The organism is Stenotrophomonas tumulicola (assembly GCF_014117215.1).
Lineage (GTDB): Bacteria > Pseudomonadota > Gammaproteobacteria > Xanthomonadales > Xanthomonadaceae > Stenotrophomonas > Stenotrophomonas tumulicola.
Genome location: NZ_JACGXS010000008.1, coordinates 57,672 through 173,014, shown reverse-complemented (window position 1 = coordinate 173,014; position 115,343 = coordinate 57,672). Strand labels below are relative to the sequence as shown.

The window sequence follows — 115,343 nt, the reverse complement described above, 5'->3', positions numbered from 1 at the left end:
ACGGTGTTCGCCGAAGGCTCGCGTGGCCACCTCGGCCGGCAACTGATCGCGCGCTTCAAGCTGGACGAAGGCAAGGATCCGCAGGCCTACGGCATCGGCATCAAGGAACTGTGGCAGATCGATCCGGCAAAGCATGAGCCGGGCCTGGTGGTGCATGCCGCTGGCTGGCCACTGGACAGCGACACCTATGGTGGCGCGTTCCTGTACCACGCCGAGGGCGGCAAGGTATCGATCGGTTACGTGGTCGGCCTCGACTACAGGAACCCCTGGCTGAGCCCGTTCGAGGAGTTCCAGCGCTTCAAGACCCACCCGGCGATCCGCCGCTACCTGGAGGGCGGCAAGCGTATCGGCTATGGTGCGCGCGCCATCACCGCCGGCGGCCTGCTGTCGCTGCCGAAGACGGTGTTTCCCGGTGGCGCGCTGGTCGGTTGCGAAGCGGGCTTCCTCAACGTCAGCCGCATCAAGGGCAGCCACGCCGCGATCAAGACCGGCATGCTGGCCGCGGATGCGGCATTCGACGCGGTCACCGCCGGCCGCCAGCACGATGAGCTTGCCGCCTATCCGCAGGCCTTCGAAGCCAGCTGGCTGCACACCGAGCTGCAGCAGACCCGCAACTTCAAGCAGTGGTTCAAGAAAGGCCAGAACGTGGCCACGTTGATGACCGGCATCGAGCAGTGGTTGCTGCCCAAGCTGGGCATCCGCAACCCACCGTGGACGATCCACCATCACACGCCGGACCACGCCTGCCTGGAGCCCGCGTCCCGGCATGCACGCATCGATTACCCCAAGCCGGATGGCGTGCTGACCTTCGACCGCCTCAGCTCGGTATTCCTCAGCAGCACCAACCACGAAGAGAACCAGCCCAGCCACCTGACGCTGAAGGACAACAGCGTGCCGGTACAGGTCAACCTGGCCGAATACGCAGGCCCGGAAGCGCGTTATTGCCCGGCCGGCGTCTACGAATTCGTCGGCGATGAAGGCGGGCAGCGCCTGCAGATCAATGCGCAGAACTGCGTGCACTGCAAGACCTGCGACATCAAGGATCCGACCCAGAACATCGTCTGGGTGGCGCCGCAGGGCGGCGGCGGACCGAACTACTCCGGCATGTAAGCGCGCTGTGGCGGCCCATCCGTCGCCACTGCCCGGCCCACCGAGTGCCCACCATGACCTCCGCGCACCGCCTGCTTTCCGTGACCCTGTGCAGTGCCCTGCTGGCCGTTGCCGGGTGCCGGGCACCGGTTCCACAGGATCCTGCGCAGGCCCTGGCACTGGAGCGCGAGCGCGCGTTCGAAATCTGTGCCGGCTGCCATACCGTGCATGCCGGCGGCATCAACCGCTATGGCCCGAACCTGCATGGCCTGTTCGGTCGCCGCGCCGGCAGCCTGCCCGGCTATGCCTATTCCGATGCCATGCGCAAAGCGGATTTCGTCTGGACCGAGCAGGCCCTGGATACGTTCCTGCGCTCGCCTTCCGCGCGCGTGCCGGGCACGCGCATGTACAACGCGTTCCCGGACCCCGAACGGCGCCGGCTGGCGATCGAGTACCTGCGCGAGCAGTCCCGCTGAGCCCCTGCCCATCAGCCATCGGCCAGCGCGGCATCGCCGACCTGGGCCGGAAGCCAGCGCAGCAGGCACTGGCGCAGGTGGACCAGTGAGAGGGGTTTGGTCAGCACTTCATCCATGCCGGCATCACGGCAACGGCGCAGGTCCTCTTCAAGCAGGCTGGCGGTAAGCGCCACCACGGGCAGGCGGCGATCGCCCTGGCGTTCTTCGCGCTCGCGCAGCAGGCGGGTGAACGCGTAGCCATCCATCACCGGCATGCGGCAATCGGTGATGATCATGTCGAAGAGCGAGGACGACAGCAGTTGCAGTCCCTCGCGGCCATCGCTGGCCACGGCATGGTCGACACCCAGCTGCTGCAGCCGCCAGGCCATCATCGCCTGCGCGGTGGGATGGTCTTCCAGCACCAGCACGCGCGCGTGGCGCAGTCCGACCGGCAGCGGCGGTACACCGCCCGGGCCCGGCACGGTGGCAGCCAGGTCATCGTTGCTGGCTACCGGCAGTTCCAGCAGGACATCCACCTCGGTGCCTGCTCCCGGCACGCTGTGCACCTGCAACCGTCCACCCATCAGCTGCACCAGCCGTTGGCACAGGGCCAGCCCCAGTCCAGCGCCGCCGGCATCGCGCTGCGGCGGCACGTCATTGATGGCAAAGGGCTGGAACAGGGCCTGCAACGTCTCGCCGTCGATGCCCACGCCGGTGTCGATCACCTGGATGCGCAGTTCCTGCAGGCTGTCGGCACTGCCTTCCAGCACTTCGACGCGCAGCGCCACTTCGCCTTCGTCGGTGAAGCGGATGGCGTTGCCGAGCAGGTTGTTCAACACCTGGCGCAGGCGCAGGCCATCCGCTTCATGTGCCGCGGCCAGGCGCGGATCCACGTCCAGCCGCAACGGCAGGCCCCGTGCCGCGGCAGCCGGGGCGAACTGGCGATGCAGTGATTCCAGCAGCGGCCGCAGCGGCAACGGCAACGGATCCAGCTGCAGCGCACCGGCATCGATCTTGGCGTAATCCAGGATGTCATCGAGCATCTGCCGCAGTGCCTGTGCAGCGGCTTCGGCCTCGACCAGCTGGCTGCGTTGCCCGGGCTGCAATGATGAATGGGCAAGCATCTCCAGCATGCCCAGCACCCCGCTCATCGGCGTGCGGATCTCATGGCTCATCGTGGCCAGGAAGCGCGCCTTCGCCTCGGCAGCCTGTTCGGCGACGACCATCGCCTGCTGCAGGGCATCGGCCTGTGCACGTGCATCGGTGACATCCACCCAGTACCCGCTCCAGGTAACGGTACCGGCGGTAGCGGCGTAGGGTTGCGCCTGGCTGCGCACCCAGCGCGGCGGTGACGTGGCCAAGGTGCGGAATTCCAGCACGAGCGGCAGGAAATCGCGTGCGGCATGCTTGATCGCCGCCTCCACGTCGGCGCGGTCGCGTTCGTCGATGCACGCCATTACGGCCGGCGCCGAGGCCATGGCCTGCTGCCGTTCGATGCCGAACAACGGCTGCATGTCGCCAGCAACGTAAGGGAAGTCCAACCGGCCATCCGGTGCCCGCCGCATCTGGTAGACGATGGCCGGCAGGTTGTGGGTGACCTCGGCCAGGCGCCTTTCCAGGCGGCGGCGACCGGCGACTTCACGCTTCAGGCGCCAACAACCCAGGGCGTGGACCAGCAGCGCGGCCAGCAGGGCCAGCAGGATCGCCGCTCCCCAGCGGGCCACCGTTCCCCAATGGGTATCGGCTGGCGGGTCCACCGCCAGCCAGCCGTCACGCAGCCGCTCGCGTTCGCGCGGGCCCATGTCCTGCAGCAGCTGATCGAAACGGGTGGCCAGCCACGCATGTTCACGTTTCACCGCCAACGACAACTGGTCGTTGAACCCTGCCGGAGCGGCAATCCGCAGCTTCCCGGAAAGGCCTTGGCGCAACAGGCGGTCGACCAGGGCCAGGTTGCCGATATAGGCCTGTGCCTCGCCATCCAGCAGCCGCTGCAGCGCCTGTTCGGCGCTGCGCGCGGCGATGATGCGCGCCCCTGGCGCCGACTGCAGCACCTGGACGCGCAGTCGTTCCGGATCGGACAGCAGAATGCGCTTTCCCGATAACCCGGCCATGTCCACCGTGTTGCTGCCGCGCCGGGTCACGATGACGTTGGGAACGCTGATGAAAGGCTGGCTGAAGACCCAGTCCTTGCCCAGGTAGCGGGAATCGTCTGGAACAGCCATCACCGCGTCGATGCGGCCCCCGCGCATCTTCTCGCGCAGGTCGTACCAATCGTGGCTCGTTTCCGGCACCAGCGTGACGCCTGCCTGGCCCAGCAGCTGGAGGTAATCGCGCGCCAGTCCGCTGGGCTGGCCCCTGGCATCGGCGAACGACAGCGGGGGCGCGTTCGGAGGAAAGCCCACCCGCAACGAAAGGAGCGATGTGCCCTGCTCCAGGCCGCGTGCCTGGCGGGTATCGGAGGCAGCCGGCAACCCGGCGACGGCAGGACGATTGCCATGCTGCGGCCGTGCACTCGACCCGCCAGGCCGACCACTGTCGTAGACCCCCACCACGAGCGTGCCATGTACGTCGACATGACCGCTGTTCTGTACCCTTGGCAAGACTGGCACAGGCCATGCCATCGCAGGGACCAGCAACATCAGCACCCCTGCCCCAAAGCGTCGGCCAAGGGCCAGGATCGTGCGCACCAGCTTCGCTCTCCATAGAATAAGGAACACCGTCGATGCCTGCTTCCCATCCAACCCACGACACCCGGGGCCATACCAGAGTATGACGCTACGCATCATCATCGCCGACGACCACCCGGTGGTACGCATTGGGGCCCGCTCCGTGATCCATGGCAGTGGCGTAGGTGAGGTCGTCGCAGAAGCCAGCACGGCGCAGGACCTGCTTGCCCATCTTTCCAGCTTTCCCTGCGATGTGCTGGTGACGGACTACTCGATGCCCGACAGCAGCGTGCCGGACGGGTTCGCGATGATCAGCATGATCCGACGCCGCTATCCGCAGCTTCCGGTGCTGATGCTGAGCGTGTCGAGCAACCTGGCGATCCTGCGCATGGTGCGCGATGCCGGCGTGCTGGGACTGGTGGACAAAGGATCATCGATGGACGAACTGCCGGTAGCCATCCGGACCGTGCATCGTGGGTTGCATTACGTCAGCAGTTCGCTGAAGGAACGGGTGGATGCGGCGGGTAGCGGCGCGATGGCCGAAGGGGAGGGACGCCCGCCTTCCCCGCGCGAAGTGGAAGTACTGCGCCTGCTCGGAAAGGGCATGACGGTGAAGGAGATCGCCAACATACTCAACCGCAGCGCCAGCACCATCAGCCGGCAGAAGGGCGATGCCATGCTGAAGCTGGGCCTGAGCAGCGACGCGGAGTTGTTCGACTACCTGCGCAACGGGCAGCTGTAGCCGCGCGCCACCGCGGGGTCAGTTCGCTTTCAGGGACTTCAGCGATGCCACCCTTGCATCGAACAGCTGCAGGTCTTCATCGGCCAGCTGCGCCCAGTCCAGCGGCGCGCCGATCAGCTCCTCGACGAGCCCGGCAGGTTCCGCATCGAAGCCGCGTGCCTGCACGCGCGCATAGCGTTCGGCAAAGCCGGCATCGCTTTCGCTGAGCGCATACAGCTTCACCGCCACCAAGCCGGCGAACAGATAGTTGGTCAGGTACATCGGGTCCTGGTAGAACAGGCGCTTGCCTGCCCAGGTGGTGTCCAACCCGGGCCCTGGTGCAGGCTGCCGGTAATCGTTCCGCACCTGCTGCGCCAGCGTATCCAGCGCTGCTGCATCCTGCACGCTGCCATCATGCACGCCACGGTGGATCGCGGCCTCCAGCTGTGCCTCCTGTGCGGAGGTGAACAGCTGCAACGACATGTCCGCCAGCAACCCGCGCAGGTAATAGTCGCGTTCCGCAGGCGTCACCGCATCGCGGACCAGCTGATCGCGATACAGCAGTTCGTCGAAGATGGCGAACGTCTCCTCCAGCCACGGCGTGCCGTGGCGGAACAGCGATGATGTGCCATTGAGGTTCATCAGTTGCCCGTGCACGGCGTGTGCGCCCTCATGCACCACCTCCACGTCGCTTTCGCCATCGGCACGCCGGTGCCCCACGAACAGCACCGATGTCGAGTGCGGCGCCGTGATGGAAAATGCGTCGCGCTTGCGCGTACCCAGCCGCGAATCGAAATCCATGCGACCACCACGCGGGTCCAGCACCGCACCCAGCTGTGCTGCATGCGCGTCGCCCAGCCGCCGGGTCGCGCGCGTGGCGACCTGGCGCACCCTCTCCATGGTCAGCGCAGGTGCGGTGAACCCTTTCCCTGGCGCGGCGGCATTCCACGGTGCGTCATCGGTTGACGCCGCGCCGCCTGCACCGGTGGGCATGCCCAAGGCAGTCTGGTAAGCCCGATAGGAAGCTGCATGCGACTGCAGGGCGTGCAATGCAATGGCCACATCCTGGCTGGACAGGCCGATCCCGGCATAGGCTGCTTCGGCCGAATCGGCGTAGCCACGCGCCACCGCCAGGCCATCGCGCAGCCGCACGATACCGAGCAGTTCCTCGGCCAATGCCGGTTTGCGTTCAACCATCGCCGCCTGGTGCAGCTTCCACGCCTTCTCACGCAGCGCTTCGTCAGGCATCGCCATCAGGGTATGGAAGTCGGTGGAGACATTCAGCGCACGCCCATCGGCCTGCAACTCCGGAAACCCCGAGGGCGCCATGGTCTGCCGGTACAAGTGTGCAAAGCGGTCCTCGGATGCCTCTGCGGCATCGGCCAGCGGCTGGCTTCCCGGCGGCAACGGGTGTGCCTGTGCGCGGGCACTGCGCTGGCCCAGGTAAGCATAGGGCCGCGCCCATGCGGCATCGGCAGGGGCATCACGCAACTGCGCCTTCGCGTTGCCTGCCATGTCCGAGCACAGGTCTTCGACGTCATCGCGCGCCGCGCGGGCCACGGTGTCCCCGACATCACGCGCGGTGATCAGTTCGAAGTAGGCATAGTGGTCCAGGCACTGGCCGAACAGCGCTTCAAGCGCATGAAAGGTAGCGGCCGCGCTGGCGTGCGGCGACGCCTGGGCCCGGGTGACGCTCCGCAGTTCGCTGGCCAGTTCCGCGCGTGACGTACGTTCGGCCGCTGGCGTGGCGAAATAGCGCGCCACGTCCACCGACTGCGAAGCCACCGGCACCGCGATGCCCGGCGCCGACAGCGCGATCAGCGGCAGCATCCCGATGACGCTGGCTAAGGCCACGCGCCGCAGCGCCCCACGCACGTCCATTGCACCACTCATGCCGTCCTTCTCCAGGCCACTCCATGCGGAAGACTACCGCAACGGCCAGCCGGCGACATCCGGGGCACGACAGCGCAAGCTCGCAGGACGTGCGGCACCCGGCATCAGTCGAAATGGAACCGCATGTCCTGCATGCCCATTGCAGGGTCGCTGACGCCCGGCCGGCCATCTTCGGCCCGTCCAGCCAGGCGTTGGCGCATTCCGGGTTGCTGCAGGACCACGTCGTACCAACCGCCCGTGGGCGCGGCATCCCAATCGATCGTGGTCGCCATGCCGGGTGCCAGCTGCAGTTGCCGTTCCGGCATCGCCCCTGCGTAGGCAGCGCCCTGCAGGCCAACCCCTACCGCCTCGTTGCCTGGGTTGTGCAGGTGCAGGGAGAGGCGCCCGCCGATGCGTTGCACGTCTGCCTGGACCGGCGCGGAGGCAGCAGCGTGGCCGCGGAAATGACGGTGGAAACCGTTGGGGCCGAGCAACCACAGGTCGACGCCATCCTGCGCATCCAGCGCCCAGCGGTCTTCCATCGGCGTGTCCGGCAACAGCGTATAGCGCCGCGGAATCGCATCCAGCCGCAGCCCATCGTAGACGTGCAGCACCGCCGCCGCGCCCTCGCAGGCCAGCGTCATCCGCACTTCGGCGGTGGCCGCGTCCAGCTCGACGCGCGCCTGCGGGCGGTATGGCAGCGGCCGCGACGGGCGCACCCCGCGTTCCTGTCGCGCGGGATGCAGCCCTTCCGGCAGGACCGGTACGGTGCGTCCGGGCAAGGCGGCCGCGCGCGCGGCAACATCGGCCACTGACGGCAACGCAGCCACGAACGGCCGTGTGTCGGAACGGGAGAAATCGAAGGCGCCGGTCAGGTCGCCGCAGACAGCACGTCGCCATGGGGAGATATCCGGGGCCGCCACGCCGAATCGGCGCTCTATCAGCCGGATCACCGAGGTGTGGTCATACACCTGCGAATCGACCCAGCCACCCCGGCTCCACGGCGAGATCACGTACATCGGCACCCGCGGCCCCAGGCCGTACGGACGCCCCCTCAGCACCAGCTCGTCCTGTTTTTCGTTGCCTGGCGAGGGCAGCAGGTGGTACTCGCCTTCGGTGGATACCGACGAGGCACCCGCCCAGCCGCCGTGCTGGGCCGGATCCCGTGACGGCGGTGCGGGCGGCGGCATGTGGTCGAAGAAGCCATCGTTCTCGTCGAACATCAACAACAGCGCGGTGCGGCTCCAGACCTGCGGGTCGGCCGTCAGTGCATCCAGTACCTGCGCCGTATAGGCAGCGCCCTGTGCCGGGCTGGAAGGACCAGGGTGTTCGCTGCCTGCTGCATCGGCAATGAGGAAACTGACCTGGGGCAGGCGCCCGTCGAGCACGTCCTGGCGCAGCTGCGCCAATCCCCGCGTACTGACCCCGCGCTCGCGCAGGGCGGCATCATGGCCGGGGCCGGCCTGCCACGCACGGCGAAAGGCATCGAAGCCAGCCAACGGGTTGTCGGTGAAGTTGTCCGCCATGTCCTGGTAGATGCACCAGTCCACGCCTGCCTGCTGCAGGCGCTCGACGTAGGTGGTCCAGGTATACGGATCCGGGTAACCCCCCAGTTCCGCGAAATTGTCGTGCGAGTTGGCTACCGCCGGGCCACCGCCGCGCGCCTGCGGGTCATTGTGTCCGGTCCACAGGTACAGGCGGTTGGGATTGGTACCGGCCTGCATCGCGCAGTGATACGCATCGCACACGGTGAACGCTTCGGCCAGCGCGAACTGGAACGGCAGGTCCGCGCGCCGGTAGTAGCCCAGCGCATGGTCCTGCTTGGCCGCCGGCCAGTGCGCCATCCGCCCATGGTCCCAGGCCCGCTGCGCGTCCGGCCAGGTATGCGGCGTACCTTCCACCCGCATGTAGCCGAAGTGCGCTGCGGTATCCAGCGGGAACGGGGCGATGGCCGCCGTTCCCGCCGCATCCGGTTGCAGCCATAGCGTCCGCCTGGGTTGCCCGGCCTGCAACGGCGCAGCTGGCACGACGAAGCGGTCGCCAAAGCCGCGGACACCGGGCAAAGTGCCGAAATAGTGGTCGAACGACCGGTTTTCCTGCATCAGCACCACGATGTGCTGCAGGTCGTCCAGGCTGTGGCTGCGCGCGTCGGGCGCGATGGCCGCAGCGCGGGCGATGCTGGGCAACAGTGCGGCGATGCCACCGGCCAGCCCGCCCTGGAGCAGGCGGCGGCGCCCGATGTCATCGGGCGGGCGGCGTTTGCCGGTCACAGGTCGACCCGCACCGAGAAGCCGACCGTGCGCGGCGCACCGATGAAGGCCGTGTCGCTGCCATCCACGCCGGCCAGGTAACGGCGATCGGTGAGGTTGCTGACCACGAAGCTGGCGCCAACGCCCTTCAGTTTCGGCGACAGCTCCTGCAGGTCGAAGCCGATGTTGGCGTTGAACACGGTAGCCGACGGCAACCTGTTGGCATTGGACGCGTCCAGGTAACGCTCGCCGAGGTAGCGGCCGGACAGGCCGAAGTTCCAGCTTTCGCCCTGCCAGTCGGCCGACACCACCAGGGTATGGCGCGGCTGGCCGATCACCTGGGCACCGTCGACGATGCCCAGCTCGGCATCGCGCGCGGCATTGCCGCTGCCCAGGTACTCGGACCGGTTGTAGGTGTAGGCACCATTGAGCCGCCAGCCACTGCCCCAGCCATAGCCCAGCGCGGCCTCCACGCCCGTGCTTTCGACACCGCCGAAATTCTCGTATACGCCATCGGTCTCGTCCAGGTAATCGATGCCATCGGCCAGGCGCGCCGGCAGGTAGACGATGCGGTTGTCGAACTTGATGTTGTACAGCGTGATGGAGCCGGTCAGCGGCCACCGGCTCACGCGCAGGCCCAGTTCGATGTTGTCGGCGGTTTCCGGCTCCACGCGCGCGAAGCGCTGCGCATCGGTTTCACCGAGCACGCCGGATGGAATGGCGGCGAAGTTCTGTGAGTAGCCACCGAACAGTTCAAGGCCTTCCACCGGCAGCGTCCAGGTGGCGCCGGCCGACAACAACGGATCGGACTTCGAATCGGAGCGCACGTTCTCGGCGTCGCCGATGGTCCGCCGACGGGTCTGGTCGACAAAGAACTGCTTGACGCCCAGGCGCGCACTGAACGGGCCGAAGCGTGCCACGTCCTCGACGTAGTACATCTGCTCGTCGACCTTGTAGCGGTCTTCGAACTGCACCCAGTACGGCACGTTGTCAAAGGCGATGTCGGTACCCACGTTGAGCAGGCGGTGCCAGTCGCGGCGCACGGTGCGTTCGTAGTCTTCGACCCAGATGCCCGCGCGCACGGTATTGTCGATGCCACCCCATGCCTGCTTCCATTCCACGTCGGCAGTGAAGCCGGCACGATCGTTGTCGTAGTGCGAGTGGCGATAGGACTGCACGCCCTGCACGCCGGCGGCGTAGCAGTTGGGATCGTATTCCGCGCTGAAGCCAGCGCGCGGCGTGCAGCCGGGGGTCATCTGCGCTGCACTGCCGTCCGGATTGACGAAGTAGAACTGCCCCAGCGCCGAGCCACCGTACACGGTGTCGCCACCGAGGAATTCCGATTCAGGACGGCCAGCTCCATCATCACGTGCCTGCACCAGGTAGGGCGGAAGCCAGTCACCGCGCCCTTCCATCTTGTGCAGGTAGCCGGCCACCGAAGCCTTGAAGCCGTTGCCGCCATCGAAGGCCGCACGCAGGTAGCCGAAGGTATTCTCACGCAGCGCGCGTGAGCCGGACCGGTAATTCTGGTCCAGGTACGGGATGCCGGTCAGGTTGCCGACCAGGCCGTCGCGATCGGGATTGGTGGCGAAGCTGGCAGGCGACACGCTGGTGTATTCGGGTTCGTTGGCATCGTTGTACGACGCGTAACCGGTCAGCGTCCAGCGGTCCAGCTCGGTGATGAATTTGCCGGCGATGTTGTCGTTGCTGGTGCGGCCAGTACCGTCGATCCAGTCGCGGACTTCGGCCGAAGACGCGCTGATCCACGCACGGGTATGTCCACCAAGCACGCCGGTGTCGTAGCGCGCATAGTATTTCCGCGCGTCGTTGTCGCCGCCACCGACGACGAAGCGCACGCGCTGTTCATGCAACGGGTCGCTGGTAAGGAAGTTCAGCGTGCCACCCAGCGCCTCGTTGGAACGCGAGGAAATATCCGCGGTTCCCTGGCTGACCTCGACGGTTTCCAGGTCCAGCGTGTCGATGAAGCGGTTGGCCAGCGAACCACCGCCGTAGCCGGATCCGCCGTTGGGCAGGCCATCGATGGTGGTGCCGATCTGCTGCGTGTCGCGGTTGGTGACGAAGCCACGCATGCTGATCTGCGTGCCCCATACCGACGATCCCGTGGCGTCTGCTTCACTGACCACCACGCCAGGCAGTTCGTTGAGCGCATTGTTGACGCTGCTCAGGATGGTCTGCCGGTTGAGGGTTTCCTTGCTGACCGAAGTCTTGGCGTAGCTGGTCGCCTGGCCGATGACCTGGACCTGGTCGAGGGTCCTTGCCTCATCAGCCGGCGCGGTATCCGCCGCGAGGGCCTGGATGGCAGGGAGGAGCATGATGGCGAGCAGGGAAGCGCGTGGGTAACGTCCGGTAGCGGGCATCGATTCAGGCCATGGGGTGGGGTCTGCCGGAGTATTGGCGGGAGCAGTGACGTGCCCATGACACACAGGAGTACCATTGCCCGCCACGCACCTTGCTGGCCGGCACCACCGATCACTTTCCAATGACCACGACCGACCACCACGTCCAGGGCCTCAACAATGACGAGGTCGTCGCCGACTGGCCTGCGATCAGTGAGCAGGAGATCGCCTGGCTGCAGGGCCGCTATGCCGAACTCGAGGGTGATTGCCGCCTCGCGTGGCACAGCCCGCGCCCGTTCTCGGCAGCCGCGTTGGTCGCCGGCCCGCAGGGCCGGTTTTTCGTCAAGCGCCATCACCACGACGTGCGCACGCCGGCAGTGCTGCGCGAGGAGCATCGTTTCATCGCCCACCTGGAGGGTGCCGGGATACCGGTTGTCCGGGTGCTGCAGGATCGCGACGGCGACACGGCAGTCGAGCAGGGCACCTGGACCTACGAACTGCATGCCGAAGGCAGCGGCCACGATCTGTATCGCGATGCACCGTCGTGGACACCGCTGACCGACGTGCCGCAGGCGCGCGAGGCGGGACGGATGCTGGCCCTGCTGCACCGGGCCTCTGAACGCTACCGCGCGCCCCAGCGCAGCACGCACCTGCTGGTTGCGCGTGACGAGCTGATCCGTGCCACCGACCCGGTCGCGCTGCTGCAAAGCCAGCTTGCCCAGCGCCCCGGGCTGGCAGGCTACCTTGCTTTGCAGCCCTGGGAGGATGACCTGCGTCGTTGCGTACTGCCGTGGCACGCGGGCCTGGCCGCGCGCCTGCGGGCCGAGCCAACGCTGTGGGGCCACAACGACTGGCATGCCTCCAACCTGTTGTGGCGCCGCGATGGCGATGCGCAGGCGGTGGAAACCGTGCTCGATTTCGGCCTGGCCTCGCCGACCAGCGCGTTGTTCGACCTGGCCACGGCCATCGAACGCAATGCCATCGCGTGGCTGCAGTTGGAGGGCCAGGCATCGCCGGTGCACGTCGGTATCGCGCTGGCGCTGGTTGAGGGCTACCGGCAGGTGCGACCGCTTTCGAGCGCGCAGGTCCACCTGCTGGCCGACCTGCTGCCGGTGGTCCATCTGGATTTCGCGCTGTCTGAAGTGGAGTATTTCTTCGGCGTGATCCGCTCCAGGCAAAGCGCCGACGTGGCTTACCACACCTTCCTGCTCGGCCATGCTGACTGGTTCAGGTCGCCCGATGGGCAGGCGCTGGCGCATGCCCTGCATGCGGCGGCATGAGCCCCACGCTCGCAAAAGCGTACCGTTTGTAGTGAAATAGCCACTGAAGCGGGGGTGCCTGGCGAAACCAGGCTGAGAGAGTCCCTTGGAACCTGATCCGGTTTGCACCGGCGTAGGGAGCTTTGAGCAGCAGGCGCATGGTCCCCCTCGGGTCAGTGCGCGCGCGCCGTCGCTTCGTCTCCTTGCCTTGGCCGATGACGAATCGAATGAACCGCTGCTTCCGACCCACGCTGTTGACCGTTGCCCTCTGCGCCGCGCTGCCGCTACACGCCAGTGAAGCCGTGGCAGAGGCGCCCGAACGCTCACCCACCGACCTTGCCGCCGTTCGCGTGCAGGCCCGGCAGCCGGCCACCGATGCCACCCAGTCCAACAGCTTCGGCGCTGGCGACTGGAAGAGCACGCCTGCCTCGATGGTCGTCCTGGACCGTTCGATCCTCGATAACCGCCACGTACGCACCCTGGCCGAGCTGGCCACCCAGGATGCCTCGCTGGGCGACAGCTATGCGCCGGTCGGTTATTACCAGAACATCGCGATCCGTGGCTTTCCGCTGGATACCGGCACCGGCTATCGGTTCAATGGCCTGGCTACCACCGGCGAACAGCGCCTGGCGCTGGAAAACATCCAGCAGGTGGAAATCCTGAAGGGCGAAGCCGGGCTGGCGGCCGGAGTGATGGCACCGGGCGGCATCATCAACTATGTGGGCAAGCGTCCCGTCGAAGTCCGCACCGTCACCCTGGGCACGGATGCGGAAGGCTCACGCTACACCGCCGTGGACGTGGGCCACTGGCTGTCACCGCGTTTCGGCGTGCGCTTGAATGCGGCCTGGGAGGACAGCGCGTCCTACATCGACCATGCCGATGGCCGACGCAATTTCTACTCGCTGGCTGCCGACTGGCTGATCGGTGAACGTGGCAAGCTGGAAGTGGATGCCAACTACCAGACCAGCGCGCAACGTTCGGCATCCGGCTACCAGCTGCTGGGTGGCGTGCAGCTTCCGCGCGGCGTGGACCGCAAGCAGATGCTGGGCTACCAGGCATGGCAGCGACCGGTGGGCATCGACAGCACCAACATCACCGCACTGCACACCTTCGATATCAGCCCGCGCTGGCAGTCGCGCGTGTCGGCCAGCCACAGCCGCTCGGTGATCGATGACAACGTGGCCTTCGCCTATGGCTGCTTCTACGCAGCGCAGTGCGCCGACGGCAGCGTGCCGGGGCAGTACTTCGCGCCGGACGGCGACTACGACGTGTATGACTACCGCAGCCCGGATGACACCCGCCGCAACCAGGAACTGCGCGCCGAACTTCGGGGCTCGTTCGACACCGGCGGCGTCGGCCATCAGCTCAGCGTGGGCGTGGATGCCTTCCACCGCACCGTAGACAAGCGCCAGAACGTCAACGAATACGTGGGCACGGCGAACATCGCCGATTCGCGCGTGCCGCAGTTCGCGCCATCTCCGCTGATGCCCGGCGCCTCGGCACGGCGCCTGGACAGCTGGCAGCGCGCGCTGTTCGTGCTGGACCGCGTGCGCTTCGGCGATGACTGGCAATGGCTGGCCGGTGGGCGCATGGTGCGCCTGGACGAGCGCGCCTACGACAAGCGCGGCACCCCTGAGCGCCACAGCCGGATCTCGCGTTTCCTGCCGCAGACCGCGCTGGTCTGGAGTGCGACCGATGAGCTCAACGTCTACGCCAGCTATGTGCGTGGCATCGCGCTTGGCCAGGAAGCTCCGTTCTGGACCTCCAATGAAGGCGCCTTCCTGCCCTCGGTGCTGTCGCGCCAGCTTGAAGTGGGCGTCAAGTACGCTTCGAGCGATGCGCTGACGCTGGGCGCCGCCGTGTTCCGTACCTCGCAGCCGTTCCAGTATGCAAAACCGGATGGCAGCGACATGGGATATACCTTCGTCCAGGAAGGGCAACAGACCCATACCGGGCTGGAGCTGACCGCGCGTGGACGCGTCACCGACCAGCTTGAAGTAACCGCGAGCGCAAGCCTGCTGCAGGCACGCGCACGCGATGCCGGCACGGCGGCCTACGAAGGCCACCAGTTGATCAACGTGCCCAAGGTGCGCGCGAACCTGCACGTGGACTACCAATTGCCGTTCGTGGATGGCCTGGCCGTCGGCGGTGGCTGGCGCCATGCCTCTTCCAACGTGGCTACCGCGGACGGCAACGTGCGTGCGCCGAGCTACAGCGTGTTCGACGTGGGGCTGCGCTTCCAGCACCAGCTGCGCGACCATCCAGTGACCTGGCGCCTGTCGGTGGACAACGTGTTCGACAAGTTCTACTGGCGTGATACCGGCAGCAGTTCCGGCGATTACTACCTGTTTTCCGGCGCCCCGCGCCAGGCGCGCCTGTCGGTCAGCTTCGCACTATGAATGCCGACGTGCTGGAATGGTCTGCCGCCGCGCTCAGCATCGCGGGGGTATGGCTGATGACGCGGCGACGGATGATCGGCTGGCCGGTCGGCCTGGTCTCCGTGGCGCTGTATGCGTTCGTGTTTGCGGAGGCGAAGCTCTATTCGGACACCCTGCTGCAGGTCGTGTTCGGTGGCTTCCTGGTCTACGGGTGGATGAGCTGGCGGCGCAACGCCGAACCCGATGGACTGGTCAGCATCGTCCCGCTTGCTGGACGGCGCTGGCTGCTTGACCTGGGGGTGGGCATCGCCTTCGGATTGGCACTGGGCGCTGCGATGCATACGTATACCGATGCGGCATTGCCGTGGCTGGACGCGATGCTGGCCGCGCTGAGCCTGGTGGCGCAGTGGTGGCAGGCGCGGCGGCACGTTGCAGCCTGGTGGCTGTGGATCATCGTCGACGTGGTGTATGCCGGGATGTACGTGGGCAAGTCGCTCAACGTGACCGCCGCACTGTACGTGGTGTTCATCGGGCTGGCGGTGCTGGGGCTGCGGCGGTGGACGGCTGCCGGCCGGCAGGCCGCCGGTGTCCCCTCGTCGTTACCCCGGTGACCGCACTGTCTCAGCCATCAGTCGAACACGTCAGCGCTTCCCACCGCTCCAGTTCCACCGCCAGGCTTTCCAGCTTCTGCCGCACCAACACCAGCGCATCGCTGCCAAGCAGCAGGTGCGCTGGTGGCACGTCGCTGTCGATCACCTGCAACATGGCACGTGCCGCCTTCAGCGGATCGCCCAGCTGCTTGCCGCTGACCTCCTGGCGACGCAGGCGGACCGGATCGAACATACCGTCGTAATCTCCTATCACCCGCGGGCTCCTGACCATGGAGCGACCTGCCCAATCGGTGCGGAACGATCCCGGTGCCACCGCCGTGACATGGATACCGAAGCCCTGCACTTCCTTGCCCAGCGCCTCGCTGATGCCTTCGAGCGCGAACTTGCTGCCACAGTAGTACGCGATGCCTGGCATGGTGATGAACCCGCCCATCGAGGTCACGTTGAGTATCCTGCCGGCACGGCGCGCGCGCATGTGTGGCAGCACGGCCCTCATCATCGCCACGGCGCCAAACACATTGACGTCGAACTGGCGCTGCATTTCGGACAGCGGCGATTCTTCCATCACGCCCTCGTGCCCGTAACCGGCGTTGTTCACCAGCACGGAGATCGGCCCGACGGACTTTTCGATCTCATCCACTACAGGTGCGATCGCCGCGAAATCGGTGACGTCGAGGATGCGGGCGACCGCATGGCCAGGCGCAAGCGCCTCGAAGGCTGCCGCGGCATCGGGGTTGCGCAGCGTCCCCACCACGCGATGCCCGGCCGCGAGCGCCTCCTGTGCAAGGGCCCGCCCGAATCCGCTGCTGACGCCGGTAATGAGGATTGTCTTCGGGGTGGTCATCACGTACTCCAGCACTCAAGGGGAGTACATGATAGGAATGCCATCCGGGCGCCGTAACGCCGGTTTCTTTAGAATTATTGCCTATTCCTATGAATACCAAGATGACCGCTCGAATGGATCCGGGAGTTCCCACCGCCCCTGGACAGCTTCCGCTGGCGCCCCTCGTGCTGGCACTGGCACCGCAGGAAGGCTACAACCTGACCGCCCTGCCCAGCGTCAGGCTGTTGCGTTCGGACCGCCCACTGGCCGAGACACCGGTGCTGTACGACCCGGGCATCGTGATCGTCTGCCAGGGAAGCAAGCGTGGGTATTTCGGCGAACGCACCTACGTGTATGACGCGCATCAGTACCTGGTGGTGTCGGTACCGGTGCCTTTCACGATGGAAACGGATGCCTCGGCAGAACAGCCGCTGCTCGCGCTGTATCTGCATCTCGACTTCCCGCTGGCGGCCGAATTGATGCTGCAGATCGACCGCCACGACGGACCGGTATCCGGCGCCGAACCGAGGAGCATGATGTCCAGCCCCATGGATGCGGATATCCACGGCAGCGTGCAACGCCTGCTGCAGGCACTGGCACGGCCGATGGATGCCGCGATCCTGGCGCCGCAGCTGCTGCGCGAACTCTACTTCCGGATACTGACCGGCCCGCAGGGCGGCTCCATGCGCGCGGCCCTTGCGATGCAGGGCCATTTCGGCAGGATCGGCAAGGCACTGCAACGCATCCACGCATCCCATGACCAGCCACTGGACATCAGGCAACTGGCAGAAGAAGCCGGCATGAGCGCACCGTCTTTCCACAGCCACTTCAAGGCCGTGACCTGCACGTCTCCCATGCAGTACCTCAAGTCGACGCGGCTGCACCGGGCGCGGTTGCTGATGGCGCGGGAGGGCATGACGGCTGCGGCGGCATGCCATGCGGTGGGCTATGAAAGCAGCTCACAGTTCAACCGCGAGTTCAAACGCCTCTTTGGCCTGACCCCGGCCAAGGAAGCGCAGCGCATGCTGCAGCGCTTCGCCATCCCGCCCATGCACCCTCGATCAGCTTACGTGTCATCGCACTGACCTAGCGGCCAGATCGCTCCACGAACTCGATGGCGCCTTCCGGATTGTTGGTGAACAGCACATCCACGCCAAGGTCCAGATAGCTGCGCCAGGCCTCCGGGGTATCCACCACTTCCGAATAGACCTGGATGCCGGCGTCCTGCAACGCGGTTACATCTGCCTTGCCGGCAATGGAGTCACGCAGCAGGATGCAGGTTGCATGGTGCTGCTGCAGGGTCGCAAGGAAGTCGCGGTGGCCCCAGTTATGCGCACCCAGCAGGCAGCTGCGGATACGTGGGTTGATGGCATGCAGGGCATCGATGGTGCGGTAATCGGAGGACTGCAGGATGAACCTGTCTTCCACTCCATGGCGGCGGACCATCGCTTCCACCAAGGCGGCGAACTTCACCGGGTCGACATCGGCCACTCCAGCGGTGGGCTTGGGCACCTTGGTCTCGGCGAAGAAGGCAACGTCCTTGCCCTGGTAACGTGCCAGCACTTCATCCGCCGTCGGCATGCGCGCACCGGGCACTGCCACATAGCCCTGCACGGCGTAGATGTCGCGCACCTGGGTTCCACAATCGAACTGCCGGGTCTGCGCCAGGGTCAGCCCGCGCACGGGCCCGGCCACGACATCCGATCCTGGGTCGGGGCTGCATATATCGGGGTTGATGGTCGCGTCATGGTGCACGACCAGCTGGTCGTCGGCCGTCATCACCATGTCGAATTCCAGCACCTCCACGCCCAGCTCGACCGCGTGGTCGAACGCACTGATGGTGTTCTCCGGCCGATGCATCGCCCCACCACGGTGCGCGGCGATGGCCGGGTGGCTGCCCGGCGCGGGTCGTTGCGTATCGGTCGTGGCGCAGGACGACAGCATGACGGCGAGGCAGGCGGCCAGCATCCGCATTCCTGTACGCATCATGCGCGGGCTCCGCGACGGTCCGTGGGGTGGGTCTGCAACAGGTTCATCGGTGTCTCCGGGATGTGGGTCGCTGCGATCACGTTGGGTGCGGCATCACGCCATGGTCAGAAGCTGACCTTGGCGTTGAAATAGAAATAACGGCCATAGACGTCGTACACGCCGCCGCCACCCTGGTAATACGTACGCGGCCGATAGGGCGGCTGCACGTCGAACAGGTTGTTGATACCGACGCGGAACACGGTGCGCTCGTTCATGTGCCAACCGACCGCCAGGTCGTTGTAGAGCCGCGCCGGCAGCTTGTTCCGGTCATAGGCTTCGCTGGATACGTTGGTGTAGTTCAGCGCCTTGCCCCAGTACCGGTTGTTCAGCCCGATTTCCCAGTCACCAACGTCGTAGGTCATCGAAAGATTGCCGCGCAGGTCCGGGTTCTGGTATCCGCCGTCGTAGATGATCCGGCTGGTGTCCACGCCGGGCAGGGTCGTGGTTTCGTACTTGAGCAGGTAGCTGGCGCGCAGCCCCATGCTCAACCGGCCTGGTCCCAGGTCGAAGCGGTAGTTCGCACCCAGGTCGATGCCCTTGGCCTCGGACTCCGATACGTTCATGTAGCTGGTATCGACGCCTTCGGCGTAGCCGCGCGCATCGCGGGTGACGCGGTCGCAGAACTCGTTGTCGGTGCTGGGCAGGTCAACGCACAGGTTCAGGATGTTCTGCTGCGAGATCGCCGTGATCATGTTGTCGAGCTTGATGTTCCAGTAGTCCAGGGTCAGGTCCAGGCCTTGCAGGAACTGTGGCTGCCAGACCAGGCCGGCACTGATGCTGTCCGATGTCTCCGGGGTGACGTCGGGGCTGCCGCCGCTGATGACGTAGCCGGTGCCGATTTCGCTGGGCAGGTAAGGCGTGGCCACGCCGAGCTGCTGCATCAGCGCGGCGCAGTTGGCGATGCGGGTGGGGTTGGCCTGGTAACTGGTTTCCAGGCAGGCATCGCGCACGCCGATCTCCTGCACGGCCCGGGCGGAATACAGCTCGCCAAAGTTCGGCACGCGCACGCTCCTGGACCGGGTGGCGCGGAAGGTGAGGCTTTCGATCGGTGCCCAGCTGGCGCCCAGCTTCCAGGTGTTGGTGGAGTCGAAGTCGCTGTAATCCGAATAGCGGTACGCCCCTTCCACGGTCAGGCGATGGGCAAAGGGAAGATCCGCCAGCACCGGCACCACCAGTTCCGCGTAGACCTCGGACACGTCGTTGGACGCTGCAAGCTCCGGCTCGTACGGCGCCCACGCCCCCAGGTGCGACAGTTCGCTGGCCGGCGGTGCCGCTCCGTTGTCGTCGACATTGTGGATCGACTCCCTGCGATGCTCGACGCCGAGCACGGCCTGCACCTCACCGGCCGGCAGCGCGAACAGGTTGCCGGCGATGCTGGCGCCATAGATGGTCTGCCGCTGCTCACGATGCTTGCGGCGCGACGCCAGCATCCAGTCGCGCACCTCCGGGCTGAGTTCATCAGTGCTGAAGATGTTGAACGGCACGCAGCCGATCGCACGGGCGGCCTCATCGCGGCATATCGGGTTGCCTGCCGCGTCGGCGATCACGTCGCGCGCAGCGATGAAGCGCGAAGCGATCGGCACGTTGTCCGCACGGATATCGTTGGTGCTGCGGCCGTGCTGCCAGAATGCTTCCCAGTGGAAGCCGCCGGGCAGCTCGCCCTCCAGTGTGGCGCCGAGGTTGGTGGTCTGGCGGTCGCTATGGTCGGTCATCTGGCCGAAGTTTTCGTAGCTGCGGCGCACGGGGGTGGAATCCAGGCCATTGGCCAGCATGACGTCGCGGAACGAACCGGGCAGGAACGGATTGTCCAGGTAAGCGGTGGCGCCGCCCGCGCCGTTGAGCCAGGTCAGGCGGTCATCGTCGCGGTATGGACGGCGATACGCGTTGTACTTGGAACGACCGTAATCGAAGTTCATGCCGAGCTTCACCCGGTCGCTCAACTGATAGTCGAAGCGGCCGAGGAAGGACGCGTTCTCGATAGGTGCGATCAGGAAATCGCTCCAATACTGGCTTTGCGGCATGCCACCATCACCGCCATCGCGTGAGCTGTCGCAACCGGATTCGCAGGTGGTGTACGCCCCCACGTAGGCCGATCCATCAGGGTTCAACAGGTACGTCTTGCCGCCTGCATAGATGTTCGCCACCGGCTGCAGGTACATGTTGGTCATGTTGTAACGGATGATGCGGTCAGGGATGCCGTCGTTCGGCCCGGTATTCTCCGGGTTGACCTGGTAGCTGAGATTGGTGTCCTTCGAATAGCGTTCGTGGAAGATGATGGGATCGTTCTTCGCCCAGGTGCCACCGAACATCATGGAGCCGCGCCCGTCGGCGAAAGCAGTGCCAGCCACCAGCGAGAACTGGGACTTCTCACCGCCACCGTCCTGGGAGAACCCGGTGGTGGCCGAGAACTCCAGGCCTTCGAAATCTTTCCGGGTGATGATGTTGGCCGCGCCGGTCACGGCGTCCGCGCCGTACACTGCTGCTGCGCCGCCGGTGATGATCTCGACCCGGTCGACCATTGCCGCCGGGATCATGTTGATGTCCACCGCCGACGAGGATTGGCCACTGGAAACACGGCGACGACCGTCGACCAGCGTCAGCGAGCGGGCCACGCCCATGTTGCGCAGTTCGATGGTCGCCATGCCGCCGTCGTACTGGCCTTCCGGTGCGCTGCTGTAGGGGCCGTTGCCGGGCCCGACCGCGACGTCCTGCAGGACCGTTTCATACAGGGTGGTCTTGCCCTGGCTCATGGCGCGCTGCATGTCGATCACACCGATGGGCATCGAGGATTCCAGTTCCGGACGCGCGATCCGCGAGCCGGTAACCACCATCTTGTCGAGCGTGCCGATCTCGCCTTCCCCATCGGCTGCGGCCGCGGGTTGTTGGGCGCCCAACACCGCCAGGCGGCCATCGAAGGAACGCACGACCAGGCCGGTGCCCCTGATCAGCGCTTCCAGCGCGGCACGCGTTTCCATCTCGCCGTGCAGTCGATTGACCTGGCGCCCTTGCGCATCCGTACCGGAAATAATGACCTGGATGCCCGCCTGGCGCGCGAATTCGCGTACGCCGCTGGATGCTGGCTGTGCGGCGATATCGAAGGCGGCACCGTGCGCCTGCGCGGACACCTGCAGGCACACCATGGCAAAGGTCACGCCGACGGCCAATCTGGAGAGGGAAGAGCGCACTGCGGAACTCCTGGGTTGATGAAGACATCACCCATCTAGACGGCAGGGTGCCGGCTTTCCGTCAGTGCACCGGATTAAATATTTGTTACCGCACCAGCCCAGCGGGAATCCCCTGCCGCGCAAGCCGCTGATTTCAGGCGTACTCTTGTCGTGCGACATGCGCGGGCATGCAGCCCTGCATTCAACCAGTGAAACAGTGGGAGATTCTTTCCGTGGCGACAAAAGATATGGCGCGTCTTCCGGTCCGGGCGGCCGGCCATGCAGGCAGCACCCTCATGTCCAGGTTGAACCGGCTGGCCGGCGCGTTGCCCTTGTTGGCCGCTCTCATGATGACGACGTCCGGTGCCGGTGCACAGCAAGCCAGGGTGACCCCGATGACGCCGGACATGTATCCCGCCTACGACGCCGTACGGCCCCAGGCCGACTATGTGCGGCGCGTTGCAATGGTGCCGATGCGCGATGGGGTCAAGCTGTACACCGTGATCGTGTTCAAGAAGGGCACCCAGGACGGCCCCATCCTGCTCAGCAGGACGCCCTACAACGCCGGCAAGGCGACCTCGCGCATGCCCAGCCAGCGCATCGTCGACATCCTGCCGCTGATGGATGCGGAGTTCGTCGATGACGGCTATATCCGCGTCTACCAGGACGTGCGGGGCCGCAACGGCAGCGAAGGCGAGTATGTGGTCAATCGGCCGATCCGCGGGCCGCTCAACGACACCGGCATCGACCATGCCACCGATGCGTACGACACCATCGACTGGCTGGTGAAGAATGTGCCCGAAAGCAATGGCAAGGTGGGCATCACCGGATCCAGCTACGTGGGTTTCACCGCGCTGGTGGCCACGATCGATCCGCATCCTGCGCTCAAGGCATCGGTGCCACAGAGCCCGATGGTGGACGGCTGGATGGGTGACGACTGGTTCCACAACGGCGCGTTCCGGCAGCTTGGCCTGGATTACGCCACCGGCCAGATGACCAATGCCGGAGACAACGGGCCGGTACCGACCGGCAAGGGGGATGACTACCTGAAATACCTGCGCGCCGGTTCCGCCGGCGACTACGCGCGCGCCTACGGCGTGGACAAATTCCCCTTCTACCAGAAGCTGGCGCAGAACCCGGCCTATACCGGATTCTGGTCGCTGCAGGCGGTGGACAAGTGGATCGCCGAGCGTCCGCTGAGCGTGCCGACGATGCTGGTGGTGGGGCAATGGGACCAGGAGGACAGCTATGGTGCACCCGCAGCCTATGCGGCGCTGAAGGACAAGCCCGGCGCGAAGGACAAGCTGCACCTGGTGATTGGTCCCTGGCGCCATTCACAGGTGAATTACCAGGGTGACAGCCTTGGCGCGCTCCGGTTCCCCGGTGACACCGCGCTCGAGTTCCGCACCCGCTACATGAAGCCGTTCCTGGACCATTACCTGAAAGGGGCACCGGACCCGAAGATTCCACGGGCACTGACCTACCAGACCGGCGTGAACCGCTGGGACGCCTCATCGCAGTGGCCCGCGGGCAAGGCGAAGTCGCTCTATCTTGGGGCGGATTTCTCGCTCAGCTTCTCGCCGCCGGCGGCAGCCGGGCATGACGAATACATCTCCGATCCGGCCAAGCCGGTCCCGTTTGTTCCTCGCCCGATCGACGCACGCGATGCGGATGTCTGGAAGCCTTGGCTGGTGCACGACCAGCGCTTCGTCAGCGACCGCCCTGACGTGCTGGTCTACCAGACCGCTCCGCTGGAAGAAGCGGTGCACATCATGGGCCCGCCGCAGGTGGACCTGTATGCGTCGACCAGCGGCAGCGACAGTGACTGGGTGGTGAAGCTGATCGATGTCTACCCAGACGGCGATACCTACACGCCGGAGATGTCCGGCTACGAGCTGCCGATCGGCATCGAGATCTTCCGCGGACGCTACGCGCACAGCTTCGAGAATCCCCAGGCACTGGCGCCCGGCAAGGTGGAGCGCTACCGGTTCGGGCTTCCGAACGTAAACCATACCTTCAAGGCGGGTCACCGGATCATGGTGCAGGTGCAGTCTTCGCTGTTCCCGCTCTACGACCGCAACCCCCAGCAGTACGTGCCGAACATCTTCGACGCGAAACCGGGCGATTACGTAAAAGCGACCCAGCAGGTGTATTTCGGCGCCGGGACAGCGAGTGCGATCGTGTTGCCGGTGGCTGGGGACTGAAAGCTGCTCATCCCATAGGGTCCGCATTCGTCAGATCGGGGCGGCTGGTGAAGTTGTCCACATCTTCCAGCGTGGCGACTTCGCGTCCATGCACATGGACGGACAAGATCATCGGCGCGCCGCCCTGTGTTCCAGCTGCAGCTCATCAAGCGATCCAGCTGTGCCCTCCTCCCGGAATTCCATTTCCATGCCAAGCGTGGAGAGAACGGCAAGCAGCTTTCGGGCTCCGAACTCGGTAACTCTGCCGACCTCGAATCGCGACAGCGTATCTGACGAGACGCCCGCGCTCCTGGCAACGTCCACCTGGGTCAGGCCTAGATCGCGGCGACGTTTGGCAACCGCCCGGCCAAGCTCATGGAGGGAGTGCATTAGACGTATATCTCTAATTTTTGGCTAATATCTGGCTAATTTACTTCTTCTTAGATGTATACGTCTAATTCATATTAGAGGCACCAGGTATGTCCCCGCTGGCTGCCGCATCTGCCTTGAAATGGAGGCCGAATGCGGCTATCAACCTTGTAGTTCCTACAAGGTCAAGCCATGTCCGCCACGCTCACCATCGGCCAGCTGGCCCGCCAGACGGGTACCAAGGCCGAAACCATCCGCTATTACGAGAAGATTGGCCTGCTGCAGCCGCCGCTGCGGTCGGGGGGCAACTACCGCTACTACGGCGCGCAGGACCAGCGCCGCCTGGCGTTCGTGCGCCGGGCGCGCGAACTGGGATTTTCCATAGAGCAGATCCGCGAGCTGATCGCCTTCGGTGAACAGCGCGAGCATGAGTGCAGTTCGGTGGACGAAGTGGTGACGCAGCACATCGCCGACATCGCCCGCCGGATCCGGGACCTGCAGGCATTGCAGGGCGAACTCGAACGGATGATCGGCAATTGCCCGGGGGGCCGCATGGCCGATTGCCGGGTACTGGAGGCCTTGCAGCCGGTGCATGGCGCTTGACCTTGTAGCCGCTTCAAGGTTTACAACACCGGCCTACTTCGCCACCGCGCGGCTCGTCCGCCCTGACGACACCATGGCCCAGCCGTTGTCCCGATCCCCGTTTGCCCTGTCGCTTGGCGCCGTCTTCCTGGTGGCGTCTGCCATAGCGGCCGCGCACGAGCCGCCCGACGCGCATGACGACCATCACGACGAGGCCGTGGAGCTGGATGCGGTGACGGTGCAGTCCACCCGCTCGGGTCGCCGCGTGTCCGACGAGCCCATCCGCGTGGATGTGGTGTCGCAGGAGGAGATCGAGGAAAAGCTGCTGATGTCGCCTGGCAACGTGTCGATGCTGGTGGCCGAAACCGCGGGCGTGCGCGTGCAGAACACCTCACCTGGCATGGGCGGATCGAACATCCGCATCCAGGGGTTGCGTGGCCGTTACACCCAGTTGCTGGCCGATGGCCTGCCGCTGTACGGCGGCCAGTCCTCTTCCATCGGCCTGCTGCAGATTCCACCGACCGACCTGGGCAGCGTGGAAATCATCAAGGGCAGCGCGTCGGCACTGTATGGGCCGGCCGCGCTGGGCGGCGTGGTGAACCTGATATCCCGCCGGCCACGCGACACGCGCGAAGCCGAGGTGCTGCTCAATGCCACCAGCCGTGGCGGCCAGGACGCCACCGGCTACGTGGCCGGCCCGCTGAGCGACCGTTGGGGACTGTCGGTGGTGGCCGGCCATCACCGACAGGACCGCCAGGACCTGGATGACGATGGCTGGGCCGACATGCCCGGCTATCAACGCTCGACGGTGCGCCCGCGGTTGTTCTGGCAATCGGACGACGGTGCTCGCGCGCTGCTGACCGCAGGAGCCACCCGCGAAAGCCGCCAGGGCGGCACGCTGCCCGGCCGCGTGGTTGCCGACGGCCACCCCTTCGCGCTCACCCAGCACACCGAACGCTACGACGCCGGCGCGGTGGTGGAGATTCCGGTACGGGATACCGATCGCCTGCAGTTGCGCGCCTCGGCGATGTCCACCGACCACCGCCACCGTTATGGCGAATCGCTGGAGGACGATACCCATCGAACGGGTTTTGCCGAGGTGAGCTACGCCTCCGGCATTGCCGACACCAGTTGGTTGGCGGGCCTTGCCGCACAGCAGGATCGCTTCCGCTCGCGCCAGTTCCAGCAGTTTGATTACCGCTATACGGTGCCAGCCGTTTTCGTGCAGGCCGAGCAGACGCTGCGCGAGGACCTCATCCTGTCCGGCAGCGCCCGTTGGGACGACCATAGCGAATACGGCGACCACTTCAGCCCTCGCCTGTCGCTGCTGTTCCATCCTGGCCAATGGACGCTGCGTGCATCGGTGGGCAAGGGCTTTTTCGCACCTACCCCGTTCGTCGAGGAGATCGAAGCTGCAGGGCTGTCGAAACTGGATCCGCTGCGTGGCCTGCGTGCGGAGACGGCAACCACCGGTTCGATCGACGTCGGTTACGCGAACGGCCCTTGGGAAGCCAACGTGAGCCTGTTCGCATCGAACATCGATCATGCGGTGCGGCTGGCCGACTCACCGGACGCGCCTGGCGAACGCGTGCAGTTGATCAATGTGGACGGCCTGACCCGCACGCGCGGCAGCGAACTGCTGCTGCGCTACCGCTGGCAGGACATCACCGTGACCGGCAGCTATGTGTACACCGACGCGGCCGAGCCAGGCGAAGAGGGCCAGGGCCGCCGCGCCGTGGCACTGACGCCGCGCCACACCGCCGGCCTGGTGGCGATGTGGGAACAACACGGGCGTGGTCGCGTGGGACTGGAGGCGTACTACACCGGGACCCAGGCGCTGGAAGACAATCCCTGGCGACGCCATGGCCGCCCCTACGTGGAGCTGGGTGCGCTGGGCGAAATCGTGCTGGGCAAGGTGAGCCTGTTCCTCAATCTGGAAAACATCCTCGACGTGCGCCAAAGCGGCTACAACCCGATGCTGCGGCCGCGCCGTTCCGATGATGGCCAGTGGACGGTGGATGCCTGGGCACCGCTGGATGGCTTCGTGGTGAACGGAGGCGTGCGGCTGAAGTTCTAGACCAGCTGACCGTGGTCGCCGGTTTCCAGATTCCTCCGCCGTGCCGTGGCATCATCGCCCGTGTAATGGACGTTCAAACCGGACGGGCCATGGCCAAGGGGCAACACCTGGCCACTGCCGCCTTATCCGCCACCCAGGCCGCTGCAGGAAGCACACATGACCCGACTTTTGCTGCTCTTGATGTTCGTCGTGCTGCCATCAACCGCCAGTGCCATCGTCATTCGGGATGACGTTGATGATTCGGAGTATCGGGTTCCGGCCTCTGAATTTCCTGCCCTGGTAGATATGCCCGGCGAAGGACACGGCGTATTGATTGCTCCCCAGTGGGTCATCACTGCCGCGCATACGATCCCGTTGCACTCCAAACTCACACGGATCACCGTTGACGGGAAACCCAGGGATGTTGAGCGGGTCGTCGTCCATGCTGGGTACAAGGCGCTGCCACAGGAGCTGATCGATCAAGCAATGGCCAGTGGAGAGGCGATGTTGATCGTGGTGTTCCTGGCCTCCACTGACGATATCGCGCTGGTCAAACTAGCCGAACCTGTGATGGATATCGCGCCTGTCGCACTCTATGAAGGGAGCGTACAGCCCGGCCAGATAATCAAGATCATCGGCAAAGGCGCTACGGGCAACGGCGCCACCGGCTACAGCCTCGGTGGCCCCAACCGCACGGAACTTCGTCGTGCGTACAACGAGGTCACCAGTTCCTATGATCGATGGTTCTGCTATCGCTTCGATGAGCCCTCGGCGGCGCTACCACTTGAAGGTGCCCTCGCAAACGGGGACAGCGGCAGCCCCGTGCTTGTGGAGGTCGGGAATGAATGGCTTTTGTCCGGCGTGGCCTCCTGGAAAGTCGTAGAAGGCCACGTTTTGACGGCCAAATACGGCCGCTATGGACAGGTAGCCTGCAACGTGCGCCTTAGCCATTACGCTGATTGGATTGAGAGCGTGATGTCTGGCCAAGCGCAAAGCGCTGGTTGATGGTCAAGCCAGGTCGGTGACGCTTCTTGACGCGGCTTCATGCCGGCGCTTTTCAAGGTGTGTTTTGGCTGACAGCAGATATCTGGCTTTGCGTGCTGAACCATGGTGGTCGCCCGATGTAGCTGCGCAACCATGGATTGGACTTCGGATGCCTGGCGTCATTTTGGAATCAATGCCATAGGGCGCAATGGATTCGACATCGAGACACTCGTATCAATGTTTGCCTCTGTTTAGACTCCGAAGCATGCCTGCTAACGGCCAGAAGTGGACATTCGACAACGTTCGAACGAATCCCCGTCGCGAAGCGTCGTCGGCTTGAACGAACTGATAGGCCTCATTGTTCTGGAGGCCAGTACTTGTATTTGTGTTCCCACGTGATATCAGTGTCCTGCCTTAAGAAGCGTATGAGCTCAATCTTTATTCCAGCTGGTTCGTCCGTCCGATTGAGCATCTGCTGGAACCACATGTAGGTGTCCGCGAGCTGTAGCAGTCTTGAATGGTGAGATTGAGCGAAGTGAACCGTATCCACTACATTTCCGATATTCTGCCCAAACGCATACAAGGTGCCATTTTGGCGATACTCGGAAAGATTTCTCACTGACCTTTCAACTACACCGCCATGCTCAAGGTCGCCGATAAGGATTGAAGTTGTTCTTTTGCCACAGGCGAACTGATTGACTCTTTCAACCATATACATGAATGCCATTGCTTCATAGTCAACGGATGCATCGATCCTTGCGACGTCGAGGCGGACTGCAATTCTAAACACGCCGTCGGGCTTGTCGATGATTCTGGCAAGTTCTTTAAGAACATCGAGCCGCCTGGTCGGATCCCACCAACGTCGGAAATTCCTGTTGCCAGAGCAGATGTCAGTTGCGTGGAACTCCGTTGATTGAGTTAGTTCGTAAGACCCGAAACAGCGATGAGCCAGCTGATTGAGCTCGGACTCGATGTCTTGAATTACGTCATCACGAAGCATAAGGCCGCCAAGCCAGTAGTACGGCTGACCTTGTGGGTTTGGCTTTACTTCGTCGAAGTAGCTGATGAGCACTTGTTAGGCCTAACGGTTGAACTAAGCCGCGTGGCGAAGCAACGTCGGATTGAGTGAACTGTTAACTGCCAAAGCCGTAGAACGCGCTGATTGCTGCGGCGAGGATATTGCCTGCTGCTGCTTTGGTCACCTCCCATGCGGTCGTTCCCGCCTTGCCCATCATTGACCCAACCCACCCACTCACCTGTGGGCCCCACTGGCGCCGCATCAGTTCCGCAGAGGGTGAGTCACTCTGTATTGCGCTTTCCAAGTCTGACAGATCCGCTTGTTTCACGCCAACATTACTGAGCTCCCGCAGCAACGACTGGACATCGCCTTTATTGACTGAATTCGTGATGTCACGGATTGATCCGCTGCCAACTACGATTGTCGCGTTGTCGCCGAAAACCGCATTTCGGAAGATGTCATTTGCCCCTACGCTTTCCGCTTTGTCACGCACATCTTTCTCCGAAGTTCCTGCTGGGATCTTGTCGGAAATCTTTAGGCAGAACTCAAGGAGGCGCGAGCGAACCTCCGTTAAGACGCCTTTACCGGCTCCGATCCCGAATCTTCCCCATGCCTGTTGAACGTAGTACGTGTCGGAGAGAGGCTTGGATAGCAGCCCCATGGCTTCAGACGGGATTGCGACTGCGACATTGTCTTTCTGAGCCCAATCTTCGATTGCGGATACGCTATCCGTTACCCGATTCGTTGTCAGCCTTTCACGAATTCCTGGGTCTAGATGATGGATAGGGAGTGTCTGGTTATTGTAGTGGTAGTAGCCATTGGTTACGTGACCAACGAGTGTTAGATGAAGAAGCCGGTAGGGTGGCACTTCCGCGTCATTGGGATAGCCACGAAGCTCATGCTCGACCCAGCGACCCAGTTCTTCGTCCCCAAGACGATGTGCGAGTACCTGTGCCTTGATTAACGCAGACTTTAGACTCGCGTTGTCGTCGCCGAGCAGGTCAATCAGGTCATCGAGCAGCTTCATATTGGCACCTAACGTCTGAATAAGCCGACTGGCGAAGCCAGTTTGGCTTGATGAATTGTTAGCGCCTCAAGGCTTTGGAGGCTTTGGGTTGCCTTCTTGTGGCTCTGGCGGGAACTCTGACGCCAAGCCCCGAAGTGCTTTGACTAGCCAACGCTCAGCCTCTTCCTGGCTGTCGAAGACATGATCCGATTCGAAGATAACGTCACCATTCTCTAGTAGATGATGAAATACCACTTCCCAGCTCTCGGATCGTACTTCGCTTCTCCAATAACTCTCGACATCACTTTCTCCTTGGCCGCAAACTAGCCTATAGACGGAACCCGGGATTCGGCGATACGACTTATCCACAGTCAACCATTGCGGCCGCATCCCCTGCATTCGGATCTTAGGTGCCCCAAAGGAGCTAGACAAGCGTTGCAAAGCCGGACGCCAGTTAGAGCCTGCTACGGGCTCCGTTGGGGGTTGTTTAGGCCCGGCTTGTCGTTCTGAACAGAGCCTTGGTGAATGTCCGCTTCGAGTCGCTGGGCGTCCACCGGCCAGAAGCTGACCGTCCCCTCCCGTGATCCATTGCGTACTTCATGCGCCGCTATATCTAGAGGGGTGGACTAGCGGCTGGTACCAAGAATGTGCGCAGAGGCACACTAGCGCACGGGCGTAAACCCCTGCCGGGCCGCAAGAATGGCGACGTCCTTGGGATTGACCGTGCGCTGTAGGTTCTTGAGCACCTTACGTTGGGTTTCCGGCGTCCAGAAGATCCGCAAATGATGTCGCGCGCGGGTGACGGCGGTATAGAAGATGCTATGCGTCAAGTCGTCTTCGTTGGCGTCGGTCACCACGACCTTCACCGAGTCGTACTCCAAGCCTTGGGCCTTATGAATCGACACCGCGTAGGCGACTTGGAAGGGCACCACGTTGTGCGGTTCGTCGTCGTCGTCGTCGCTGGTGTCCTGGTCGATCACGGAAAACCGCACGGTTGAATCGGTGACCCATTCCAGCTCGGTTCCCGCAACGTCGAAGGCGTCAAGCGGACGCTCCACTTGGACGTCAAATCGCACCGATTCCAGCCCCTGATGTATCGCCACGATGCGCCCCTTGAGATTGTTGTACAGAATCGGGCGAAAACGTTCGGACTCGTTGAACAGAATTGGGTCGCCCACCTTGTAGGTGGCCTCCCGCCAGATCACCGCAGAATTAGGGTTGCCACCTTGGAGGAAACGATTGACGTTGTTGATGCCGTACAGGCCGTCGTAATTCAGGCACAGGATAATCTCATCATCGCTCGCGCGCTTGAACAAGCTCTTGTCCAGGATGCTCGAATAGCCGTTCTTCGCAATCACTTCGTCGATATCATCTTCGATATTCCGAACCTTGTCCCAGAAGCGCAGCAGCGCCGGACTCTTCGTCCGGAACGGCGTGGTCAGTTCGAAGATTGCGCTCTTTGGTAGGAACGCACGGGTGATTGAGAACCAGTTTCCGAACTGAATCGACTCGATCTGGTAGACGTCACCGACCAGCACCAGCAGCCTGAAAGAGGTCTTCTGGAGCACCTTCAATAGATCTGCATTGCTGACCGTGCTGCACTCGTCGATGACTAGCAGATCGTATTCGGGATCCGGACCGGTTCGGTGAATGTGTTTGCTGATCGTCCGGAACGTCGCGTGCTGGGCATTGACCTTGCGATCGAGGTTATCGATGGCTGGATTGGTGTGGGCCAGAAAGAGCTTGGTCTTATCATTGAAGTAGTTGGCGATATGGTCGACCATGGTCGACTTGCCAGTGCCGGCTGCGCCGTAGATCAAGGCGACTTTGGAATCGGCAAACAGGCGCTCGAGTGCATCCTTCTTGACCGGGTCGTCGACGTGAGGGGGTGCCTGCTGCAGCCACCGCGCCACTGCCTGGCTGTAACCGGCGATGCCCTCCAGCGCGATCGCTTGCAACGCTGAAACAATGGCGGCCGTCTCATCCTCGTAGCCGCGGATAAAGACGTGGTCCTTGTCTTGCTCGATCGTCCGGTGCCCATGCTTGTAGTAGAGTTTGCTATTGAACACAGCGATCAGCGTCGTCGTATCGCCGAACCGGCTCAGATCTTCGGCCGGGGTGTAGAGCATCCCGTGCTGTTCGACGTTGATGTGCAGCCGGCGCGCCAGCATTTCGTGCCGCCGATCACCAGCCTCTAACGCTTCGACAAGATCAGCGAAGCGCGGGTTGTGATCGCGAAGCGATGTGCAAAACGGCATGGTCTCAAAGGGGATGCAGCCGAACTCAACGTTCAGGTTCGACAGTCGCCAGCACGAATCTGTCGAGTACTGTGCCCGGATCACAGAATTATGCAGGCGCAGCATCAGGTATCGCAGGAGGTTGTGGCCGGCCAGGCCTGCGCGAACGACGCGACGCGCTTCGTCGAGAATCGGATAGATGGCAAGGCGGGTATCGGCAGATCTGGGAACGAAGCGGGCGGTCTGATAGGCGTCCTCGTCCATGTCTACCAGGTCCAGCAGGCTTCCTGCCGTGTTCGTTAGCCACTGGTTGAGGTAGCGGAATTCGGCCGAGGTACTCGACACCTGGCTGCGAATGCCCAGCACTTTCCCGAAATTGGCCAGTTCGCAGGGGCGGATGGATACGTCCCAGGCGCGGATGAGCGTGATGGGCATCGTCTGGTCTAGCACGCGAATCGAGTCGCGTTGCAGCACTAAATATGCCGAGTAGTTGTCGGTTAGGTCGATGTCGGTGAAGGCAATGATGCGATCAAACTTGCTCACCCGGTCCACCGCGCGCGAGAAGGTCACCTCGTAGTAGATGCTCCACTCGACGAAGAAGGGACGGACCTTGTGGATGTAGTAACGCGCACCGCGCTCGCGGTCGATGCGCGTACCACTGGCCACTTCGATGCGCTGGGCGATCTTCTGGTGGTACTCGCGCAACGAGGGATCCAGATCGATCGGAAACGACTCCAGATTTTCCAGCACATCCATCGCGCAGGTGGCCCGCACTAAGCTACGCAAACGGTACATATACTCGTAGTACTTAAGCATCAGCCGCTCAGAGGCATCGCCATCGAGCGTGTAGTGCGAGCTGCTGGCTTGGAGTAAGCGATGGAAGCGGGCGAGGAAGTTCAGCTTCCCTTGACTGCGGACGTACGCCAGCGCTGGCTTGACCGTATCGAAGCTAAACTCGGCGTCGTTAGTGCCCTGGTGCAGGCGCACCAGGACACCTTCGGCCAAGTTGCGTAGCTGCGCCAGCACATTCTGAGACAACAGCGGACGCTGCTGACCCAATGCATCAATGTTCTGACAAATTACTGCACTGGTGCTTCTTATTTGCTCTGCAACTGTTGCCATTTACAGAACCTCAAAATAGACACGGTAAAAGCCATCCAAAGCCAGAAGCGGACGAAATGGCCCCTCTGGGAAAGCAGGCTGAGTATCCCTGCAAGCCCCTGAATTCGCTTGGAAAACCAAGCGACGCGGCATCACGTCGGGAAAATGACGCAACGCACTTACCTATGACCTACGGGTTCGCGCAGTGCCCTCATCCAAATTTCGATTTCAGGTCCCGAACGAAAGGTGAAAGGTGCACTAAGCAAATCATCCACGCTCGCTCGATGACGACGCGCCGTCGAAGATGCCATACATGGTGGACAGCATTGGCTCTATAGAACTCGCCACTTCAGAAAATTCGTCCTCTCGAAGCAATTTGTAAGGATCCGTAAGCTCAATCGTCTGCGCGAACTTGTTATCCGTCTCCATTTCGGTACTAACAATGACTTGTGCCCCCACAGGCAGGTCATTGGCGAGAAACTGAAGTACCTTGGGCAAATTGATGTCGTCTTGCCCCTGTTGATTTGGCGAGTCAATCACCAGTGGAACGGCGAATGAGCCGTGCTTGCCCAAGCACACCGTCCAGATGGCGGCGTAATACGCCAAGATTGAGCGAGGCCCACTGCTTCCAGACAAGTCCGGTCTACTCGTGAGGCGGAGGCGACTCGTGTCTAGTGGATGAAGGTTTAGCTTGACCAGCGCCGCTGCATAAGCGGCTCGAAACTCAGTTAAGATTTCCTTTGAACGGGCTGCACTGGTTAGCTCCTTTAAGGTGCGATCCATGTCCTGCAACGTACCCAGCTTCGAATCAATCTCACCCTTGAGCTTGGCGCTCTCGTCATCGAACGAACGAATAGCGTTCTCGGCACCAATGCTGTTGACGACATCACTGAACGTTAGTTCCCCTCGCCTCGTGGCAAGGATTTCGGCTACCCGGTTGTAGCTCGACTTGAGCTCGGACAATCGAGCGCGGGTCTGCACCGCTTGCTCCCGCAGCTTGTTAGCACTTATGTGTAATTGCGAAACAAGCTCCCGCAGTACGCGAGCATCTTCGGCGTAGTCCAGAAGCTCAAGGAAAGATTCCTCGTGCTCGGCGTTACAGGTCGGACAAACTAGAGCCTCTCTGGGCTCTTGCCGCATGTAGGTTGAGTCTTTGGCATAGGTCTCCAAGGCTGCATTTGCAGCCCTAATTTGATTCTCAATACCTTCCAGAGCTTCCTGCTCACGAACGAGCTTTTCCCGAACCTTTTCTTGCTCGGCGTTCAGCACGGACACTTCCTGAGTGAGCTCCCCCACCTCTGCCTGGAAGTTGTCGGGATTCACTTTCGGCGTTCGCTGGGAGCCACTTTCTTGGAAGCGAGCTTTCGTGCGTTCCAAAGCGCGCCGCTCACGTTCCAGTTCATCGACGGCTCGCTGCAACAAAGTGCGTTCCGCGCTTAGCGAGTAGTACGCAGGCGGTTTGATACCCGAGAAATATTCGAGAATCGGTCCCACAGGGGCGCGGAACTGCTTTAGGCCGACAAAAGTATCCCATGTCGATTGCCAACTGCCGTCCTGATTGATGTAGAACGGAAGAAAGAAGCAATTGGCATCCGCCGACACCGTCGCCGCGTTCTTGTCGGTTAAGACGAGGTTTAATCCTAAGGCTTGCGTGAAGGCGCGGGTCCACTCTCCGTGGTTATTTGCAGCCGTCAATAGCTCGCCATCGGCTGAAAACAATGCCCTATGGCCCTGCTGATGAAGAGCACTGTACCTAACCCCGCCGACAGAAAAATCGACTATGGATACCGTATTCTCATCCCATTCCGTCAGGCCACCTTGTGGCCTTGCCCCCAAGGTTCGGAAAAGAGTCTTAATCAGGCTCGATTTTCCCGTGTGATTTCGCCCCACTACGAGTGTGCTCGTCGGATGGAAGTGAATCTTCCGCGCTCGTCCGTCGCGATGCGACATGAGCCTGATACTTTCGAATTGGAATCTTTTCATAGGCTTTAGTTCGAAGACTCCTAATGAGCTTCTTTAGGTCTGGGCCGCGCATTTTATTATTGCTCTCAATGCAAAATTGGCAAGAATTTCCGCCTTCCGAAAGTCGGAATGATTCGGCGCAAGCGCCTTATAGGCCTCGTAAAAAAAGGGAAGCAGCTTCGCTGATGGCTCTGCTGCCAACAGGTAGGCGTCGCAATCGTACGCAAGCGCGGTCTCAGCCGCCGAGACGGTACCCATTACTTGGCGTTGATAGATGGAGGCCGCGGCCACTTGCATCCTCGTCAGCTCAAGGAAGTCCATGCCTTCACTTGCCAGTTTCGCCACCCACACAGTTAGCAGTTCGATGACATCTGGAATCTTTTCAAGCTCACCGAGCGCAGCGGAGAACTCCGCAAGCGAATAGCCGTGCCGAGCTTTGACTTCGTCGAAGTCCACACATGGTTCCGTCCTCGTCCCTAGTGGCGCTATCTTCGTCAGCAGCGACTCCACAAGCGACTGAGCCTGGCCCGCATGGCGTGGACTGCGCTTCGCAAGAAATCTATGGGCGACACCTACAACATGCGGACCAGGAGTGTTCACCGGTAGATCAGTGCGCTCGAAAAATATCCTTGATAGGTCCGGCCCGGAACCACTCCCAGCGTCCGACAGGATTAGACCACTGGTAAGGACTTTCCGCTGCGCGTCCGCCAGCGCCGATAAAGGAACCGACGCATGAGCCGCGGCATTCTGTCCGCTGGCGAGGGGTACGTCGCAGCCTGCATTGGAAAGAAACCGACCGGAGCTCGTGAGGGTAGAGAAGGCACTTACCGTTTCGTACAGCTTTCCAATTGGGCTCCTCTTAACCACATCAAGAGGCTTTGCCTTGGCGGAGGGAGCATGCAGGCCGGTGAGCTCGCCCCAGGTCCACTCTTTGCGATCCTTCTTCTTAACTTGATAGACAGCAATCGCCTTTGGTGATGTTGCCGAATCGAGGACCGCGATGTCTTGTATGGCTTCGAACAGCATCAAAAAGTCCGCTTGGCCAGCTTCGGCCAGTTCGAACATTCGCATGAGACCCCAATGGCGCTGGAACTCAATTCCCTTCTGGTTGTGGCTGCCGCCAACTTCGGCATACTCCGAGGAGGTAGCAACGTACACGAGTTCCTTCAGTGCTTCTCCTGCCATTCTGAGACAGCCTCCCCTTAGCCCCTTCGTCCAGTTTCGGCCAACCCGCCATTTCGTGCAAGACCGGGTCCGGTTTATGGTTTCGGGTGAGCCCTAGGCTTATAGGTTCAGTGGTATCAGGGATAATTGCGCAAGGCACCTTCTCATTAGGTGCAGGTGAGTCCGCTATGGGTCGTATCACGCCACGCTTCTAGGCTTGGGAGAAGTCTGATCAAGCCTCCTTTAGGAGTTAGACATGGCAATTCTTCCCACATCTCAGCCTCGCGAGCCTTGGAACAAGGGAAAGCTGATCGGCCAGAAGGCACCGCTCAAGCTGAAAGATGTTTGGGCCATCCGCATCAGGCTACAGCTTGGCCATAAGATTCGTGATCTTGCCCTTGTTCAACCTAGCGATCGATTCCAAGCTCCGCGCTTGCGATCTGGTGAAGCTGCGGGTATCGGACGTCACCCACGGTAGACAGATGGCGTCGCACGCCATGGTGATGCAGCAGAAGACCGGCCGACCCGTCCAGCTCGAAATCACCCAATTGACGCGGGAAGCCCTACAGGCTTGGATCACCTATGTTGATCTCAAGGCCTCGGATTTCCTTTTCACCAGCCGAGTATCGGACTCGCCTCACCTTTCAACGAGGCAGTACGCCAGGATCGTCCGCCGCTGGGTGGAAGATGCTGGCCTCGAATCCGGCCCCTACGGCACCCACACGATGCGCAGGACCAAAGCTTCGCTGATCTACCGCAGGACGCGAAACCTCAGGGCGGTCCAGCTATTGCTGGGGCATACGAAGCTAGAAAGCACCGTGCGGTACCTAGGCATTGAGGTCGAAGACGCTCTAGAGATCGCCGAACAGACGGATGTCTAAGCCCAAGGAGCTAGCTCCTCGACCTAGCAACGTCGAGAAGCTGCAAAAATCAGGTGCTGTAGATACCCTGCGGCTCAGCCAGCGCGGATCGATAACACGTACTGGCCCCCATAGTCGCGTCGCACGGGACGGCTCGCGCGTGATGCTAGGATGCTGGATCGAAACCAGGCCCGGCGGTTCACCTTGACTCGCACGCTTGAATTCCTCCTCATTGGTGCTTTGGTTTGTTGCAGCGGGGACGCACGGTCGTCGAGCGACGCTCCGTCACCTGAAGGTCGGGAGGGGCCGTTCACGCACCTGGTCAATCGCAACGCGAATGCGCCACTGGTCGAAATGCGCAGCGATGGCGAGCGCCTGCACTACGGTCTCTACCGTGAGCGCGGCGCCGCAAGTGCACGCAATATTGTCCCGGACTTCTCGCGCGCGGGATATCGGGGAGGCGGTGTCAGCCTGCCCACCCGCTTGAGCATCCCCGTGCTTGAGATCCTCGAGCCAGATGCCAATGGGGATGACTACCCGCGCATCCAGGCGGCAATCGACGCGGTCGGCGCACGGCCTGCGGACGGCCGTGGCGTGCGCGGCGCAGTGCTGCTGCGGCGCGGCCACTACACGCTGAGTCAGACGCTGATCGTCCGATCAGGCGGCGTGGTATTGCGCGGTGAAGGTCGAAGTGCCGGCGGCACGGTCATCCGCTCGGAAATCACCGAGCGCCAAGGCAGGATCATCGATGTCGGCGAGGGTGAATCCCCGGGACCGAGCGCAGACCGGGAAGCGCGCCGCACCACGATCGCCATGGACTATGTGCCGGTGGGTGCAATGCGGATCGAGCTGGAGTCTGCAGCGGGCTACCGCGTTGGCGATACCGTGGCAATCGTCAGGGAACCCAATGCCCGATGGCTCGGCCCAGAGGGCATCGATACCGCCCGTTATGGTTGGACCACCGCCGATTACGCCGTGTACAACGAACGGGTCGTCACCGAGGTGAGCCACAACACGCTCACCCTCGATGCCCCGATCATGGATGCCATCGAGACACGCTTCGGCGGCGGCAGCGTCTATCGTACCAACCCCACCCGCATTTCCCAGGTCGGCATCGAAGACCTCCGCCTTGAAGGCAACCCCGAAACCGCGACAGCCAACGGCACCGCCGACACGGGTCCCTTCACCGGCATCCGTCTCGGCGGAATCCGCGATTCGTGGGTTCGCAATGTCACCGTGCGCTACGTGTCGCATGGATTCGTGACCCGCAACGGCGCACACTTCAACACCCTCGAAGATGTTGCCTACCTCGACCCGCGCTATGGCGAAACCCAAGGGGCCCGCCGCTACGTGTTTCTCTACGAGGGCAACTCCGCCTTCAACCTCACCCAGCGCTGCTACAACGAAGGCGGGCGACATACCTTTGTCGTCGGCGCGCGGGTGCCCGGCCCCAACGTGTTCCTGGACTGCGTCGCGGTAGGCGACAGCAATGACAGTGGTCCGCATCATCGCTGGTCCACCGGCACACTGTATGACAACACCAAGGGTTACATGCTGCGCGCACAAAACCGCCGGTATAGCGGAACCGGGCACGGTTGGGCTGGCGCGCAGCAGATGTTCTGGAACACCGAGCACGACATATATGTCGTGCAGTCGCCGCCATTCGCCATGAACTGGAGTGTAGGGCCGACCCATCAGGCAGCGCTTGGGAAGTTCCCGCCCGAAGAACCTGCAGGAATCGTGCAATCGGTGGGCCAGGTAGTGAGCCCGCGCAGCCTGTACCTGCAGCAGTTGCGCGATCGTCTGGGCAAACAGGCCGTCATCAACATCACCACCGCCGCGCAGCGAGAAGGACGGATCTGGGACAGCCTGTCATCTCGCGCCGGCGAGTGAAGCGCTCACCATCGTTGAAGAGGCACAGGGCTAGGGACTAGTTTTCCTGGAGACCTCCAGAACGCCTGGATCAAGTTTAGGGGGACCGCCTGCGCCTTGGAGATCACTCGTTGGCTGGCCGTAGTTCCCTGAACGTGCACCTAATTTATGTACTGGTCAGTATTATATTCAGGGGAGATTGCGTCGCCCAACGGATAATTCACACCTGTCGAACGCGCTTTTACGGCGCCTCGAACAACCAAAACAAGAAAAGGTGTATCCCGATGAACAAGACTTCCCTGCTTGCCCTGGGCCTCGTTGTTGCCATGCCGTTCGCGGCGTCGGCGGCTGACGGCCTGTCCTACAACTACGTGGAAGGCGGTTACGTGAACACGGATGCCCGCGGCGGCGATGCCGATGGTTGGGGCGTCAAGGGTTCGGTGGCAGTGCATCCGAACTTCCACATCTTCGGCGATTACAGCGCGCAGGAAACCGACCGCGGCAACGCAGACGTTGACCAGTGGCGCCTGGGCGTCGGCTACAACTACGGCATCGCACCGAGCACCGACCTGGTGGCCCGCGTTGCGTACCAGAAGTTCGATCCGAAGCACAGCTTGGACTTCAACGGCTACTCGACCGAAGTCGGTGTGCGCACGGCGTTCAACCCGATGATCGAAGGCTATGCACTGGCCGGTTACGAAGATTTCAGCAAGAAGCACGGCATCAACCCGGACGGCGAGTTCTACGGTCGCGTCGGCGCCACCGCCAAGTTCAACCCGAACTGGGGCCTGACCGGTGAAGTGAAGCTGGCCAAGGCCGGTGACCGCGAGTGGTTCGTTGGTCCGCGCTTCACCTGGTAAGAACGCCTGTCGTTAGTGCGTAATACGTTGTCATAACAATAGTGGTGTGGTGTGTAAGTGCGTTACCGGCGTGTGTTCTCTCTCTCTCCCGCACGCCATCGAAGCCCGGCCTTTTGGTCGGGCTTCTCTTTTTTGCGGAATGCATTGGCCGTAGCGCCGAGCCGTGTTCGGCGGATGCTAGGCAGAAGCGCCGCTGCGCTCGCCGAGCATTGCTCGGCGCTACCTAACCGAGATCAATGGCGGCCGTGCAGGGCGTCGGCTGCCGTTTCGGCGAGCTGGCGGCCGGCGTGGAAGAGCGCGTCTTCCAGATGATCGCCCAGCTGTTGTTCCGGGCCTGCGTGTAGGCGCGTCAGGTGGGCGGCATGCAGTATCTGCAGCACGCCATGCAGGCCATGCAGGCTGCGGCTGGCCAGTGCCAGTTCGGCGCAGCGGACGGCGCTCAGGCCAAGTGCTTCCCACCGCGTGCCGTCGGTGCTTTCGCCGTGATGCATCAGCGTGAGGTGTGCGATGAGCGCGGGCGTTGGATCATTCATGCCGTGCGCTTCCAGCGTTCTCTCCAGGCGCTCGACGAGGTGCGAAGGTAGATCGAGCATGGCGTCGCCGATGAGGGAATGAAGCCGTGCGCCGGGCGGTGAGAAGACTCCCATGGATGCCGTTTCCTCGTTGTGGCCACCCGCGGGATGCAGGGTGGCGGACGATGCGGGTTGGCATACCGGGCACTATCAACAAGGAAAAATCACCGGCGGATCAGGGGATCCCCACACACCGTCCGCCATATAACCGGCAGGACAGTGCATTCTCCGCCGGGCCCGTACGGGCACAAACAGAGAACCTTGTTGAAGCGTGCACGGGATGCCAATCCCGGCTGGAGTTGTTGGCTCCAGCCATTGCATCGTGGCAACGGCGATGCGGGGCGTATATGAGCAGATGTGTAAAACGACGTGCCGTCGGTGCGACGGCGGCGCAGCTTCCTGCGGAGGTGCCGCGTAGCGCCGAGCCATGCTCGGCGAAGGCGTGGCAGATGCAGATGCGCCGCTGCGCTCGCCGAGCATGGCTCGGCGCTACAGGACCGAGCATGGCTCGGCGCTACAGGACCGTGCATGGTTTGGCGCTACCGGACCGTGCATGGTTCGGCGCTACGCAGCGGCAAGCCAACGGCCACCCGCCAGACGCAATGGCGTCAGCTCACTTGAACAGGGTGTCCGGGTATTCCGGTTTCTGTTCGCGCGCCAGCAGGGTGCGCAATCCTTCTTCCGGCGTCTGTTCGCCGTGCAGCACCGCACGCACGCCGTCGGAAATAGGCAGGTCGATGCCGTAACGGCGCGCCTGGCGCATCACTTCGTCAGCAGTCTGCACCGATTCCACCACCTGGCCGATCTCGCGGATCGCGTCCTGCAGCGTCTGCCCACGGCCCAGGGCCAGGCCCAGGCGGCGGTTACGCGACAGGTCGCCGGTGCAGGTCAGCACCAGGTCGCCCAGCCCGGCCAGGCCCATCAGGGTTTCCGGCTTGGCACCGATCGCTGCTGCCAGGCGCAGCATCTCGTTGAGGCCGCGGGTGATCAAGCCCGCACGGGCATTGAGCCCCAGCTGCATGCCATCGGCCACGCCGGTGGCCACGGCCAGTACGTTCTTCATCGCACCGCCCAGCTCCGCACCCAGCATGTCATCGCCGGTGTAGGCGCGGAATGCGGGGCCATGCATCGCTTCGGCCACCGCCTGCGCGAACTCCGGCACGTCGCCGTGCACGGTGATCGCGGTCGGCAAGCCTTGGGTGACTTCCTTGGCGAACGAGGGTCCGGTGACTACGGCCAGCGGCACGTCATCGCCCAGGATCCCGCGTGCCACTTCATGCAGGAAGCGCCCGGAACCCGGCTCGAAACCCTTGGTGGCCCACGCCACGCCCGCGCCCGAAGGACGCAGCGGCGCCAGCGCGGTCACTGTTTCGTTGAACGCATGCGACGGCGTCACCACCAGCACCCAGGCCGCCCCTTCCACGGCAGCGGCCATGTCGGTGGTCGCACGCAGCGACTCCGGCAGCGGGATGCCCGGCAGGTAACGGGTGTTCTCATGGCGCTGGTCGATGGCTTCCACCATCGCCGCGTCACGGCCCCACAGCACGGTCTGCAGACCGTGCCGGGCGAGCAGGCTGGCCAGCGCGGTTCCCCAGGAACCGGCGCCCAGTACGGCTACTTTGTCAGCGGTATCGCTCATGCGTTGCGTCGCGGCGCCGATCAGGCGTTGCCGGCCGGCTCGGAGTTGGCGAGCGACGACGCTTCACCCTGCTCCTGGCGCTGGCGCAGGGTTTCTGCGTACAGGCCTTCGAAATTGATCGGCTGCAGGAAGAACGGCGGGAAGCCGCCGGCCTGGATCAGGTCGCTGACCAGCGAACGCACGTACGGGAACAGGATGTTCGGGCACTGGGTGCCCAGCAGTACGTCGATCGACTGCGGGTCCAGGCCGACCAGGCCGAACACGCCTGCCTGCTTCACTTCGGCGACATACGCGGTGCGATCTTCCGCCTTGCAGGTCAGGGTCACGGCCAGCACCACTTCAAAGGCGTTCTCGCCCAGGCGCTGCACCTGCTGGTTCAGGTTGAGCTGCAGTTCCGGCTGGACCTGGTCGTTGAAGATGGCCGGAGCATTCGGCGACTCGAAGGAAACGTCCTTGACGTAGATCTTCTCAACGGTGAACGCAGGGCCGTTGGCGGCGTCGACCGGCGCGGTTGCGCCGTTGGTGTTCTCTTCGGACATTTCCTGTTGCTCCAGATGAATTCGTTGAACGTACGTTTAGGCGATATGTTGCATCAATAGCGATGGGGGCGGGTCAGGCAGCGCACAACCCCCGGGCCATCGCATCGGGTCAATGACGACCCTTGACCAGCGGCAGTTCGGCCTGCTGCCACGCCGGCAAGCCACCGTCGAGCACGGACACCTGCTCGAAACCGGCCTTTTTCAGGGTCTTGGCGGCGGCTTCGGAGGCGTTGCCCGCGCGGCACACCAGCACCACGGGGCGCTGCTTGGCTGCGGCAACCAGCTTGTGCTCCGGTCCGAACTGGCTCGGCTGCACGTTCTTGCTGCCCGCAATGTGCCCCTTCTCGAAGTCGCTGCTGGATGACAGGTCGACCACGACGGCGTCGCCGGCGTTGACCAGCTGTACCAGTTCGGCAGGCTTGAGCGCCTTGTAGCCACGGAACATGCGGCGGATCTCGGTGACGATGATCGCTGCAGTCAGGCCCACCAGGGCGATGGACAGCATCGGGTTTCGGCCGGCAAAGGCCACCAACTCTTCGTAATTCACGCAGGTCACGGGTCGATAAGCGGGCGCCGATTGTCGCACAAGGCGGTTGGGCGGGGGATTCCAGCGGGTAATCCATCTCGACGGGCACGGCCCGCCGCTGCCCGGTCAGGCGGTCACTGGCCCTGCCACAGGTCCGGCAGGCCGTTGGTCTGCCACCAGCGCTTGGTGTCGGGATCCCAGCGCCAGCGCTCTATCACCCCCACCGTGCGTTCGGCCTGGGTGTTGATGTTGATCACGCCCACTTCGACGCGTCGTTCCACGATGCCGTTCGGCAGCGCGGCGGTGCTGCGTTCGCGATAGGACGAAACGCGCAGCTGGGAGTAGCGCCGCAGCTCGAATTCCGAGAGCGGATCGGCCTTGCGCTGCTCCGGGTCCAGGTAAGCCAGCGCGTCTTCCATGCTGCCCCAGCGGATGGTGGATGCGTAGGCCGTCTGGATGTCCTCCAGCTGCTTGCGCTGCTTGCGGCTGATGTCGCCTGCCAGGCTGGCGGCAGAGACCAGCAGCAGGCCGGACAGAAGCAGGAACCGGATCCACTGGCGCATGTGCGGGCTGTTCAAATGTCTGCTCCCCAAGGCATCAGCCTGCCATCCTACCCTTTGGCGAAGGCGACGAAACGGCCACTGAGCTCGGCGGCGGCCTTGCCGTCGGTGCCGGGCTGCACGGCAACCACGCCGATCCGGGCCTTGCCGCGCTGGACGAACGTATTCAGGAAAGTGTCCCAATTGCTGTCCGGCGCCACTTCGGCCTGCGCGTGCAGGTCGCCATACACCGGTGCCCGGTAGCGCAGCTGGCTGTCGGCCACGTAGACCTCGGCATCGTGCCCGGCCAGGCGCAGGCGCAGGGTCACCAGGGCCCAGCCGGACAGGGTCATCGCCGAGGCCAGGCTGCCGCCGAAGGCGTTGCCCTTGTCGTTGACGTTGGCCGCCAGGGGGGCGGTCAGCTGCAGCTGGCCGTTGTCATAGCCTTCAAGGCGCAGCTGCATCGCGCGCACCGGCGGCATGCTGTCGAGCACCTTCTGCAGGACCAGCAGCGAGGAGGAAACGGAATCGGCGGACATCGGCTACAGCACCTGGAACAACGCGGGCCCGCATAATGCCGGTAATGGATGAACATGCGAAACCGTGTGGATGGACATTGGTGTCGCTGCGACCGCAGGGACAGCACGCCGTGCTGCGGGCCGCAGCGGCGATGGCGGGCGGCCGCCTGCTTGCCCTGTCGCCCTGGCGCCTGCAGCAGCGGCGCGACCCGGCCAGCCGCCAACAGCTGCAGCGCGCGCTGCAGGCCTCCCGGGTCATCTTCACCAGCCCGGCGGCAGTGGTGGCGGCCGCGGCGCGGGGCGATGTGTTCCGGCAGGCGCCGCCGCGCCCGTGGCTGGCGGTCGGCGAGGGTACCCTGCGGGCATTGCAGGCAGCCGGCATCGACAGCGCCCTGGCGCCGGCACGCATGGACAGCGAGGGCCTGCTGGCGCTGCCGGCACTGGCCGACGTGCGGGGCCAGGACATCGGCCTGGTCACCGCCCCCGGCGGGCGCGGACTGATTGCCGCGGAACTGCATGAACGCGGTGCACGGGTATTGCGCGCCGATGTGTACCAGCGGCTGCCGCTTCCCCTGCACGCGCGCTCCCTGGCCCGGCTGTCGCAATCCCCGCAGCCGTGGATCCTGGCGGTCAGCAGTGGCGAAGCCCTGCAGCGCACCTGGGCAGGTCTTTCGTCGCACTGGCAGGTGCAGTGGCAGCAGCGCATGGCAGCAGTGGTGGCCAGCGACCGGCTGCATGCACAGGCGCGGGCGCTGGGCCTGCGCCGCATCGAGCGGGCCCCCGGCCCCACCGCGCTGCAGATGCTGGACGGCTGCCGCGCGTTGCTGCAGCGGTGCGAGGCGTCCTGAATCCACCACGCCGCACGGCTTGCCGGCAAACGGCGCAACGGTGATCCTGTATGCCGCGTTGCGCAGGCTTTCCGGTCCGCACGCTTGTCATGGACGCCATGAATGAACGACACCCCCACCCCATCCCACGCCCGCCGCCCACGACGCTGGATTACCGCGCTGATCATCCTGCTGGTGCTGCTGGCGGCCAGTGGCTGGACATGGCACGCGTGGCAACAGGCGCGGGAGCAGGCACGCCTGCAATCGCAGGCCGATGCTATTCGCCTGCAGGGCCTGCTGGACAGCGTGGAGGCGCTGCGCCGCGACCAGCGGGCGACCAGCGCGCGCCTGCAGGATGCGGCCGCCACCAACCGTGTGCTGCGTGACGAGGTGCTGGGGCTGGGCCAGCGCAGTGCGCTGCTGGAAGACAACCTGGCCAGGCTGGCCGAAAGTACCGGCCAGGACCGCCAGGCCGTGCATCGCGACGAGGCCACGCTGCTGCTGGCCCAGGCCAGCCAGCGCCTGCAGGGCGCCGACGACCTGGACGGCGCGCGGGCGCTTTACGCGCTGGCCGCACTGCAGTTGGCCGACCTGCCTTCCGCCGATGGGTTGAACCTGCGGCAGGCGTTGATGCAGGAACGCAACGCACTGGATGCCGCCGGTGCCGGTCCGCGGGCCGCCGCGCGCCAACGCCTGGCAGCGTTCGCCAAGGCGCTGGAGACCTTGCCGCTGCACGTCGACGCGGACCCCGCACGCACGCCGCCCTGGTGGGAAGTGGCGCTGGCGCCGTTCGTCACGATCACGCCTACCCGCCTGGACGGCCCGCTGACCGACGCCGAACGGGTGCCGGGCTGGGACGCCCTGCAGGTGGAACTGACCCTGGCACGCGCGGCGATCGAGCGCGGCGACGCGGCCGCATTTGCACAGGCATTGGACGGGATTGAACGCGGGATGACCCGGCTGTGGCCGGATTCACCAGCCTTGCGCAGGCAGCGTGCTGAACTGCAGTCCTTACGCTCGGCACCGCTGCGGCTGGTGGCGCCGGAACTGGGCAGCACCCTGCGCCAATTACGCTCTTCGCAAGATGAAGGAACCCCCTGATGAAACCGTTGCAATCCGTGATCGTGCTGTTGCTGGCTGTCGCACTGGGCGTCATCGGTGCGCAATGGCTGGGTGCCAACGACCTGCGCCAGTATGGCGAGGTGATCCTGCGCCATGGTGGCACCGACTACCGCAGCACCCTGCCGCAGGTGGTGCTGCTGACGCTTGTGGTGCTGCTGGTGCTGTGGCTGCTGTGGAGCCTGGTGGCCTCGCCGTTCCGTGCGTGGGGCCGCTACCGGCGCAAGCAGGGCCGCGTACGCCTGGTCGATGGCCTGCAGGCCTATGAACAGGGCCAGTGGCAGCGTGCGGAGAAGCTGTTCGACGGCGCGGCCCAGGACCAGGAGGTGACCGCCGTGGCACTGGCCAATGCCGCGCGCAGCGCACAGGCGCGTGGCGACAACGCCGCCAGCCAGGGTTATCTGCAACGCCTGGCGGGTACCGATGCCACCACCCAGGCACTGCTGCGTGCCGAACAGCTGTTGGCCGACGACCTGCCGGTGGATGCGATCAATGCATTGGATGCGGCCAACCTGCAGCCGCTGCCGCCGCGGGGCCTGTGGCTGCGCGGTGAAGCGCTGGCCCGCGCCGGCCGCGCGCACGAGGCCTATGGGCAACTGGGCGCGTTGCGCCAGAGCAAGGTGCTGCCGGCCGACGTGCTGGGCACGCTGGAAGCCCGCCTGGCCGCCCAGGCGCTGCTGGAAGCTGCCGACGTGAATGCATTGGCCGCGCAATGGGAAACAACACCGAAGGCGCTGCGGGCCGATCCAGCCGTGGTATCGGCCTATGCCGCGCGCGCGGTGGCACTGGATTGGGACGAACCGGCACTGCTGGCGCTGGAGCAGGCGCTGGACCAGCGCTGGAGTGACGAGCTGGTGGAACTGTACGGGGCGCTGCCGGCTTCACGGCTGGCCACCCGCGAGGCCAACCTGGCGCGCTGGCGCCGGGTGCATGGCGATTCCCCTGCGCTGTTGCTGGCACAAGGGCGGGTAGCGCTGGCGCAGGGCAAACACGAGGAAGCCGAAGTGCTGCTGCATGAGGCCATCGCCGACAACGCCGGCGCAGCGGCGTGGGAAACGCTGGGGGCGTCACTGCTGGCGCGCGGCGACGCGGTGCTGGCGGCGCAGTGCCTGGCCAATGCGCTGCGCCAGCAGCGCGGCGAAGACAGCATCGCGCTGGTACGCACCGACGCGGCCACGGCAGGGAAGACGCGCGCCACGGTGGAAGAACAGGTGGTGGCACCGGTGCCGCCGGTATACGACGCCGGCGAGCCACGCGACGAGAACGGTTTCCCGCGCATTCCCTGATGCGCGGCGCCGCCGCACCACACGGCGTAACGCCGGGCCATGCCAGGTAGCGCCGAGCCATGCTCGGCGAGCGCAGCGGCATCAAAGCAGCGGGGCATGGCCCCGCTCTACCCATCCCCATCACCCATTCCGCCGGGCATGGCCCGGCGCTACGGCGAGGTGTGCCTGGCCTGTCGAAGGCCGGGCGGGGATTCACGCCGAACCATGCCGGGTACGGGTAGCGCCGAGCCATGCTCGGCGAGCGCAGCGGCATCAACACAGCGGGGCATGGCCCCGCTCTACCCACCCCCATCACCCATTCCGCCGGGCATGGCCCGGCGCTACGGCGAGGTGTGCATGGCCTGTCGAAGGCCGGGCGGGGATTCACGGGTAGCGCCGAGCCATGCTCGGCGAGCGCAGCGGCATCAACACAGCGGGGCATGGCCCCGCTCTACCCATCCCCATCACCCATTCCGCCGGGCATGGCCCGGCGCTACGGCGAGGTGTGCATGGCCTGTCGAAAGCCGGGCGGGGATTCACGGGTAGCGCCGAGCCATGCTCGGCGAGCGCAGCGGCATCAAAGCAGCGGGGCATGGCCCCGCTCTACCCACCGCGGGGTCAGCGCTCGACGATGGCGACCACGCCCATGCCGCCGGCGGTGCAGATCGATACCAGCGCGCGGCCACCGCCGCGCTCTGCCAGCTGCTTGGCCGCCGTGGCGATCACCCGGGCACCGGTGGCAGCGAACGGATGGCCGGTGGCCAGCGACGAGCCCAACGGGTTGATCCGGTCTGGATCGATACGGCCCAGCGGCGCATCCAGGCCCAACCGGTTGCGGCAGTAATCCTCGCTCTCCCAGGCGCGCAGCGTGCACAGCACCTGCGCTGCGAACGCTTCGTGGATCTCATAGAAATCGAAATCCTGCAGGCTCAGCCCGTTGCGCTTGAGCATCTCCGGGACGGCCACGGTGGGGGCCATCAGCAGCCCCTCGCCGTGCACGAAATCCACCGCTGCCACCTGCGCATCCCGCAGGTAGGCCTGCGGTTCGTGGCCGCGCGCGCGCGCCCACTCCTCGCTGGCCAGCAGCACCGCCGATGCCCCGTCGGTCAGCGGCGTGGAGTTGGCTGCAGTCAGCGTGCCACGGCCGGACACCTTGTCGAACGCGGGCTTCAGCGTGGCCAGCTTTTCCAGCGAGGTATCCGCGCGCAGGATGTTGTCGCGCTCCACGCCACGGAACGGAGCGATCAGATCGCCGAAGAAGCCGCGCTCGTAGGCGGCGGCCAGCTTGCGGTGGGATGACACCGCCCACTCGTCCTGCGAGTCACGGGAAATGTTCCATTCCTTGGCCATGTCTTCGCAGTGGTCGCCCATGCTCTTGCCGGTGCGCGGCTCGGCCACGCCCGGGAACTCCGGCTTCAGTTCGGAAAATTTGAAGCCGCGGGTAAGCGCCCGGATCTTGTCGCCGGTGCTCTTGGCCCGGTTGGCGGCCAGCAGGCGCGCGCGCAGCTTCTTTCCGTACACGATCGGCACGTCGGAGGTGGTATCGGAACCGCCGCCGATGCCGGACTCGATCTGGCCCAGCGCGATCTTGTTGCCGACGGTGATGATGCTGTCCAGCGAGGTGCCGCAGGCGCGTTGCAGGGTGATGCCCGGGGTGAGCGGCGACAGGCCCGAAGACAGCGTCGCCTCGCGGCCGAGGTTCCAGTCGCTGGGGTGCTTGATCACCGCGCCCATCGCCACTTCGCCCAGCTGCTGGCCATGCAGGCCAAAGCGTTCCACCAGTGCACCCAGCGTACGTACCGACATGCCCAGGTTGCCAACATCCGAGTACGCGGTGTTCTGGCGGCAGAACGGAATTCGAACGCCACCGAGGATGGCGACGGGACGGGCGTTGGGCATGGAGATACCTGGCATGGGAAGGGTGTCTGCAACATGGCCTGCACGATTGAGCAGGCATAATGGGGCCAAGTGTAGCTGCCGCCCTGTGATGGGCCAACCGTGAAACCATGAGCAAAACCGACCCCGGCATGAATGCCCTTGGCGTCCTCGCCCTCGAGCTCGCCGATGGCGAGGCCCCGCGTCATGCCGCCCTCACGGCCAGCCAGGCTGGCGAGCTGGCCGAACGCGTTGGCCGCGACCTGGCCAAACTGGTGCCGCAGGCAAGCGAGCTGGACCTGGTGTTCGTTGCCGCCCATTTCGACCCGGCCGAAGTGCTGCGCCCGGGCTGGCCGATCCATCGGCGGCTGGAAGAGCTGCAGATGCGCGCGCCCGGCCGCAGCCAGGGCCCACGCGTACTGGCATTCGGTGCCGATGAGGCCGGCGAGGTGCCGCTTCCGTTCCAGGCCGATCCGACACTGAAGGGTGGCGGCCTGCGGGTGGTGCCGTTCCTGCTCACCGGCAGCGATGCGGCCCAGACCAGCGCGGTCTCCGACGCGCTGGAAGACGTGCTGCTGGCCGAGGGCATGGCGCAGGCCGATACCGCGTTGCTGGCACAGAATGCCTTCGGCGCACGCGTGGAGCATGCGCGGTATTTCACGGTCAACGACCTGGCCGCGATGATGTCGATGCAGTACGACAACCAGGGCCTGGCCGCCCTGTGGCCGCTGATAGAAACGGCGGTCATGGCGCCGGACGTGGACGAATGGCTGGATGCCGCGCCGGAACCGTTGCTGCGCTACAGCCGTGGCGAGGCACGCATGGCGCTGTTCGACCCTGCCGGCTGGTGCGCGCACTACGCGCATGGCAAGAACGATTGCGAGCGCCTGCAGGGCATCTACGATCAGTACCTGATGCGCCAGCGGCAGATGGCCGCGGTGCTGGAAGCGCACGGCGTACCGGTGCTGTTCGTGCACTGCGAAGCAGGGCAGGACGCGCGCGAACTGCTGGACCGTTGACCATATACAGGTAGTGACGGGCCATGCCCGTCAACCGCGCAACGCGCGGCGCAGGCATCCCGTCACGCCGATCGGCAATCGGCGTGACGGCCACGGCGGAGCATCGCCCCGCTCTACCCATCCCCATCACCCATTCCGCCGGGCATGGCCCGGCGCTACGTCGAGGTGTGCCTGGCCTGTCGAAGGCCGGGCGGGGATTCACCTCGAACCATGCCGGGTACGGGTAGCGCCGAGCCATGCTCGGCGAGCGCAGCGGCATCAACACAGCGGGGCATCGCCCCGCTCTACCCGGAAGAACGCCGCTTACGGCGCCTTGATCACCGCACAGGCCAGCCGCGCACCGGCGTTGCCGGTCGGCTGGGTGGTGTAATCGTCCGGGTCGGCATGGACGATCAGGCCGCGGCCGATGATGTCCGAACCATCACCCTGGCCGATGTTGACGTTGCTCGACACCGGGCCATCAATGGTCGCCACGCCCTCGGCGTTGGCCTTGATGTTCGGCATGTCGCCGCCGTGGTGCGGATCGCTGGCCACGCTGCCATGGTCCTGCTGGGCGGGATTGAAGTGGCCGCCGGCGCTGGCGCCGTCCGGCGCGCTGCAGTCGCCCTTCTCATGGATGTGGAAGCCATGTTCGCTGTCCGGCTTCAGGCCGCTGACCTGGCCGGTGACATGCACGTGCCCGTCGACCACCGCGAAGGTGACATTGCCCTTCACGTCGTTGCCCTCGGTCGGTGCAAGTTCGGCCACGGCGGTGGCCGACGCCGCGGCTGCATCAGCTGCCGGGGCCGTGGCTTCAGCCGGCGTGGTTTCTGCTGCCGGCGGCGGGGCCGCGGGGTCGACAGCGGCATCGGTACCGGCGGGCTGCTGGCCGCAGGCGCTCAGGCCGAGCGCGGCGATGGCGGCAAACAGCGAGGTATGGATTAGACGCATGGTGTAATTCTCCTGGAGAGGGAAAGGCCTGTGGGCAGGCTCACCGCGTCACGCGGATGAGGCCGCAGGCAATGCGGGCGCCGGCGTTGCCGGCAGGCTGGCTGCGATGGTCGTCCGGTCGTGCGTGCACGATCAGGGCACGTCCGGCGATGTCGTTGGCGGCACCACCGCCAAGGGTAACCCCTCGCAGGTGGATGTCGACGTTGGCGCGGCCCTGCGCATCGGCGCGCAGGTTGGGCATGTCGCCCAGGTGATGCGGGGCGGCCCCGGGGGCCCCATGCGGTTGCTGGGTCGGGTTGAAGTGGTCGCCCGCGCTGCTGGCATCCACTGCGCTGCAGTCGCCACGTTCATGCACGTGGAATGCCGGCTGCTGCAGGGGTTGCAGGCCACCGATGAGGCCGGTGATGTGCACGCCACCGGCTTCCGGCACCAGCGCCAGGCGGCCACTGACCAGGCTGGCCGAGGCCGGCGACAGGTTGCTCTCTGCCATCGCCGCGGTGCTCACCGCAGCCGGCACGGGCGGCACGGTACGCGCTGGCGGCGTGGATCCACACGCAGCCAACAGCATTGCCGCAGAAGCAGGCAGGACGAAACGGATCGAGGACATCAGGTACTCCTTGCAGGTCACGTTACGGCCCCCTGTGTCCATGGCGCATCAACGCGGCGCGATGCCGGCGCGCAGAGGGCATCAGGTCGAGAGTCAGGTATGGCCCCTGCGGCGGCCGGCGCCAAGCTTGCGGGTCAAGGTATTGCGGCCAAGGCCCAACCGCGCTGCCGCCTCGGCGCGCCGGCCATGGGTCACCTGCAGCGCCGCCTCCAGCAGGGCGTGGTCGACACGTTCGCGGACCTGGGCATGCAGGCCTTCGGCGCCTTCCAGCAGGCGCTGCCGCGCCCAGCTGGACAGCAGCGCTTCCCATTGCCCCGCATCGACACTGGCAGCGGGCGCCGTGCTGCGCGTGCCACCGCGGTTCAGCGCCATCTCCACGTCGGCGGCGCCGATGGTATCGCTGGTGGCCAGCGCGGCCATGCGCCAGCACACGTTCTCCAGCTCGCGTACGTTGCCGGGCCATTCGTGTTCGCCCAGCGCCTGCAGCGCGGCGGCGGTAAGCCGCTTGCCGGGGCCCTCCAGCTTCTGCGCAGCGGCGGCCAGGAAGGTGGTGGCAAGCTGGCCGATATCGGCGCGGCGTTCGCGCAGCGGCGGCAACTGCAGCCGTACCACGTCCAGCCGATGCAGCAGGTCGGCGCGGAAGCGCCCTTCCGCCACCAGCCGCTCCAGGTCCTGGTGGGTGGCCGCGATCACCCGCACGTCCACGTGGATCAGTTCACGCCCGCCGACGCGGAAGAACTCGCCCTGGGCCAGCACGCGCAGCAGGCGCGTCTGCAATCCCAGCGGCATGTCGCCGATTTCATCCAGGAACAGCGTGCCACCATGCGCCTGTTCGAAGCGGCCGACGTGGCGACGCTGGGCACCGGTAAAGGCACCCGCCTCATGCCCGAACAACTCGCTTTCCAGCAGCTCGGCCGGGATGGCAGCGGTATTGAGCGCAACGAAGGGGGCCTGCGCGCGCGGTGACTCGCGATGCAGCGCACTGGCCACCAGTTCCTTGCCGGTACCGGTCTCGCCGGTGACCAGCACCGCCAACGGCGCCTGCGCCAGCTTGCCGATCGCCCGGAACAGCGCACGCATGGCCGGCGTATCGCCAACCAGCTGCGGCGCACTTTCCTGCGCCGCCTCGGCCGCATTCGCGGTGTCCGGCGCCAGCGTTTCCGTCGCCGGAAGCACCCGACGTGCCAGCGCGACCGCATCGTCCAGGTCGAAGGGCTTGGACAGGAACTCATGCGCTCCGCCACGGAACGCGCCGGCGGTGCTGGCCACATCGGTATAGGCCGACATCACGATCACCGGCAGCTGCGGGTGCATTGCCTTCAGCTTGTCCAGCAGCACCAGGCCGTCGTCGCCCGGCATGCGCACATCGGTGAACAGCAACGAAGGCACCGGTTGGCTGGCCAGCGCGGCCAGGGCGGCGGCGGCGCTCTCGAACCCTTCCACCACGAAACCTGCTTCGCGCAGCGCCGTGCACAGGACGAACCGCACGGCGCGGTCATCATCGACTACCCAGATGCGGACGTCGTTGCCGGAAGGGCGTTGCGGCTCAGGCATGGGCAGGCTCCTCGGCGGCCAGGCTGCCGCTGATCGGCAACAGCAGGATAAAAACCGTATGGCCGGGACGCGAACGGTAAGTCAGCGTACCGCGGTGTTCGCGTGCCACCTGCTGGGCCAGCGCCAAGCCCAGCCCGGTGCCTTCGGCCCTGCCGCTGACCAGCGGCAGGAACAGGTGTTCCGCCAGGTCTTCCGGCACGCCGCGGCCGTCATCGGCGATCTCCAGCCGCAGTGCGAGCGGGTGCAGCTGCTCGTTGATGCGCACCCCGTGTTCCACCCGCGTGCGCAGGGTGATGCTGCCGGCGCCGGCCTGCATGGCATTGCGCACCAGGTTCCAGATCGCCTGGCTGAGCCGATCCGCGTCACCGTGCAGTTCCGGGATGCTGGGATCGTAATCGCGCTGCAGCCGCACGGCCCAGCCGGCTTCGTTCTCGGCAAGCCGCAGCACCCGCTCCAGCGCGGCATGGATGTTCAGCGCGGCATGTGGCGCGGCCGGTGCCGGTGACAGCAGCTGGTCGAGCAGGCTGTTGAGGCGCTCGATCTCGGTGCCGATCAATTCCACCAGTTCGCGTTCGTCGGCATCACGCTGGGTCGCGCGGCGTGCCAGCAACTGCGCCGCGCCTTTCAGGCCAGCCAGGGGATTGCGCAGCTCGTGCGCCAGCCCTTTCAGCGCCGCGCTGAGCGCGCTGGGCAAGGCCTGGGTCGGGTCCAGGCCCGGGAACTCATCCACCGGGTGGGCTTCAAGCAACCAGCCCCCGTCATCCAGCCGGCTCATCCAGCCTTCGGCAAAACGCACCGCTTCGCCGGGCAGGGCCAGCGCCAGGCGATGCAGGCACAGGCTGTCGCGTTCATCGCGGGCAAGGAAGTGGGCCAGCGCCTCGCCCTGCGCTTCCAGTGCGACCAGCGGCTGGCCGACCAGGCGGCGGCCGCTGACGCCCAGCCAGCGCGCGAATGCAGGGTTGCAGCCGGCGATGCGGCCTTCCGCGTCGGCCCAGGCCACCGGGGTTCCCAGATGGTCGATGGCAGGCGGGGGCAGCGAAGCAGTCATTGCACCAATGTAGTGCAAAACGGACGGATTGTGCCGGCCGGGAGCTGGCCCCATTGCCAAGGCTCCTGGCGGAAACCCGCCGGCCATCGCTCGGCGCCTCCCCCGGATACCGGGTCAGCGAGCGATGGACTGCAACTGCAGCGAATGCAGGATGCGCGCGTCTTCGGCATCAAGCTCCGCGGGCAGGTCATCGCGGCCCCGGAAGCGGCGGTGGAAGGCGCCGACGGTGGCGGCGCGATCTTCCAGCGAATAGCCGAACCCGGCCAGCGCCTGCCAGGGGTCGAAGCCCGGCGGCGGCAGTCCATCGCTGTCGCGCGGCCACGGCCCGAAGCCCGCCTCGGCCAGTTGCTGCCATGGGAAGTAGCGGCTGGGATCCTGTTTTCGCGATGGCGCCAGGTCGGCGTGGCCGATCACCTGCGAAGGTGGGATACGCAGCCGCGTGGTGAGATCCTGCAGCAACACGATCAGCGAGGCGACCTGTGGCTGGCTGAAAGGGGTATCGCCATCGTTGTCCAGCTCGATGCCGATCGACGCCGAGTTGAGGTCGGTGATGGTGCCCCAGCGTCCCGGGCCGGCATGCCAGGCACGGCGCTCATCGGATACCAGCTGGTAACGCGCGCCGTCGGCGCCGATCAGGTAATGCGCGCTGACCTTGCCACCGCTGTTGGCACTGCGCAGCGTGTCCAGGCTCTGCTGCACCGAATGCTGGTCGGTGTGGTGCAGCACGATGATCACCGGCATGCGTGCGTTGTGGTTGGCCGACGGTACCCACGTGGCGAGCGGATTACGGTCTTCGCGTGGTGCGCCGGCACAGGCCGACAGCAGGACAAGGGAAAGCAGCAGGGCCGAAGCGCGGATGATCGTCATGCCGCGATTGTAGCGCCGAGCCATGCTCGGCGAGCCCGCAGCCGGGCCGGCTGGGCGCCGCCAGAAGCAAAAAACCGGCGGCCCCCGGACCGCCGGTCACGACGCATGTCAGCGTCATCAACATTTTGTTCTTTTGCAGCTGGGATCAGACTTCGTACGCGGACTCGCCGTGCGAGGTGACATCCAGGCCGGTACGCTCGGCTTCCTCGGTGACGCGCAGGCCGACCACGACCTTCACCACCAGCAGGATCAGTGCAGTCGCCACCGCGCACCAGACGATGGTGAAGGCAACGCTGACGAACTGCACCCACACCTGGTGGCCGATATCCAGGTCGGCGTTGGTACCGCCCAGCGACTCCGCGCTGAACACGCCGGTAAGGATCGCACCGACGATGCCGCCGATACCGTGCACGCCGAATACATCGGCGGTGTCGTCCACCTTCAGCAGGCGCTTCAGGCCGGTGACGCCCCACACGCACAGTGCGCCGGCCGCCAGGCCGATGACCAGCGCGCCCATCGGGCCGACGGTGCCACAGGCCGGGGTGATGCCGACCAGGCCGGCAACGGCACCGGATGCGGCACCCAGCGCTGACGGCTTGCCCTTGGTGATCGCTTCCACCAGCGTCCAGCCCAGCACGGCGGCCGCGGTGGCCAGGATGGTGTTGAGGAAGGCCAGCGAGGCAACGGTGTCGGCTGCAGCGGCAGAGCCCGCGTTGAAGCCGAACCAGCCCACCCACAGCAGCATCGCACCGATATAGGTGAACACCACGTTGTGTGGCTTCAGCGCGGTCTGGCCGTAGCCGATGCGCTTGCCGACGAAGTACGCGCCGACCAGGCCGGCGACGCCCGCGTTGATGTGCACCACGGTGCCGCCAGCGAAATCGATCGCGCCCATCTCGCCCAGGTAGCCGCCACCCCAGACGATGTGCGCCATCGGGATGTAGCTGAAGGTGAACCACAGCGCGGAGAACAGCAGCACCGCCTTGAACTTGATGCGTTCGGCGAAGGCGCCGACGATCAGTGCGGTGGTGATGCCGGCGAAGGTGGACTGGAAGGCGACGAACAGGTAGTCCGGCAGCCCGGCGATCGGCGTGTTACCCACCGAATCCGGGGTGAAACCCTTCAGGAAGGCGAACTGGGTAAAGGAGCCAAAGAACTGATTGCCCGTGCTGAATACCGCGCTGTAGCCATAGGCCACCCACAGGATGACCACCAGCGAGAACACCACCAGGATCTGGCTCAGCACCGACAGCACGTTCTTCGAACGCACCAGGCCGCCATAGAACAAGGCCAGGCCCGGCACCACCATCAGCAACACCAGCAGGGTGGAGGTCAGCATCCAGGCCACGTCGCCATGGTCGAATGCAGGTGCGGCAGCCGCCGCTTCGGCGACCGGCTCGGCAACCGCTTCAGCGGCCAATGGCTCTACCGCAACATCTTCGGTGGGCACCGGAGTGACCTGGGCCTGGGCGTGCGCGTTGCCCGGGAAGGCACCCATCGCCAGCGCGCTGAGCAGCATCAGCAGGCACACCAGGTGGAACCGGGCTTGCCACCCGGCGAACAATCGAATCTTCATGGGGGAGATCTCCGAGTGGGTTACAGCGCGTCAGCGCCGATTTCGCCGGTGCGGATGCGGACGACCTGTTCGACAGGCGTGACGAAGATCTTGCCGTCGCCGATCTTGCCGGTGCCTGCTGCGTTCTGGATCGCTTCGATCACCGCCTCGGTGCGTTCGTCGGTCACCACGGTTTCGATCTTGATCTTCGGCAGGAAATCGACGACGTACTCGGCCCCGCGGTACAGCTCGGTGTGGCCCTTCTGGCGCCCGAAGCCTTTCACTTCGGTCACGGTGATGCCCGACACGCCAGCATCGGAGAGGGCCTCGCGGACCTCGTCGAGCTTGAACGGCCGGATGACGGCGGAGATCAGTTTCATGCGCATATCCCGGTGGTGGATGGATCCACGGCGCATGCGCACCGTGGCGTCAGGCAACCACGGGCCATCGAAACGATGGCCGTGGCTGTTGCGCCGAACGTGGTCTGGGCCCTGGTGGCCGTGCCTCTCTCCAAGCACGGCCGGCGACGCGGGAGGGAGGAAGGCCCATGACGCGCGTCCGGTTTCTGTTGCCCCTGGACGGGGTGGAACGACTTCAACTGCGTTGCAGATGGACTTCGATGGAACAGGCAGGACGCTTCAACGGCTCCCCAGCCGGAGAAGAAGCGGCGATGGCGAAGGTGGGAGGGGTGCCCTTCGCCATCACCGCGCGTACTCAGTTGGCGTAATACAGCTGGTATTCCAGCGGGTGGGTGGCAGCGCGGAACTTGGTGACTTCCTGCATCTTCAGCGCGATGTAGCCGTCGATGAAGTCATCGCTCATCACGCCACCGGCCTTGAGGAACTCGCGGTCCTTGTCCAGCGCTTCCAGCGCCTGGTCCAGCGAGGAGCAGACCTGCGGGATCAGCTTCTCTTCTTCCGGCGGCAGGTCGTACAGGTCCTTGTCGCTCGGCGCGCCCGGATCGATCTGGTTCTTGATGCCGTCCAGGCCGGCCATCATCAGCACGGTGAAGGTCAGGTAGCCGGACTGGATGGGATCGGGGAAACGCATCTCGATGCGACGCGCCTTCGGATTGGATACCCACGGGATGCGGCACGATGCCGAACGGTTGCGTGCCGAGTAGGCCAGCATCACCGGTGCTTCGAAGCCCGGGACCAGGCGCTTGTAGCTGTTGGTGCCGGCATTGGCGAAGGCGTTGATCGCACGGGCGTGCTTGAAGATGCCGCCGATGTACCACAGCGCCAGCTGCGACAGGCCGCCGTAACCGTCGCCGGAGAACAGGTTGGCGCCGCCCTTGGACAGCGACTGGTGCACGTGCATGCCGCTGCCGTTGTCGCCGACGATCGGCTTGGGCATGAAGGTGGCGGTCTTGCCGTTGCGGTGCGCCACGTTCTTGATCACGTACTTCATGCGCAGCAGCTCGTCGGCCTTCTGCACCAGGGTGCTGAACTTGGTGCCGATCTCGCACTGGCCGGCAGTGGCCACTTCGTGGTGCTGCACTTCCACTTCGATGCCGACCTGTTCCAGCGTCTTGCACATTTCAGCGCGCAGGTCGTGCAGCGAATCGGTCGGCGGAACCGGGAAGTAGCCACCCTTCACGCCCGGGCGGTAGCCGCTGTTGGTGCCGTCCAGCTTGGCGCCGCTGTTCCATGCTGCTTCCTCGGAATCGACCTTGAAGAAGGTGTTGCCCATTTCATTGGCGAAACGGACCGAGTCGAAGATGAAGAATTCCGGCTCCGGACCGAAGAAGGCCTGCTCGGCGATGCCGCTGGACTTCAGGTAGGCCTCGGCGCGCTTGGCGATGCCGCGCGGGCAGCGGCCGTAGGGCTGCATGGTGGCCGGATCGAGGATGTCGCAGCTGATCACGATGGTCGGATCGGCATAGAACGGGTCGACGTAGGCGCTGGCCGGGTCAGGCAGCAGGACCATGTCCGATTCGTTGATGCCTTTCCAACCGGCGATGGAGCTGCCGTCGAACATCTTGCCTTCTTCGAACAACGACGGCTCGATGATGCTGACCGGGAAGGTGACGTGCTGTTCAACGCCACGCATGTCGACGAAACGCAGATCGACGAATTCGATCTGGTTGTCCTTGATCAGCTTCTCAACGTTTTCCACGGACATCGGGTGCAACCTCGGATGGGATGAATGCCTGCAGATACATGAGCAATCCCCGTGCCAACTTTTTCACCGTCACAAGTCATTGATTTGCATGAGCGTGCGCCTGAACGGTGCATGCCAGGGCGCACCAGGATGGTGCACTCGACGGTAGCCGCACTGCTTTGGTGCACCCGCTGATGGTCTATGCTCTGCCGCTACCCCGTTGCCACCCAAACAACTTTCCCCCATGTCCGATCTGCTCTCCGCCCTGCTGCTGGGCATCCTTGAAGGCCTTACCGAATTCCTGCCCATCTCCAGCACCGGGCACCTGCTGATCGCCCAGCACTGGCTGGGCGCACGCTCTGATTTCTTCAACATCATCATCCAGGCCGGCGCGATCCTGGCCATCACGCTGGTGTTCCGCCAGCGCTTGTGGACGCTGGCAACCGGCCTGCACCAGCACGAGAACCGCGACTATGTGTTCAAGCTCGGCGCCGCCTTCCTGGTCACCGCCGTGGTCGGCCTGCCGGTGCGCCTGGCCGGTTGGGAACTGCCGGAAACGGTGAGCCCGGTAGCGTGGGCACTGATCATCGGCGGCATCTGGATGCTGCTGGTGGAGGCCTATACCTCGCGCCTTCCCGACCGCGACCAGATCACCTGGACGGTGGCGATCGGCGTGGGCATCGCGCAGGTCGTCGCGGGCATCTTCCCGGGCACCTCGCGCTCGGCCTCGGCGATCTTCCTGGCCATGCTGCTGGGGTTGAGCCGCCGCGCGGCGGCCACCGAGTTCGTGTTCCTGGTCGGCATTCCGACCATGTTCGCCGCCAGTGCCTACGCCTTCCTGGAACTGGCAAAGGAAGGCAAGCTGGCCAGCGAGAACTGGACCGACGTCAGCGTGGCCTTCGTTGCCGCGGTCATCACCGGCTTCGTCGTAGTGAAGTGGCTGCTGGGCTATATCAAGTCGCACAAGTTCACCGCGTTCGCCGTGTACCGCATCGTGCTGGGCGCGGCGCTGCTGCTGTGGTTGCCGGCCGGCAACTGAACGAAGGCGGGTGCGCGCAACCCCGATGGCCGCGCGCACCCGTTGAACCACCAGGTCATCCAAGGAGATTTCCATGAAGCGCATGCTGATGCTGTCCCTCCCGCTGGCCCTGTTGGCCGCCTGCAGCCAGAACCCGGCACCAGCCGGCAGCGGCGACGACCTGGCCCCTGCACCGGCCGCCGCCGCCACCCAGAAGGCCGTTTCGCACCTGGACGCACAGCGGCTGCAAGGCCAGCACTGGCTGCTGCGCGAGGCCACCGCTGGCGACGGCAAGCGCATCGATGCGTTGTTCGCGCGCGCCGACAAGCCGGTGACGCTGGATTTCAGCGATGGGCGGCTGTCGGTGTCCAATACCTGCAATCGCCTTGGCGGCAGCTACACGCTGGTCGAGGGCGTGCTGACCCTTTCGCCGATGACCTCCACCCAGATGGCCTGCACCGATGCGGCCGTGATGGCGCTGGATGACGCGGTAGCCAGTCGCCTCCAGGCCAGCATGAATGCCGAACTGGCCGACAGCGGCGAGCTGGTCCTGCGCACGCTGAAGGGCGATGTGCTGGTGTTCGCGCCGGAGCCCACCGCCGAGACCCGCTTCGGCGGCCCGGGCGAAAGGGTGTTCCTGGAAGTGGCCGCGCAGACCAGGCCTTGCCCGCACCCGTTGATCAAGGACAAGCAGTGCCTGCAGGTGCGTGAAGTGAAGTACGACGACAACGGCCTGAAGCAGGGCGAGCCGGGTGCGTTCGAGAATTTCTACGAAAGCATCGAGGGCTACACCCACGAAGATGGCGTGCGCAACGTGCTGCGGGTGAAGCGCTTCACGCTGGCCAATCCGCCGGCGGATGCGTCGTCGCAGGCGTATGTGCTGGACATGGTGGTGGAGTCCGCCACCGAGTAGCGATAGAGCGGGTCCATGACCCGCTGCTTCGTAATCCCCGGTAGAGCGGGTCCATGACCCGCTGCTTCGTAATCTCCGGTAGAGCGGGTCCGTGACCCGCTGCTTCTGGTACCCATGAAGAGCAGCGGGTCATGGACCCGCTCTACCGGGGATTACAGCGCGGGATTGAGCGTATAGGTGCCGTGCAGCGCCGCTTCGGCGAGGATGTGGCCCTGCATGGCGCGGTGCATGTCGGCTGCGGTGAACGGTTCCGGCAGCACCAGCCGTGCCACGTCCAGCGCGAACACGCGGAAGAAATAACGATGCACGCGTTCGTCGTTGAACGGCGGGTACGGGCCGTCATAGCCCAGGTACTGGCCGGACATGTCCGGGTTGCCGGCGAACCAGCCGGTGAAATCATTCAGCCCCTGCCGGCTGCCAGCCGGACCCTGCGGCGTGGCCTTGCCGCGCGCGACGAAACCATCGCTGCAGCTGCCGGCCGCCAGTTCGCGCACTTCGGCCGGGATGCCGACCATCACCCAATGCACGAAATCACAACGCGGCTGGTCGCGCGGGATGGTCATGTCGGTGCGGCCGACTGTCTCCGGCACGGTCGGTACGTCCGGATCCACGCAGACCAGGGCAAAGGACCGGGTGCCCTCGGGCACGCCACTCCACGCCAGGTGCGGGTTGCGGTCGGGTGCGAAACCCCGTGCGTCGCCGGCCGCGAATTCGCGGTCGATCGGCGCACCGTTGCGCAGGCTGTCACTGGTCAGTTGCATGCCCTGTCTCCTCACTCTTCCGGGTAGCCGAGGCGCACCGCCACCGGCGTCAGCTGTTCGAATGCGCTTGCCATCACTTCACGGTAATGGCGCCAGTGGCCGGGCGGGAAACGCGGCGTGCCGATGCGTTGCGCGGGCGGCATGCGCACGCCGAACGTTTCCTGCAGCAGGTCTGCCATCGCCTGTGGATTGTTGCCGACGCTGTCGATGCGCAGGAACATGTGCGGGTAGAGGTCCTGTTCGTGCAGGGTCGCCAGCTGCGAGAGCGCGCGCACCAGCCACTCCGATGCTTCTGCCACGGAGTTGACCGCGAACGGTGCAGGGTCCGCATAGGCAATCCAGTCCAGCAGCATGTCGCGCGGATCGCGCAGCACGGCCAGCAGACGGCCATGCGGAAGTTGCGGCCGCAGGGCCCACAACAGGGCGTTGTCCCACCACAGCAGCCAGTCGATCACCGTGTCGTTGGCCAACCCACGCACGCGCAGCTGCTCACGCCAGCGCTCCACCAGTGCTTCCGGGGCCAGCGTGCCCGACGCCAGGTCCTGCAGCGTGTGGTAGTTCTGGAAGGCATCGTGCGGCGGACTGGACGCGAAGCGGTCCGTGCGCACCACCGGGGTTGCACCCATCAGGGTGGTGACCACGCGCTCCACGTGCGAGCCCGGCGCGCCCCATACGAACATCGGCGCTGCCACCGGCTTGCCCGGTTCCGCTGCAGGCAGCTCGCCCAGTGCCGGCCAGCTGGCCGGCGACTTCGCCTGTGGCGGCAGCGGCAGGCGGTTGGCCACGTTGTCGGCATGCAGTTCCAGCCAGGTACGCAGTGCCTCGCGCCGCTGGCCGGCGCGGTCATGCACCTCACCCAGCCAGGTACGCAGGTCCTGCTTTGCCTGGCCCTCGGCGACGTCGATCAACGCCTGCACGCGGGCGGCGGCGGCGGCCGGATCACGCGTGACCAGGCCATCGACCAGGCGTGTTTCGCCACTGATGCGTCCCGGTTCCAGCGCCACGATGCGTTCGGCCATGGCTTCGGCGGCATCGCGTTCGCCATTCATGTCATGCAGGCGCATGCGCGTTTCCAGCGCGGGCAGGTGCGCGGGCATGGCGGCAAGCCAGCGCTCGCCCACGGCCACCGCACCTTCGCTGCCCACGCCCTCCACCGCCAGGCGCGCCAGCCACAGGTTGTGCAGCTGGTCATGCTGGGCAATCACCGCGTCCAGCTCCGTACGGGCTTCTTCATCGCGGCCCAGGCGCTGCCAGGCCGCCAGCAGCAACTGCAGCAGCTTCGGGTCGCCGGCGTTGTCCGCCAGCTGCGGGCGCAGGTGCTCGAGCGCCTGCAACGGCTGCCCCGACTGCAAGGCAAGCTGCGCGGCAAAACGGCGCATGGCAATGCTGTCCTGGCCGGGCTGGGCGAGCGCTTGGCCGACGATCTCCGCCGCCGCTTCGGTGTTGTCCTGGCGCAGCGCCAGCTGCACCAGCAGGCCGTGCAGGGACGTCATCCCTGGGTTGAGTTCCAGCACGCGGCGGAACGCCTGTTCGGCGAAGGCCAGCATGTCCTTGCCCTGGTAGGCGAAGCCCAGCGCATACAGGATGCGTGGATCGTCCGGCAGCGCACTCGCGGCCGTCGACAGCTTGGCCAGCGCCTCGTCCAGGGCACCCCGGCGCAGCGCGACCATGCCCTCCAGCGCGGCGACTTCAGGGCTCTCGGCATCGATGCGTGCGGCAAGGCGAACCTGCCTGTCGGCCTCGTCCACCTCATTGCGGGCCAGCGCCAGGTGTGCCTGCATCAGGTAGGCCGACAGTTCGTTCGGGTTGAGCCCGGTGGTGCGTTCCAGCGCGGTGCCGGCCTGGTCGAACTGGCGCAGCGCCAGCATCAGCCCGGCATTCTGCAGGTGCAGCTCGGCGTCGTCCGGGGCCAGCTCCAGCGCCCGCCGCAGGCTCTCCGACGCGGCCGACAGCTGGCCCTGCTGCTGTTGCGCCAACGCGTGCCATCGATGGGCCTGGGCCAGTTGCGGTTCGGCCACGGTCCATTCACTGGCCAGCTGCACGGCCTGGTCGACATCTTTGCGACGCAGGGCTTGGAGGATCTGGTCTTGCATGGCGGTCCGGCTTGAGGTCAAACCCGCATTGTAACGACCCGTACGGATCGTGCAGGGCCGTGCCGCCAGCTCAGCCGGGCAAGGCAGCCTGCGCCAGGTGCTGGGCCACCCAGCATTCGGAGAAGCCGTCGCCGCGCCAGTTCTCCAGGAACCCGCAGTGCCCGCCCCACTCGGCGGTCTGCAGGCGTGCGGACAATGGCAGTTGCCAGTCGTTGAAGCTGACGAAGGGAATCACCGGATCATCCTTGGCCATCAGGATGTCGGCCGGCACCTGCAGCGTGGCGAGGCGCTCGCCGGCGATGGAATAGCCATCGAAGTACGCCTGCAGCGAGCCGTATTCGGTGTGGTGCTCCACCAGCCATGCGGTCAATGCGCGGATGTCCAGCCGCAGCACGCGTTCGTCCCAGTCGCTCAGGTCCGGGTACAACGCCCGCTTGCGGCGCAACGACCCGGCCCACTTGCGGCGGAAGTACCAGTCGTACATCGCCGGGCCCTTCTCGATGCTGTCCATGGTCAGCGCGGGGTCCAGCACCGGGCATACCGATGCCACGCGCTGCAGCGGAACCCCGGCCGAAGGCGCGTGCAACGCAAGCCGCAACACGAAGTTCCCGCCCAGCGAGTACCCGGCCGCCACCAGCGGCAGGTGCGGCCAGCGGCTGGCGATGTCACCGGCGGCATGCACCACTTCCTCGATGCGGTTGGAGTGGAAGATGCCCGGGTTGAGGTGGTGTGTGTTGCCGTGGTCACGGAAGTTGAGCCGCACCACGTCGAAGCCCTGTCCCAGCATGCGTGCGGCGGTCATGCGCATGTAGCTGGATTCCGCACTGCCCTCCCATCCATGCAGCAGCAGCGCCATGCCCCTGGCCGGGCGATGCTCGACCGCGCTGTGCCAGGCCTGCAGGCGCACGCCGTCGCCGCCATCGACGATCAGCTCACGGTGCACGGCCTGGGTGGCGGCAAGCAGTGCCTGGCCACGGCGTAGCCGCAGCTTGCTGGAACTGAGCATGGATTGCAGGTGCGCGTTGCGCAGCCAGCGCGGCGGCTGGTAGTCGGCCGCCGTCAGCAGCGCCGGGGCAACCGGATCGTACGACAGCACGGGCGCGTTGGCGGACACCGTCGGCTCAGGCCCCTGCCATCGCCGCCAGGATGCGCGCACGCGACGTCTCGGCGATGCGGCGGCGCCCTTCCAGGTCCTGGCTGCCGATGGGCGCGAGGAAGTGCACCTCGGCGCGACGCGCCGGCTCACCGAGCAGGCGCAGGAAATTGGCGAAGAAGCTCTCGCGTGGCCCGAACGCCACCAGGGTCTGCGCATCGCCACCGGTGCCATAGCGCAGGGCCACCGGCTGCACCGGCACTCCGGTTTCCACCGCGGCCTGGAAGATGCGTGCGTGGAATGGCCCTACTTCGTGGCCACCACGGGTGCGTCCTTCAGGGAATACGCCCACGCCCTTTCCCTCGCGCAGGCGCACCACCATCTGCTGCATCACCCCATCCAGCGATTCGGTGCTGCCACGCTGGTGGAAGATGGTCTGCCCACGCCCGGCCAACCAGCCGACCACCGGCCAGCCGGCGATTTCCCGCTTGGCGACGAAGCCCATCATGCGCTGGCTGTGCAGCACGCAGATATCGACCCAGCTGACATGGTTGGCCACGAACAGCACCGCCCCGCGCAGGGGCTGGCCGATCCGCACCAGGCGGAAGCCGAAGATCCACATCAGTCCTGCCGACCACCAGTTGACCACCTTGTAGGCCAGCGGATCCTGGCCGACGCGCAGCTCTCCCCACGGCGGCAGCATGCCGATCAGGATCAGCGGCAGGAATACAAGCAGGTGGACAAGCAGCAGCGGTACGCGGTACAGGTAACGGCACACACGCGCCACGCCGCCACGTGAGGCCGGAGTGGGGGAATTCATGCGGGAACGATACCCGAGCGCCGCAGCGCCTGCCAGCGGGATGTGGCCAAACCCACTGTGCGGGTTGGCCATCCGGCAGCCGCCAGGCTTCCCGGCGCTGCGCTCAACCGTGGCCGGCGGCGACCACGGCCAGGGTCAGGCGCGATGTGCAGACCAGCCGGCCCTGCTCATCCTCGATGCGGATGTCCCACAACTGGGTACTGCGGCCGACATGCAACGCGCGCGCGGTACCGGTGACCAGGCCGTCACGCTTGGCACGGACATGGTTGGCGTTGATCTCCAGCCCGACGCAGACCTTCTCTGCCGTATCCACGCAAAGGTTGGCCGCGCTGCTGCCGAGGGTTTCGGCCAGCACCACCGACGCCCCGCCGTGCAGGATGCCGTAGGGCTGGTGGGTACGTGCATCCACCGGCATGGTGGCCTGCAGCCAGTCCTCGCCGACGGCGGTGAACACGATGCCCAGCCGCGCGATCACGGTGTCGGCGCTCAGCGTGTTGAGGGCCTGGAGGGAAACGGCTTGGCGGAAGACGGCGGGCATGCGGAAACTCCGGTCAGAGGATGGGCACCAGCCCGGCACCGAAGGCCGTCAGCATGCGTACCAGCAGCAGCTTCGGCCCGACGTTGACTTCCGGGAAGTCACCGACGGCGGTATAGCAGGACAGGAAGTCCGGGTGCTGCCGCGGCAACGGCGCCGGGCAGGCGGGGCCGGGCTGGAACTCGTAGTCGGTGGCATACCGCCATGGCCAGAAATCCAGGATCGGCAGTGCTTCGGAGGCCTTGCCCACGCTGTAGTTCAGCCCGGACAGCACCGGTGGCTTGGCGCGCGGCGCCACGGTCCAGGAATTCTGCGGGTGGATGTCGCGCAGGATGCTGTCGGCAAGACGCTGGGCGAACACCGGGTCATCGATGATCACCGCGCCTTCGGTGTTGTAGTTTTCGCTCCGCGGATCGAAATTGTGCGTGCCGATCACGCCAATTCGGCGGTCCACCACCAGTGACTTGGCGTGCAGGCCCATGCGCGCGCCGGAGCGGGTGACCGGCAGCGGCTTGTTGACCGCCCGGCTGCCCAGGAAGGACGGGCGGGTTTCGGTACGCAGCAGGTCCCGGTCGACCTCGCTGCCATTGGCCCGTCGTCGCTCGCGTGCGTTCTGGTAAGCGCTGCCGGTACGCGGGTTGATGCGCGGTTCGTTGCCCTTGCCCTTGCCGTTGCCGTCGCCGCTGTTACGGGTGCCGGCGTTGTTGCCGCCGCTGCCGGGAGGGCGTGCATTGCTTCCTGCGGCGCTGCCACCGAGCAGTCCGCGCGGGCCCTCCGGATACTCACCGGCGATCGGGTCGGGCAGCAGGTTGCGGTAATCCACCGGTGCGTCCAGCGGGAAGGGCTTGAACTCGAAGATGTTGAAGCCCAGCTCCCGCATGTTGCGCCGTTTGTACTTGTACGACAGCGCGTAGACGATGGGGTTGTCGGTGGCCGCCAGGCTGTTGGTGGATACCAGCACGCGCGGTGGCTCGGGCTGCTTGCGCAGGTCGGCGAACAACTGGCGTGCCGGCTTGGACAGCACCAGGTAAGGGGTCTGCAGGAGCACTTCGGACTGCGCTTCGCTGATCAGCCGGTCCAGCTGTGGCTCGGTGACATGCTGCCCGTCGCGCGGATGGCCGGTTCGCTCCCGCCGGTGCTTGCGCGGCAGGTCAGCGACATAACGGACCGAGGCGACCGGCAGCGCGGTGTCGACGAAACTGCGGGTGATGAACGCCGTGTCGTCGGCTTCCTGGCTGACCCGCTGCACCCGCTCGGGGCGCCTGAACTCGGCTGGCGGCATCCGTGGCGCCCCGCCCTCCAGCAGGGTGCGGCCGACATCGTTCAACCGCTCCGCCGGCACGCTGCGCGGCGCGTTCCAGAACGCCTCGAAGTTGGCGGCCATGGTCCGCGCTTCAGGCCCGGCGACCAGCACGTCGCGATCGCGGAAGTTGTATTCGGCGTCCCAGTCGTAATAGTCGTCCTGGTAGTTCCGCCCCCCCACCACGCCGATCGCATCGTCGATCACCAGCAGCTTGTTGTGCATGCGCTGGTTGAAGCGGCGGAAACAGCACAACACGCTGCCGGCGTAATCGAAGTAGTTGAGCCGTGCTTTTCCAAACGTGGGGTTGTAGACGCGCAGCTGGAAATTCTGGTGGGCCGATGACAGTGCGCCAAGGACCTGCAGGTCGGAGATCGCCGAAAGCTGGTCGATCAGCAGGCGTACCTTCACGCCGCGACGGCTGGCAGCCAGCAATTCGTCGATCACCAGCCGCGCGCTGTCGTCGGTGTCGAAGATGTAGGTCTGCAGGTCGATGCTGCGGGTAGCACTGCGCAGCAGGTTCAGGCGCGCTACCAATGCCTCCTCGCCCTCGTCCAGGATGGTGGCGTAGTGCCGCGGCTGGCCCGGTGCCGATTCGTTGAACGCACGCCCGGCCAGTGCGCGCAGCGGTGAATCCCGGGCGCAGCGGTCAGCCCGATCACAATCCACCACGGTGGAACGCGCCTGCACGGCGATACTGGACGCGCGCGCGCGCTCCTCGCTGGACAGCGATGCGCAGCCGCCGACCAGCAGCAGGAGTGCCAGCATCATCCAACGCGACAGCGGGTTCACGGTTTCGGCGCCTCGCTCAGGCGCGCACGCAATACAAAAGTCACTCGATCACTCAGGGCAAGTTGCCAGTTGTCCATGCCATACCTGCCCCGCAGGACGGTTCCACGGCTGACGACGTCGCAATCATAGCCGGGTCTGGCGCAATCTGCCTTCTCCACCTTGAGCGTCTCCGGGTGGCTGATGCCGCGCAGCACCAGCCGGCCCTCGATGCTTCCGCCCTGCTCCACCTGCTGCGGCGGGTAGGGCAGTGAATCGAACTCCACCACCGGATACCGCCCTGCGTCAAAGAAGTCCTCCCCGCGCATCCAGCTGGTATAGCGCGGTTTCCCGGGGATCTCCACTGAACGGGTATACATCTTCAGATGGACCTGGTGGCGGCCATCGGAGAGGATTTCGATGCGTCCTTCGAACTGCGGGAAGTTGCCTTCGATGCGCTGTCCCAGCCGGGTACGCACCTCGAACCCCAGCCGCGACTGGTGCTTGTCCAGCAGCAACGGAGCGTGCTGGACTACCTGGACCGTTGGCAGGGCAGCCGGCGGTGGGACGCCTGGCGGCGCCAGCATCGCCTGCGCGGCCAGTCCGGCCGGCAGGCCTGTCAATGCGAGCAGCAGCCCCCCACACCACGCCCGGCTCATTGGATCACGGCCACCAGAACTGGGTGAGCGCGGCGCGGCCGGGCTCGATCGGTGCATCCTTGGCGAACTGCAGCACCGCGATACCGGCCGGTGGCATGCCGCGGTAGTCGCTGCTTTCGCCGGTGTTCAACAGCGCGACCAGGCGTTCCAGGCCGGGGTTGTGCCCCACGATCATCAGCCGCTCGATGTCCTTGCGGTCATCGACCAGGCCGGCAAGGGTACCCGGGGTGGCGTCATAGATGCCGTCCTCCAGCCGGTGTTCGAAGAAGCCGGTGATGCCGACCACCGCCTCCAGCGTCTCGCGGGTGCGCCGCGCCGGCGAACACAACACGCAGTCCGGCTGCAGGTTGTTGTCCTTCAGCCACTTGCCGGCCGCCTCGGCTTCGGCAAGCCCCACCGCCGACAACGGCCGGTCGAGATCGGCCTGCCCGGTACCGGCGGGCTCGGCATGGGCATGGCGCAGCAGGATCAGTTCACGCATCGGTGTCTTCCATAGGATGAGGGGTCATGGCGGTTCATGCCTTGTCCAACCATTTCAGCAGGGGTTCCCAGTCGGCCTGGTGTTCACGCACCTGTGCCGACCGGTAATCGAACAAACTGCGGCCGAGGCCGGTCATGACCACGTAACTCTGGCTGTCGCGCAGCTCCGCCACCACCGGATAGGGCCATTCGGACAGCATCTGAAGGGCCTGCCGCGAGGTCTGCGTCCACGGCTTGGTACGGTTGAGCACCAGGCCGACCGGCAGCTTGCGGCTGTGGACGCGCGGCACCTTGGACAGGCTGTTGAGGAAACCGACGATGGCTTCGATGTCCAGCGCCGAAGGCAGGACGGGAACCACCACTGCATCGGCCGCTTCAAGGAAATGCGGGATGTCATCGGCAAGGGCGCCGGCCGGTGCGTCGATCACCACCGTGTCGGTACCGTCGGGCAGCTTCTGCACCCACTGCTTCTTCCTGTACACGTCGATCGGCAGTACCGCGCTTTCCAGTTCCGATCGACGTTGGGCCCAGCGGGTGCTGGAGCCCTGGGGGTCGGCGTCGGCAATCACCGTGCGCCTCCCCTGCAACGCCGCGTGCGCGGCCAGGTGGGTGGCAATGGTGGTCTTGCCCACCCCACCTTTGGAACCGGCCACCAGGATGGTCTTCATGCAGGCCTCGCTTCCGGGAGAACGTCTTCCGAGCGTACACCGGTGCAGGTGACGGAGATAGTCGCGCTCCTGAACCATCCTGTCCTGGCTTTGCTATCGTGGCGTCTCCGAAGGACCGAACCGGCATGAGCGAACTGCAGGACCTCAGCGCGTTGATCCGCGCCAATACGCCGTTGATCGTGGTCGAGACCCAGGACGAGGGTCGCATCGTCGAGCTGTTCCGGCAGACACTGATGCATGTCTGGCGGGCCCTGCACCGCTGGTCGATCACCGAGGGCCTGCGCCGCATCGACCTGGAGCGCGAGGACGAGCCGGTCGGCCCGCCCGACGCCAGCGCGGCGCTGCAGATGATCCGCCAGGCCGACCAGCGCGGCGTGTACCTGCTGCTCGATTTCCACCCCTACCTGGGCTATGCCAGCCACCAGCGCGCCCTGCGTGACCTGATCCAGCGCCGCCACAGCGAACCGCACGTGCTGGTGCTGATCGGTGCCAAGGTTGAACTGCCAGCCGAGCTGGAAGCCCTGGCGGTGCGCTTCAACCCGCGCCTGCCCGACGCCAATGCCCTGCTGAAGATGCTGCGCGAAGAAGCCGATGCCTATGCACGCGAACACGGCGGGCGCCGGGTGGAAGTGGACAGCGAGGCGGTCAAGAAGATCCTGAAGAACCTGCAGGGCCTGAGCCTGGTGGATGCGCGGCGCATCGCGCGGCAGCTGATCTATGCCGATGGCGCGCTGCGCGACGACGACCTGCCGCAGCTGGCGCGGCTGAAGTTCGAGCTGCTCAACCGCAGCGGCCACCTGTTCTTCGAACATGACAGCGCGCGCTTCGGCGACGTAGCCGGTGCCAACCGGCTGAAGCGCTGGATCAACCAGCGCCGGGTGGCCTTCATCGCCGGCTCGGCACCTGCCGGGCTGGATCCACCACGCGGCATGCTGTTGCTGGGCGTGCAGGGCTGCGGAAAATCGATGCTGGCCAAGGCGACCGCTGCGGGCTTCGGCGTGCCGCTGCTGCGCCTGGACGTGGGCGCGCTGTACAACAAGTACCACGGCGAGACCGAGGCCAACCTGCGCCAGGCACTGGCCTCGGCCGAGCAGCTGGCGCCGTGCGTGCTGTGGATGGACGAGATCGAAAAGGGCCTGGCCACCGGCAGCGAGGATGGCGGCGTGTCGCGCCGCGTGCTCGGCTACCTGCTGACCTGGATGGCCGAGCGCCGTGCGCCGGTGTTCATCGTCGCCACGGCCAACCAGGTGCACGAGCTGCCGGCCGAGCTGCTGCGCAAAGGCCGCTTCGACGAGATCTTCTTCGTCGACCTGCCAAGCCCCGACGTGCGCGTGGAACTGCTGCGCCTGCATCTGGCGCGGCGCCAGCTCAATGCTGATGACTTCGCGCTGCCGGCGCTGGCAGCGGCCGCGGACGGATTCTCCGGCGCGGAGATCGAACAGGCCATCGTTTCAGGCCTGTATGCAGCCCACGCCGAACAGCGGCCGCTGGATACCGAGGTACTGATGGGCGAGATCCGCGGCAGCCGGCCATTGTCGGTGCTGATGGCCGAACAGGTGCAGGCGCTGCGCGAATGGGCAGCCCCCCGCACGGTCAATGCCGACGATTGAGGCCGGTAGAGCGGGGCCGCGCCCCGCTGCGTTCAGTCCTCGCCAGCGGCGACCGTCAGGGCCACGCCGGTGGCTGTGCCGCCCAGGCCTGCTGTACCTGCGCCAGGGTTTCGCGTTCGCTGTCGCGCCCGGTAGAGCGGGGCCGCGCCCCGCTGCGTTCAGTCCTCGCCAGCGACGACCGTCAGGGCCACGCCGGTGGCTGTGCAGCCCAGGCCTGCTGTACCTGCGCCAGGGTTTCGCGTTCGCTGTCGCGCCAGGAAGGCAACAGGGCCGGATAATTGCCAGCGCTGCTCCATTGCCCCGGTTCGGTGCGTACCGCGGCGGCATACCACTTCACCGCCTCTTCCTTCTGACCCAGCTGCCATAGGGCGAGCGCGTAGGTCGGCGGGACCCAGGAAGGATTGCCGCGCAACGCACCGGCGGCGGCCTGCCACTGCTCGAGTGCAGCTTCGACCTGGCCCTGCCGGAACAGGTCCCAGCCATGGTTCCAGCGCACGATGCGGCCCGAAGGCGAGTTCGCCGTGGTCGCCTTCAGCGCTTCGGTATACAGCTGCTGGCCCAGCTCAGGGCGGCCCTGGGCGATGGCCACGCCGGCAAGCTGCACCGTGGCTTCCAGTACCTTGCGTCCGCGTTCGCGCTGGCGCAGCAGCTGGCTGACCAGCTCGTCGCCCTCGGCCCGGACGACGGTGATCGGCGCGGCCGCCGCATCGGCATCGAAATAGAACTCCTGCGGCGCAGGCAATGACGGTGCGGCCCATGCAGCAGCCGCCCCCGAGGCCAGCAGCACGCCGGCCAGGAATTGTCTTGCGTATGACATCGAGTTTTCCCCAGGTTGCAACAACAACCTCCCACTCCCCGATCCTAACCGCACCTTGGCCCCGGATGCGAGTGCCTGCTGCGGATGCCGGCCGTGCGGACAGGGTGCCGACAGCGTCACTGTTACAATCCGCGCCCTCCGGACCGCGGTGACGCGACCGATGCCAGCCGACCCAGACCAGGCCAGCCATGACCAGTACCGCGCAGCTCACTTCTCCCGCCTCCGCCGACCTGCTCGACCGTGATTACACGCTCGACCATAGATATACGCGTGGGGCGGGACGGATCTACCTGAGCGGCGTCCAGGCGCTGGTCCGGCTGCCGCTGATGCAGCGGCTGCGCGACACCGCCGAGGGCATCGACAGTGCCGGCTTCATCAGTGGCTATCGCGGCAGCCCGCTCGGCGGCTTCGACCTGGAACTGTGGCGTGCACGGCAGCACCTGGAAGCGGCAAAGGTGAAGTTCACCCCGGGCCTCAACGAGGACCTCGGCGCGACCATGGTCTGGGGCACGCAGCAGACCAACCTGTTCCCCGGCGCCAACGTGCAGGGCGTGTTCGGCATGTGGTACGGCAAGGGCCCGGGCGTGGACCGCTGTGGTGATGTGTTCAAGCACGCCAACGCTGCCGGCACCTCGCGCCTGGGCGGCGTGCTGGCCCTGGCGGCCGATGACCATGCGTGCCGCAGTTCCACGCTGCCGCATGGCAGCGAAGACGAATTCGTCAGCGCGATGATGCCGGTGCTGAACCCCGCCGGCGTGCAGGACATCCTCGACATGGGCCTGCTTGGCTGGGCGATGAGCCGTTACACCGGGCGCTGGGTCGGCTTCAAGACCATCGCCGAGACCGTGGAGTCGTCGGCCTCGGTGGACATCGACCCGCTGGCACGGCGGATCGTGCTGCCGGAGGATTTCGAGATGCCGGCCGGCGGCCTCAACATCCGCTGGCCCGACCCGCCGCTGGACCAGGAGATGCGCCTGCACCGCTATGCGGTGAAGGCCGCGCAGGCCTTCGCGCGTGCCAACGGCATCGACAAGGTGGTGATGGACGCGCCGCGTGCACGGCTGGGCATCGTCACCACCGGCAAGAGCTATCTGGACGTGCTGCAGGCGCTGGAATACCTGGGCCTGGATGAACAGGCCTGCGCCGACATCGGCATCCGCGTGTACAAGGTCGGCATGACCTGGCCGCTGGAGCCGGAAGGCATCGCGCGCTTCGCGCAGGGCCTGGAAGACATCATCGTGGTGGAGGAGAAGCGCGCCTTCATCGAGCGCCAGATGAAGGAGCAGTTCTTCAACTGGCCGGCCAGCTGGGGCCCGCGCCCCTCCATCGTCGGCAAGTACGACGAGGCCGGCGAGTGGATCCTGCCGTCCACCGGCGAACTGACCCCGGCCACCATCGCCGGGGTGATCGGTCGCCGCATCCAGAAGTTCTTCAACAACGAGTCCATCGAGCAGCGCCTACGGTGGATGCAGGAAAAGGAAGCCGAGCTTGCGTTGCCACGCGCCAGCTTCCCGCGCGTACCGCACTACTGCTCCGGCTGCCCGCACAACACCTCCACCACCGTGCCGGAAGGTTCGCGAGCGCTGGCCGGCATCGGTTGCCATTACATGGTGACCTGGATGGACCGCAGCACCGACACCTTCACCCACATGGGTGGCGAAGGCGTGACGTGGGCCGGGCAGGCCGCGTTCACCGATACCCAGCACGTGTTCCAGAACCTGGGCGACGGCACCTATTTCCACAGCGGTTCACTGGCGATCCGCCAGGCGATCGCGGCCGGCGTCAACATCACCTACAAGATCCTCTACAACGATGCAGTGGCGATGACCGGCGGCCAGCCGGTGGACGGCCCGCTGAGCGTGCCGGACATCGCAAAGCAGATGCGCGCCGAGGGCATCCACACCATCATGGTGTTGTCGGACAACATCGCCAAGTGGACGCGCCAGCGCGAGCATTTCCCCAGCGACGTGGAATTCCACGACCGCAGCGAGCTGGATGCGGTGCAGAAGCGCCTGCGCGAAGTGAAGGGTGTTTCGATCCTGATCTACGAACAGACCTGCGCCACCGAGAAGCGCCGACGTCGCAAGCGCGGCAAGCTGGAAGACCCGGCCAAGCGGGTGGTGATCAATTCGCTGGTCTGCGAAGGCTGCGGCGACTGCGGCAAGAAGAGCTTCTGCGTGTCCGTGCTGCCGAAGGAAACCGAGTTCGGGCGCAAGCGCGACATCGACCAGTCCAACTGCAACAAGGACTATTCCTGCACCAGCGGGTTCTGCCCCAGCTTCGTCACCGTGCACGGCGGCAAGCCGCGCAAGGGCAGCAAGCGCGATGCGTCCACGCTGCTGGACGACCTGCCCGCGCCGATCGTGCGCGGCACCCTGGACCAGCCCTGGAACATCCTGATCACCGGCGTCGGTGGCACCGGCGTGGTCACCATCGGCGCGTTGCTGGGCATGGCCGGGCACCTGGAAGGCAAGGGTTCCTCCGTGCTGGACCAGACCGGACTGGCGCAGAAGGGCGGCGCGGTCACCACGCATATTCGCATCGCCCGCACGCCAGCGGACATCCATGCGGTGCGCATCGCCGCCGGTGAGGCCGACCTGGTGCTGGGCTGCGACATGGTGGTGGTCAACGACTACTGGGCACTGTCCAAGGTGCGCGCCGGCCGCTCGCACGTGGTGTTGAACACCTACGAGGCGATGCCGGGCAGCTTCACCACGCGGCCGGACATGCAGTTCCCGGCCGCGGACATCGTCGCCGGCGTGCGGGTGGCGCTGGGCGGCGAAGATCCGATGCTGCTCGATGCCACCCAGTTGGCCACCGCGCTGCTGGGCGATGCCATCGCAGCAAACCTCTTCATCCTCGGCTTCGCCTGGCAGCAGGGCCTGGTGCCCCTGTCATTCGAGGCGCTGATGCGCGCGATCGAGCTCAATGGTACAGCCGTCGCCATGAACCAACAGGCCTTTGCCTGGGGCCGCCTGGCCGCCGTTGACCCGCAGGCGGTGCAGCAGGCCGCTGGGCTGGTACGCAACCGCCACACCGATTCGGAAGCCACGCCCGGCCCACTGCATGCGCTGCCACCGGGCGAATGGGAAGGCAACGAATGGGGCGCCACCACCGCACCACGCGATACCGGTGACGAGCGCGAGCTGCGCGGCCTGCCCGCGCATGGCCGCGAAGGCGACGACGTGGCCTTCCTTCCGCTGGACGATGCACGCCTGTCGCGGTCGCTGGACGAGATGATCGCGCGCCGCGCCACGTTCCTGGTCGCCTACCAGGACCAAGCCTATGCGGACCGCTACCGGAAGCTGGTCGAACAGGTGCGCGCGACCGAACAGGACAAGGCCGGCGGCTCCACCGCGCTGACCGAAACCGTGGCCCGCTACCTGTTCAAGCTGATGGCCTACAAGGATGAGTACGAGGTGGCACGCCTGTACACCAGCGGCGATTTCCAGCGGCGGCTGCAGCAGCAGTTCGAAGGGGATTACCAACTGCGCTTCCACCTGGCGCCGCCGCTGTTTGCGAAGAAGGACGCGCAGGGCCAGCTGATCAAGAAGGAATACGGCCCGTGGATGCTGAAGGCGTTCGGCGTGCTGGCGAAGCTGAAGTTCCTGCGCGGCGGCCGCCTGGATCCCTTCGGCCGTACTGCCGAACGTGTTGGCGAACGCCAGCTGATCAGTGATTACGAGGCCACCGTGCAGGTGCTGCTGGATGGGCTGGATGACCGTCGACTGTCGCTGGCGGTGGAGATCGCCAGCATCCCCGAGCACATCCGCGGCTTCGGCCACGTCAAGGATGCGCACCTGGAGAAGGCCAAGGAGCGGGAAGCGGCGCTGCTGGCGCAATGGCGGAACCCGAAGGCGCTGCATATCGTCCAGGCGGCGTGATGTGAGCGATCGGTGACATCAACCGTGGTGTCACCGATCGACTGCTTTTGCGGGCAACGTCCAGGCAAGTAATTTGCCTTTGGCGAATGCAGTTCATAAGCATGCTGGGCATCTTTCCTGATGCCTGATCACCCCAACCGCCACAGCAGCAGGCGGTTGTTGGCCGGCATGGCGATGTCCCCAAGCGCCATGAACCCCTGTGCGGCCGCCAGTGCCTGCACCGCCTCCACGTCGCGGATGCCGCTACGCGGATCACGTGCCTTCAGCCAGGCGTCGAACTGCGCATTGCTGTCACTGGTGTAGCCCCCGCCATTATTGAATGGCCCATAGACCGCGAGCAGCGCGCCCGGCTCCATCACCGCCGGCAACCCGGCGAACAGCGCCTGTACGTGGGCCCAGCCCATGATGTGCAGCGTATTGGCGCTGAATACGGCATCGAACCGTGGCAAGCCCGGCGGCAGCGTGAGTGCCGGCAAGGGCGGCAGCTCGGCCTGCAACGCCAACGGCGTGGCCAGGTTCGGCAGCGCCGCCTCCGTGCGCCATGCATCGATCCCTGCCAGTGCGTCCGGATGATCGCTGGCCTGCCACTGCAGGTGCGGCCAGCGCGCAGCGAAGAACACCGCATGCTGGCCGGTGCCACTGCCGATCTCCAGCACGTGGCGGCGATCCGACATCCAGCGGTCCAGCCCGGTGGCGATTGGCATGCGGTTGCGCTCACAGGCAATCGAGAATGGCTTTTCAGTCATGGTTCGTGACGAAAATGGCAGAACGCCATTGTGCACACTTCGCGACCATGACTGCAGTCACTTGTGCCATTGCCTGAGGCTGGCGACAGTCGGGGGATCAACAGCAGGCACATGGGGTGGTGGCGGTGCGACGACGCGAGTTCCTGGCAATATCCGGAGTGGGGCTGGCGGGACTGATGCTGCCGCACGCGCGGCTGATCGCCGCCGAGCAGCTACTCGAACCGGGCGACCCGGTGCTGGGCAAGCGCCTGGCCGATGCCGCGCTGCAGGCCGCGCAAACGGCCGGCGCCAGCTACTGCGACGTGCGCATCGGCCGCTATCTCAACCAGGGCATCATCACCCGCGAGCGCAACGTCGAGAATGTCACCAACAGCGAGTCGGCCGGGGTTGGCGTGCGCGTCATCGTCGACGGCGCCTGGGGCTTTGCCGCCACCCACCAACGCACGCCGGAACAGGTGGTGCAGGCGGTCACGCAAGCGGTCGCCATCGCCCGCGCCAACGCCCGCGTGCAGACCCGGCGCGTGCAGCTGGCACCGACGCCCGGCGTGGGCGAGATCAGCTGGCGCACCCCAGTGAAGAAGAATGCCATGGCCGTCCCCCTGCAGGACAAGGTGGCGCTGCTGCTGGACATCAATGCCGCCGGGCTCGGCGCCGGCGCGGATTTCTTCAACTCCACCCTGTTCCTGGTCAACGAACAGAAATACTTCGCCTCCAGCGATGGTTCGTGGATCGACCAGGACATCCACCGCATCTGGCTGCCGTTCACCGCTACCGCCGTGGACAAGGCCAGCGGCAAGTTCCGCACCCGCAATGGCCTGTCGGCGCCGATGGGGATGGGTTACGAGTTCCTCGATGGCGACCGTGCCGGTCGCTTCCAGTTGCCCGGCGGCGTGGTCGGTTACGGCCACTCCTACGATCCCCGCGAGGATGCGCTGGCCGCGGCACGGCACGCCCGCGAGAAACTCACCGCACCTTCGGTGAAGGCCGGCAAGTACGACGTGGTGCTGGACCCGTCCAACCTGTTCCTGACCATCCACGAGAACGTCGGCCACCCACTGGAACTGGACCGCGTGCTCGGCTACGAGGCGAACTACGCCGGCACCAGCTTCGCCACCCTGGACAAGCGCGATGCCGGCTTCCGTTGGGGCAGCGACCTCGTCAATTTCTTCGCCGACAAGACCCAGCCCGGCAGCCTGGGCGCGGTCGGCTATGACGACGAAGGAGTGAAGACGCAGCGCTGGGACCTGGTCCGCGATGGCATCCTGGTGGACTACCAGGCCACCCGCGATGAGGCGCACATCCTCGGCCGCGAGGCATCGCATGGCTGCAGTTATGCCGATTCCTGGTCCAGCGTGCAGTTCCAGCGCATGGCCAATGTCTCGCTGGCGCCCGGCAAGGTGCCACTGACCGTGGCGGAAATGGTCAAGGACGTCGAGAACGGCCTGTACTTCCACGGACGCGGTTCGTACTCGATCGACCAGCAGCGTTACAACGCGCAGTTCGGCGCCCAGCTCTGCTACCAGATCAAGGACGGCCGCATCACCGGCATGGTCGAGGACGCGGCCTACCAGATCCGTACCCCGGAGTTCTGGAACGCCTGCACGGCCATCTGCGACCAGCGCGACTTCCGTCTCGGTGGTTCGTTCTTCGATGGCAAGGGCCAGCCATCGCAGGTCTCGGCGGTTTCGCATGGCTCGTCCACCACCCGTTTCAATGGCATCAACATCATCAACACCGCGCGCAGCCTCGGCGCATGAGTCCTGTCCAACATCCACACGTGGAGAGCAGCCTTGCAAAGACGTGACTTCCTCGCCCTGACCGGGCTTACCGCGGGTGGCCTGCTGGTGCCCTCGTTCTTCGGCAAGGCCATCGCGGCCGAACAGCTGCAGGCCGTGCTTGACCCGGCGCTGAAGAAGCGCCTGGCCGATGTCGCCCTGCAGGCCGCGCGCAGTGCCGGCGCCACCTACTGCGACGTGCGCATCGGCCGCTACCTGCGCCAGTTCGTCATCACCCGCGAAGACAAAGTGCAGAACGTGGTCAACACCGAATCCACCGGCGTGGGCATCCGCGTGCTGGTCAACGGTGCCTGGGGCTTCGCGGCCACCAACCAGCTCGGCAATGACGACGTGGTCAAGGCAGCGCAGCAGGCCGCCGGCATCGCGCGCGCCAATGCCGGCATCCAGACCGCGCCGGTGCAGCTGGCCGCCACGCCCGGCGTCGGCGAAGTGAGCTGGCGCACGCCGCTGCAGAAGAACGCGATGGAAGTGCCGATCAAGGACAAGGTCGACCTGCTGCTGGACGTCAACGCCGCCGCGCTCAACGCCGGCGCCAGCTTCGTCAATTCGATGATGTTCCTGGTCAACGAACAAAAGTATTTCGCCTCCACCGATGGTTCCTACATCGACCAGGACGTACACCGCATCTGGGTGCCGATGACCATCACGGCCATCGACAAGGACACCGGCAAGTTCCGCACCCGCGAGGGCCTGTCCGCGCCGATGGGCATGGGCTACGAATACCTGGATGGCAGCGCGGCCGGCAAGGTCGTCACCCCCAACGGGGTGGTCAATTACTCCAGCTCGTACGACATGAAGGAAGATGCCATCGCGTCGGCGAAGCAGGCACGCGAGAAGCTCAAGGCTCCGTCGGTGAAGCCAGGCAAGTACGACCTCGTGCTCGACCCCTCGCACACCTGGCTGACCATCCATGAGTCGATCGGCCATCCGCTGGAACTGGACCGCGTGCTCGGCTACGAAGCCAACTACGCCGGCACCAGCTTCGCCACCCTGGACAAGCGCGAACAGCACTTCCAGTACGGCAGCGAGCAGGTGAACATCTTCGCCGACAAGACGCAGCAGGGAAGCCTGGGTGCGGTGGCGTACGACGACGAAGGCGTGAAGTGCAAGCGCTGGGACCTGATCAGCGACGGCAAGCTGGTGGACTACCAGACCATCCGCGACCAGGCGCACATCCTCGGCAAGACCGAATCCGATGGTTGCTGCTATGCCGATTCCTGGTCCAGCGTGCAGTTCCAGCGCATGGCCAATGTATCCATGGCGCCGGGCAGCAAGCCGCTCAGCGTCGATGAACTGATCAAGGACGTGGAGAACGGCATCTACATCATCGGCGACGGCTCGTTCTCGATCGACCAGCAGCGTTACAACGCGCAGTTCGGCGGCCAGCTGTTCTACGAAATCAAGAACGGCAAGATCACCGGCATGCTGGAAGACGTCGCCTACCAGATCCGCACCCCGGAGTTCTGGAACGCCTGCAGCGCCGTGGCCGACGAGCGCGACTACCGCCTCGGCGGTTCGTTCTTCGACGGCAAGGGCCAGCCGGGCCAGGTCTCGGCGGTTTCGCACGGTTCGTCCACCGCCCGTTTCAATGGCATCAACGTCATCAACACCGCACGCAGCCTCGGCTGACCGGTCTGGAGCCCGATACCCATGAGCATCTTCACCGAACAGCAGGCCAAAGCCATCCTCGACAAGGTCATCGCCCTGTCCAAGGCCGATGAGTGCACCGCCACCCTGGAAGGGTCCAGCAACGGCAACATCCGCTTCGCACTGAACAACATTTCCACCAGTGGCGTGGTCAGCGATGCATCGCTGGCCGTGCAGGTGGCGTTCGGCAAGCGCGTCGGCACCGCCTCCATCAACGAATTCGACGATGCCGCGCTGGAGCGCGTGGTACGCCGTGCCGAAGACCTGGCCCGCCTGGCACCGGAGAACCCGGAGTTCATCCCGGCCATCGGCAAGCAGGAATATCGTGCCAGCCCGACCTTCAGCGAATCCACCGGGGCCATCGATCCGGCGTTCCGCGCCAAGGTGGCCGCAGACTCCATCCTGCCGTGCCGGGAGGCCGGGGTGATCGCTGCCGGCTTCCTGGAGGATGGCCACGGCTTCTCCGCCACCGCCAACAGCAACGGCAACTTCGCCTACCAGCGCACCAGCAGCTTCGACTACACCTGCACGGTACGCACCGAAGACGGCCGCGGTTCGGGCTGGGTCGGTCGCAACCTCAAGGATGCGGCTGACTTCAAGGCCGACCAGGATGTCCGCATCGCCATGCGCAAGGCCACTGAATCTGCAGAGGCCAAGGCACTGGAACCGGGCAAGTACACGGTCATCCTTGAACCCGCCGCCGCCGCTGGCCTGATCAGCTTCATGATGCGTTTCTTCGACGCGCGTGCCGCCGACGAAGGCCGCAGCTTCCTGTCCAGGAAGGGCGGCGGCAACAAGCTGGGCGAGCAGGTATTTGACCCGCAGGTCACCCTGTATGCCGATCCGTGGTCTGCCGACGCACCGGTGCTGCCGTGGGACAACGACGGCTTGCCGCGCGAGCGCATCGCGCTGATCGAGAACGGCAGGATCGCCAACCTGGACTACTCGCGTTTCTGGGCGCAGAAGCAGGGCAAGACCGCCAAGGCGCGCCCCGGCAACCTGCTGATGAGCGGTGGCGAGAAGAGCACCGCCGAGCTGGTGCGCGGCACCCAGAAGGGCATCCTGGTCACCCGTACCTGGTACATCCGCATGGTGGATCCACAGACGGTGCTGCTGACCGGCCTGACCCGCGACGGCACCTTCTACATCGAGAACGGCCAGATCAAGCATCCGGTGAAGAACTTCCGCTTCAACGAGTCGCCGGTGATCATGCTCAACAACATCGACGAGCTGGGCAAGCCGGTGCGGGTGGCCGGCGATGAGTCCAGCTTCCTGATGATGATCCCGCCGATGCGCCTGCGCGATTTCACCTTCACCTCGTTGTCCGACGCGGTCTGATGCACGCCACGCCGTACTCCGGCCGATGAACCGCGCGCAGTTCCTGCGCGCGATGCTCGGTGGCGCCGCACTGGCGGCGCTGCCTGCCTTCGCCCGCGCACAGGCAGGGCGCTACGACTTCTGGTTCACGCGCCTGAAGTACGACTCCGGTGACTGGGACGTGGACGCGCGCATGCCGTCCAACCTGATCACCTCGCTGATCGACTACACCTCCCTGCGCGTGGACCCGAAGGAACACGTGCTGGACCTGTCGGACCCGCGCATGCTGCAGGCGCCATTCTGCTACCTGGCCGGGCACAAGCTGGTGGAATTCAATGCCGCTGAACGCGAGAACTTCGTACGCTACGTGCGCAACGGTGGGTTCGTGTTCGTCGATGACTGCAACCACGACATCGATGGCCTGTTCGCCAAGTCGTTCGAAGAACAGATGGCACGGCTGTTTGGCCCCAGGGCGCTGAAGAAACTTCCAGGCAACCACGCGCTGTACCGCAGCTTCTTCAGCTTTCCGGATGGCCCGCCGGCCACCAGTTTCGAACTCAACGGCTGGGGCGATGACCTGGTGCACGACTACCTGAAAGGCATCGAAATCGACGGCCGGCTTGGCGTTCTGTACAGCAACAAGGACTACGGCTGTGAGTGGGATTACGACTGGCGCAACAAGCGCTTCCTGGCCGAAGACAACACCCGCTTCGCCGTCAACATCGTGATGTATGCGCTGAACAATTGATTGACCCGCCGGGCATGGCTCGACGTTACCCCCCAAAATGACAGGCTCTACCATGATTGCTCCTGACCTTGATTCCCTGCTGCCGCGCCTGCAACAGCTGCGCGATGCGCTCGCCCAGGCCGTGGTTGGCCAGCATGAGGTCGTGGAGCAGTTGCTGATCGGCCTGCTGGCCGGCGGCCACTGCCTGCTGGAAGGCGCACCCGGGCTGGGCAAGACCCTGCTGGTGCGCTCGCTCGGGCAGGCGCTGGAGCTGCAGTTCCGCCGCGTGCAGTTCACCCCGGACCTGATGCCCAGCGACATCCTGGGCACGGAGCTGCTGGAGGAAGACCACGGCACCGGGCACCGCCATTTCCGCTTCCAGAAAGGTCCCGTCTTCACCAACCTGCTGCTGGCCGACGAACTGAACCGTACGCCGCCCAAGACCCAGGCCGCGCTGCTGGAAGCGATGCAGGAGCGCACCGTGAGCTACGCCGGCACGACCTATGCGCTGCCGCAGCCGTTCTTCGTGCTGGCCACCCAGAACCCGATCGAACAGGCAGGAACCTATCCGCTGCCGGAAGCACAGCTGGATCGCTTCCTGCTGCATGTGCGGGTGGACTACCCCAGCGAACAGGAAGAGCAGGACATCCTGCGCCAGACCACCGGCAGCGCCGGTGGCACGGTGCCGAAGGTGATGGATGCCGAAGCGGTGATCGCGCTGCAGGCAGCAGTGCGCCAGGTGCATGTCAGCGATGACGTGCTCACCTGGATCACCCGGCTGGTGCGTACCAGCCGTCCTGGCGCCGGCGCACCCGCAGCGGTGAACCAGTGGATCAAGTGGGGTGCCGGTCCGCGTGCCGGGCAATCGCTGGTGCTGGCGGCCAAGGCACGCGCGTTGCTGCAGGGGCGTTTCGCTGCCACCCGCGAGGACGTACAGGCGCTTGCTGCGCCGGTGATGCGCCACCGCCTGCTGCTGTCCTTCGCTGCCGAAGCCGAGGGCAAGGGCGCCGACGACGTGGTCGCGGCGCTGCTGCAGGCCGTGCCCTTCCCTGCCTGACGCCCGACACGTGGAGCGCACGACCCCCATCGTCCTTCCCGCCGACGTACGCAGCCGGTTGAGATCGCTGCGCCTGCAGCCACGGCGCGCGCATGGCAGCTCCGGGATCGGCCAGCATGCCAGCCGCAGCCGTGGTGCCGGACTGGAGTTCGCGCAATACCGCGCCTACGAGCCCGGTGACGAACTGCGCCAGGTCGATTGGAAGTTGTATGCGCGGTCCGACCGCTTCTTCGTGCGTGAGTCGGAGCGCGAAAGCCCGGTGACGGCATGGGTAATGATCGATACCACGGCATCGGCCGGCCAAAGCGACCGTGCACGGCCCGACTGGTCGCGGCTGGACCATGCCTGCGCGGTGGCCGCCTGCATCGTCGAGCTGGCGTTGCAGCAGGGCGACCGCTTTGGCCTGCTCGCCGTGGGTGGCGACGGGATTCAACTGGTCCCCGCCGGCAGTGGGCCACGGCAGCGCGACCGCGTGCACCTGCAGTTGGGACGGCTGCGGGCTGGAGGCCGCTGGCCGCCCACCGGGGCGTTGCGTCCGCTGTGGGAACGCGTGGCCGCCGGCGACCTGCTGCTGGCGCTGGGCGATGGCTTCGATGACGCAGGCACCGGCGTGCTGGAACGCCTGGCCGCTGCGCGCCGCGAGGTCTTCCATGTGCAGGTGTTGACTGCCGAGGAGCGCGATTTCCCATTCACCGACGGCCATCGCTTCCGCGATCCGGAGACCGGGCAGGAACTGCTCGGCGACGGGCGCGCGCTGCGCGATGCCTACCTGCAGCAGTTCGGCCAGGCGCAGCGCGCGCTGCAGGCCCGGCTGCAGGCCGCAGGCATCGCGCATGCCACCGGCTGGCTGGACGAAACACTGGATGCACCGCTGCAACGATTGTTCGGCACGCGGGGCGAAGCATGAGCCTGGCCCTGTTGTTCCCGCTGGGCCTGCTGGCGCTGACGGCTTTGCTGCTACCGCTGCTGATCCACCTGGCGCGCCGCCAGCAGCATGCACCGCTGGATTTCGCCGCCCTGCGCTGGCTGCAGGCACGCATGCGCCCGCGCAGCAGGGTACGCGTCGACGAATGGCCACTGTTGCTGGTACGCCTGTTGTTGCTGGCTGCCCTGGCACTGCTGCTGGCGCGTCCCGTGCTGCAGGGGACCCGGGGCACGATGGCGGCGGTGACGGTGGTGGCACCAGGGCTGGATGGAGCCGCGTTGCGCGGGAAAGACACTGAAGGTGACTGGCGCTGGCTGGCCCCCGGCTTCCCGGCGCTGCAGCAACGCCCGGCAGCCACCGCACAACCGTTGGCCAGCCTGCTGCGTGAGCTGGACCAGGCACTGCCGACGGGTACGCCGCTGGTGGTGTTCGTGCCCGATCCCCTGCCGGGGCTGGATGGCGAACGCATTCGCCTGTCGCGCAACGTGCAGTGGCGGCCAGTGCCGATGCCGGTCGGCCCGCTGGCAGGCGCATTGCGTGCCCCCCGGCTGCACTTGGGCGGCAGCGGCGACCCGGCCGCGCGGCACGTGCTGGATGCGGTGCAGCGCGCATGGACCAACCAGGCCCCCACGGACGCCGGCACCGGCGGCACCGCGCCGGACGACGGACAGATCGGCGTCTGGCTGGCGAACACTCCACTACCGCCATCGTGGCAGTCCTGGCTGGCCGGCGGCGGCACCGTGCTGCGCGTCACTGCGCCGATCAAGGACGACGCGGCGTGGGTGGCGGCATTGCGTGATGCACAGGGTGCGACCGTGCTGGAACAACGGGCGGAAGGGCGTGGACGCCTGCTGCGGTTCAGCGCGGCACTGTCTGCCGCGGCGTTGCCCATCGTCACCGAAGACACCTTCCCGCGGCGGTTGCTGCAGGTGCTGCAGCCCCTGCCGGCACCTGCACTGGCCGATGCCACCGACCAGGCGCCGCTGGGCGGCGCCGCGCCCGCCGCAGTCGAGCCACGCGAGCTGGCGCCGTGGTTGCTGCTGGTGATCGTGCTGCTGTTCGCCCTGGAACGCTGGCTGGCCACCTCCGCTCGTCGCAGGACCCAGCCATGAACCCTGCGGTGGCCACTGCCTGGTGGGCAGCCCGACGTCGCCAGTGGGGGCTGGGCATGGCCTTGGTCGTCCCCTTGGCCTGCACGCTTTCCGCATTGGCATGGCGCCTGGCCGGCCCTGACCTGGCCATCATCGTGCTGGCCCTTGGCCTGTTGGCCGCCGCCGCAATATCGACCTGGCGCATGCGCAGGCTGGACCGTCGTTGGCTGGTCCGCCAGCTCGACCAACATCCTGGTGCCCGGGACAGCGCCGACCTGCTGTTCGCCGATGCCGCCCAGCTCAATCCACTGCAGCAGCGGCAGCGCGCACGCGTGGATGACGCCCTGCGCGCCGATCCGCCCGACCTGCGCGCACGCTGGCCACGATGGGCGTTGCGTGCAGCATGGGCAGCAGCCCTGCTGGTGGTTGCCTTGGCCTTCGGCTGGCCGCGGGGCGGTACCGCACCGGCAAGCCCCACGCCCGCCACGCAGGCAGGCAGCGCGCCGACGATGGTGCCACCTTCCCTGCAATCGGCGCGGCTGCGCATCAGCGCACCGGCATATACCGGCCAGCCACCCCGCACGCAGAACACACTGGATGGAAACGTCGCCCAGGACAGCCAGTTGTCCTGGGCCCTGCGTTTTTCCAGCATCCCCAGCCGTGTCGCGCTGCAGTTCCACGACGGCCAGCGCATCGAACTGGGGCACGACGGCACGCAGTGGACCGGCAGCTGGAAGGCCGAACGCCCGGCCCTGTACCGGGTGGTGACCGAACCGGCGATGCGCGATACGCGTCTGTACCGGCTGGACGTGGTGCCTGACCAGCCACCCAGCGTGCGGGTGATCGAACCCGATGCCACGCTGGTGACCGGCACGCCGGGGCAACGTCGCTGGCCCCTGCGCTTCGAGGCCCGCGACGACCACGGCGTGGCCGCCAATGCCCAGCTGAAAGTCACGCTCGCCCAGGGCAGCGGCGAAAACATCACCTTCCGCGAGCAGCTGTTCACCCTGGCCGGCACCGGCCCGGCCACGCAGAAGCGCTTCGCCCATGCACTGGACCTGGCTGCATTGGGTGCAACGGCAGGCAACGATGTGATCGTCCAACTGCAGGTGCGCGATAACCATGCACCCACCCCGCAGGCCGCGCAGAGCAGCAGCCTGATCCTGCGCCTGCCCAGCGAAGCGGACGTGCAGGAGGCCGAGCTGGAAGGCATGGTCAAACGCACGTTGCCCGCCTATTTCCGCAGCCAGCGACAGATCATCATCGATGCAGAAGCGTTGATCGCGCAGCGCGGCAAGCTGTCCCCCGAGGAGTTCACCCGGCGCTCGGATGCGATCGGCGTGGACCAGCGCATCCTGCGCCTGCGCTATGGCCAGTTTCTTGGCGAGGAAAGTGAAGGAGCGCCGAAGGCGCCACCCACCGGGGACCTGCCGACCAGTGACCTGCCGACCCGCGATGCGCCACAGGCCACGCACGAGCACGAGCACGGCGAAGATGGCGGTGGGGCGCATGCCGACGACCACGACGACCATGGCCACGACCACGGTGGCAGCGATGGGCCCACCGTGTTCGGCAGTGCAACCGATGTGCTGTCCGAGTACGGCCATACCCATGACCATGCCGAGGCCGCCACCTTGCTGGACCCCCAGACACGCGCCACGTTGAAGGCCGCACTGGACCAGATGTGGTCCTCCGAAGGGGAACTGCGCCAAGGCCGGCCTAAGGAAGCATTGCCCCATGCCTACAAGGCACTTGGCTTCATCAAGGAGGTACAGCAGGCCGAACGCATCTACCTGGCACGCGTCGGTCCGGACCTGCCGCCGATCGACGAGAGCCGGCGGCTGGGTGGCAAGCGCGAGGGCATCGTCAGCCGACGGCTTGCGCTGGCGGCACGGTCCACGCCCGACCAGGCCATCGTCGGGGCATGGCAGCAGCTCGGGGGTGCCGGCGGGGATCCCGACCTGGATGCATTGGCCGGTTGGCTGCGTGCCAACGAGGCCCGCCTGGGCGACCCGCTGGGCCTTGCCGCGGCAATCGAGGAACTGCGCATGTCACCCGGCTGTACCGCGTGCCGGCAAGCCTTGCGGGCACAGTTGTGGCGCGCCCTGCTGCGCCCGCTGCCGCCACCGTCCCGGCGCATCGCCCCGGATGCGATGGGCCAGCGTTACCTGGATGCGCTGGAGAGCGGGCGATGAACGACTTCCACTGGATTGCCGTGGCGATCATCGCGATCATGTTCATCGCCACGCTGCGGCTGGCCTGGCGGCAACGGCAGCCATCGCACCTGGCGTGGCCTCGCTTCACGGCACTGGTGGTGTTGCAGTGGGTGTCGGCCGGACTGTTGTTCTTCGCATTGGTCCCACCTGGGCGGCCCATCCCGGGTGATGTCCTCACCGTGTTGACCGCCCACGCCGAGCAGGTGCGCAGCGCGCCGGCGGACGGCGCCATCGTTCTGGCCCTGCCGGAGGCCCGGACAGGCACGGACTTCGCACGAGTGCCCGACCTGGCCACGGCACTGCGCCAACACCCGGGCACTGAACGCCTGACCGTGGTCGGCGATGGGCTGGTCGCCCGCGACCGCGACGTGGCGTTGCCGCCACGCGTGCAGCTGCGGGCCGCGCCACCGCCGCGCGGCTGGATCGACCTGCAGGTTCCTGCTGTTTCCACCCCGGGAGCGGTGTTTCCAGTGCGTGCGCGGGCCCATGGAACAGCCGACGGCCGTGCCGAACTGCTCGATCCCGCCGGCCAGCTGGTTGCTGCCGCGGCACTGGACGGGCGTGGCGCGGTAGCACTCGACGGCGTCGCACGCGTCGTCGGCCACGCCGTGTTCCAGCTGCGCCTGCTGGACGGCAGCATGCACGTGGTGGATACGCTGCCGGTACCGGTGCAGGTGGCCGCGCCAGTCCCGGTGCGGATGCTGATGCTGGCCAGCGCGCCGGGGCCGGAGAGCAAGTACCTGCGTCGCTGGGCCACCGATGCCGGGCTGGACGTGCAGGCCCAGGCGCAGGCAGGTGCGGGCGTGACGCTGGGCGATGCACCGGTGGCACTGACTACGGCGCGCCTGGCAGCGGTGGACGTGCTGGTGCTGGACGAACGCAGCCTGGCCGGTCTGGGTGCGGCACAACGGGCCGCCGTGCAGCAGGCCCTGCGCGAAGGGCTGGGCGTGCTGGTGCGCGGCAGTGGCACGCTCGGCAATTCCGCCCGGCAGACCCTGCACGACTGGGGTCTTGCGGTATCCGGCAACGCACAGGCATCCGCGTTGACGCTGGGCGACGAAGCAAAGGCCGAACTGCTGGCGGCACGACGCGGTCCGCGCCCATCGGCGCAGGATGCAACTCAATGGACAGGCGAAGCGGATGCGCGCTCTCATGCCGCCGAGCTGCCCGCATTTGAGCAGCTGGCGCTGCGCACGCCGGGTGCACGACCGTTGTTGCATGACATCTCCGGCGGCGCGGTCGGCGGCTGGCAGGCGGTAGGCCGCGGCCGGATCGGCTTGCTGCCGGTCACCGACACTTACCGCGCGGTACTGGCCGGGCGCGATGATCGCCATGCCGAATTGTGGAGCAGCGTGGTCGGTACCCTGGCGCGACCGGTGACGGCACAGGCATCGATCGACGTGGAAGGTGCTACCCCATGGGCCGGCGAGCGCGCGGTGCTGTGTGGCATTCCGGCCGGCACCGGGGTGCGCGGTGCCGATGATGCCACCCTGGAACCGCTGGTCGTCGACCCCGCCACGGGCAATGCGCGATGCGCGGCATGGTGGCCGCGCCAAGCGGGCTGGCACGAGCTGGTGAGCGAAGGCGCGGTGCAGGCGGTGTATATGTTCGATCCCGGCGATGCACGCGCGCTGCATCGCCAGCAACAACGCGATGCCACCGCGCTGCGGGTGTCGAGCGCGGGGGCGCCGATGGCAGCGGCGGCGCAACGCGCGCCCGGCCCGCGCTGGCCATGGCTGCTGGCGTTCGTGCTGGTCGCTGGCCTGCTGTGGTGGCTGGAGCGGCGTACCACCTCCCTGGACCGGTAGCGCCAAGCCATGCTCGGCGGGACTCTTCACCCGCGCGCTGGGCCAGCAGGGCGCCGCGGCGCTCGCCGGCATGGCTCGGCGCTGCCGTCCAGCCACGCGCGGTGAACGATTCACCTGGATCTGCACGGCGTCTCATGGAATGAGACACCATTGTGGTTCTCTGAATTTCTTTGCGGCATGTTTTCCTGATGGCTTACGAACTCGCCAAACGCACCGCCGACGCCGAGCACAAGCTCGCCACCCGCGATGGCCTGCCCGCCCGCGACGGTGCCCTGCTCAGCACCCGCCTGCAGCGGCGCTACGCCGACCGCATCACCGGCAGCTTTGCCATTCCCGGCCGTGAAGGCAGCTACGCGCCCATCCCCGACAACATGCCCCCGGCGCTCGCTGCCGCATTGAAGGCACGCGGCATCGAACAGCTCTACAGCCACCAGGCGCAGGCCTGGGACGCGGCGCAGCGTGGCGGGCACGTCGCCGTCGTCACCCCCACCGCCAGCGGCAAATCGCTGTGCTACACCCTGCCGGTGGTCAGCGCTGCCATGCAGGACAAGGCCAAGGCGCTGTACCTGTTCCCGACCAAGGCACTGGCGCAGGACCAGGTCGCCGACCTGCTTGAGCTCAACCGTGCCGGCAACCTCGGGGTCAGGGCCTTCACCTTCGATGGCGACACCCCCGGCGACGCACGCCAGGCCATCCGCCTGCACGGCGACATCGTGGTGTCCAATCCGGACATGCTGCACCAGGCCATCCTGCCGCACCACACCAAGTGGGCGCAGTTCTTCGAGAACCTGCGTTACGTGGTCATCGATGAGGTACACACCTACCGCGGCGTGTTCGGCAGCCACGTCACCAACGTGCTGCGCCGGCTCAAGCGCATCTGCGCGTTCTACGGGGTGGAGCCACAGTTCATCCTGTGCTCGGCCACCATCGGCAATCCGCAGCAGCATGCCGAGGCGCTGATCGAAGCCCCGGTCACCGCGATCACCGAATCCGGCGCGCCCAGCGGCCCCAAGCAGGTACTGCTGTGGAATCCGCCGGTGGTCAACCCGGACCTGGGCCTGCGCGCGTCGGCACGTTCGCAGAGCAACCGCATCGCGCGCCTGGCGATCAAGTCCGGGCTGAAGACGCTGGTCTTCGCGCAGAGCCGGCTGATGGTCGAAGTGCTGACCAAATACCTGAAGGACATCTTCGACCATGATCCGCGCAAGCCGCCGCGCATCCGTGCGTACCGTGGCGGCTACCTGCCCACCGAGCGCCGCGAGACCGAGCGGGCGATGCGCGCCGGCCAGATCGACGGCATCGTGAGCACGTCGGCGCTGGAACTGGGCGTGGACATCGGCAGCCTGGACGTGGTGGTGCTGAACGGCTATCCGGGCAGCGTAGCCGCTACCTGGCAGCGCTTCGGCCGCGCCGGTCGCCGCCAGCAGCCGGCGCTGGGGGTGATGGTGGCCAGCTCGCAGCCGCTGGACCAGTACGTGGTACGGCACCCGGATTTCTTCGCCGAAGCATCGCCGGAACATGCCCGCATCGCGCCGGACCAGCCCCTGATCCTGTTCGACCATATCCGCTGCGCCGCCTTCGAACTGCCCTTCCTGGTCGGCGATGGTTTCGGCCCGATCGACCCGGAGGTCTTCCTGGAAGCGCTGGCCGAAACCGAAGTGGTGCATCGCGAAGGCGAGCGCTGGGAATGGATCGCCGACAGCTACCCGGCCAACGCGGTAAGCCTGCGCTCGGTGGCCGATGGCAATTTCGTGGTGGTGGACCGCAGTGGCGGCAAGCAGCAGATCATTGCCGAAGTGGACTATTCCGCTGCCGCGCTGACGCTGTACGAAGGTGCCATCCACATGGTGCAGTCCACTCCTTACCAGGTGGAGACGCTGGACTGGGAGGGCCGGAAGGCCTACGTCACCCGCACCAACGTGGACTACTACACCGACAGCATCGACTTCACCAGGCTCAAGGTGCTGGACCGTTTCGATGGCAACGTCGCCGGCCGCGGTGACGCGCACCATGGCGAGGTGCACGTGGTGCGACGCGTGGCCGGCTACAAGAAGATCCGCTATTACACCCACGAGAACATCGGCTACGGCCCGGTCAACCTGCCCGACCAGGAGCTGCATACCACCGCCGTGTGGTGGCAGCTGCCGCAGGCGCTGCTGCTGCGTGCGTTCGCCAGCAAGCAGGATGCGCTGGATGGTTTCCTCGGCGCGGCCTATGCCCTGCACATCGTCGCCACCGTGGCGGTGATGGCCGATGCACGAGACCTGCAGAAGGCGGTCGGCAACGGGGACGGAAGCTGGTTCGCCATCGCCGACCAGACCGGGCGCGGCCAGCTGCGCGGCGAAGAGGGCGTGCCTGGCGCGATCGAACTGCTGCAGCAGTTCGTGCCCACCGTCTACCTGTACGACAACTTCCCCGGCGGCGTCGGCCTGAGCGAGCCGTTGTGGCTGCGCCAGCAGGAACTGGTGCAGCGCGCGCGCGAACTGGTGCAGCGTTGCGACTGCAAGGCCGGTTGCCCGGCCTGCGTGGGCCCGGTGCTGGCCGCGCAGGAAGCCGATGACACCACGCCGCGCGTGCTGGCCCTGCGCGTGCTGGACCTGTTCGATGCCGAGGCCTGCCAGCATGTGAAGGACGTGGAGATCCTGCTGCCCGATGCCGTGGAGCTGCTGGCGCCGTGAGCCTGAGCCTGGACAAACTGCGGTTGCTGCGGCGGCAGGCTGGTGATGCAAAGGCCGTTGCGCCGGCTGCGCCCGCGTTACCCGTGGTGGAGGCGGCGCCCCAACTGCCCGTCGCCGCCAATGATGCGAAGCAGCCCGACACTGCGCGCTCGGTGTTTGCGTGGGTCGAAAAAGAGATCCGCCACAAGCCCACCGGCGTGGCTTCGGCGCCACGGCAGGCCGCCGATGCGATGGGATTGCGCCGGCTGCTGGGCGTGCGTGGACGTGGGGTGGGCAGCGCGCCGGCCCCGCGCACGCGCGCGCTGGACCGCAACCTGCCGGGCACCGAAATCGAGCCCGGCCTGCATCTGATCGAATCGTTCCTGCCGCAGGAAATCCCGCCAGCGCCGTTGTCGCTGGCTTTCGCCAAGCGCGAACAGCAGCACGTGGCGCCTTGCGACCTGCTGTTCTTCGATACCGAAACCACCGGGCTGGCGGGCGGTACCGGCACCCGCGCCTTCATGATCGGCGCCGCCGACTGGCACCTCGACCCGCGCCGTGGCCCGGGCCTGCGCATCCGCCAGCTGATGATCTCCACCATGGCAGCGGAAACCGCCATGCTGCGCACCTTCACCAGCTGGCTCTCTCCCACCACGGTGTTCTCCAGCTACAACGGCCGCAGCTACGACGCTCCGCTGCTGAAAACACGCTACCGGCTGGCCCGGCAGCGCGACCCGATCACCGCACTGGACCACGTCGACCTGCTGTACCCGACGCGCCGGCGTTATCGTGGCGTGTGGGAGAACTGCCGGCTGGCGACCATCGAACGCCAGCTGTTGAAGATCGTGCGCGAGGACGACCTGCCAGGTTCTGAAGCCCCCTCTGCATGGCTGCGCTACCTGCGTGGCGGCGATGCGGTGAACCTGAGGCGCGTGGCCGAACACAACCACCAGGACGTGGTGACCCTGGCGCAGTTGTTCATCCGGCTGGTAGAGCAGGAGGCCCTGGCTGACATGTCGCCGTTGGCTGACTGTCCATCATGGCGTCGATAGGCGCAGGGCCCCTCGCGGTCCGGCGTTGACGCCACGTAGCGGCCGGCGGCGGCATGCTTGGGCCTCACGTCACCCGGGAGGTCCTGCCATGCGTTCGAACCTGTGGTTGTTTCTGGGCTGCATGCTGCCGTTGGCGGCCTGCAGCAGCACCCCATCCAGCGCGGATACCGCGCCCCGCCAGCCAAAGCCGGAGGTGGCGGGCCTGGGCAGCCATTGCCACGCAGACACGCTGCCGGCGCTGGTGGGCAAGACCGCCAACCAGGAGGTCATCGACAAGGCCGTACGCGATTCCGGCGCGCGCACCGCGCGTGTGGTCAAGCCCGGCATGGCCGTCACGATGGATTTCCGCGAAGACCGGATCACCATCAGCGTCGATGCGGACAACAAGATCGAGCGCGCCAGCTGCGGCTGATACGCACCCCCTTTGTAGCGCCGGGCCATGCCCGGCGGCTTCGCTCCCCGTTCTACCGATCAGCAGCCGGCCTTCAGCGTTTTTCAGCACGTCCGTCGGCCAGCGCCTGCGCGATCACCTTTCGTGCTTCGCGCGCTGCACGTGCGTGGATCTCCGCCTGCCGCCGGCCCAGCGCCGCTTGCTCGACACCCAGCGCGGCCTGCCTGCTGGCCAGGTCGGCCAATGCCGCGCCGTGGCCGGCTGCGCGTGCACCGCGCACGGCGGCACGCGAAGCACGGGCGGCTTCCGCTGCAGCCTCCCGGTTGATGTCGGCCATGCCGATCGCGGCCATTGCTTCGTCAGCGGCTTTCAGCGCCAGTTGACGTGCCTGCTCACCGGTACGCGCGCCCAGTTCACCCTGGCGTCTTCCCAGCTCGGCCTGCTCGTGGCCGATCCGCGCCGCATCGGCATAGGCGGCCTGCATCTGCTGTACCAGCATGCGGTCGCGCACCACGTAACGCTGGTCACCCTGGCGGAACCAGAAGCCCGTTGAGCGGTCGCCCAGGTCACGACGTGCCTGCTGCACATCATCCACCGCGCCGTCCGCATGACTCTCGTCGTCGTCGATCAACACGTGGGCGCTGTACGGGCGTTGGCCGAGGTCGAGCCGCCCATGGGTGACCATGCTGGTGACGCCTGTGCTGCTGGCAACTGGCGGAGGCGGCGCGGCGGGAACGGCCGGAAGCGCAGGGACGGGCGGTGCGGGCGGCGCATCAGGCGCTGCCGGTGGACGCGGTGCGGCCAGCGCTGCCGGAGCCGCAAGTGGACGGGGCGCGGCAGGCGCCACCGGTGGACTCGGCGGCACGGGTGGTGGTGGTGGCGCAGCAACCAACCGCAGCGGCAGCACACCCACGGCCAAAACCGCCAGGGTGAGTGCCGTCGCCACCATCTTCGGACAGGCCTGCCGCTGCTGCAGCGAGAGCAGTCGTCGTTTCAGGCTGCCCTTGCTGGGCGCGGCGCTGGCCACGCCCAGGTGCGGGCGCGGCATGACACCAAGCCGCAGCAACAGGCGGCCATAGTCCTGCCGGCGTTCACCGCGCCCGCCCACGACGGCGGCATCGACAGCCTCTTCGCGGGCCTGGGCATACTCGCTTACCGCCAGCCGCAGCAGCGGGTGGAAGAAGAACAGGTGCTGCGCCAGCGCGGGCAGCAGGCCCCATTGCAGGTCGCACCGTGCCAGATGCTGCAGTTCATGGGTCAAGGCCATGTCCAGCGCATCGCCCTGCAATGCATTCTCGCCGGCCGGCAGCAGCAGGACCGGACGCAACGGCCCCACCACCTGTGGCGCGTCGACCTGGGCACTCATCCACAGGCGCGGCGCGCGGCGCAGGCCGTGGGCCTCGGCGGCCAATTGCAGTGCGCGCACCAGCGCCTGGTCATCGCAGGGGACCGCAGCAGCCAACAATGCGCGGCTACGGCGCCACTCCCCCGCCGTACGCCATGCCATCAGCAGCACGCCAGCCAGCCAGAGTACGGCGAGCAGCATCGCCCACCACGGCGTGGCCATGGCCAGGCCGTCAGCCGAAGCCCGGTCGAGACCGCTGGCCAGCCACTGCGCCGACAGCCCCGGCGCATGTACGTATGCCGCCTCGGCCATGCCGGCGGCAAAGGGATCGGACACTGCAGCGGGCGCCGGCAACACAGCCAACTGCAGCGGCTGTGCCCAGAACAGTCCCATCACCGCCTGCAGCGATACCAGCCACCACAGGCGGCAGCGTGCGGCGGCGCCAAGCGAGGGCACCACGCGGCAGACAGCCCACACCAGCGCCACCAGCAGCACGGTCTGCAGGCTGGTCCAGCCCAACCGCTCCAGCAACATGATGATGTCCATGCTCAACCCTCCTGCCGACGCGACTGCAGTTGTTCGACCAGCGCTTCCAGTTCGGCCAGTTCGTCATCGCTTACCTGGTCGCGCTGCGACAGGTACGCCACGAATGGGGAAACCGAGCCCTGCAGCGTGCGGTCGACGAACTGTGCGATGGCACCCTGCACCACGCTGTCCTGCCCGCTGGTGGACTGGTAACGGTAGACGCCTTCCTCCTGCTGGCGGCGCAGGTAGTTCTTGCCGCGCAGGCGCTCCATCATCGTCAGCACGGTGGAACGGGCCAGCCCGCGAGTCTCGCCGAATCCCGCAGCGACCTCGCCTACGGTGGGCGTTCCCGTCTCGTCGATGTACTGCAGCAGGGCCAGTTCCTGGTCCCCGATGGTCTTGCGGCGCATGGCGCGGCTCCCGAGTGACTACACGTGTCGCCACCATGCACCTGGCTACAACTGTAGTCAACCCCCGGACGTCGGGAAGGAGCGTGTCCGCCGGCTTATCCGTGCGGACCCCCCATCACCGGCAGGACCACCCCGCTGATATAGCTGGAGCAGCACGGCGCGGCCAGGAATACATAGGCCGGCGACAGTTCTTCAGGCTGTGCGGCACGGCCCATGTCGCTGTCCTTGCCGAATTCGCCCACGTCCGGCGCCTGTTTGTCGGCAGGATTCAGCGGCGTCCACACCGGTCCTGGCGCCACGCAGTTGACCCGGATACCGCGCGGCAGCAACTGGCTGGCCAGCGCCTTGGTGAAGGCATGGATCGCGCCCTTGGTCGCGGAGTAGTCGATCAGGGCCTTGCTGCCGAACAGGCCGGTCTCCGAACCGGTGTTGATGATGCTGGCACCCTCGCCGAGATGCGGCAGCACCGCGCGGGCCATCTGGATATAACCGCCGATGTTGGTCTGCAGGGTTTCCTGCAGGTGCGCGTCCGCAAGGTCTTCCAGCCGCTGGCAGTGCAGCTGGAACGCCGCATTGTTGACCAGGATGTCGATGCCACCGAACGCCTTCGCCACCTGCTTCACCGCGCGGTTGCAGAAACGCGGATCGCGCACGTCGCCGGCGATCACCACGCAGCGCCCTCCTTCGCGTTCCACGTGCTGGCGGGTTACCTCGGCATCTTCGTGTTCGTCCAGGTACAGCACCGCGACATCCGCGCCTTCGCGGGCGTACAGCACCGCCACCGCGCGACCGATACCGGAATCACCGCCGGTGATGATCGCGCGCAGGCCCTTCAGTTTTCCGCTGCCCACGTAATCCGGCGCAAGGAACCGGGGAGACAACGCGAGTTCGTGTTCGTTGCCCGGCTTGGCGATGTGCTGCGCAGGCATCTTCTCCGGCTGCCTGCGTGCGCCAGCCTGGGCGGCTTTCTTCTTCGCGGCCTGCTTGCCGGCGCGCGCATCCTTGGCCTTCTGCTGATCCTGCAGCCGACGCTGACGTGCCGCAACACGGCTGGCGCGTTCATCGGTGGAGGCCGCCTTGCGGGTCGCCGTTTTCACCACGCGCTTGCGCGCCGGGGCACCGGCGCGGGTAGCGGCAGGCGCATCCGGGCTCATCGGAGCCTCCGTGTCGCGGATCTTCGGCGCGGCTTTCCGCCGCGCGGGGACTTTTTTCTTTGCCGTTGCCATGGGATCTCCTGGTCAGCCGGGTTCAGGTGCGGTAGGCCACGCCGCGTGCGCCGGCATGGCTGGCGCAATGCAGGCAGACATGGCGGGCCTCCTTCCAGTTACCGGGACAGCCAGTCTGCGTATCGCCACCGTTGCCGTCGGTGAATGCAACGTGCCTTCCGCGTGCAGGCGTTCATCCCGGCACCACGCCGCCCACGGCACGCTGGGCACCCGTCACCCTGGAGCTGCAACGATGATCCGTTACCTCAGCATGGCCGCCCTGGCGGTTTCCCTGGCCGCCTGCAACAGCACGCCCGTGGCCCAGGTGCAGCCGATCGACGGTGTCATCTCCGGCCAGTGCCACCTGGACAAGGTGCAGGGCGCGGTCGGCCTGGCAGCGTCGGACGCCACCGTCGAGCGTGCCCGCGTGGACAGCGACAGCCTGCGGGTACAGGTGCGGCGCAGCGAGCGTGAACGCAGTGGCACCACCGCCAGTGGCAGCGTCGATCCAGCCGCCGGCGCCTCCCACGATGGCGGCGAACAGCTGACCGTCGAAACCGGCCGCACCAACAACATCACCGCGATCTACTGCGGCTGACCCGGCGTGCCCTGCGCAGGTAGCGCAGGGTCGCCTGCTCCCACTGGCGCGGCCCACGCAGGCCCGCCAGTGCCCCCAGTTCGCCGCGCTCCCAGCCGTCGAACACGCACGGATCGATATACGCCTTGCGACAGACAGCGGGCGTGTTGCCCAGCAGCGATGCCACCTGGCACACCACCTCGCGCTGTACGGCCGCCAAGGCGGTCTTGCTGGCTGGCTCGGGCAGGGCGGTGGCAGCGAACACCCGCAATGCCTCCACGGTGCCGCCCCAGGTGCGGAAATCCTTGGCGGTGAACGCCTCGCCCATTGCCTCGCGCAGGTAGTCGTTCACTTCACCCGAGTCCACGGGCTGCACGCTGCCGTCATCGTCGCGGTACTGGAACAGCGCCTGGCCCGGCAGCTGCTGCAGGCGGCGCACCAGTTTCGCCAGCTGCCGGTCGCTGACCACCACCTCCTGGCGCTGGCCGGACTTCCCGTGGAAACGCATCTGCACGCGCCCGCCGGCAAGCAATGCCAGGTGGCGGTTGCGCAGCGTGGTCAAGCCAAAGGAGTTGTTTTCACGCACGTAGCTTTCATTGCCGACCCGCACCAGCGTGTCGGCGAGCAGCGCCACCACGATGGCCAGCACTTTCGCGCGCGGAAAGCCGGTGCAGCGCAGGTCCTGCCGCAGGCGTCGACGCAATGCCGGCAGGGCGGCACCGAACGTGATGATGCGGTCGAATTTGCCAGCATCCCGCTGCCGCGCCCAATCCGGGTGATAGCGGTACTGCTTGCGCCCCCGTGCATCGCGACCGGTGGCCTGCAGGTGGCCGTTCGGCCAGGCACAGATCCACACATCCGTATAGGCCGGCGGGATGGCCAGCGAACGGAACCGTGCCAGCATATCGGCGTCGCGCACGGTGCGTCCGCGCGCATCCCGGTACGTAAATCCCCTGCCCGCCTTGCGACGATGGAAGCCCGGCTGGCCATCGTCTACGTAACGCAGGCCCGCGGCGCGGGCAGCGGCTTTCCCAGGTGTCATGGCAGGTTGGCTCATGCCCGCAGTGTGGCCGCGTGCAGTGCGACGCCACGTCAATAACGCAACACCAACACGCCAAGGCGCGCCAACCGTTATGCTCCAGCCTTTCGTCATCCTGCACGTTCCCGGAGTCCGCATGTCGTTCCTGCAGCTGCCGCGCCTGGCGCGCCCCTTCCTGTTCCTGCTCCCCGCCACCCTGCTCCTGGCCGCCTGTTCGGCGCCGCCCATGGATGAACAGGATGCCGTCACTGCTGAAGCGCAGCAGGCCGCGCAGCAGGCGGCCGCGCCGGCCGACGATGCCGACAAGGCCACCGAAGCGCCGCCGATCGGCAGCTGCGACGCCACCCAGGTGCAGAGCCTGGTCGGCCAAGCCTATACCGATACGCTCGGCAGCCAGGCCCAGCAGGATGCCGGTGCGCGCGATGTCCGCGTGCTGCGTCCCGGCGACATGACCACGATGGAATTCATCGGCGAACGCCTGAACATCGAAGTAGATGCGAAGGACGTGGTCACCGGCGTTCGTTGCGGCTGAAAATTCCCTGCGCAGGCAAGCACTTGCCTGCGCCTTGGTTGCGCGTGCAACCGTGTGTTGCGGCAACGCAGCAACTGTGATCTATTCGAAGCATCCGGTGGCCTCCTGATGCGCGCTCCAAGGATTGGGCGGGGACGAGTGTCGCCGCTCACCTGACGAAGAGGCACAGATGGCCCCCCGCAACCGCCAAGGGCTTTACGACCCGCGACACGAGCGTGACGCTTGTGGTTTTGGCATGGTCGCCCAGCTGGATGACCAACCTTCCCGGCTGTTGGTCGATACCGCCATCGCCGCGCTTTCGCGCATGACCCACCGCGGTGGCGTCGCCGCTGACGGCATCACCGGCGATGGCTGCGGCCTGCTGCTGCGCCGCCCGCAGGCATTCCTGAAAGCCATCGCGGCCGAGGCCGGCATTGCCGTCGGTGAACGCTTCGCCGCAGGCGTGGTGTTCCTTCCGCATGACGATGCCGCCGCCGCACAGTGCCGCAGCGCGCTGGAAGCCGAGCTGGCCGGCGCGGGTGCGCAGCCGCGTGGCTGGCGCGTGGTCCCCACCGACGACAGTGTCTGCGGCCAGCTGGCACGCGACACCCTGCCCCGTATCGAGCAGTTGTTCGTCGATGCCGGGGATGGCCAGGACAATGCCGCCTTCACCCTGGCCCTGTTCCTGGCCCGCCGTCGCAGCGAGCAGAAGCTGCGCGCGCACGCCGATTACTACGTCACCACGCTGAGCCCCACTGCCATCAGCTACAAGGGCATGGTGCTGCCGGACAAGCTCAGTCGCTTCTACCTGGACCTGCAGCGCAGCGACCTGGCTTCCAGCGCCATCGTCTTCCACCAGCGTTTCTCCACCAACACCCTGCCGCGCTGGCCGCTGGCACACCCGTTCCGGATGCTCGCCCACAACGGCGAAATCAACACCATCGAGGGCAACCGCCGCTGGGCGCAGGCACGCAGCAAGGTGTGGAAGACCCCGCGCTTCGACATCGGTGAACTGGACCCGGTGATCTCCATGCAGGGGTCGGACTCGCAGAGCCTGGACAACATGCTGGAGCTGATGGTCAGTGGCGGCATGGAGCTGATCCAGGCGCTGCGCATCCTGGTGCCACCGGCGACCCAATCGCTGGAGTTCAAGGATCCGGACCTGGCGGCGTTCTACGAATTCCACGGCCTCAACAGCGAACCCTGGGACGGCCCGGCCGGCATCGTCGCCTGCGATGAGCGCTATGCCGTGTGCACGCTGGACCGCAATGGCCTGCGCCCGGCGCGCTGGATGCTCACTTCGGACCGCCACTTCCTGGTGGCTTCCGAAGCGGGCGTGTGGGAAGTGCCGACCGAGCGCGTGGTGCGCAAGGGCAAGCTGGGCCCGGGCGAAATGATGGCCATCGACCTCAAGCGTGGCGACCTGCTGGATTCGGACGCGGTGGATCGCATCAACCGCGGCCGCGCGCCGTACAAGCAATGGCTGCAGCAGGGCGTGACCTACCTGCAGACCGAGCTGATCGATCCTTCGCTGGTGGAAGAGCCGTTCGACGCCCGCACCCTGCGCAGCTACCACAAGCTGTACCAGCTCAGCACCGAGGAAGTGGAGCAGGTACTGCGCCCGCTGGCCGAGACCGAGCAGGAAGCCACCGGCTCGATGGGCGACGACACGCCGATGGCGGTGCTCAGCCAGCGCAGCCGCCCGCTGTACGACTATTTCCGCCAGGCTTTCGCCCAGGTCACCAACCCACCCATCGACCCGCTGCGCGAAGACTGCGCAATGTCGTTGACCACCCAGCTGGGCAAGGAAACCAACATATTCCATGCGGGTGCGGAGACGGTCAACCACGTCATCCTCAATTCGCCGGTACTCAGCCAGCGCAAGCTGCGCCAGTTGCTGAAGATGGAGCAGTACGCCGATGCCAATCGGCTGATCGACCTGTCCTACAGCGAAGAGGAGGGCCTGCGTGCCGGCATCGAGCGCATCTGCGCCGAAGCCGAACAGGCCGCGCGCGACGGTATCGTCATGCTGTTGCTGTCCGACCGCTACCCGGTCGCCGACCGACCGATGGTGCATGCGTTGCTGGCCACCAGCGCGGTCCACCACCACCTGTGCCAGGCCGGGCTGCGCTGCGACGTCAACCTGATCCTGGAAACCGGCACCGCGCGCGACCCGCACCACATGGCCTGCCTGCTGGGCTTCGGTGCCACGGCGGTGTATCCGTACCTGGCCTACCAGACCCTGTTTGATCTCGGCCGCCGCGGCATCCTCAAGCTCAGCAAGGGCGGTGAGCAGTCGCAGATCGGCCGGCGCTACCGCAAGGGCGTGTACAAGGGCCTGTCGAAGATCATCTCCAAGATGGGCATCTGCACCGTCGCCAGTTACCGCGGCGCGCAGCTGTTCGAAATCGTCGGCCTGGAACCGGACGTGGTCGACCTGTGCTTCCCGGAAACCCCTTCGCGCGTGGGTGGCGTCAGCTTCGCACGGCTGGACGCCGAAGCCCGCGAACTCACCGTGCAGGCGTGGGACGATCAGGTCCAGCCGGACGTGGGCGGCCTGCTGAAGTACGTGCATGGCGGCGAATACCACATGTACAACCCGGACGTGGTGATGACCCTGCAGCGCGCGTCGCGCTCGGGCGATCCAGCGCACTGGCAAGCTTACTGCGACGCGGTGCATGCACGTCCGCCGTCCGCCCTGCGCGACCTGCTGCAGCTGGTACCGGCGGCTACGCCGACGCCACTGGACCAGGTCGCCCCGGCGAGCGACCTGTTCGCCCGCTTCGACACCGCCGCCATCAGCCTCGGCGCGTTGTCGCCGGAGGCACATGAAGCACTGGCCATCGCGATGAACCGCCTGGGGGGCCGCAGCAATTCCGGCGAAGGCGGCGAGGATCCAGCGCGCTATGGCACCGAACGCCGCAGCAAGATCAAGCAGGTGGCGTCGGGCCGTTTCGGTGTCACCGCCGAATACCTGGTCAACGCCGAAGTGCTGCAGATCAAGGTCGCCCAGGGTGCCAAGCCCGGCGAAGGCGGCCAGTTGCCCGGACACAAGGTCAACGAACTGATCGCGCGGCTGCGCTATGCCAGGCCGGGCATCGGCCTGATCTCGCCGCCGCCGCACCACGACATCTATTCCATCGAGGACCTTGCACAGCTGATCTACGACCTGAAGCAGGTCAACCCGACCGCGCTGGTGTCGGTGAAGCTGGTCAGCCATGCCGGCGTGGGCACGATCGCGGCCGGCGTGGTCAAGGCCGGCGCGGACCTGATCACCATCTCCGGCCATGACGGCGGCACGGGTGCTTCACCGGTCAGTTCGATCCGCTACGCCGGCGTGCCGTGGGAACTGGGCGTGGCCGAAGCGCACCAGGCGCTCGTGGCCAACGACCTGCGCGGACGCACCATCCTGCAGACCGACGGCGGCCTGAAAACCGGGCTGGACGTGGTGAAGGCCGCCATCCTGGGGGCGGACAGCTTCGGTTTCGGCACCGGCCCGATGATCGTGCTGGGCTGCAAGTACCTGCGCATCTGCCATCTCAACAACTGTGCCACCGGCGTGGCCACCCAGGACGAACGCCTGCGTGAGAACCATTTCACCGGCCAGCCAGAACGGGTGGAGAACTTCTTCAGGCTGCTGGCCGAAGAAGTGCGCGGCTGGCTGTCGGTGCTGGGGGCACGCTCGCTGCAGGACATCGTCGGCCGTACCGACCTGCTGCGGCAACTGGACACCGCGCCGCGCGAAGGCGTGCGCGTGGACCTGTCGCGCCTGCTCGCCGATGCCCACTACGAAGGCAGCCACTGCGCGGCACAGCGCCTGTATGAATCGCCCGACAGCCTGGCCACGCAGATGGATGGCCTGCTGGCCGACGCCATCGCCGACAAGCGCGGTGGCGACCATCGCTTCCTGATCCACAACACCGACCGCAGCATCGGTACCCGCCTGTCGGGGACCATCGCCCGTGCCCATGGCAACCAGGGCATGGCCGGATCGCCGCTGGAACTGCGCTTCCGTGGCACCGCCGGGCAGAGCTTCGGCGCCTTCAACGTCGGTGGCCTGCACCTGGAAGTGGAAGGTGAAGCCAACGATTACGTCGGCAAGGGCATGGCCGGCGGCCGGCTGGTGGTGCGTCCGCCACGTGGCGCGCGCTTCGAGGCGCGCAGCACGGCGATCGTCGGCAATACCTGCCTGTACGGCGCCACCGGTGGCGAACTGTTCGCTGCAGGCCGTGCCGGCGAGCGTTTCGCGGTACGCAATTCCGGTGCGCTGGCGGTGATTGAAGGCGCCGGCGACCACTGCTGCGAATACATGACCGATGGCGTGGTGCTGGTGCTGGGCAAGGTCGGGCTGAACTTCGGCGCTGGCTTCACCGGTGGCCTGGCTTACGTGCTGGACGTGGACCGTGATTTCGTCGACCGCTACAACCACGAACTGATCGACATCCATCGCGTGTCGGCCGAAGGCTTCGAGAACTACCGCCAGCACCTGCACCGGCTCATCGGCCGTCATCGCGAGCTGACCGGCAGCATCTGGGCACAGCAGATCATGGACGAGTTCCGCGATTACATCGGCAAGTTCTGGCTGGTGAAACCCAAGGCCGCCAGCATCGAATCGCTGACCGAAACCCTGCGCCGCGCCGCATGACCGCGCCCACTCCCCTGGTAGTGCCGGCCGCTGGCCGGCAGCGCCTCCAAGCCGATATGCAGAGCCAGCCATGAGCCGCAAGCACGCTTTCCAGTTCCTCGACCTGCCCCGGACGATGCCGCAGCGCATCCCGGTCGAACTGCGCACCTCCGGCGACTGGGGCGAGCTGTACGGCAAGTTCGGCAAGGAGGACGCGCAATACCAGGCCGGCCGCTGCCTGGACTGCGGCAATCCCTACTGCAGTTGGAAGTGCCCGGTACACAATGCGATCCCGCAGTGGCTGCAGCTGGTGCAGGAAAACCGCATCGAAGAAGCTGCCGCGCTGTGCCACAACACCAATCCGCTGCCGGAAGTGTGCGGCCGGGTGTGCCCGCAGGACCGTCTGTGCGAAGGCAGCTGCACGCTGGAGGAATTCGGCGCGGTGACCATCGGCGCGGTCGAAAAGTATATCGTCGACACCGCGCTGGCCAAAGGCTGGCGCCCGGATCTTTCCGCGGTGGAACCCACCGGCCGCACGGTGGCGGTGGTCGGTGCCGGTCCGGCCGGACTGGCCTGCGCCGATCGCCTGGCGCACGCGGGCATCACCGCCGTGGTCTATGACCGCTACGAACAGATCGGCGGCCTGCTGCAGTTCGGCATTCCCAGCTTCAAGCTGGACAAGGACGTGATCCGCCGTCGTCGCGACGTGCTGGAAGGCATGGGCGTGCAGTTCCGGCTGGGCGTGGAAATCGGCCGCGATGTCAGCGTGGACGACCTGCTGCAGCGCCACGATGCCGTGTTCCTTGGCACCGGTGCCTACCGTTACACCGACGGTGGGCTGGACGGGCAGGACCTGAAGGGCGTGCTGCCGGCATTGCCGTTCCTGGTGCAGAACAGCCGCATTGTCGGCGGCGATGATCCGCAGGGCCGGCCGATCGCCGGCTGGGAAGACCAGATTGCCCTGCCCGATCTCAACGGCAAGCGCGTGGTCGTACTCGGCGGCGGCGACACCGGCATGGACTGCGTGCGCAGTGCGATCCGCCTGGGCGCCGCACGGGTGACCTGTGCCTACCGCCGCGACGAAGCCAACATGCCCGGTTCCGCGCGTGAGGTCGCCAATGCCCGCGAAGAAGGCGTGCGCTTCCTGTTCAACCGCCAGCCGCTATCCATCGAGGCCGGTGCGGACGACGAAGCGATAGGCGTGACCGTCGTGGAAACGCGCCTGGCCGATCCCGATGCCAATGGCCGCCAGGCAGCGGTGCCGATCGAAGGCAGTGAATCGCTGCTGGAAGCAGACGTGGTGATCATCGCGTTCGGCTTCTCGCCCAGCGCCCCGGAATGGTTGTCCGCTCACGGCGTGGAAGCAACGAACAACGGTCGCCTGCAGGTCGGCGGCCAGGGCCGCCTGCCGTTCCAGACCGCGCATCCGCGGCTGTTCGCTGGTGGCGACGCCGTGCGCGGGGCCGACCTGGTGGTCACCGCCGTGGCGGAAGGCCGCGACGCCGCCGCCAGCATCGCGCGCCTGCTGGCCAGCTGAATCCGCCGCTCATGCGGCTTCCAGCTCCCGAAGGTGCTGCACCAGGCGCTGCAGGCGGACCTGCAGCGCATCACGCCGCGCGGCATCGAGCGGGGCGCGGGCCTCGCTGAGTTCGCGCAGGGTCATGGCCAGTGCGTGCAGGCCGATGCTGCCAACGCCTCCGGCCAGCCGGTGCAGCCGGCGCGCGGCGGCGGCCAGCTCGTCGTCATCCCATTCCCGGCGCAGCGCCTGCAGGTCGTCATCCATGCTCGTGCGTAGTGAATGCACCAGCTCCCGTGCGATGTCCACCGAGCCGAAGCGTTCGCCCAGCCCTGCCAGCGAAAGCACGTCTTCCTGCGCCGGGGCCGCCATTCCTGGCACGCAAGCGTTGCCGGCTGCGTCCAGCAGGTCCGGCCGCACCCGGCCGATGGCCTCGATCAAGGTGCGCCTGCTGATCGGTTTGGCGAGCAGGTGGTCGAGCGGCACGCCGCGCATCCCTCCTACCTCCGCGCTCATGCCGATGATCGGCACGCCCGCGCGGTTTTCCCCCCGCTCTTCTTCGCGGATGGCGTGGACCAGCTCCCGCCCCCCCAGCCCCGGCATCTGGTCGTCGGTGAATACCAGCACCGGATGGCCGTGGCGCCAGAGCGCCAGCGCCTGCTCGCCGTCGCCGGCAACATCCACCTCCACTCCCAGGCCACGCAGCCACCACTGCATCAGCAGTTGCTGGGTCGGATGGTCTTCTGCCACCAGCACGCGCGGGACAGCGCCGCCGGCGACGCTGGCAGGCGGGAGGGGTGGCCGGGAATCGCGGTCGACGGCCGGTGGATCCGGCATCGCATGCGGCAGGGGCAGTTCCACCGCGAACACGGTTCCCTCGCCCGGGACGCTGCGCAGCTGCAGGCTGCCGCCCATCCTGTGCACCAGGCGGCGGCAGATGCCCAGCCCCAGCCCGGTCCCCCCGTAGCGCCGCGCAGTAAAGGTATCGGCCTGCGCAAACGGCTCGAATATCGCCTGCTGCCTCTCGGCCGCGATACCGATGCCAGTGTCATGGACCTCGATCCGCAGCCGCTGGATCTCCATCGTGTCATCGACCACATGCACCTGCATCGACACGTCACCGTGCTCGGTGAATTTGATCGCATTGCCGACCAGGTTGAACAGGATCTGCCGCAGGCGCGTGCCATCGACCTGCAACCAGCGCGCCAGGCGTGGGTCCACCCGCTGGCCCAGTTTCAGTCCCTTGCCGACGGCAACGGGCTGCAGCAACTGCTGCATGCTGTCCAGCACGGCGCGCAGGTCGACCGGCGTGGAATCCAGCGCCATGTCGGCGTCTTCCGTGGCAGACAACGCCAGTACGTCTTCCAGTATCCGCGCCAGCATCACCGAGGCATCTTCCAGCGAGTCCAGTGCCGCGCGCTGATGGGCGTCCAGTTCACCGCCACGCAGCATGGCCATGCGCTGCAGCAACGCATGCATGGGGCCGCTGATGCCGGTTCCCAGGGTGGCGATCAGGCGGCCACGCCCCTCCACTTCCGCTTCGGTCCGTGCATGCGCCCGTGCGATGGCCTGTTCACGCGCACGCTCTTCGGAGACATCCATCCAGTAGCCGGTCCAGCGCTGCTCGTTGGCGGGTCCAAGCGTCGGCCAGGCGTGCATCGAGATGCAACGCATGCCCCGCACCCCTTGCGTGGTGAACTGCAACGACACGGGGCAGATGCGACGCACCGCGCGCATCAGGCCGGTCAACACGCGTGTCCGGTCCGGCAGGCAGATGGCGGCGAGGATGCGCGAGGGATCCGCCTTGAGCTCACGCGGCGCAGCGCTGAACAGCTGCGGCGTATCACCGGCCAGCAGTTCCAGGTGGATCCGCCCGTCGCGCTCACGTCGCGCCTGGAAGACCACCACGGGCAGGTTGTCGGATACCTCGTCGATGCGGCGCTGCAGTTCCCGGCGCAGGCGGATCTCCCGGCGAAGCTTCCAGTAGCCATTGAGATGTACCAGGCCAATTGCGACAAACGCCAGCAGCAGGAAGCCCACCACGGTCACCATGCCCGGAGCTGCGGGAGGTTCCGACAATGACCAGCCTTCCAGCGGATATGCCTGGGTCGCCACGACCACGGCGGGACAGACAGGGGCGGTAGGCAATGCCAACTGGGGATCCTTGTCGTGAGCCATGATCTGTCGACGCTAACAGCGCATCCGTATCCCACAATCAGGATTGCTGCATGGACGACGCCGTGGGACGCCTTCACCGACATACACTACGCAGGCGCCCCTCAGGAGAATGCCCAGATGCGACTCGGCCTGGCCGCCAATCGGCTCCATCACCAGGACAGCAGTGCCGCACTGTTCCGCTGGCTACGTGCCTGCGCAGGCGGCATCGGCGAGCTGCAGCTGTCGCTGCATGCCGTAGGCCGCACGTTCGATGCGATCGTGCGGCATGGCGGCGTGCATGGCGACGCGACGATCATGCGTTATCCGAACGGTCGCGAGGGCGGTTTGATGAAGCTGGTCGCCGAAGTCGTCGGCATGGGCGCTGAACGGACATTGGATGGGGCCATCTACCTGATCGATCCGGTGGACCCCTCCTCGATATTTCCCGAAGCGATCGCGCTCAAGCGCCAATGCGTCATCCACGGCAAGCCCTTCATCTCCACCGTCGCCAGCGCGCGCGACTGGGTGGAGATGGAACGCATGCATGCCGGGTTGCCGGCCGACCCGGGTGCCGATGCGCTGCACGCGTTCGAACGGCAGACGCTTGCCCTGATCGCCCATGACGCGATGAAGCCGGCCATGCTCGCCTTCGCCGATGAACATTTCGACGTGCTTTCGCGCTTCGCTGCCCGCGTGGCCACCGGCACCACGGGACAACGTTTGAATGAGCTGGCGTGGAGCCGCGGCTGGCCCGCCGACACACCGTGGGCGACGCGTTACCAGAGCGGCCCCATGGGCGGGGACGCGCAGATCGCCGACCTGGTGCTGGAAGGGCGCTGCCAGCGCGCCATCTTCTTTGAAGACCCGCATGTCGCGCGCCAGCATGAAGCGGACATCCAGCTGCTGGAGCGGGCAGTCACCACCGTGACCGACCAGGCCGTGTGCATGACCGCCCCGCGCGTAGCGGCACGCTGGGCAACGGCAGCCGCACGACGCGCAAGGTAGCGCCGGGCCATGCCCGGCGAGCGCAACAGCAAAAACAACAACAAAAACAACAGCAACAGCCGCAGCTCCGTTGCGTAGTGGGACGGACGGCCTGGTCATCCATTCCGATCAGGGATGGCAGTACCAGACGCTTCCCTTCCGGCGAAAACTCGAACAGCAGCTCGTTTCCCAGAGGATGTCGCGCAAGGGAAATTGCCTCGACAACGCTGCCATGGAGAGCTTCTTTGCCACGTTAAAGTGCGAGATGTTTCACCAAAACCGCTTCGTCGACGTGGGGCATCTGCGTCGCGAGATTGTTCAGTACATCGACTACTACAACAACGAGCGGATCACGCTGAAGCTGCAAGGAATGAGCCCCGTCCAGTATCGGGCGAAGTTCGCACGTAGCCAGGCGGCCTAGGCGCCGGCCGGTGTGCTCACGCAGGACCGAAGTAGCGGCGCCCAAGCCGCAGTGCGATGTGCACCAGGGCGATCAGCACGGGCACCTCGACCAGCGGGCCGATGACCGCAGCGAAGGCGACGGGCGACGCAAGGCCGAACGCGGCGATCGCCACAGCGATGGCCAGCTCGAAGTTGTTGCCGGCGGCAGTGAAGGCAATGGCCGTGGTACGCGGGTAGTCCTTAGCAATCAACTTGCCCATGAAAAAGCTGAGCATGAACTGGACCAGAAAGTAGATCGTCAACGGGATGGCGATACGCACGACATCCATCGGGATCCGCAATACGTCACCGCCTTTTAGGCTGAACATCGCCACGATGGTGAACAGCAGCGCCGCAAGGGTGATCGGGCTGATTGCAGGCAAGAAACGCCGCTCATACCAGTCCTGGCCCTTGGCTTTCCTGAGCGCTCGACTGGTGATGAATCCAGCGGCGAATGGGATGCCCAGATAGATCAGGACGGCCTCGGCAATTGTCCAAAAGCCCACGTGGATGACGCTGCCATCCAGGCCAAACAGCGGAGGTACGAACGTCAGGAAAAACCACGCATAGACGCTGAAAAAGGCAATCTGGAAAATGGAGTTGAAGGCGACCAGACCGGCAACGTACTGGCCATCACCCCGCGCTAGCTGATTCCACACCAGTACCATGGCGATGCAGCGTGCCAGCCCGATCAGGATCAGGCCCGTCATGTATTCGGGCGAGTCGCGCAGGAACAGCACAGCCAGGGCGAACATCAGGACCGGGCCAATAATCCAGTTCTGCACCAGTGATAGCGCCAGCACCGCCCTGTCCTGGAACACCAGCCTTAGCTCTTCGTACTTCACCTTGGCCAGCGGCGGATACATCATCAAGATCAGGCCGATGGCGATGGGGACATTGGTCGTTCCCACCGACATGGAATTGAGCCAGGCGGGCAGTCCCTCGAAGGCGCTCCCGAGCGCCACGCCCAGCGCCATGGCGGCGAAGATCCACAGGGTCAGGTAGCGATCAAGAAATGCGAGCCGAGCTGGCTTCGTGTTGGCCATGGTGTCGGTCTCGATCAGCAGCTGCGGTCAGGGCCGCACTGGGCCTCGCCGGCACAGCAATTTTCAGTCAGGTAACGCAGCAGGCCGTTCATCGCATCGAAGTCGGCGCGGTAGCAGATTGTTCGGCCTCGCTGCTCTGAGGCGATCAGTCCTGCGCTGGCCAGTTCCTTGAGGTGGAACGAAAGCGTCGGCCCTGGAAGGGAAAGCTCCTGCGCGATCTCGCCGGCAAGCTTGCCGGTGCGGCCGGCCTGGACCAGCAGGCGGAAGATGGCCAGGCGGGAGCTGTGGCCAAGGGCCGCCAGGGCTTGGGTTGCGATTGAATGTTCCATGATTCTAGAATAGTGAAACAGAATCGCCAGGACAAGCCCGTGTCGGAAATCCCCATGCTCGATGGACCTGCAGCTCACAGACCTGCACTCGCGGATCTGGACCGGCCGCAGCCTTCCCAACATCGGCCACGCATCCTCATTCTCTACGGCTCGCTCAGGCCGCAGTCCTTCAGCCGCAAGCTCGCCTTGGAGGCGCAGCGCCTGTTGGAGCACTTCGGCGCAGAGACCCGTCTGTATGACCCGCAGGGCCTGCCGATGGTCGATTCCGTACCGGCGGACCATCCCAAGGTCCAGGAGCTGCGCCAGGCCTCTCTGTGGTCCGAGGGGCAGGTATGGATCAGTCCAGAGCGCCACAGCACGCTCACCGCGGTCTTCAAGAATCAGATCGACTGGCTCCCGCTCGAAGATGCCGGCGTGCGCCCGACGCAGGGCCGCACCCTGGCGGTCATGCAGGTCAGCGGCGGATCCCAGTCCTTCAACGTGGTCAACGCCCTGCGCCTGCTGGGACGCTGGATGCGCATGGTCACGATCCCGAATCAGTCTTCAGTGCCCAAGGCCTGGCAGGAGTTCGATGAGAACGGGCGCATGAAGCCCTCGGCCTACTACGACCGCGTGGTGGACGTAATGGAGGAGCTGATGAAATTCACCTTGCTGGTCAGAGACCGCAGCGACTACTTGGTCGACCGGTATAGCGAGCGCAAGGACACGCTAGCTGCAGCAGCATTGGCGGCCGCATCGGGCGCCGTAGAAGCACAGACTGAGGAATCGACAGCATGAAGGCCACGATCTATCACAACCCGGGTTGCGGCACTTCCCGGAATACCCTCGCGCTGATTCGCCACGCCGGCATCGAGCCGGTCGTGATCGATTACTTGGCCAAGCCACCAACGCGGGAGCGCCTGATCGAGCTGATTAAGCGTGCAGGCCTGACGGTTCGCGAAGCAATCCGGATCAAGGGCACGCCGTACGTGGAGCTTGGCTTGAGCGACCCGTCACTCAGTGACGACCAGTTGCTCGACGCGATGTTGCGCGAGCCGATCCTGATCAATCGGCCTTTCGTTGAGACAGACATGGGCGTGCGGCTATCGCGTCCCTCTGAGGTCGTGCTTGAGATCCTGCCGCCCTTGGCCAGCGACTTCCAGAAAGAAGACGGCGAAGTAGTGGCCGCCCACCGCCCGGGTAACTAGGCGCTCGGCCAGGACGCTGGGTCGGCTATGAATTCGTCTGCTTGGCGAATGCTGCCGATCGAGACACCGTGCTTCAACGGCTCGATTACTTCGGCAACGGTCAGCGAGGTGGAGAAAGCGTTTCGCTTCGTCAGGACCATCGCTTCCCGGATTCTGCCGATGCGCGACTGATCGGGATCCGGTCGGCGTTCCTCGTTCCGCAGCAGCTCCATCTGCAGGCCAGCACGCTGCGCCATTCGCTGCCGGTGGAAGTCCACCAGGTCGAATTCAATGGCCTGAATCAGGGCGTCGTTACGGGTCATCCGATAATGGGATTGCTGCTGCAACGGCTCCATCATAGCGACCTAGCCGTTTCGGACACTATTCTGTGAAAAGGCCTGGCGAGGCGCGGAGAGCGACCTGGCCAGGCCAACAAGGGCAATCAACGTCCAAGAATCGGGGGTCAGTTCACAACGGCGCGGGGATAAGGTGGAATGCGCGGGCAGTTGCTTTGACCCGGCACGCCGGGTCAAAGCAACTGCCGCAGCATCGCCTTCAGCCGGCGGCCTTCCAGATGGAAGTAGTCGCGCTGTTCGCGCCAAGCCGGGAAACGCTGCTCCACTTCATGCCAGAACGCTGGCGAGTGATTGGCCTGCAGCAGATGGCACAACTCGTGCACCAGCACATATTCGAATGCTGCCGGATGGCCCAGCACCAGTGCCAGGTCCAGCGCCATGCTGCCATCCGGTGCCAGCGACCCCCACTGCGAGGACATCACCTTGAGGCGGATGCGGGTCGGTGCGCGCGGCAACCCGGGCAGATAGCGCGGCAACCACTGCCCCAGGTCGGCGCGGGTCTGCGCTTCATAGAACTCCCGCAACAGCCGCTGCAGCATGGCCGGCGTACCACGTGCCGGCCATTGCACGCAGGCGCCCTGTGCATCGATGTCCAGCTTTGCGTAACGCCCTTCCTGCCAATGCAATGGCAACAGCTCTCCGCGCAACGGCAGCTGGCCCGGCTCGCCCGGCACCAGCGGGGCCGGCATGCGGTCGGAACGGTAGTGCCGCAGCTGCTGCGCAAGCCAGCCACGGTGCTGCTCCAGGAAACGTTCGCCCATCGACAGGCTGGCCCGCAGGGGCAACGTCAGGCGGGCGCCGCGCTCGTCCACGCTCAACTTGATCCGGCGCGCACGTGGATCGCGCACGCGCAGCACCTCGATCTCCGCGTCATCCAGGCGCAGGCGCACGGTATCGCGCTGCATGGCCGGTGGCGGCGACGGGGACAACAGGCGGCGGAGCGTGCGGCTCATGGGACCAGCATACGCCGCAGGACGCCCCTGGATGTCAGGGCATCCCGCGGCAACCTGTTCAGTCTGCCTTGCTGAGCTTGAACGCCTCTTCCAGCAGCAGGAACAGGCGACGGATCTCGCCACTCTGCAGCACGAATCGCGCGTCCAGTTCGGCACGGCGGCCGTCGTCGTCGGCATGTTCCAGCTGGTCCAGCGCGCCATCGAGGAACTTCAGCTTGCGCACGATCAGGTCGTCGCCGATCACGAAGGACAGGTTGTCTTCGAACACCAGGGCCAGCTTGGTGACCTGCTTGCCCGCGTCCAGGTGCTTGTCGATCTCGTCGCAACGCAGTTCCTGGTGCTGGCACTTGACCACCGCGCCGCCTTCCACCGGGTCCTTCATTTCGCACTCTTCGCCCAGGCTGAGCCCGGTCGGCAGCGGTTCACCGGCGATCCAGCCGGTCAGGATCGAACGCGGTGCCACCTCGGCATTCAACGGCATCGCCGGGAAGCTGCCCAACAGGCCGCGGATGTCGGACATGAAGTACTCGGCGGTCTTGCGGCTGGAACAATCCACCGCCACGTAGCCATGCTTCAGGTCCAGGAAGGCATCGTTGCGCGAGTTCTTCACGAAGGCGCGCGGCAGCAGTTCATGCAGCAGGTCGTCCTTGATGCGCTTGCGCTCGCGACCACCGGGACGACGGCCTTCGTTGGATTCGATTTCCTCCAGCTTGCGCTCGAGCAGGTCGTTGACCACGGCGCCGGGCAACAGCTTGTCCTCACCGCCGACGGTCAGCCACAGGTGTTCACCGATACGGTGCGAGAACTGCTCCTTCTCCTCGCGGCCAAAGGGTGAGATGAATCCACGCGAGTTCATTTCCAGCGGACCGACCGGCTTGAGCAGGGCGTTCGGCAGCAGTGTGTCCACTTCGGAAAAGTCGGTGGCGGTCGGGAAACGGAAGAAGGTCAGGTTGCGAAAGAACATGGAATTCCGGAGGCAGGAAGGGAAGGACCAGGGGGCGTCGCGGCATCGCAGCGCCCCAGTGAAAGAAAGTCGAACAGGCCGGGGTCGGCCAGTTGGGAAGGTTCGATGTTGGCCATGGCGCGCGCGATCTGGTCGATGCGCCCAGGATGCTCGCGCTCCCACTGTTCCAGCATCCGGCCGACCTGGCGACGCTGCAGGTTCTGCTGGCTGCCGCACAGGGTGCATGGAATGATCGGGAACCGACGCAGGTTGGCGTAGGCGATGATGTCATGCTCGCGCACATGCGCCAGTGGCCGGATCACCACGTGCTGGCCGTCGTCGCTGCGCAGCTTGGGCGGCATGCCCGACAGCTTGGCATGGTGGAACATGTTCATGAACAACGTGGCGACCATGTCGTCGCGGTGGTGGCCCAGTGCGATCTTCGAAAAACCGTGGATCCGGGCATGGTGGTACAGCGCGCCCCGCCGCAGCCGCGAGCACAGTGAACACATCGTGCCGCCTTCCGGAATCACCCGACGGACCACCGAATAGGTGTCCTGTTCGATGACCTGGTAGGCCACGCCCCGCGCTGCCAGGTACTCCGGCAGCACGTGCGCCGGAAAGCCCGGCTGTTTCTGGTCCAGGTTGACCGCCACCAGTTCGAAAGGCACCGGCGCCTTCTTCTGCAGCTGCAGCAGCACGTCCAGCAGGGTATGGCTGTCCTTGCCACCGGACAGGCAGACCATGACCTTGTCGCCGGCTTCGATCATGCCGTACTCGACGATGGCCTGGCCGACCTGGCGCCGCAGGCGCCGGCCAAGCATCGCCTGTGCGCGGGCACCGTCGCTGCGCGCGCCGGCGGCACGGGGAAGCGGATCGGGCAAGGGAAGGGGGGCACGCATCCGTCCATTCTACCGGCTGCGGATCGGCCTTCCGTGCCTGTTCGTGCGGCAGTTCTCCCGACGGTCATCGCGCCTGTGTATGCTCGACGCGTGGATACCTGGACCCCCTCCGAAATCACCGAACGGCTGGCTTCGCTGCGCGCGGAACATCGCGCGCTGGACGCGCGCATCACCCACATGGCCGCCAACGGCGAAGACGACCTGGAGTCCAAGCGCCTGAAGCGGCGCCGGCTGCAGTTGAAAGACTGCATCGCCAAGCTGGAAAGCCTGCAGATCCCCGACGAACCGGCCTGAGGCTGGCGGACGTCGGTAGCGCCGGGCCGCGCCCGGCGAGCGCAGCGGCGGCTGCCATGGGACACCGCCGGGCATGGCCCGGCGCTACCCTCAATCCTGCGGGGCAGCCTCTTCAGGCCTGGCCGCTTCCGGGCTGACCCGCT

At 65.9% G+C, this 115,343-nt stretch carries 93 protein-coding genes, 1 pseudogene and 1 riboswitch (2 of these 95 cut by a window edge); of the genes and pseudogenes, 43 read left to right on the top strand and 51 right to left on the bottom strand.

From position 1 onward, the window contains the following. Positions 1 to 1,110, top strand: the 3' portion of a protein-coding gene (locus H4O11_RS14860; RefSeq protein WP_182340204.1) for an electron transfer flavoprotein-ubiquinone oxidoreductase. 567 nt of this gene lie to the left of the window's left edge; 1,110 of the gene's 1,677 nt are visible here — the last part of the coding sequence; the start codon falls outside the window, past its left edge; it ends in the stop codon at positions 1,108 to 1,110. Between the two features lie 53 nt (positions 1,111 to 1,163). Then, positions 1,164 to 1,565 carry a c-type cytochrome gene (locus H4O11_RS14855; protein ID WP_182340203.1) on the top strand — a complete coding sequence of 134 codons (402 nt, stop codon included), beginning with the start codon at positions 1,164 to 1,166 and terminating at the stop codon, positions 1,563 to 1,565. Between the two features lie 11 nt (positions 1,566 to 1,576). Here H4O11_RS14855 and H4O11_RS14850 read toward each other — a convergent pair whose 3' ends face one another. Continuing rightward, positions 1,577 to 4,144 carry an ATP-binding protein gene (locus H4O11_RS14850; RefSeq protein WP_246333513.1) on the bottom strand — a complete coding sequence of 856 codons (2,568 nt, stop codon included), beginning with the start codon at positions 4,142 to 4,144 and terminating at the stop codon, positions 1,577 to 1,579. 169 nt (positions 4,145 to 4,313) lie between these two features. On the opposite strand from H4O11_RS14850, the gene H4O11_RS14845 reads away from it, so the two are divergent. Further along, positions 4,314 to 4,952: a response regulator gene (locus tag H4O11_RS14845; RefSeq protein WP_182340201.1), complete on the top strand. Its 639-nt coding sequence runs from the start codon at positions 4,314 to 4,316 to the stop codon at positions 4,950 to 4,952. A gap of 18 nt (positions 4,953 to 4,970) precedes the next feature. Here H4O11_RS14845 and H4O11_RS14840 read toward each other — a convergent pair whose 3' ends face one another. The 3 genes from H4O11_RS14840 to H4O11_RS14830 all read right to left on the bottom strand — a co-directional run bounded on the left by H4O11_RS14840 (position 4,971) and on the right by H4O11_RS14830 (position 11,430). Further along, the gene (locus H4O11_RS14840; protein ID WP_182340200.1) at positions 4,971 to 6,824 is read right to left on the bottom strand and encodes a gluzincin family metallopeptidase; all 1,854 of its coding nucleotides are present in this window, start codon (positions 6,822 to 6,824) and stop codon (positions 4,971 to 4,973) included. Between the two features lie 104 nt (positions 6,825 to 6,928). Beyond that, positions 6,929 to 9,073 (bottom strand): phosphocholine-specific phospholipase C, encoded by a 2,145-nt coding sequence (locus tag H4O11_RS14835; RefSeq protein ID WP_182340199.1) that lies wholly within the window; start codon positions 9,071 to 9,073, stop codon positions 6,929 to 6,931. Beyond that, positions 9,070 to 11,430, bottom strand: coding sequence for a TonB-dependent receptor (locus H4O11_RS14830; protein ID WP_182340198.1), 2,361 nt, complete (start codon positions 11,428 to 11,430; stop codon positions 9,070 to 9,072). The genes H4O11_RS14835 and H4O11_RS14830 overlap by 4 nt, the downstream gene beginning before the upstream one ends. Before the next feature lie 122 nt (positions 11,431 to 11,552). On the opposite strand from H4O11_RS14830, the gene H4O11_RS14825 reads away from it, so the two are divergent. The 3 genes from H4O11_RS14825 (at position 11,553) to pnuC (ending at position 15,657) form a co-directional block, all read left to right on the top strand. Next, positions 11,553 to 12,689 (top strand): phosphotransferase enzyme family protein, encoded by a 1,137-nt coding sequence (locus tag H4O11_RS14825; RefSeq protein ID WP_182340197.1) that lies wholly within the window; start codon positions 11,553 to 11,555, stop codon positions 12,687 to 12,689. Between the two features lie 40 nt (positions 12,690 to 12,729). Next, positions 12,730 to 12,825: riboswitch (TPP riboswitch) on the top strand. A gap of 70 nt (positions 12,826 to 12,895) precedes the next feature. Further along, positions 12,896 to 15,067, top strand: coding sequence for a TonB-dependent siderophore receptor (locus H4O11_RS14820; protein ID WP_182340196.1), 2,172 nt, complete (start codon positions 12,896 to 12,898; stop codon positions 15,065 to 15,067). Further along, a complete protein-coding gene (gene pnuC, locus H4O11_RS14815) occupies positions 15,064 to 15,657 on the top strand; it encodes a nicotinamide riboside transporter PnuC (protein ID WP_182340195.1) in 594 nt (197 codons plus the stop codon). The genes H4O11_RS14820 and pnuC overlap by 4 nt, the downstream gene beginning before the upstream one ends. 10 nt (positions 15,658 to 15,667) lie before the next feature. Here pnuC and H4O11_RS14810 read toward each other — a convergent pair whose 3' ends face one another. Then, complete coding sequence (locus H4O11_RS14810; protein ID WP_182340194.1) at positions 15,668 to 16,501, bottom strand: oxidoreductase; 834 nt, start codon at positions 16,499 to 16,501, stop codon at positions 15,668 to 15,670. Between the two features lie 101 nt (positions 16,502 to 16,602). Between H4O11_RS14810 and H4O11_RS14805 the strand changes: the two genes are divergently transcribed. After that, positions 16,603 to 17,565: an AraC family transcriptional regulator gene (locus H4O11_RS14805; protein WP_246333511.1), complete on the top strand. Its 963-nt coding sequence runs from the start codon at positions 16,603 to 16,605 to the stop codon at positions 17,563 to 17,565. Between the two features lies 1 nt (position 17,566). Here the strand turns inward: H4O11_RS14805 and H4O11_RS14800 are convergent, their stop codons facing one another. Beyond that, positions 17,567 to 18,469 (bottom strand): glycerophosphodiester phosphodiesterase, encoded by a 903-nt coding sequence (locus H4O11_RS14800; RefSeq protein WP_182340192.1) that lies wholly within the window; start codon positions 18,467 to 18,469, stop codon positions 17,567 to 17,569. A 104-nt stretch (positions 18,470 to 18,573) separates the two neighbouring features. Next, a complete protein-coding gene (locus H4O11_RS14795; RefSeq protein ID WP_182340191.1) occupies positions 18,574 to 21,693 on the bottom strand; it encodes a TonB-dependent receptor domain-containing protein in 3,120 nt (1,039 codons plus the stop codon). Positions 21,694 to 21,968: 275 nt separating this feature from the next. Between H4O11_RS14795 and H4O11_RS14790 the strand changes: the two genes are divergently transcribed. Next, positions 21,969 to 23,876 carry a CocE/NonD family hydrolase gene (locus H4O11_RS14790; protein ID WP_182340190.1) on the top strand — a complete coding sequence of 636 codons (1,908 nt, stop codon included), beginning with the start codon at positions 21,969 to 21,971 and terminating at the stop codon, positions 23,874 to 23,876. Positions 23,877 to 23,984: 108 nt separating this feature from the next. On the opposite strand, the gene H4O11_RS19595 is transcribed toward H4O11_RS14790, so the two are convergent. Beyond that, positions 23,985 to 24,245: a helix-turn-helix domain-containing protein gene (locus H4O11_RS19595; RefSeq protein ID WP_182340189.1), complete on the bottom strand. Its 261-nt coding sequence runs from the start codon at positions 24,243 to 24,245 to the stop codon at positions 23,985 to 23,987. Positions 24,246 to 24,416: 171 nt separating this feature from the next. Between H4O11_RS19595 and H4O11_RS14780 the strand changes: the two genes are divergently transcribed. The 3 genes from H4O11_RS14780 (at position 24,417) to H4O11_RS14770 (ending at position 27,867) form a co-directional block, all read left to right on the top strand. Then, on the top strand, positions 24,417 to 24,827 hold the full coding sequence (locus H4O11_RS14780; protein ID WP_182340188.1) for a MerR family transcriptional regulator: 411 nt from the start codon (positions 24,417 to 24,419) through the stop codon (positions 24,825 to 24,827). Beyond that, positions 24,817 to 26,883, top strand: coding sequence for a TonB-dependent receptor plug domain-containing protein (locus tag H4O11_RS14775; protein ID WP_220466767.1), 2,067 nt, complete (start codon positions 24,817 to 24,819; stop codon positions 26,881 to 26,883). The genes H4O11_RS14780 and H4O11_RS14775 overlap by 11 nt, the downstream gene beginning before the upstream one ends. A 156-nt stretch (positions 26,884 to 27,039) precedes the next feature. After that, complete coding sequence (locus tag H4O11_RS14770) at positions 27,040 to 27,867, top strand: S1 family peptidase (RefSeq protein ID WP_246333509.1); 828 nt, start codon at positions 27,040 to 27,042, stop codon at positions 27,865 to 27,867. A 334-nt stretch (positions 27,868 to 28,201) separates the two neighbouring features. Here the strand turns inward: H4O11_RS14770 and H4O11_RS14765 are convergent, their stop codons facing one another. From H4O11_RS14765 to H4O11_RS14745, 5 genes are all read right to left on the bottom strand, one after another. Then, positions 28,202 to 28,918 carry a DUF3800 domain-containing protein gene (locus H4O11_RS14765; RefSeq protein ID WP_182340187.1) on the bottom strand — a complete coding sequence of 239 codons (717 nt, stop codon included), beginning with the start codon at positions 28,916 to 28,918 and terminating at the stop codon, positions 28,202 to 28,204. Between the two features lie 61 nt (positions 28,919 to 28,979). Then, positions 28,980 to 29,891: an AbiTii domain-containing protein gene (locus H4O11_RS14760; RefSeq protein ID WP_182340186.1), complete on the bottom strand. Its 912-nt coding sequence runs from the start codon at positions 29,889 to 29,891 to the stop codon at positions 28,980 to 28,982. Positions 29,892 to 30,532: 641 nt separating this feature from the next. Next, complete coding sequence (locus H4O11_RS14755) at positions 30,533 to 33,229, bottom strand: ATP-dependent DNA helicase (RefSeq protein WP_182340185.1); 2,697 nt, start codon at positions 33,227 to 33,229, stop codon at positions 30,533 to 30,535. Positions 33,230 to 33,475: 246 nt separating this feature from the next. Continuing rightward, positions 33,476 to 35,158: a hypothetical protein gene (locus tag H4O11_RS14750; protein ID WP_220466766.1), complete on the bottom strand. Its 1,683-nt coding sequence runs from the start codon at positions 35,156 to 35,158 to the stop codon at positions 33,476 to 33,478. 66 nt (positions 35,159 to 35,224) lie between these two features. Further along, positions 35,225 to 36,355, bottom strand: coding sequence for a dsDNA nuclease domain-containing protein (locus H4O11_RS14745; RefSeq protein WP_182340183.1), 1,131 nt, complete (start codon positions 36,353 to 36,355; stop codon positions 35,225 to 35,227). 371 nt (positions 36,356 to 36,726) lie between these two features. Here H4O11_RS14745 and H4O11_RS14740 point away from each other — a divergent pair, with 371 nt between their 5' ends. The 3 genes from H4O11_RS14740 (at position 36,727) to H4O11_RS14730 (ending at position 39,926) form a co-directional block, all read left to right on the top strand. Further along, entirely contained in the window at positions 36,727 to 37,215 is a 489-nt protein-coding gene (locus H4O11_RS14740) for a tyrosine-type recombinase/integrase (protein WP_425506066.1), read from the top strand. Between the two features lie 150 nt (positions 37,216 to 37,365). After that, positions 37,366 to 39,087 (top strand): hypothetical protein, encoded by a 1,722-nt coding sequence (locus H4O11_RS14735; protein ID WP_182340182.1) that lies wholly within the window; start codon positions 37,366 to 37,368, stop codon positions 39,085 to 39,087. A gap of 263 nt (positions 39,088 to 39,350) precedes the next feature. After that, entirely contained in the window at positions 39,351 to 39,926 is a 576-nt protein-coding gene (locus tag H4O11_RS14730; protein WP_182340181.1) for an OmpO family porin, read from the top strand. 233 nt (positions 39,927 to 40,159) lie between these two features. Here H4O11_RS14730 and H4O11_RS14725 read toward each other — a convergent pair whose 3' ends face one another. From H4O11_RS14725 to H4O11_RS14700, 6 genes are all read right to left on the bottom strand, one after another. Then, on the bottom strand, positions 40,160 to 40,519 hold the full coding sequence (locus tag H4O11_RS14725) for a hypothetical protein (protein WP_220466765.1): 360 nt from the start codon (positions 40,517 to 40,519) through the stop codon (positions 40,160 to 40,162). Between the two features lie 592 nt (positions 40,520 to 41,111). Next, positions 41,112 to 42,137: an NAD(P)H-dependent glycerol-3-phosphate dehydrogenase gene (locus tag H4O11_RS14720; RefSeq protein WP_182340179.1), complete on the bottom strand. Its 1,026-nt coding sequence runs from the start codon at positions 42,135 to 42,137 to the stop codon at positions 41,112 to 41,114. A gap of 20 nt (positions 42,138 to 42,157) precedes the next feature. Then, positions 42,158 to 42,676 (bottom strand): protein-export chaperone SecB, encoded by a 519-nt coding sequence (gene secB / locus H4O11_RS14715; protein ID WP_182340178.1) that lies wholly within the window; start codon positions 42,674 to 42,676, stop codon positions 42,158 to 42,160. A 109-nt stretch (positions 42,677 to 42,785) separates the two neighbouring features. Beyond that, positions 42,786 to 43,223: a rhodanese-like domain-containing protein gene (locus H4O11_RS14710; protein ID WP_182340177.1), complete on the bottom strand. Its 438-nt coding sequence runs from the start codon at positions 43,221 to 43,223 to the stop codon at positions 42,786 to 42,788. A 113-nt stretch (positions 43,224 to 43,336) separates the two neighbouring features. After that, a complete protein-coding gene (locus tag H4O11_RS14705; protein WP_182340176.1) occupies positions 43,337 to 43,765 on the bottom strand; it encodes a hypothetical protein in 429 nt (142 codons plus the stop codon). Between the two features lie 47 nt (positions 43,766 to 43,812). Beyond that, positions 43,813 to 44,280 (bottom strand): YiiD C-terminal domain-containing protein, encoded by a 468-nt coding sequence (locus H4O11_RS14700; protein ID WP_182340175.1) that lies wholly within the window; start codon positions 44,278 to 44,280, stop codon positions 43,813 to 43,815. Between the two features lie 35 nt (positions 44,281 to 44,315). Between H4O11_RS14700 and H4O11_RS14695 the strand changes: the two genes are divergently transcribed. The 3 genes from H4O11_RS14695 to H4O11_RS14685 all read left to right on the top strand — a co-directional run bounded on the left by H4O11_RS14695 (position 44,316) and on the right by H4O11_RS14685 (position 47,491). Beyond that, entirely contained in the window at positions 44,316 to 45,107 is a 792-nt protein-coding gene (locus tag H4O11_RS14695) for a uroporphyrinogen-III synthase (protein ID WP_182340174.1), read from the top strand. A 102-nt stretch (positions 45,108 to 45,209) separates the two neighbouring features. After that, positions 45,210 to 46,187: a uroporphyrinogen-III C-methyltransferase gene (locus H4O11_RS14690; protein ID WP_182340173.1), complete on the top strand. Its 978-nt coding sequence runs from the start codon at positions 45,210 to 45,212 to the stop codon at positions 46,185 to 46,187. Next, entirely contained in the window at positions 46,187 to 47,491 is a 1,305-nt protein-coding gene (locus tag H4O11_RS14685; RefSeq protein WP_182340172.1) for a heme biosynthesis protein HemY, read from the top strand. The genes H4O11_RS14690 and H4O11_RS14685 overlap by 1 nt, the downstream gene beginning before the upstream one ends. A 597-nt stretch (positions 47,492 to 48,088) precedes the next feature. Here the strand turns inward: H4O11_RS14685 and H4O11_RS14680 are convergent. Next, entirely contained in the window at positions 48,089 to 49,384 is a 1,296-nt protein-coding gene (locus H4O11_RS14680) for an acetyl-CoA C-acetyltransferase (RefSeq protein WP_182340171.1), read from the bottom strand. 92 nt (positions 49,385 to 49,476) lie between these two features. On the opposite strand from H4O11_RS14680, the gene H4O11_RS14675 reads away from it, so the two are divergent. Further along, the gene (locus H4O11_RS14675) at positions 49,477 to 50,364 is read left to right on the top strand and encodes a hypothetical protein (protein WP_182340170.1); all 888 of its coding nucleotides are present in this window, start codon (positions 49,477 to 49,479) and stop codon (positions 50,362 to 50,364) included. Positions 50,365 to 50,667: 303 nt separating this feature from the next. Here H4O11_RS14675 and H4O11_RS14670 read toward each other — a convergent pair whose 3' ends face one another. The 8 genes from H4O11_RS14670 to glnA all read right to left on the bottom strand — a co-directional run bounded on the left by H4O11_RS14670 (position 50,668) and on the right by glnA (position 59,049). Then, a complete protein-coding gene (locus H4O11_RS14670) occupies positions 50,668 to 51,294 on the bottom strand; it encodes a superoxide dismutase family protein (RefSeq protein ID WP_182340169.1) in 627 nt (208 codons plus the stop codon). A gap of 40 nt (positions 51,295 to 51,334) precedes the next feature. Next, entirely contained in the window at positions 51,335 to 51,892 is a 558-nt protein-coding gene (locus H4O11_RS14665; protein WP_425506069.1) for a superoxide dismutase family protein, read from the bottom strand. Between the two features lie 102 nt (positions 51,893 to 51,994). Further along, the gene (gene ntrC / locus H4O11_RS14660) at positions 51,995 to 53,455 is read right to left on the bottom strand and encodes a nitrogen regulation protein NR(I) (protein WP_182340167.1); all 1,461 of its coding nucleotides are present in this window, start codon (positions 53,453 to 53,455) and stop codon (positions 51,995 to 51,997) included. After that, entirely contained in the window at positions 53,448 to 54,503 is a 1,056-nt protein-coding gene (locus tag H4O11_RS14655) for a two-component system sensor histidine kinase NtrB (protein WP_182340166.1), read from the bottom strand. Before H4O11_RS14655 ends, ntrC begins: the two co-directional genes overlap by 8 nt. A gap of 114 nt (positions 54,504 to 54,617) precedes the next feature. Further along, complete coding sequence (locus tag H4O11_RS14650; RefSeq protein WP_182340165.1) at positions 54,618 to 55,370, bottom strand: N-acetylmuramoyl-L-alanine amidase; 753 nt, start codon at positions 55,368 to 55,370, stop codon at positions 54,618 to 54,620. 145 nt (positions 55,371 to 55,515) lie between these two features. Next, the gene (gene amt / locus H4O11_RS14645; protein WP_182340164.1) at positions 55,516 to 56,946 is read right to left on the bottom strand and encodes an ammonium transporter; all 1,431 of its coding nucleotides are present in this window, start codon (positions 56,944 to 56,946) and stop codon (positions 55,516 to 55,518) included. Positions 56,947 to 56,966: 20 nt separating this feature from the next. Next, positions 56,967 to 57,305: a P-II family nitrogen regulator gene (locus H4O11_RS14640; protein WP_220466764.1), complete on the bottom strand. Its 339-nt coding sequence runs from the start codon at positions 57,303 to 57,305 to the stop codon at positions 56,967 to 56,969. A 334-nt stretch (positions 57,306 to 57,639) separates the two neighbouring features. Then, on the bottom strand, positions 57,640 to 59,049 hold the full coding sequence (gene glnA / locus H4O11_RS14635) for a type I glutamate--ammonia ligase (RefSeq protein WP_182340163.1): 1,410 nt from the start codon (positions 59,047 to 59,049) through the stop codon (positions 57,640 to 57,642). Between the two features lie 223 nt (positions 59,050 to 59,272). Between glnA and H4O11_RS14630 the strand changes: the two genes are divergently transcribed. Next, positions 59,273 to 60,067 (top strand): undecaprenyl-diphosphate phosphatase, encoded by a 795-nt coding sequence (locus H4O11_RS14630; RefSeq protein WP_182340162.1) that lies wholly within the window; start codon positions 59,273 to 59,275, stop codon positions 60,065 to 60,067. Positions 60,068 to 60,140: 73 nt separating this feature from the next. Continuing rightward, the gene (locus H4O11_RS14625) at positions 60,141 to 60,959 is read left to right on the top strand and encodes an META and DUF4377 domain-containing protein (RefSeq protein WP_182340161.1); all 819 of its coding nucleotides are present in this window, start codon (positions 60,141 to 60,143) and stop codon (positions 60,957 to 60,959) included. A gap of 152 nt (positions 60,960 to 61,111) precedes the next feature. On the opposite strand, the gene H4O11_RS14620 is transcribed toward H4O11_RS14625, so the two are convergent. The 9 genes from H4O11_RS14620 to H4O11_RS14580 all read right to left on the bottom strand — a co-directional run bounded on the left by H4O11_RS14620 (position 61,112) and on the right by H4O11_RS14580 (position 70,136). Continuing rightward, positions 61,112 to 61,720, bottom strand: coding sequence for a YbhB/YbcL family Raf kinase inhibitor-like protein (locus H4O11_RS14620; protein ID WP_182340160.1), 609 nt, complete (start codon positions 61,718 to 61,720; stop codon positions 61,112 to 61,114). 11 nt (positions 61,721 to 61,731) lie between these two features. Then, positions 61,732 to 63,813 carry a tetratricopeptide repeat protein gene (locus H4O11_RS14615; RefSeq protein ID WP_182340159.1) on the bottom strand — a complete coding sequence of 694 codons (2,082 nt, stop codon included), beginning with the start codon at positions 63,811 to 63,813 and terminating at the stop codon, positions 61,732 to 61,734. A gap of 70 nt (positions 63,814 to 63,883) precedes the next feature. Continuing rightward, complete coding sequence (locus H4O11_RS14610; protein WP_182340217.1) at positions 63,884 to 64,876, bottom strand: YheT family hydrolase; 993 nt, start codon at positions 64,874 to 64,876, stop codon at positions 63,884 to 63,886. A 58-nt stretch (positions 64,877 to 64,934) separates the two neighbouring features. Then, positions 64,935 to 65,798: a lysophospholipid acyltransferase family protein gene (locus H4O11_RS14605; RefSeq protein WP_425506065.1), complete on the bottom strand. Its 864-nt coding sequence runs from the start codon at positions 65,796 to 65,798 to the stop codon at positions 64,935 to 64,937. A gap of 31 nt (positions 65,799 to 65,829) precedes the next feature. Beyond that, on the bottom strand, positions 65,830 to 66,264 hold the full coding sequence (locus H4O11_RS14600; RefSeq protein WP_182340157.1) for a hotdog fold thioesterase: 435 nt from the start codon (positions 66,262 to 66,264) through the stop codon (positions 65,830 to 65,832). Positions 66,265 to 66,277: 13 nt separating this feature from the next. Next, complete coding sequence (locus H4O11_RS14595; RefSeq protein WP_220466772.1) at positions 66,278 to 68,332, bottom strand: phospholipase D family protein; 2,055 nt, start codon at positions 68,330 to 68,332, stop codon at positions 66,278 to 66,280. A gap of 17 nt (positions 68,333 to 68,349) precedes the next feature. Beyond that, positions 68,350 to 68,988 carry a YceI family protein gene (locus H4O11_RS14590; protein WP_425506064.1) on the bottom strand — a complete coding sequence of 213 codons (639 nt, stop codon included), beginning with the start codon at positions 68,986 to 68,988 and terminating at the stop codon, positions 68,350 to 68,352. Between the two features lie 4 nt (positions 68,989 to 68,992). Continuing rightward, a complete protein-coding gene (locus tag H4O11_RS14585) occupies positions 68,993 to 69,469 on the bottom strand; it encodes a SixA phosphatase family protein (RefSeq protein WP_182340155.1) in 477 nt (158 codons plus the stop codon). Between the two features lie 34 nt (positions 69,470 to 69,503). Further along, positions 69,504 to 70,136, bottom strand: coding sequence for a ParA family protein (locus H4O11_RS14580; RefSeq protein WP_182340154.1), 633 nt, complete (start codon positions 70,134 to 70,136; stop codon positions 69,504 to 69,506). A gap of 125 nt (positions 70,137 to 70,261) precedes the next feature. Between H4O11_RS14580 and H4O11_RS14575 the strand changes: the two genes are divergently transcribed. Further along, positions 70,262 to 71,746 carry an AAA family ATPase gene (locus H4O11_RS14575; RefSeq protein ID WP_182340153.1) on the top strand — a complete coding sequence of 495 codons (1,485 nt, stop codon included), beginning with the start codon at positions 70,262 to 70,264 and terminating at the stop codon, positions 71,744 to 71,746. Positions 71,747 to 71,927: 181 nt separating this feature from the next. On the opposite strand, the gene H4O11_RS14570 is transcribed toward H4O11_RS14575, so the two are convergent. Then, a complete protein-coding gene (locus H4O11_RS14570) occupies positions 71,928 to 72,563 on the bottom strand; it encodes a tetratricopeptide repeat protein (protein ID WP_182340152.1) in 636 nt (211 codons plus the stop codon). Between the two features lie 188 nt (positions 72,564 to 72,751). Between H4O11_RS14570 and H4O11_RS14565 the strand changes: the two genes are divergently transcribed. Next, complete coding sequence (locus H4O11_RS14565) at positions 72,752 to 76,447, top strand: indolepyruvate ferredoxin oxidoreductase family protein (RefSeq protein ID WP_182340151.1); 3,696 nt, start codon at positions 72,752 to 72,754, stop codon at positions 76,445 to 76,447. 128 nt (positions 76,448 to 76,575) lie between these two features. Here H4O11_RS14565 and H4O11_RS14560 read toward each other — a convergent pair whose 3' ends face one another. Beyond that, positions 76,576 to 77,193, bottom strand: a complete 618-nt coding sequence (locus tag H4O11_RS14560; protein ID WP_182340150.1) for a DUF938 domain-containing protein — start codon at positions 77,191 to 77,193, stop codon at positions 76,576 to 76,578. A 125-nt stretch (positions 77,194 to 77,318) separates the two neighbouring features. Between H4O11_RS14560 and H4O11_RS14555 the strand changes: the two genes are divergently transcribed. The 12 genes from H4O11_RS14555 (at position 77,319) to H4O11_RS14500 (ending at position 93,898) form a co-directional block, all read left to right on the top strand. Continuing rightward, entirely contained in the window at positions 77,319 to 78,950 is a 1,632-nt protein-coding gene (locus tag H4O11_RS14555; RefSeq protein WP_182340149.1) for a metallopeptidase TldD-related protein, read from the top strand. Between the two features lie 33 nt (positions 78,951 to 78,983). Beyond that, entirely contained in the window at positions 78,984 to 80,618 is a 1,635-nt protein-coding gene (locus H4O11_RS14550; RefSeq protein ID WP_182340148.1) for a TldD/PmbA family protein, read from the top strand. 21 nt (positions 80,619 to 80,639) lie between these two features. Beyond that, on the top strand, positions 80,640 to 81,974 hold the full coding sequence (locus H4O11_RS14545) for a TldD/PmbA family protein (RefSeq protein WP_182340147.1): 1,335 nt from the start codon (positions 80,640 to 80,642) through the stop codon (positions 81,972 to 81,974). Positions 81,975 to 81,999: 25 nt separating this feature from the next. After that, complete coding sequence (locus H4O11_RS14540; protein ID WP_246333504.1) at positions 82,000 to 82,701, top strand: DUF4159 domain-containing protein; 702 nt, start codon at positions 82,000 to 82,002, stop codon at positions 82,699 to 82,701. A 52-nt stretch (positions 82,702 to 82,753) separates the two neighbouring features. Continuing rightward, on the top strand, positions 82,754 to 83,737 hold the full coding sequence (locus H4O11_RS14535; RefSeq protein ID WP_182340146.1) for an AAA family ATPase: 984 nt from the start codon (positions 82,754 to 82,756) through the stop codon (positions 83,735 to 83,737). A 10-nt stretch (positions 83,738 to 83,747) separates the two neighbouring features. Then, positions 83,748 to 84,644 carry a DUF58 domain-containing protein gene (locus H4O11_RS14530; RefSeq protein WP_182340145.1) on the top strand — a complete coding sequence of 299 codons (897 nt, stop codon included), beginning with the start codon at positions 83,748 to 83,750 and terminating at the stop codon, positions 84,642 to 84,644. Between the two features lie 2 nt (positions 84,645 to 84,646). Next, positions 84,647 to 85,774: a BatA domain-containing protein gene (locus tag H4O11_RS14525; protein ID WP_182340214.1), complete on the top strand. Its 1,128-nt coding sequence runs from the start codon at positions 84,647 to 84,649 to the stop codon at positions 85,772 to 85,774. Continuing rightward, a complete protein-coding gene (locus tag H4O11_RS14520; protein WP_182340144.1) occupies positions 85,771 to 87,948 on the top strand; it encodes a hypothetical protein in 2,178 nt (725 codons plus the stop codon). The genes H4O11_RS14525 and H4O11_RS14520 overlap by 4 nt, the downstream gene beginning before the upstream one ends. Next, entirely contained in the window at positions 87,945 to 89,777 is a 1,833-nt protein-coding gene (locus H4O11_RS14515; RefSeq protein WP_182340143.1) for a hypothetical protein, read from the top strand. The genes H4O11_RS14520 and H4O11_RS14515 overlap by 4 nt, the downstream gene beginning before the upstream one ends. A gap of 188 nt (positions 89,778 to 89,965) precedes the next feature. Continuing rightward, positions 89,966 to 92,455: a DEAD/DEAH box helicase gene (locus H4O11_RS14510; protein WP_425506063.1), complete on the top strand. Its 2,490-nt coding sequence runs from the start codon at positions 89,966 to 89,968 to the stop codon at positions 92,453 to 92,455. Continuing rightward, positions 92,392 to 93,486, top strand: a complete 1,095-nt coding sequence (locus tag H4O11_RS14505; RefSeq protein ID WP_425506068.1) for a ribonuclease H-like domain-containing protein — start codon at positions 92,392 to 92,394, stop codon at positions 93,484 to 93,486. The genes H4O11_RS14510 and H4O11_RS14505 overlap by 64 nt, the downstream gene beginning before the upstream one ends. Before the next feature lie 88 nt (positions 93,487 to 93,574). Then, positions 93,575 to 93,898 (top strand): I78 family peptidase inhibitor, encoded by a 324-nt coding sequence (locus H4O11_RS14500; RefSeq protein ID WP_182340141.1) that lies wholly within the window; start codon positions 93,575 to 93,577, stop codon positions 93,896 to 93,898. Positions 93,899 to 93,971: 73 nt separating this feature from the next. Here the strand turns inward: H4O11_RS14500 and H4O11_RS14495 are convergent, their stop codons facing one another. The 3 genes from H4O11_RS14495 to H4O11_RS14485 form a co-directional block, all read right to left on the bottom strand. Continuing rightward, positions 93,972 to 95,768, bottom strand: a complete 1,797-nt coding sequence (locus H4O11_RS14495) for a M56 family metallopeptidase (RefSeq protein ID WP_182340140.1) — start codon at positions 95,766 to 95,768, stop codon at positions 93,972 to 93,974. A 2-nt stretch (positions 95,769 to 95,770) separates the two neighbouring features. Further along, on the bottom strand, positions 95,771 to 96,157 hold the full coding sequence (locus tag H4O11_RS14490; RefSeq protein ID WP_182340139.1) for a BlaI/MecI/CopY family transcriptional regulator: 387 nt from the start codon (positions 96,155 to 96,157) through the stop codon (positions 95,771 to 95,773). A gap of 95 nt (positions 96,158 to 96,252) precedes the next feature. Beyond that, entirely contained in the window at positions 96,253 to 97,383 is a 1,131-nt protein-coding gene (locus H4O11_RS14485; RefSeq protein WP_182340138.1) for an SDR family oxidoreductase, read from the bottom strand. A 232-nt stretch (positions 97,384 to 97,615) separates the two neighbouring features. Between H4O11_RS14485 and H4O11_RS14480 the strand changes: the two genes are divergently transcribed. Continuing rightward, the gene (locus tag H4O11_RS14480) at positions 97,616 to 97,960 is read left to right on the top strand and encodes a hypothetical protein (protein ID WP_182340137.1); all 345 of its coding nucleotides are present in this window, start codon (positions 97,616 to 97,618) and stop codon (positions 97,958 to 97,960) included. Here the strand turns inward: H4O11_RS14480 and H4O11_RS14475 are convergent. Continuing rightward, positions 97,938 to 98,996: a DNA topoisomerase IB gene (locus tag H4O11_RS14475; RefSeq protein ID WP_182340136.1), complete on the bottom strand. Its 1,059-nt coding sequence runs from the start codon at positions 98,994 to 98,996 to the stop codon at positions 97,938 to 97,940. The genes H4O11_RS14480 and H4O11_RS14475 overlap by 23 nt on opposite strands. A 118-nt stretch (positions 98,997 to 99,114) precedes the next feature. Between H4O11_RS14475 and H4O11_RS14470 the strand changes: the two genes are divergently transcribed. The 3 genes from H4O11_RS14470 (at position 99,115) to H4O11_RS14460 (ending at position 105,650) form a co-directional block, all read left to right on the top strand. After that, positions 99,115 to 99,510 carry an I78 family peptidase inhibitor gene (locus H4O11_RS14470; RefSeq protein ID WP_182340135.1) on the top strand — a complete coding sequence of 132 codons (396 nt, stop codon included), beginning with the start codon at positions 99,115 to 99,117 and terminating at the stop codon, positions 99,508 to 99,510. A 169-nt stretch (positions 99,511 to 99,679) separates the two neighbouring features. Then, a complete protein-coding gene (gene gltB, locus H4O11_RS14465; protein WP_182340134.1) occupies positions 99,680 to 104,134 on the top strand; it encodes a glutamate synthase large subunit in 4,455 nt (1,484 codons plus the stop codon). A 70-nt stretch (positions 104,135 to 104,204) separates the two neighbouring features. Continuing rightward, the gene (locus H4O11_RS14460) at positions 104,205 to 105,650 is read left to right on the top strand and encodes an FAD-dependent oxidoreductase (RefSeq protein ID WP_182340133.1); all 1,446 of its coding nucleotides are present in this window, start codon (positions 104,205 to 104,207) and stop codon (positions 105,648 to 105,650) included. A 9-nt stretch (positions 105,651 to 105,659) separates the two neighbouring features. On the opposite strand, the gene H4O11_RS14455 is transcribed toward H4O11_RS14460, so the two are convergent. After that, a complete protein-coding gene (locus H4O11_RS14455; protein WP_182340132.1) occupies positions 105,660 to 107,783 on the bottom strand; it encodes an ATP-binding protein in 2,124 nt (707 codons plus the stop codon). Between the two features lie 141 nt (positions 107,784 to 107,924). On the opposite strand from H4O11_RS14455, the gene H4O11_RS14450 reads away from it, so the two are divergent. Both H4O11_RS14450 and H4O11_RS19270 read left to right on the top strand, forming a co-directional pair. Next, a complete protein-coding gene (locus H4O11_RS14450; protein WP_182340131.1) occupies positions 107,925 to 108,791 on the top strand; it encodes a methylglyoxal synthase in 867 nt (288 codons plus the stop codon). A gap of 94 nt (positions 108,792 to 108,885) precedes the next feature. Then, positions 108,886 to 109,191 (top strand): annotated as a pseudogene (locus H4O11_RS19270) (transposase); the annotation flags it as partial. Positions 109,192 to 109,207: 16 nt separating this feature from the next. Here the strand turns inward: H4O11_RS19270 and arsB are convergent. Further along, complete coding sequence (gene arsB / locus H4O11_RS14440; protein WP_182340130.1) at positions 109,208 to 110,257, bottom strand: ACR3 family arsenite efflux transporter; 1,050 nt, start codon at positions 110,255 to 110,257, stop codon at positions 109,208 to 109,210. Positions 110,258 to 110,271: 14 nt separating this feature from the next. Continuing rightward, positions 110,272 to 110,586 (bottom strand): ArsR/SmtB family transcription factor, encoded by a 315-nt coding sequence (locus tag H4O11_RS14435; RefSeq protein WP_182340129.1) that lies wholly within the window; start codon positions 110,584 to 110,586, stop codon positions 110,272 to 110,274. 54 nt (positions 110,587 to 110,640) lie between these two features. On the opposite strand from H4O11_RS14435, the gene arsH reads away from it, so the two are divergent. Then, complete coding sequence (gene arsH / locus H4O11_RS14430; protein ID WP_182340212.1) at positions 110,641 to 111,363, top strand: arsenical resistance protein ArsH; 723 nt, start codon at positions 110,641 to 110,643, stop codon at positions 111,361 to 111,363. After that, positions 111,360 to 111,773: an arsenate reductase (glutaredoxin) gene (arsC, locus tag H4O11_RS14425; RefSeq protein WP_182340128.1), complete on the top strand. Its 414-nt coding sequence runs from the start codon at positions 111,360 to 111,362 to the stop codon at positions 111,771 to 111,773. Before arsH ends, arsC begins: the two co-directional genes overlap by 4 nt. On the opposite strand, the gene H4O11_RS14420 is transcribed toward arsC, so the two are convergent. The 4 genes from H4O11_RS14420 to ttcA all read right to left on the bottom strand — a co-directional run bounded on the left by H4O11_RS14420 (position 111,770) and on the right by ttcA (position 114,906). Next, entirely contained in the window at positions 111,770 to 112,111 is a 342-nt protein-coding gene (locus H4O11_RS14420; protein ID WP_182340127.1) for a hypothetical protein, read from the bottom strand. The genes arsC and H4O11_RS14420 overlap by 4 nt on opposite strands. Before the next feature lie 170 nt (positions 112,112 to 112,281). Further along, positions 112,282 to 113,061: a M48 family metallopeptidase gene (locus tag H4O11_RS14415; RefSeq protein ID WP_182340126.1), complete on the bottom strand. Its 780-nt coding sequence runs from the start codon at positions 113,059 to 113,061 to the stop codon at positions 112,282 to 112,284. 58 nt (positions 113,062 to 113,119) lie between these two features. Continuing rightward, positions 113,120 to 114,025 (bottom strand): recombination-associated protein RdgC, encoded by a 906-nt coding sequence (locus H4O11_RS14410; RefSeq protein WP_182340125.1) that lies wholly within the window; start codon positions 114,023 to 114,025, stop codon positions 113,120 to 113,122. Further along, positions 114,007 to 114,906, bottom strand: coding sequence for a tRNA 2-thiocytidine(32) synthetase TtcA (gene ttcA, locus H4O11_RS14405; RefSeq protein ID WP_182340124.1), 900 nt, complete (start codon positions 114,904 to 114,906; stop codon positions 114,007 to 114,009). The genes H4O11_RS14410 and ttcA overlap by 19 nt, the downstream gene beginning before the upstream one ends. A 90-nt stretch (positions 114,907 to 114,996) precedes the next feature. Between ttcA and H4O11_RS14400 the strand changes: the two genes are divergently transcribed. Further along, positions 114,997 to 115,200 (top strand): DUF465 domain-containing protein, encoded by a 204-nt coding sequence (locus tag H4O11_RS14400; protein ID WP_182340123.1) that lies wholly within the window; start codon positions 114,997 to 114,999, stop codon positions 115,198 to 115,200. A gap of 90 nt (positions 115,201 to 115,290) precedes the next feature. Here the strand turns inward: H4O11_RS14400 and plsB are convergent, their stop codons facing one another. Then, positions 115,291 to 115,343, bottom strand: partial view of a glycerol-3-phosphate 1-O-acyltransferase PlsB gene (gene plsB / locus H4O11_RS14395; RefSeq protein WP_182340122.1) — the 3' portion only. Its footprint extends 2,581 nt past the window's final position; the window shows 53 of its 2,634 coding nt (coding positions 2,582-2,634); the start codon falls outside the window, past its right edge — the gene reads right to left on this strand; the stop codon is at positions 115,291 to 115,293.

Excerpts from the sequence above, each read along its gene's own strand:
- H4O11_RS14855 (WP_182340203.1), top strand. The coding sequence starts at position 1,164 with ATGACCTCCGCGCACCGCCTGCTTTCCGTGACCCTGTGCAGTGCCCTG.
- H4O11_RS14845 (WP_182340201.1), top strand. The coding sequence starts at position 4,314 with ATGACGCTACGCATCATCATCGCCGACGACCACCCGGTGGTACGCATT.
- H4O11_RS14840 (WP_182340200.1), bottom strand. The coding sequence starts at position 6,824 with ATGAGTGGTGCAATGGACGTGCGTGGGGCGCTGCGGCGCGTGGCCTTA.
- H4O11_RS14830 (WP_182340198.1), bottom strand. The coding sequence starts at position 11,430 with ATGCCCGCTACCGGACGTTACCCACGCGCTTCCCTGCTCGCCATCATG.
- H4O11_RS14825 (WP_182340197.1), top strand. The coding sequence starts at position 11,553 with ATGACCACGACCGACCACCACGTCCAGGGCCTCAACAATGACGAGGTC.
- H4O11_RS14820 (WP_182340196.1), top strand. The coding sequence starts at position 12,896 with ATGAACCGCTGCTTCCGACCCACGCTGTTGACCGTTGCCCTCTGCGCC.
- pnuC (WP_182340195.1), top strand. The coding sequence starts at position 15,064 with ATGAATGCCGACGTGCTGGAATGGTCTGCCGCCGCGCTCAGCATCGCG.
- H4O11_RS14810 (WP_182340194.1), bottom strand. The coding sequence starts at position 16,501 with ATGACCACCCCGAAGACAATCCTCATTACCGGCGTCAGCAGCGGATTC.
- H4O11_RS14805 (WP_246333511.1), top strand. The coding sequence starts at position 16,603 with ATGACCGCTCGAATGGATCCGGGAGTTCCCACCGCCCCTGGACAGCTT.
- H4O11_RS14800 (WP_182340192.1), bottom strand. The coding sequence starts at position 18,469 with ATGATGCGTACAGGAATGCGGATGCTGGCCGCCTGCCTCGCCGTCATG.
- H4O11_RS14790 (WP_182340190.1), top strand. The coding sequence starts at position 21,969 with ATGTCCAGGTTGAACCGGCTGGCCGGCGCGTTGCCCTTGTTGGCCGCT.
- H4O11_RS19595 (WP_182340189.1), bottom strand. The coding sequence starts at position 24,245 with ATGCACTCCCTCCATGAGCTTGGCCGGGCGGTTGCCAAACGTCGCCGC.
- H4O11_RS14780 (WP_182340188.1), top strand. The coding sequence starts at position 24,417 with ATGTCCGCCACGCTCACCATCGGCCAGCTGGCCCGCCAGACGGGTACC.
- H4O11_RS14775 (WP_220466767.1), top strand. The coding sequence starts at position 24,817 with ATGGCGCTTGACCTTGTAGCCGCTTCAAGGTTTACAACACCGGCCTAC.
- H4O11_RS14770 (WP_246333509.1), top strand. The coding sequence starts at position 27,040 with ATGACCCGACTTTTGCTGCTCTTGATGTTCGTCGTGCTGCCATCAACC.
- H4O11_RS14760 (WP_182340186.1), bottom strand. The coding sequence starts at position 29,891 with ATGAAGCTGCTCGATGACCTGATTGACCTGCTCGGCGACGACAACGCG.
- H4O11_RS14755 (WP_182340185.1), bottom strand. The coding sequence starts at position 33,229 with ATGGCAACAGTTGCAGAGCAAATAAGAAGCACCAGTGCAGTAATTTGT.
- H4O11_RS14750 (WP_220466766.1), bottom strand. The coding sequence starts at position 35,158 with ATGTCGCATCGCGACGGACGAGCGCGGAAGATTCACTTCCATCCGACG.
- H4O11_RS14745 (WP_182340183.1), bottom strand. The coding sequence starts at position 36,355 with ATGGCAGGAGAAGCACTGAAGGAACTCGTGTACGTTGCTACCTCCTCG.
- H4O11_RS14735 (WP_182340182.1), top strand. The coding sequence starts at position 37,366 with ATGCTGGATCGAAACCAGGCCCGGCGGTTCACCTTGACTCGCACGCTT.
- H4O11_RS14730 (WP_182340181.1), top strand. The coding sequence starts at position 39,351 with ATGAACAAGACTTCCCTGCTTGCCCTGGGCCTCGTTGTTGCCATGCCG.
- H4O11_RS14725 (WP_220466765.1), bottom strand. The coding sequence starts at position 40,519 with ATGCTCGATCTACCTTCGCACCTCGTCGAGCGCCTGGAGAGAACGCTG.
- H4O11_RS14720 (WP_182340179.1), bottom strand. The coding sequence starts at position 42,137 with ATGAGCGATACCGCTGACAAAGTAGCCGTACTGGGCGCCGGTTCCTGG.
- secB (WP_182340178.1), bottom strand. The coding sequence starts at position 42,676 with ATGTCCGAAGAGAACACCAACGGCGCAACCGCGCCGGTCGACGCCGCC.
- H4O11_RS14705 (WP_182340176.1), bottom strand. The coding sequence starts at position 43,765 with ATGCGCCAGTGGATCCGGTTCCTGCTTCTGTCCGGCCTGCTGCTGGTC.
- H4O11_RS14700 (WP_182340175.1), bottom strand. The coding sequence starts at position 44,280 with ATGTCCGCCGATTCCGTTTCCTCCTCGCTGCTGGTCCTGCAGAAGGTG.
- H4O11_RS14695 (WP_182340174.1), top strand. The coding sequence starts at position 44,316 with ATGCCGGTAATGGATGAACATGCGAAACCGTGTGGATGGACATTGGTG.
- H4O11_RS14690 (WP_182340173.1), top strand. The coding sequence starts at position 45,210 with ATGAACGACACCCCCACCCCATCCCACGCCCGCCGCCCACGACGCTGG.
- H4O11_RS14685 (WP_182340172.1), top strand. The coding sequence starts at position 46,187 with ATGAAACCGTTGCAATCCGTGATCGTGCTGTTGCTGGCTGTCGCACTG.
- H4O11_RS14680 (WP_182340171.1), bottom strand. The coding sequence starts at position 49,384 with ATGCCAGGTATCTCCATGCCCAACGCCCGTCCCGTCGCCATCCTCGGT.
- H4O11_RS14675 (WP_182340170.1), top strand. The coding sequence starts at position 49,477 with ATGAGCAAAACCGACCCCGGCATGAATGCCCTTGGCGTCCTCGCCCTC.
- H4O11_RS14670 (WP_182340169.1), bottom strand. The coding sequence starts at position 51,294 with ATGCGTCTAATCCATACCTCGCTGTTTGCCGCCATCGCCGCGCTCGGC.
- ntrC (WP_182340167.1), bottom strand. The coding sequence starts at position 53,455 with ATGCCTGAGCCGCAACGCCCTTCCGGCAACGACGTCCGCATCTGGGTA.
- H4O11_RS14655 (WP_182340166.1), bottom strand. The coding sequence starts at position 54,503 with ATGACTGCTTCGCTGCCCCCGCCTGCCATCGACCATCTGGGAACCCCG.
- H4O11_RS14650 (WP_182340165.1), bottom strand. The coding sequence starts at position 55,370 with ATGACGATCATCCGCGCTTCGGCCCTGCTGCTTTCCCTTGTCCTGCTG.
- amt (WP_182340164.1), bottom strand. The coding sequence starts at position 56,946 with ATGAAGATTCGATTGTTCGCCGGGTGGCAAGCCCGGTTCCACCTGGTG.
- H4O11_RS14640 (WP_220466764.1), bottom strand. The coding sequence starts at position 57,305 with ATGAAACTGATCTCCGCCGTCATCCGGCCGTTCAAGCTCGACGAGGTC.
- glnA (WP_182340163.1), bottom strand. The coding sequence starts at position 59,049 with ATGTCCGTGGAAAACGTTGAGAAGCTGATCAAGGACAACCAGATCGAA.
- H4O11_RS14630 (WP_182340162.1), top strand. The coding sequence starts at position 59,273 with ATGTCCGATCTGCTCTCCGCCCTGCTGCTGGGCATCCTTGAAGGCCTT.
- H4O11_RS14625 (WP_182340161.1), top strand. The coding sequence starts at position 60,141 with ATGAAGCGCATGCTGATGCTGTCCCTCCCGCTGGCCCTGTTGGCCGCC.
- H4O11_RS14620 (WP_182340160.1), bottom strand. The coding sequence starts at position 61,720 with ATGCAACTGACCAGTGACAGCCTGCGCAACGGTGCGCCGATCGACCGC.
- H4O11_RS14615 (WP_182340159.1), bottom strand. The coding sequence starts at position 63,813 with ATGCAAGACCAGATCCTCCAAGCCCTGCGTCGCAAAGATGTCGACCAG.
- H4O11_RS14605 (WP_425506065.1), bottom strand. The coding sequence starts at position 65,798 with ATGGCCAACCCGCACAGTGGGTTTGGCCACATCCCGCTGGCAGGCGCT.
- H4O11_RS14600 (WP_182340157.1), bottom strand. The coding sequence starts at position 66,264 with ATGCCCGCCGTCTTCCGCCAAGCCGTTTCCCTCCAGGCCCTCAACACG.
- H4O11_RS14595 (WP_220466772.1), bottom strand. The coding sequence starts at position 68,332 with ATGATGCTGGCACTCCTGCTGCTGGTCGGCGGCTGCGCATCGCTGTCC.
- H4O11_RS14590 (WP_425506064.1), bottom strand. The coding sequence starts at position 68,988 with ATGAGCCGGGCGTGGTGTGGGGGGCTGCTGCTCGCATTGACAGGCCTG.
- H4O11_RS14585 (WP_182340155.1), bottom strand. The coding sequence starts at position 69,469 with ATGCGTGAACTGATCCTGCTGCGCCATGCCCATGCCGAGCCCGCCGGT.
- H4O11_RS14580 (WP_182340154.1), bottom strand. The coding sequence starts at position 70,136 with ATGAAGACCATCCTGGTGGCCGGTTCCAAAGGTGGGGTGGGCAAGACC.
- H4O11_RS14575 (WP_182340153.1), top strand. The coding sequence starts at position 70,262 with ATGAGCGAACTGCAGGACCTCAGCGCGTTGATCCGCGCCAATACGCCG.
- H4O11_RS14570 (WP_182340152.1), bottom strand. The coding sequence starts at position 72,563 with ATGTCATACGCAAGACAATTCCTGGCCGGCGTGCTGCTGGCCTCGGGG.
- H4O11_RS14565 (WP_182340151.1), top strand. The coding sequence starts at position 72,752 with ATGACCAGTACCGCGCAGCTCACTTCTCCCGCCTCCGCCGACCTGCTC.
- H4O11_RS14560 (WP_182340150.1), bottom strand. The coding sequence starts at position 77,193 with ATGACTGAAAAGCCATTCTCGATTGCCTGTGAGCGCAACCGCATGCCA.
- H4O11_RS14545 (WP_182340147.1), top strand. The coding sequence starts at position 80,640 with ATGAGCATCTTCACCGAACAGCAGGCCAAAGCCATCCTCGACAAGGTC.
- H4O11_RS14540 (WP_246333504.1), top strand. The coding sequence starts at position 82,000 with ATGAACCGCGCGCAGTTCCTGCGCGCGATGCTCGGTGGCGCCGCACTG.
- H4O11_RS14535 (WP_182340146.1), top strand. The coding sequence starts at position 82,754 with ATGATTGCTCCTGACCTTGATTCCCTGCTGCCGCGCCTGCAACAGCTG.
- H4O11_RS14520 (WP_182340144.1), top strand. The coding sequence starts at position 85,771 with ATGAACCCTGCGGTGGCCACTGCCTGGTGGGCAGCCCGACGTCGCCAG.
- H4O11_RS14515 (WP_182340143.1), top strand. The coding sequence starts at position 87,945 with ATGAACGACTTCCACTGGATTGCCGTGGCGATCATCGCGATCATGTTC.
- H4O11_RS14510 (WP_425506063.1), top strand. The coding sequence starts at position 89,966 with ATGGCTTACGAACTCGCCAAACGCACCGCCGACGCCGAGCACAAGCTC.
- H4O11_RS14500 (WP_182340141.1), top strand. The coding sequence starts at position 93,575 with ATGCGTTCGAACCTGTGGTTGTTTCTGGGCTGCATGCTGCCGTTGGCG.
- H4O11_RS14495 (WP_182340140.1), bottom strand. The coding sequence starts at position 95,768 with ATGGACATCATCATGTTGCTGGAGCGGTTGGGCTGGACCAGCCTGCAG.
- H4O11_RS14490 (WP_182340139.1), bottom strand. The coding sequence starts at position 96,157 with ATGCGCCGCAAGACCATCGGGGACCAGGAACTGGCCCTGCTGCAGTAC.
- H4O11_RS14485 (WP_182340138.1), bottom strand. The coding sequence starts at position 97,383 with ATGGCAACGGCAAAGAAAAAAGTCCCCGCGCGGCGGAAAGCCGCGCCG.
- H4O11_RS14480 (WP_182340137.1), top strand. The coding sequence starts at position 97,616 with ATGATCCGTTACCTCAGCATGGCCGCCCTGGCGGTTTCCCTGGCCGCC.
- H4O11_RS14475 (WP_182340136.1), bottom strand. The coding sequence starts at position 98,996 with ATGAGCCAACCTGCCATGACACCTGGGAAAGCCGCTGCCCGCGCCGCG.
- H4O11_RS14470 (WP_182340135.1), top strand. The coding sequence starts at position 99,115 with ATGTCGTTCCTGCAGCTGCCGCGCCTGGCGCGCCCCTTCCTGTTCCTG.
- gltB (WP_182340134.1), top strand. The coding sequence starts at position 99,680 with ATGGCCCCCCGCAACCGCCAAGGGCTTTACGACCCGCGACACGAGCGT.
- H4O11_RS14460 (WP_182340133.1), top strand. The coding sequence starts at position 104,205 with ATGAGCCGCAAGCACGCTTTCCAGTTCCTCGACCTGCCCCGGACGATG.
- H4O11_RS14450 (WP_182340131.1), top strand. The coding sequence starts at position 107,925 with ATGCGACTCGGCCTGGCCGCCAATCGGCTCCATCACCAGGACAGCAGT.
- arsB (WP_182340130.1), bottom strand. The coding sequence starts at position 110,257 with ATGGCCAACACGAAGCCAGCTCGGCTCGCATTTCTTGATCGCTACCTG.
- H4O11_RS14435 (WP_182340129.1), bottom strand. The coding sequence starts at position 110,586 with ATGGAACATTCAATCGCAACCCAAGCCCTGGCGGCCCTTGGCCACAGC.
- arsH (WP_182340212.1), top strand. The coding sequence starts at position 110,641 with ATGCTCGATGGACCTGCAGCTCACAGACCTGCACTCGCGGATCTGGAC.
- arsC (WP_182340128.1), top strand. The coding sequence starts at position 111,360 with ATGAAGGCCACGATCTATCACAACCCGGGTTGCGGCACTTCCCGGAAT.
- H4O11_RS14420 (WP_182340127.1), bottom strand. The coding sequence starts at position 112,111 with ATGATGGAGCCGTTGCAGCAGCAATCCCATTATCGGATGACCCGTAAC.
- H4O11_RS14415 (WP_182340126.1), bottom strand. The coding sequence starts at position 113,061 with ATGAGCCGCACGCTCCGCCGCCTGTTGTCCCCGTCGCCGCCACCGGCC.
- H4O11_RS14410 (WP_182340125.1), bottom strand. The coding sequence starts at position 114,025 with ATGTTCTTTCGCAACCTGACCTTCTTCCGTTTCCCGACCGCCACCGAC.
- ttcA (WP_182340124.1), bottom strand. The coding sequence starts at position 114,906 with ATGCGTGCCCCCCTTCCCTTGCCCGATCCGCTTCCCCGTGCCGCCGGC.